This window comes from Kitasatospora sp. NPDC004531 (assembly GCF_053602195.1).
In genome coordinates, this window is sequence record NZ_JBSGDD010000009.1 from 1 (window position 1) to 110106 (window position 110106).

Here is a 110106-nt window from a genome sequence, read left to right on the forward strand (position 1 = left end):
GTGCCGGGCCCCGCGGTCGGCGGGGCCCGGCACGGGGCGGGTCAGCCGGTGATCGGGCGGGTGTCGAGGCGGACGTGGTCGACGGCCCAGTACCAGTTGTTGCCCGCGTCGTACATGCGGAACTTGAGAGTCACCGTCCGCGCGCCGGCGGGGACGGCGAACTGGCGGGTGACGAAGGTGTTCTGGGCGTCCTTGCCGGCGTTGTCGTTGCCGGTGGTGTCGCTGCTGTAGCTGAGCAGGCGGGTCTCGGCGCCGGTGTCGAAGACGGCGGTGACGGACGCCTTCTGGGGGGCCTCCTGGCGGTAGTGGGAGTCGAAGCCGAGGTACAGGGTGGTGGCTCCGGCGGGGACGGCGACGGCGGGGGAGACCAGGGTGGAGTCGAACTTGCCCTTGGCGGCGGGGGATCCGGTGTCGTCCCAGTCGTCAGGGTCGGCGACGGCGAGGATGCCGAGGCCGCGGGTGAAGTTGCCGCGGTCCTGCCCGGCGGGGGTGGACCATTCGCGCTTGGTGTGGAAGGTCCAGCCCTGGAGCCGGGCGGTGCCCTGCGGCATGCCGGGCGCGTTGACCACGGACCAGCCGGCGGGGGCCTTCGCGGTCCAGCCGAGCACGCCCGAGACGGCGGTCAGCTCGGGGGCCAGCGACTCGAAGTCCTCGCCGAGCAGGAAGCCGGCCATCGACGGGGCGGTGCGCGCCGCGACCTCGCCGTCGGCGACGGCGTACCGGTCGCCGGCGGCGGCCCGCGCGGTGACCAGCAGCCGGCTGGTGCCGGTCGCGGCGAGCGTCGCGGGCACCGCGACCTCCCACTCGGCCTCGACGACCGTACCGGCGGCAGCGGTGGAAGCAGGCGCGGTGATCACCTTCGCGGCGGGCCAGCCGGCCGGCAGCACCGGCGCGGCCTCCAGCGCGGTGAGGTCGGCGGTGGCGGTGAACCGGGCCTTGAGCCGGGCGGGCCGGCCGGGCAGCAGCAGCGGTTCGTCGATGGTCGCGGACGCGGAGCCCAGCGTGACGTCGACGGCCAGCGGGTCGGCCAGGCCGATCGCCGGGTCGGTGTACCCGACTGCCTGGTGCGGCAGCCGGCCCGCGCGGCGGAAGCGGTAGCGGGCGTCGTCCCGGGCGGTGACCACCACGTCGTACCAACCCTCCTTGCCCACCGGCAGGTTGACGACCGCGGACTCGCCCGCGCCGAGCCGCACCTCGCGCTGCCCGCCGCCGTAGGCCAGGTCGCCGATGGTCATCACCCGGCTGACGCCGGTGCGGTTGGCGACCTCGACGGCCAACTGCCAGCCGCCCCCGCCGTCCTCGGAGACGGACGCCTCGTAGGAGCCGGCCGCGTCGCCGCGCAGGTGCCACAGCGCGCCGTTCGGGCCGTGCAGGCGCAGGTCGTAGCCGTCCGCGCCGATCTGCCAGCTGTCGGACAGCTTGCCCTTGACGCCCACGGTGTAGTGCCGGGGCGCGGCGCCGGGCTCCGGGTAGGCGGCGATCACGGCGCCCTGCCGGCCGGGATTGGCCAGGTCGAGGGTGAGCTGCCCCTTGCGGACGCGGGCCTTGACCTGCAGGTGGTAGGGGACGGGCCGGGCGGTGCGGGTGCCGCGGGCCTGCTGCGGGAAGTGCTGCGGCTTGGGGACGGTCGGCGCGGGCAGCTTGCCGGTGTCGGTGACCTTCTGCCGGTTGCCGGAGGTGTCCGGCAGCGTCGGCCAGGCCGGGTCCTGCCCGGAGAAGTCGAACAGGTTGGTGAGGTCGCCGGTGACCGCCCGCCGCCACGGCGAGATGTTCGGCTCGGCGACGCCGAAGCGCTTCTCCAGCAGCCGGATCACCGAGGTGTGGTCGTACACCGTCGAGTCGACCACGCCGCCGCGGGTCCACGGCGAGACCACCACCATCGGCACCCGCACGCCCAGGCCCATCGGGAACGGCCCGGCCACCAGGCTCTCCCCGGCGGGCAGCGTCGCCGACCAGCCCAGGCTGCCGTCCGCGTTCCTGACCCGGTAGCGGCCGTCCAGCCCGACCACCCGGTGGTACGTGGAGCCGCCCTTGGCGACCCGGACCACCACCTCGCCGTCCACCGGGACGGTGGAGGCGCCGCACCCGGCGGCCAGCGGCGGCACCGGCGGCAGCAGGTGGTCGAAGAAGCCGCCGTGCTCGTCGTAGTTGAGGATGAACACGGTCTTCGCCCACACCTCCGGGTTGGCGGCCAGCGCCGCCAGCAGCCGGGCCGTCAGGTGCTCACCGTTCGGGGGCGCGTAGTTGGCGTGCTCGGACAGCGCGGCGGGCGCGATCAGCCAGGACACCTGCGGCAGCTTGTCGGCCCGCACGTCGGCGGCGAACGCCTCCACCAGGGCGTCGCCCATCGCGAACGGGTCGTTCTTCTTCGCCGGGTCGCCGACCTGCCGCAGGCCGCGCTCGTACAGCGGCGAACCGGGCTTGGCCTGGATGAAGTTGGTGAACCAGGCCAGCGCGTTGTCGTCGAAGTTGTCCAGCGCCTGGTACGTCTGCCAGCTGACCCCGGCGCGCTCCAGCCGCTCCGCGTAGGTGGTCCACTCGAACCCGGCGGCGGGCTCGGAGTTGTCGGTCATCGGCAGGTCGCGGACGGTGCCGCCGCTGGTGCCCGACATCAGGTGCTCGCGGTTGGTGTTGGTGTTGCACTGCACCGAGGCGTAGTACGCGTCGCAGGTGGTGAACACCGAGGCCAGCGCGTGGTAGAAGGGCATATCGGCGCTCTCGTAGTACCCCTGGCCGAGCCAGCCGGACGAGCGCCGGGTCACCGAGCCGTCCGCCCGGCCGTCGTTCCAGGCGCTCATCGAGTCGCCGTAGCCGAACGAGGGCGCGCCCTGCTGGTAGGCGCTGGTGTGCGCGGCGTTCATCGGGAACGGCAGCAGGTGGCCCTCGGGCCGGGACGGGTCGGGCTGGTGGAAGACCGAGCGGCCGTTGACCCCGCGCACCGCGGCGCGGTCGCCGAAGCCGCGCACTCCGGGCAGGGTGCCGAAGTAGTGGTCGAACGCCCGGTTCTCCTGCATGAAGATCACCACGTGCTGGATGTCCTCCAGCCGGCCCGGGCGGGCGGGGGCGGCCAGCGCCTGACGGACGCTCAGCGGCAGCGCGGACAGCACGGCCGCGGCGGCGGCACCGCCCAGCAGGGTACGGCGCGACAGTTCGGGACTCATCGGGGGCTCCTCGTACACGGTGCCGGGCTTCGCTCACCCGGCCGCGACCATTCCTAGGCCGCCCAGGTGGACTGGACCGGTGCGGCGGATGGCCGACGGATGACGCACACGGCAACCTGTACAGACATCTCGCCCCGGCAGGAGGATGATCGGAAAACCCGTGACGACCCGGGCCGCGCATCGGTAATATCCCTAACCGTCCATCAGTCCTTACCGAACGCGGAGCGCCCCCATGCCCGACGACCCGACCGTCCCCCACCTCGTCCGGTCCTGGCTCAGCGGCTGGACGGCCTCCCGGGGCGCCGCCGACCCCCGGCCCGAACCCTGGGGCTGGACGATCGACGTCGGCCAACCCCGCCACCCCTGGCGGCACGTGCTGCCCGCCCCCACCGAGCCCGACGTCCGCGAACTCACCGCGGGCACCACCGTCCCGTGGACCTGGCTCAAGCTGTTCGACGCGGACGAACGCGCCCTGCCGTGGATCGGGCCCGGCTGGCACGTGGACGTCCCCGGCCACCTGATGAGCTGTCGGCTGCGCCCCGAGACCCCGGCCGCGGTGCCCGGCTACCGGATCACCAGCTGGAGCCGGGGCGGCGTGATCCGCGCGATGGTGCGCACCGCCGACGGCGCGTTCGCCGCCCGGGGACAGATCGGCCTCGGGGCGGGCACGGAACCCGGCGGGCCGCCGCTCGCCGTCGCCGACCAGATCGAGACCGCCCCCGAGCACCGCCGCCGCGGCCTTGGCACCCTGCTGATGCGCACCCTGCAGAGCGAGGCGCACGCGGCCGGCGCCCGCACCGGCCTGCTGGTCGGCACCACCCAGGGGCGCGCCCTCTACACCGCCCTCGGCTGGCAGTGGCACGCCCCGATGCTCAGCCTCTGGTACGACCCGTCCACGCCGGACGACCTCCCCGTCGGGGGCTCCTGACGGTGCGCCGGGAACGCCGACGCCCGCCGGGAGGGCGCACTCCGGGCGGGCGGTGATCGGCGAAAAAGCGGGAGACCGCGTTCAGGCGGCGATCAGCAGGGTGCGGCGCGGGGCGATCACGCTTCCGTCCGGCAGCAGCTCGCCGGTGTCGTCGAACAGCAGCACCCCGTTGCAGAGCAGGCTCCAGCCCTGCTCGGGGTGGCGGGCGACCGCTTCGGCCGCCTCACGGTCCGGCGACTCGGCGGACGGACAGTCGGTTCGGTGCTGGCACATCGTTGTACCTCGCTTCGCTCGGGATTCGCGCCGCCGAACGGTCACCCCCCTGGGCGCCGACCTGCCGGCGGAAACTTTCTCGCCGCAACAGGTGTGAAACGGCGTCAGCCGGGTAGGACGTGTGGTCTTCCTCCCGACCGACAACAAGTGTCCGACTCTCCGGGCGCTCCCGCAGGCATTTGGTGACATGCGCCACAGAAGATCCGGCGAGATCACCCTACCGGGCGGCGGGCGGCGCGTTTCGCGCCCGGACGGGCCATCCCGGAGCGATCCGATCGGATCAGTCCGGGATGGCCCGTCCGGGTGGTGCGGGGGCCCGTCCGGGTGGTGTCAGCCGATCAGCGCGGTCGGCCGGGCCGCCGGGGCGTGCGCCAGCCGGGCCAGCAGCTCCGCCGCGGACAGCACCTGATGGGCCGCCACTCCGACGGGCGCGGGCGCCAGCGGGATCAGCAGGTCCTCGCCGGGCAGCGCGCTGTGCAGCCACAGCACCGACGCGTAGTGCTCCGGCAGCGACAGCAGCCGCGGCTCGTAGCGCGCGGGGGAGGGGTGCACCAGCTGCCAGGCCTGCCGCAGCGCCCGCACCGTGGAGTCCAGGAAGGGCCCGGCGGCCAGGTGCGAGAACACCGGCCCGTCCGCGCCGGCGGCGACCTCGGCGGCGGCCACCACCTGCTCCAGCCCGTCCTCGGAGAACTCGCCGGTGGCCAGCGGCCGCTGCTCCCGGGCCGGGAGCGCCCCGCCCGCGCCGTCGCAGTCGCCGTGCGGGCACCCGGACGGCGCCGCCTGCGCCGGGCAGGCGCGCAGCAGGAACCGCCAACCGACGCACTCCGCCCCGGCCAGTCGGCGCTCGGGCCCGCGCAGGGCGTGCACGGGCAGCGCGAGCAGCGGCTCCGGGCGGCCGGCGCTATGGCGGAGCACGGCCGTCGCCGACGGCGGCAGGGCCGCCCCGGGCGCGAGGGCCGAGCGTACGGCGTCCAGAGCGCCGACCGGGGGCTGGGACAGGTGCAGCGTCATGGTGAGTCGCCTCTCCGTTCGAGATCGGCGTACTGCGGCATACCGGCATGGCGTCGACATTGACGGGGTCTGGCCGTGTCCGGTTGGGCAAGAGCGCCGAAGGGGTGGGCGGGTCGTCGACGAGTCCCTCGACAGTGGGGGTTTCTCGGACGGCCCTGACCTGGCCTGAGCGGCGTGCGAATTCTACTCGAACAAGTGCGCAGGGTGACCTTCATATCACGTTCCGTTGTGCCGCGCAAGCGGGTTTGAACTGACGATGCGTCAGAAACCTTGCGCCGTTCGGCGGTTCGCGTCCGGGGCTAGAAATCTTCGCGCGGGGCATGATGCACAGGCACTGTCGACCGAGGGGAGGGAAGGCACCCGTGGGCGAGAAAGTCGTGGCGACCCGGGCGGAGCTGGCCGACCGGCAGCAGTACCGCCGCAAGCTCCAGTCCTGTCTGGACGTGCTGGGGCGGATGCTCAGCGAGGAACGGTTCGACCGCCCCAAGGCGATGATGGGCCTGGAGATCGAGATCAACCTGGCCGACGAGCAGGGCGGCCCGATGCTCGGCAACGAGCAGGTGCTGGACGCGATCTCTTCTACCGACTTCCAGACCGAGCTCGGCCGCTTCAACATCGAGCTCAACGTCGCCGCCCGCCGCCTGGGCGGGCACGTCTTCGAGGACCTGCGCGAGGAACTCGGCACCGCCCTGCGCTACGCCGACCACCGGGCCGCCCAGGCCGGCGGCCGCCTCGTCATGGTCGGCATCCTGCCGACCCTGGACCTGGCGCACGCCGGGCTGGACGCGATGTCCAGCAACGACCGCTACACCCTGCTCAGCGACCAGATCCTGGCCGCCCGCGGCGAGGACATCGCGCTCGACATCGAGGGCGTCGAGCGGCTGACCATCGACTCGGTGTCGATGGTCGCCGAGGCCGCCGCCACCTCCCTGCAACTGCACCTGCAGGTCACTCCCGCCCGGTTCGCCTCGGTGTGGAACGCCGCCCAGTCGATCTGCGGCGTCCAGCTCGCCCTCGGCGCGAACTCGCCGTTCCTGTTCGGCCGCGAGCTGTGGCGCGAGACCCGACCGGTGCTCTTCCAGCAGGCCTGCGACACCCGGACGGCCGAGCTCAAGGCGCAGGGGGTCCGGCCGATCACCTGGTTCGGGGAGCGCTGGGTCGACTCCGTCTACGACCTGTTCGAGGAGAACCTGCGGTACTTCCCGGCGCTGCTGCCGATCTGCGAGGACGAGGACCCGGTCAAGGTGCTGGCCTCCGGCGGCGCGCCCCGGCTCGGCGAGATGCGCCTGCACAACGGCGTCATCTACCGCTGGAACCGCCCGATCTACGACGTCGCCGACGGCGTCGCGCACCTGCGGGTGGAGAACCGCTGCCTGCCCGCCGGCCCCACCGTCGCCGACATCCTCGCCAACGCCGCCTTCTACTACGGCCTGGTGCGGGTGCTGGCCGAGCAGCCCCGTCCGATCTGGACCAGGCTGCCGTTCGAGAAGGCCGACGAGAACTTCCGCAGCGGCGCCCGCCACGGCATCGACGCCGTCCAGTGGTGGCCCCGCTCCGGGCGCGGCGCCCGCGGCCTGGTCCAACTGCCCGCCACCGACCTGGTGCTGAACGAACTGCTGCCGCTCGCCCACCAGGGCCTGGACCGCTGGGGCATCGCCGCCCGCGACCGCGACCACTACCTCGGCATCATCGAGCAGCGCTGCCTGCGCCGCACCAACGGCGCCGCCTGGCAGGCCGCCGTCGTGCACCGCCTGCGCGAACGCCACGGCCTTGACCCGAACGCCGCGATCGCCGCCATGACCCGCCGCTACATCGAGGGCATGCGCAGCGGCGAGCCCGTGCACACCTGGCCGGTGGACTGACCGCAGGCCCGCCCCCAGGGGTCCAGGAACGTCTCATCGTCCTGTGAAAGGATGATCGGCCCGGAGCCGCCGCAGGAGCTCCGGGCCGCATCCGCCCTCGGGGAGACCAGTGACCACCGCCTCGGCCGAGCCCGCCACCACCCAGACCCCCTCGCGCCGGCTGCTCGCCGTCGAACTGCTCGTCGTCCTCGGGCTCTCGCTCGGCGCGAGCGGCGTCTCCGCGCTGATCAGCTTCATCGGCTCGCTCACCGAACCCGTCGGCCTCGGCCAGCAGGTCGCCACCCTCAACGCCTCCCGCGCCCCCGGCCGGCCCTGGCTCGACCTCGCCTGGCAGCTGTACGCCGTCGCCCGCGGCCTGATGCCGGTCGCCCTGGTCGGCTACCTGCTGGTCCGCGAAGGCGCCTCGCTGCGCACCATCGGCTTCGACCTGCGCCACAAACTCCCCGACCTCGGCCGGGGCGCGCTGCTCGCCGCGGCCATCGGCGGCTCGGGGCTGGCGCTCTACCTCGGCGCGCAGGCCGCCGGCTTCAACCTGACGGTGGCGCCCTCCGGCCTGCCCGAGGTGTGGTGGCGCATCCCCGTGCTGGTCGCCGCCGCCTGGCAGAACGCCATCCTCGAAGAGGTCGTGGTGGTCGGCTACCTGGTGCGCCGGCTGCACCAGATCGGCTGGTCGTGGCCCGCGATCATCACCGCCAGCGCGGTGCTGCGCGGCTCGTACCACCTGTACCAGGGCATCGGCGGGCTGGTCGGCAACATGGTGATGGGCGTGGTGTTCTGCCTGCTGTACCGCCGCTGGCGCCGGGTCGGCCCGCTGGTCGCCGCGCACGCCCTGATCGACACCGTCGCCTTCGTCGGCTACGCGCTGCTGGCCGGGCACGTCGACTGGCTGCCGTCCTGACCGAAACCGCCCGACGGCTGGCCGGTCGGCGATAGGCTGGCGGTCGGCGGTGCGCCGAGGAGTCGGGGGAGCGGGAGCGGCATGGGCGGGGAGCAGGACTGGCACGGCGACCGCGACCGGGAGCGCGTCCGCCGGATCGCGGACGCGCTGCACAAGCTCACCGGGCACCGGCCGACGCAGGACACCCGCAAGGGCGTCACCAAGATCAGCCTTCAGGTGGTCGACCGCCCCGACCGCGCCCAGACCCAGGCGGTGCTGCGGGTGCTGGGGTACGGCGACCGCTTCGGGCACAGCCGCACCGCCCGCTGGGAACGGGTCTGGGTCGAGGTGGGCGAGCCCCGGCCCGCGCGCCCGGAGGCCGAGTCGGCGCCGCTCAGCCCGCCCACCGGTTGAGCCAGTTCTGCGTCGGGGGCCGGCGCAGCAGCCGGTCCACGTGCTCGCGCCGCAGGCCCTGCGCCGGGTCGATCGGCATCAGCAGCCGGTCCGGGCGCAGCAGGCTGCGGCGCACCAGCCGGGACGGGATCAGGTCGTCCACCCAGGCGAACGGGCGGCCCTCGGCGTAGCGCAGCAGCGGCGCCCACTTGAAGGCCGAGAACAGCTCCATCAGCGGCACCCGCGGGTCGCCGGGCTGCGGCACGTAGCCGCTGAACTTCACCACCGGCAGCTCCGGCAGGCCCAGCAGCGGGGCGATGTACCGATTCGCCTCGAACTCCCAGGTGGTCGCCCACACCAGGTCGTAGTGGTCGGCCAGTTCGCGCAGCCACTCGCCGTGGCGCGGGGACAACAGCACCGAATAGCCCAGCAGCGTATGGGAGTCGAAGTCCTCGTCGGGGTGCGGGAACACCGGGTTCAGCACCCCGTCGACGTCAACGTACAGCAGCGGCTTGCCCATGCGGATTCCTCACCGGGTCGTGGCCAGTTGCCCGCACGGACGCATTCCGGGCCCCGCGGGTTGCACCGGGCGCCCGCTGTCACCCGGACGGGGCAGGCTCCGGTTGCGGCCTGTTGCCGCGCGCCTCCGGCACCTTGCGTTCCAACTGCCGCACCTCGGGCACCAGGAGCACCGCCGCGGCCAGGCCCAGGCAGGTCAGCGCGCACGCCCACAGCGCGCCGGAGCGGCCCAGCGCGTTCGCCACCGGCCCGGCCAGCGCGGTGCCCGCGGGCATCAGCGCGAAGGACCCGAAGGCGTCGTACGCGGAGATCCGCGACAGCAGTTCCTCCGGGATCTCCTGGCGGAGCGCCACCAGCCAGCCCACCACGAACACCGTGACGCCGACGCCGGACAGGAACATCGCCACCACGACGGGCGCCAGCGGCAGTTCGAGCGCCAGCGCCAGGGCGGGCAGGCCGAACAGGAACACGCCGCCGTTGCCGACCAGCAGCACCCGGCGCGGCTGCCAGCGCGCCATCAGCACCGCGCTCGCCACCATGCCGACGCTGAGCGCGGCCATCGCGGTGCCCCACGCCCCGGCGCCGCCCATCCGGTCGTCGGCGACCACCGGCCCGTACACCGTCTCCACGGCCAGCACGCAGGCGTTGATCAGCGAGAACTGCACGACGATCGCCCACAGCCAGCGGCGCGAGACGAACTCCCGCCAGCCGACCCGCAGTTCGTGCACCAGGCTGGGGCCGCTCGCGCGCTTCCCGCCGACCTGCTCCAGGCCGGCCCGCATCAGCGCGGCCACCGCGAAGCAGGCCGCGTCCACCGCCAGCACCCAGCCCGGGCCGGACACGGCGGCCAGCAGGCCGCCGAGCGCGGCGCCGGCGATCTGCGCGCCGTTCATGCCCATCTTGAACACCGAGATCGCCTTCGAGGCGTGCTCGGCGGGCACCGCCTGGAGGATCACGCCCTCCGCCGCCGGGGTGTAGAACGCCTGGCCCGCGCCGCCGGCGGCGGCGAGCACCAGCAGCGCCCACAGCGGCGGATGCCCGATCAGCACCAGCGCGGCCAGCGCCGCCTGCGAGACGGCGTTGAACGCGTTGGCGCTCACCATCACCACGTGGCGCGGCCACCGGTCGGCGACCGCGCCGCCGAGCAGCATCAGCACCACCAGCGGCACCGTCCGCGCCGCCGTCACGTAGCCCACCTCGGCGGTGCCCCAGCCCGCCTCCAGCACCGCGAACGCGGTGGCGATCGGCGCGGCGGCGTTGCCCAGCCCGCTCACCACCGTCGCGGCGGTCTGGATCCGATAGTTGCGGCCGGCCCAGGCCGGGTAGCTGATTCGCACCGGCCGACGATCGCCCGTCAACACCCGCCCTGTCCACCGAATTTCAGCGCGTCCATTCCTCGGCGAGCATCCCCAGCACCACCTCGTCGACGAACCGGCCGGTCACCCAGGCCGCACCGCGCATCGTCCCCTCGACGTGGAACCCGGCCCGCTCGGCGGCGCCGATCATCGCGGTGTTGTCCGCGAGCGTGTCCACCTGGAGGCGGTGCAGTCCGCACACCTCGAAGCCGTACCGGCACAGCACCCGCACCACGTCCGTCCCCAGGCCGCGCCAGCGCATCGCGGGCCGCAGCGACAGGCCGAGGTGCGCGGAGCGGTGGTGGGTGTCGACGCCCCACAGCACGGCCGCGCCGGCGAGTTCGCCGCCCGCGCGCTCCACTGCCGAGAACACCGCCGCGTTCTCGGGCCCGGGCCCCTGGAACGGCGAGGCCTCGACGGGCAGCGGCCGCCAGGGCCGCCCGTCGGTCCGGGCGCGGGTGGCGACGTCCTCGTACAACTCCCCGTGCAGCACCGCGACATCGCTCTCCTGCCGGGCCCGCAGCAGGACCTTCTCCCCGATCAGCATCCACCACAGCTACCACCCGGAAGCCGGCCCGGGCCAGTGGTTCGCGCTCAACCCAGGTGCGCCCACAGGAAGGTGAGGGTGCGGCGCCAGGCGATGGCGGCCTGGAGGGGGTCGTAGCTGCTGGGGGTCTTCTCGTCGTTCATGAAGGCGTGGCCGGCCGGGTAGAAGTGGATCTCCGGGCGGCGGTCGGTGGCCTCGCCGATGCGGATGGCGGCCTCGTCGACCACGGCGACGGGCAGCGAGGCGTCCTGCTCGCCGAAGTGGCCCAGGACGTGGGCGGTCAGGCCCCGGTAGTCGTACTCGGGGTCGGCGGGCAGGCCGTAGAACGGGACGACGGCGGCGACCCGGTCGCCCTCGTGGGCGGCGAGCCGCAGGGCGAGGCCGCCGCCCATGCAGAAGCCGACCACGCCGATCGCGTCGCCGACCGAGCCGGGGTGCGCCAGCAGGTAGGACACGGCCGCGGTGAGCTCCTCGGCGACCCGCGCGGCGGGCAGTTCGCGCTTCATCCGGGCCGCCGCCTCCGCGTCGTGGGTGACGGTGCCGCCGTACAGGTCGGGCGCCAGGGCGAGGAAGCCCTCGGCGGCGAGCCGGTCGGTGAGTTCGGCGATGTGCCGGGTCAGCCCCCACCACTCCTGGATCACCAGGACTCCGGGGCCCACCCCGGCGGGCGGCGCCGCCAGGTAGCCGTGCACGGTCCGGCCCAAGTGGCCGGCGAAGCTGACGTTCTGGCGGGCAGCGCCCATGGCCTCTCCGTCGGGGTGGCCGCGCGCGGCGGCGGGCAGGCAGGTTCGACTGGCACTCTAGGCCCGGACCCGCGTCCGCCGCCCGCACGGTGACGGTGTGTCAGTGACTGTTCAGCCCATCTCTTCCAGCGCTTTGCCCTTGGTCTCCGAGATGCAGAAGGCCACGAACGGGATCGACAGCAGCGCGAAGCAGGCGTAGATCACGTACGTCGCGGACAGGTTCCAGTCGGACAGCGTGGGGAAGGAGACGGTGATCGCCCAGTTGGCGATCCACTGCGCGGACGCGGCGACCGACAGGGCGAGCGCCCGGATCGCGTTCGGGAACATCTCGCCGAGCAGCACCCACACCACCACGCCCCAGGAGAACGCGAAGCACAGCACGAAGACGTGCGCGGCGACCAGCGCCACCACCGCGTGGGTGTCGTCGAGGGTGGCGGTGTCGCCGGTGCCGTGCCGGTAGGAGAACGCCCAGGCGGCCAGCGCCAGCGCGACCGCCATGCCGGCGGAGCCCGCCAGGGCCAGCGGCTTGCGGCCGATCCGGTCCACCAGCGCCATCGCGATCACCGTGCCGATGACGTTGATGATCGAGGTGGACAGCGACAGCAGCAGCGAGTCGGACTCCTTGATGCCGACCGACTGCCACAGGAACGACGAGTAGTAGAAGATCACGTTGATGCCGACGAACTGCTGGAACACCGAGGCGCCGATGCCGACCCAGACGATCGGCAGCAGCCCGAACCGGCCGCCGAGCAGGTCCGACAGCCGCGGCTTGCGCCGGGTCTCCAGCACCCGACGGATCTCCGCCACCCGGGCGTCCAGGTCGACGTTCGGGCCCTCGACCTCCACCAGCACCTTGCGGGCCTGCTCCTCGCGCCGGTCCGCGATCAGGTAGCGCGGCGACTCGGGGATGGCCAGCGCCATCAGCCCGTACACCAGGGCGGGCACCGCCTCCACGCCGAGCATCCACTGCCAGGCCTGGACGCCCCCCAGATGGTTGGTGGACTCGCCGCCCGCCGCCTGGTTGAGCGCCCAGTTGGCGAGCTGCGAGACCGTGATGCCGAGCACGATCGCCATCTGCTGGAACGAGGCGAGCCGCCCCCGGTAGGCGGTCGGCGCGACCTCGGCGATGTAGGTCGGGGCGATCACCGAGGCGATGCCGATCGCGATGCCGCCGACCACCCGCCACACCCCCAGCACCTGGATGCTGGGCGGGAACATCGAGCCGACGCCGCTGATCGCGAACAGCGTCGCGGCCATCAGCATGGTCCGCACCCGGCCCAGGTGGTCGGCCAGCCAGCCGGCGACCACCGCGCCGGCCGCCGAGCCGAGCAGCGCGATCGCCACCACGAACGCGGTCTCGCCGTTGCCGACGCCGAAGTGCTTCTGGATGCCGGTGACCGCGCCGTTGATCACCGCGCTGTCGTAGCCGAACAGGAAGCCGCCCATCGCGGCAGCGGCGGAGATGAACACCACATGGCCGAGGTGCTCGTCCCGGACGGCGGAGGAGTGGGTAGCCAGTGCTCTCTCCCTACGTGACGATCCGTCCGGTTACGGGCGGAAATATCCGGAGGTAATTCGACCAGCGGCTACCCCGTGACGCGGCCTCGACACGCCCGGAACCGACGAAGCGTCACGGCCCGGACGCCCGGAACCGGCGAGGCGTCACGGCTCCAGGCGCCTGGCGCGCCGCCGCAGCAGCTGCGCCCGGGCCGCCGCGTCCTGCGGGTTGCCGCCCGCCGCGTGCCGCTCGGCGAGGCGCTCGGCGATGTCCCCCTGCATCTCGACCGGCTTCTTGTCGTCGTACTTGAACTTCGCCCGCACCCGGCGCACCGTCAGCCGCAGTCCGCGCAGGCCGGTCAGCACCCCGCCGTACGGCGCCGCCCCGACCGTCACGCGGTCCTCGGCGTTCTCCGGCTGGAAGTGCGCCAGCTGCCGGTTGAGGATCTCCGCCTTGCCGGCCGGGTCGTCCACCACCTCGGCCGTGCAGGCGAACTGCACCGAGGCGTAGTAGCTGGTCGGCGTGTACGGCGCGCCGCGCCAGCGGCCCGGGGCGAAGGCGTAGTCGTCGGTGACCGCCAGCGTCACGTGCGGATCGGCGCGGACCGCCGCCAGCAGCGGGTTGGGGGCGGCCAGGTGCAGCAGGATCTCGCCGGCCCCGGCGTCCAGCAGGAAGTGCGTGGGCACCAGGACGGGGCCCTCGGGGCCGTTGGCGGCCAGCGTGCCGAAGTCCCGCCCGGCGGCCAGCCACTCGCGCCACTCCTGCTCCGAGCCCCGGTCCCAGCCGCGGATCAGCATGCCGGGCCCGCCAGGTAGCCGGGCAGCTCGGCGGTCGAGTGCGCGGCGGGCTCCGGCGCGCCGTACACCGGGGCGACCGGCACCACGCCCGCCCAGTACGGCAGGCCGAGATCCTCCTCCTCGTCCTCGACGCCGCCGGTGCGGGTCTTCGCCGACACCTGGTCCAGCTCCAGCCGGATCACCGCCGTCGCCGCCAGCTCCCTGGCGTTGCCCGGCCGGCAGTCCGCGGCGCGGCCCGGCACCGCCTGCTCGACGATCGCGTCCAGCGCGACGCGCAGCTCCTCGGGGTCGGTGACCTGGTGCGCGGTGCCGTGCGCCACCACCGAGCGGTAGTTGACGGAGTGGTTGAACGCCGACTTCGCCAGCACCAGGCCGTCCAGGTGCGTCACCGTCACGCACACCGGGAGGCCCTGCTCGGCGCGGGCGTCGCGCAGCGGGCGGCTGCCGGTGGAGCCGTGGATGTACAGCCGGTCGCCGACCCGCGCGTACAGGGTGGGCAGCACCACCGGCGCGCCGTCCCGGACGAAGCCCAGGTGGCACAGGTAGCCGGCGTCGAGGATCGCGTGCACCGCCGCGCGGTCCCAGGAGGCCCGGTGCTTGTCCCTGGTGGGCGTGGTGAGATCGTTCCGGGTGTAGGCGTCCTTCGGCGTGTCCGGCATGACAGCCCCCTATGTACTAGTGCATAATCATGTTTGTGCTAGGAGAATATCGGATCACGGGTCGGCGGGCCAGCGAGATCGCCGCCGACGTCGAACGCGCCGTCGCCGACGGCCGGTTGGCGCCCGGAGCCGCCCTGCCGCCACTGCGCGACCTGGCCGGCGAACTCGGCGTCAACCCCAACACCGTCGCCGCCGCCTACCGCCTGCTGCGCGAACGCGGCGTCATCGAGACCGCCGGGCGCCGCGGCAGCCGCATCCGACCCCGCCCCGCCACCACCCCCCGCGACGAGGCCCGCCTGCCCGTCCCGCCCGGCGCCCGCGACCTGTCCGCCGGCAACCCCGACCCCGCGCTGCTGCCGCCCCTCGGCCCCGCCCTGGCCGCAGCCGCCGCCGGACCTGTCGTCATGTACGGCCACGGCGTCGCCGAACCCGAACTCCTCGACGGCTTCCGCGCCGAATTCCGCGCCGACGGCGCACCCGAGGGCGAACTCGCCGTCTGCTCCGGCGCGTTGGACACCATCGGCCGCGTCCTCGCCGCCACCCTGCGCACCGGCGACACCGTCGCCGTCGAGGACCCGGGCTGGGGCAGCCTGCTCGACCTGGCCCCCGCCCTCGGCCTGCGCACCATCGGCGTCGCCGTCGACGACCAGGGCCCGCTCCCCGACGCCGTCGCCGCCGCCCTCGACGCCGGCGCCCGCGCCCTGGTCGTCACCAGCCGCGCCCAGAACCCCACCGGCGCCGCCCTCACCCCCGCCCGCGCCGCCGCGCTGCGCACCGTCCTCGCCGCCCGGCCCGAGACCGTGCTGATCGAGGACGACCACGGGCACGGCATGGTCGACCAGCCCTTCCAGTCGCTCGCCTCCGACGGGCGCGGCGGCACCACCGTCGGCCGCTGGGCGCTGGTCCGCTCCGCCGCCAAGGCCCTCGGGCCCGACCTGCGGGTCGCCGTGTTCATCGGCGACGCGGACACCGTCGCCCGGGTGCTCGGCCGCCAGCGGCTGGACGTCGGCTGGGTCAGCCACCTGCTGCAGCGCGCCGTCGTCGAGCTGCGCCGCACCGACGCCGCGCCCGCCGCGAGCGTCGCCGCCGCGTACCGCTCGCGGCGCGACGCGCTGCTCAATGCGCTGGCCGCGCACGGCGTCCGGGCCCACGGCGCGAGCGGGGTCAACGTGTGGGTGCCCGTCCCCGACGAGACCGCCGCCGTCGCCGCCCTCCTCCACCACGGCTGGGTGGTCGCCCCCGGCTCCCGCTTCCGCCTCGCCTCCCCGCCCGCCGTCCGGATCTCCATCGCCACCCTCCACCCCACCGACGCCCCGGCCCTCGCCGCCGCCGTCGCCGCCGCCCTGCACAGTCCGGGGCAGGGCTCCCGGGTGACGTGAGAGCCGCCTGCGGCGGGCGGCGGGGCCGGTTGAGGTGGCCGCTCCGTGCGGTCGCGTCGGGCTGTATCCGTACGTGCTGTGACGAAGCCCCCGGCCGGGGTGGGCGGGGGCTTCGTGGGGGCGGCGGGGGTCAGCCCTTGGCGAGGAGGGCCTGGGCGTGTTCGCGGACCTGGTCGCGGGAGAGGTAGGCGTCCGTGTACTCGAAGTCGCGCAGGCGGGCGGGCTGGCGGGCCAGGAAGCCGGTGCGGACGAAGTCGTCCCCGGCGGTGGCGTTCAGCAGCCAGTTCGCGGTGGTGCGGTACTTCGCGGAGTTGGTGCGCATCGCCATGACGTGGTAGCCGCGTGCCACCAACTGGGCGGGCACGCCGTGCAGTTCGACGCCCATCGGCTTGGAGACGGCGTCCTTGCCGCCGAGGTCGACGACCAGGCCGAGGTCCTTGTGGAAGTACGGCTGGAGCGGCTGGTTGCGCAGCGCCGCCACCAGGTTGTCGGCGAGCTGCCGGCCCTGCCGGGCCGAGTGCTGCGCGGTCGGCGGGCACACCGCGCCGTCGCCCTTGGCGAGGTCCGGCACCGCCGCGGCGTCGCCGAGCGCGAACACGCCCTCGTACTGCGGCACTCGCATCTCGGCGGTCACCGCGAGGCGTCCGCGCACCGTCTCCGCGTCCAGCGTGCCGATCAGCGGGGACGCGGCCACGCCGGCCGTCCAGATCAGCGTCCGGCACGGCAGGGTGCGGCCGTCGGTGAACTTCACCGTCTCCGCGCCGACTTCCGCGACGGACACGCCCAGCGACACGTCCACGCCGCGCTTGCGGAGGATCTCCAGCGCGGTCTGGCCGAGCTTGTCGCCCAGTTCCGGCATCAACTTCGGCGCGATGTCGATCAGATGCCACTTGATCAGGTCCGGGTCCAGGCGCGGGTAGCGCTTGAGCGCCGCGGTGGTGAGCCGCTGCAGGCAGGCCGCCGTCTCGGTGCCCGCGTAGCCGCCGCCGACCACCACGAACTGCAGCCGCGAGGCCCGCTCGTTCTCGTCCATGGACGCGGAGGCCAGGTCGAGCTGGGCGATCACGTGGTCGCGGATGTAGGTCGCCTCGGCGAGCGTCTTCATGCCGCGCGCGTAGTCGGGCAGGCCCGGGATGTCGAAGGTCCGGGTGACGCTGCCCGGCGCCAGCACCAGGTGGTCGTACTTCTCCGCGATCACCTCGTCGGTGATCTTGCGGACCACCGCGACCTTGGAGCGCGGGTCGATGCCGATCGCCCCGCCGGGGACTATGTGGGTGCGGCGCAGCGTGCGGCGCAGCGAGATCGCCACCGACTGCGGGGTCAGCACCCCGGCCGCGACGTGCGGCAGCAGCGGCAGGTACAGCTGGTAACTGAACGGCGTGACCAGGGAGATCTCCGCCTCGGAAGGGGCGAGCTTGCGCTCCAGACGGCGCGCGCACTCCAGCCCGGCGAAGCCGCCGCCGACGATCAGGATCCGAGGTCGTTCCATCGTTCATCCCCTACGTGTGCGGGTCCGTGAACTGCGTCCGTGCCGACGTGAGCGAATCAAGGACGACTGCTGGCCACACTCGCACGGCGGCACGGCGGGTGCATCTCCAACGGCCCCCGCCGCCCGCCCGGCCGGTGCCGGGCCGTGGCCGCCCATCAGGGCCGCTAGGCTGTCGGGATGCTCTCCGAGGTGACGGCCGTCCGCTACGCGACGCCGCTGCGCGAAGGCGGTTCGATGCCCGGCCTGATCGAGGCCGACGACCGCCGCCTGTACGTGCTGAAATGGGTCGGCGCGGCCCAGGGCCGCAAGGCGCTGGTCGCCGAGGTGCTGGCCGGTGAACTCGGCCGCCGGCTCGGCCTGCCGGTGCCGGAACTCGTCCTGGTCGATCTCGACCCGGTGCTCGCCCGCAGCGAGCCCGAGGTGCAGATCCAGGACCAGATGCGGGCCAGCGGCGGGGCCAACCTCGGCATGGCGTTCGTCTCCGGGGCACTCAACTTCGACCCGCTCTGCTTCGACGTGGACACCGACACCGCCGCCCGGGTGCTCTGGTTCGACGCCCTGATCGGCAACGTCGACCGGTCCTGGCGCAACCCCAACCTGCTGGTCGCCACCGGCGGCCTGCGGCTGATCGACCACGGTGCCAGCCTGATCTTCCACCACAGCTGGGCGCGCGCCGAGGCCTGGCGCCGCAAGCCCTACGACGCCTCCGACCACGCCCTGCGGCACGCCGTCGGCCACCTGTCGAAGGTGGACGCCGAACTCGCCGCGCTGGCCGGGGCCGCGCTGCCCGCCGCCGTCGCCGCCGTGCCCGACGTGTGGCTCGCCGACGAGCCCGGCTTCGAGAACCCCGACGCCGTCCGCGCCGCCTACACCGAGCAGCTCACCGCCCGCCTCGCCGGGCCCCGCGACTGGCTCCCGGAGGTGGCCGCCTGATGGACCAGGACCCGTACCCCAAGGACTACGAGTACGCGCTGATCCGCGCCGTCCCCCGGGTCGAGCGCGGCGAGTGCGTCAACATCGGCGTGCTGCTGTACTGCCGCGACTCCGGCTACCTCGGCGCCCGCACCCACCTCGACCAGGGCCGACTGCTGGCCCTCGACCCGGTCGCCGACGTGGCCGGCGTGCGGCGAGCGCTGCGCGGCGTCGAGGCGGTCTGCGCGGGCGGCGAGGCCGCCGGGCCGGCCGCCGCGGACAGCCCCGGGCAGCGCTTCCGCTGGCTCACCGCCCCGCGCAGCGCCGTCGTCCAGCCCGGCCCCGTGCACACCGGCCTGACCGCCGACCCGGCCGCGGAACTGCACCACCTGTTCGACCGTCTGGTGCTGTAGGCCGCGCTGTTTCTCCGACCCCCGACATACTTGCCTCGCTCAATACTGGAGGTACTGAAACGATGGGCGTACCCTGACCGCCATGGGCAGCACCACAGGCACCGGCACCGCACCCTCCACCACCGAACTGATGGACCAGGTCGCGGCCGTCGGCACGGCCTACTTCCAGGACTTCGCCGCCGCCGCGGCCCGCCACGGACTCAACTCCTCGCAGGCCAAAGCACTCAAGGGCATCCTCGAACCCGTCCCCATGCGCGCCCTCGCCGGGCGCCTGGGCTGCGACGCCTCCAACGTCACCGGCATCGTCGACCGCCTCGAAGCACTCGGCCTCGCCCGCCGCGAAGCCGCCGCCGCCGACCGCCGCGTCAAGATCGTCACCATCACCGACGACGGCCGCACCGTCCTCGACCGGATCCGCGACGACATGACCCGCGCCCGCCAGGCCTTCGACAGCCTCGACCCCGAGCAACGCGCCGCCCTGTCCCGGCTCTGCCAACAGGTGCTGCCGCTGCTGCGCCCCTGACCGTCGGCCCGGTGCTCTACGCTCGCCGGATGCACCAGGCGAACGGATGGACCTCGACCGGGCTGCGCTGGCTGGACGGCGTACCCCGCCTCACCGCCACCGACGGCACCACCCGCCACGACCGGCCGCTCGGCGACGGACTCCCCGTCGCCTGGCGGATCGCCGGACCCCGCCGCTGCACCGGCGCCACCACCGCCCGCGGCCACCGGCCCTGCCCGCACCGGGCCACCGTCGAACCGGACGGCACCGGCAGCCAGTGCCCGAGCTGCCAGAACGCCGACCGCGGCCTGCAACTCGCCCGCGACCGGATCCTCGACGACGGCCGCAGCTACCGCCTCTACCTCGCCTGGTTCGGCCCCGGCCTGCTCAAGGTCGGCCTCACCGCCGAGGAACGCGGCACCGTCCGCCTGCTCGAACAGGCCGCCCTCACCTGGACGTTCATCGCGCACGGCCCGCTGCCCGCCGTCCGCCGCGCCGAACTCGCCGTCGCCCACGCCCGACTGGCCCGCGAACGCATCCCCGCCGCCGCGAAGTACCCCGCCTGGTGGGCGCTGCCCAGCGCCGCCGACCGGCACGCCGAACTCGCCGCCGGCCGCGCCCGCGCCCTCGCCCTGCTCGCCGACCGCTCGCCCGCGGGCGGGCCGCTGACCCTGCTGCCCGACCACGCCGTCACCGACCAGGTCGCGCTGTACGGCCTCACCGACGGCGCCCCCGACCGGTACCAGCAGGTCAAGGCGGTCAGCGACGGCGCCCGGCTGACCGGCCGACTGCGCCGGCCGATCGGCGGCCACCTCTTCCTCGACCCGCCCGCCGGGCCCCCGCTGCTGCTGGACACCCGCCTGCTCACCGGCTGGACGCTGCACGCCGAGGCCGCCGACAGCTGCGACGGCCTCACCCTGCTGCCCCGGGCCCGCCCCGCCGCCGAGCAGGACACGCTGTTCTGACCGGCGCTCAGCCCTTGCGGCGGGCCTCCTGCTTGCCCCGGGCGCCGACCGCCGCCAACGACATGTCCTGCGCCTGCGACTTGAGGTTCTTGTACCCGTACCCCCGATCCGTCAGCCACAGCTCCGCCGCCGTCTCGGCCCGCACCGACGCCGCCACCACGTCCTCCTCCGCCTCGCCGTGCTCCAGGAAGCGGAAGGTGAAGAACGGGCGCGCCGACAGGTCGTACGTCAGGTGCCCCTCCTCGGTGAACTGCGCCTTCAGCACGTCGTGCTCGGCCGCCTCGGCGGTCAGCTCGGCGTGCTGCTCGGGCGTGAGGGCGTCGAAGGAGCCGCGCACCATGATCCGGAACGTACGAGTCGTCATGGCCGGACCCTAACCCGACCGGCCCGCCCGCTTCACCCCGTTTTCTGCCAGGTCGGTCGACGCGAACGCCGCCCGCAGCGGCTCCGGCAGCGGACCGTGGTGCGCGACCGTCAGCCGGCGGGTCGCCCGGGTCAGCGCCACGTACAGGTCGTGGCCGCCGCGCGGGGACTGCGCCCAGATCGCCGCCGGATCGGCCACCACCACCGCGTCGAACTCGAGTCCCTTGCACTGCACGGCACTCAGCGCCCCCAGGGGCGCCAGCTCGGCCAGCCGGGAGTCCGGCACCACCAGGCCCGTCGTCCCCGGGCCGTCCGACGCCAGCAGGGCCGGCAGCTGCGCCGCGTAGTCAGTGACGGCGACCGCCCGCGGCCGCTCCCCGTCCGCCCGTACCGACTCCGGCGCCCGCGCCGCCGGGTCGACGGCCGCCAGCCACGCCGCCGCCACCGCCATGATCGGCGCCGGGGTGCGGTAGTTGACGGTCAGCCGCTCCTCCCGCCACCGGGTGCCCAGGTAGCGGCCCAGCACGGCCTGCCAGTCGTGCGCGCCCGCCGCCGAGGAGGTCTGCGCCAGGTCGCCCACCACCGTCAGCGAACGGGTCGGGATCCGCCGCATCAGCATCCGCCAGGCCAGCGCCGACAGCTCCTGGGCCTCGTCCACCACCACGTGCCCGAACGTCCACTCCCGGTCCGCCGCCGCGCGTTCGGCGGTCGAGCGGTACGGCCCTTCGCCGGCATGCCGCTCCGCCAGCGCCGCAGCGTCCAACTCGCCCTCCTGGCCGGTCACTTGGAGCACCCCTCGGGCGTACTGCGCGGCCTCGGCGCGCTGCCGGCCCTGCTCGGCGGCGGCCCGGCGCTGCTCGGCGCCGTCGCTGCCGAGCAGTTCGGCGGCCTCGTCCAGCAGCGGCACGTCCTCCACCGTCCACGGCGCGCCCGGCGGGCGGCGCAGGGCGGCGCGCTCGGCGGGGGTCAGCGACGGGGCGAGGCGGTCGGGGTCGGCGAGCAGCGACTCGACCAGCCGCTGCGGGGTCAGCAGCGGCCACAGCGCGTCCAGGGCGGCCCGGACCGCCGGCTCGGCCCACAGTTCGCCCGGCGCGTACCGGGCCTCCTCCTCGTCCCACGGGCGGCCGACCGCGTCCGCGCGGAGCCGGGCCAGGCCGGCCAGCGCGGCGCGCAGGAAGTCGGCGCGGGCCGCGTTGTGCGGCAGCCGCAGGCCCCGGGCGCGCTCCCGGGCGGCGGCCAGCAGGCGGCGGGGGAGCGGCAGGTCGAGATCGGCGAGCAGGCCGTCCCCGGCGGGCAGCCGCTGGTGCAGGCGGACCGCCTCGGCGAGCACCTCCGCCATCTTCGCCGAGCCCTTCAGGAAAGCGGTTTCCGGCCGGTCCGCGTCAACCGCGCGCACCCCCGGGAACAGCTCGCCGACGGTGCGCAGCAGCACCTCGGTCTCGCCGAGCGAGGGCAGCACCTGCTCGATGTAGCGCAGGAACGCCGGGTTCGGGCCGACCACCAGCACCCCGCGCCGCTCCAGCACCTCCCGGTGGGTGTACAGCAGGTACGCGGCCCGGTGCAGCGCCGCCACCGTCTTGCCGGTGCCCGGTCCGCCGTGCACCACCACCGCGCCCTGCAGCCCGGAGCGGATCACCCGGTCCTGCTCGGCCTGGATGGTCGCCACCACCTCGCGCATCCGCCCCGTCCGGGCCCGCCGCAGCTCGGCCAGCAGCGCGGCCTCGCCGACCAGGGTGCGGCGGCCCTCGGCGCCCAGCGCGTCCAGGTCGAACGCCTCGTCGTCCAGGCCCACCACCTGCCGTCCCCGGGTGCGCAGGTGGCGGCGGCGCAGCAGGCCGGCCGGGTCGGCGGCGCTCGCGGTGTAGAACGGACGGGCGGCCGGGGCCCGCCAGTCCAGCAGCAGCGGTTCGAACTCCTCGTCCAGCAGGCCGATCCGGCCGATCCGGTGGACGGCGCCGTCGCGGGCGTCGATCCGGCCGAAGCACAGGCCGCGCTCGACGGCGGTCAGCCGGGCCAGGCGGCGGGTGCGCTCGGCGAGCACCACCTCCCGCTCCAGCCGGGCCTGCCGGGTGCCGCCGGGGCCGGCGTGCTCGGCGTCGGCCTGCTCCAGCGCGCCGCGGGCCTGCTCGCGGGCGGCATCCAGGCACGCGTACAGCTCCGTCAACCGGCGCTGCTCGGTGCGGAGTTCGGCGGCGAGGACGGCGTCGCTTGCCAGATCTTGGGTCAACGTGATATCCTTGCCTTGGGTGAGTTCTTTACTCGCTTGGCTTTCTTCCTCAATCGGCCATGGTACCCGCCCGCCCCCCGTCCCGGAGGGTGGAGGCGCTGCGTTCCCGCCTGACCTCGACTGTTAGGCTTGCGAAGCGTGAGCGCGAAGCCCAAGATCCCCAATGTCCTGGCCTCCCGGTACGCCTCGGCGACCCTGGCCCAGCTGTGGTCCCCCGAGCACAAGGTGGTGCTGGAGCGCCACCTGTGGCTGGCCGTCCTGAAGGCCCAGCAGGACCTCGGCATCGAGGTGCCGCCCACCGCGATCGCCGACTACGAGCGCGTCGTCGACCAGGTCGACCTGGCGTCCATCGCCGCCCGCGAGAAGGTCACCCGGCACGACGTGAAGGCCCGCATCGAGGAGTTCTCCGAGCTCGCCGGGCACGAGCAGATCCACAAGGGCATGACCTCGCGCGACCTCACCGAGAACGTCGAGCAGCTCCAGATCCGCCAGTCGCTGGAGCACGTCCGCGACCGCACGGTGGCCGTCCTGGTCCGCCTCGGCCGCCTCTCCGCCCAGTATGGCGAGCTGGTCATGGCCGGCCGTTCGCACAACGTCGCCGCGCAGGCCACCACCCTCGGCAAGCGCTTCGCGACCGCCGCCGACGAGGTCCTGGTTGCCTTCGCCCGCCTTGAGGACCTGATCGCCCGCTACCCGCTGCGCGGCGTCAAGGGCCCGGTCGGCACCTCGCAGGACATGCTCGACCTGCTGGGCGGCGACGCCGACAAGCTCGCCGAGCTGGAGCGCCGGGTGGCCGGCCACCTCGGCTTCGACAATGTTTTCACCTCGGTCGGCCAGGTCTACCCGCGCTCGCTCGACTACGACGTGGTCTCCACCCTGGTCCAGCTCTCCGCCGGCCCGTCCAGCATCGCCAAGACCATCCGCCTGATGGCCGGCCACGAGCTGGTCACCGAGGGCTTCAAGGCCGGCCAGGTCGGCTCCTCGGCGATGCCGCACAAGATGAACACCCGCTCCTGCGAACGCGTCAACGGCCTCGCCGTCATCCTGCGCGGCTACGCCTCGATGACCGCCGAGCTCGGCGGCGACCAGTGGAACGAGGGCGACGTCTCCTGCTCCGTGGTGCGCCGGGTCGCGCTGCCGGACGCGTTCTTCGCCTTCGACGGCCTGCTGGAGACCTTCCTCACCGTCCTCGACGAGTTCGGCGCCTTCCCCGCCGTCATCGAGGCCGAACTCGACCGCTACCTCCCGTTCCTGGCCACCACCAAGGTCCTGATGGCGGCCGTCCGGGCCGGCGTCGGCCGGGAGACCGCGCACGAGGTCATCAAGGAGCACGCCGTGGCCGCCGCCCTGGCGATGCGCGAGGGCGCCCGCGAGAACACCCTGGTGCCGGCGCTGGCCGCCGACACCCGGATCCCGCTCGACCGCGAGGCCATCGACGCGCTGCTCGCCGACCGCCTCTCCTTCACCGGCGCGGCCGCCGCCCAGGTCGGCGAACTCGTCCGCCGCATCGAGGCCGTGGCCGCCGCGCACCCGGAGGCCGCGAAGTACGCGCCGGGCGACATCCTCTGACCCGTCGCTCCGATCGGTCGCCAACTGCCCGCCCCCGACGCCGAGTCGGGGGCGGGCAGTGTGCTGCCGGAGCCTCTTGGCAATGGTCGCCGGGGGGCCGTAGGGTCAGCACGCGGCCGCGCGGTGCGAGCGATCGGCCAAATTCGGAGCGGGGGACGGCGTGTTCCGGTCCGAATGCGCGACCTGGCCGACAACCGGTCGGGGCGATTGCCCGATCCCCTCACCGGGCAGGTAAGTTGTGCCGTGCACATGCATCTGATGCCTTGTCAGACGAAACGGGGGAATGTCTGGTGGGCCGAAATCGCTTTCCCGCACCGTGCCTTCGCCTCGTAGCACTCGCCCGGACGGGCCGCATCCGATGACCGCCGGGCAGATCCGACGCCGGGGCGGCGGCACGCTGCACGCACTCGGCGCCCGATGGGGGCACACGACCGGAACCGGTGACCGGGCACGGGGCCCGAAGGGTAGACAGAACATGTCCGTCATGACGTCGACAACGCAGGCGCCGGCGGAGGTCTCGCACCCGCGCGGGGAGTCAACGATGCGACCGACCGATCCGACCGAGCCCGGCGGCGGGGCACTCGCCCACGCGGCCGCCGCTGCCGCGCCGCAGGTCCCCGCCGGTGCGGTGGTGGGCTACGTCGGGGCGCTCGGCGTGCTCGACCTGCTGCTGTCGGCGGTGCTCACCAGGGCGCTCACCGGCGCGGCGGCGGGGGCGGCGACGGTGACGGTGTTCCTGGCGTTCTTCGTGCCGCTGGGCGTCGCGGCGGTGCTCAGCGCGGACCGGGTGCTGGTCGCGCGGGCGCGGCGGGGCGGCGCGTAGGAGGCGGCCGCCCGCGTCCTACGGCCGGGTCCTGCCGCGCGTCCCGGCGGCCGTACCCGCCGCCTGGCGGCGTCGGCGGTTGGCCCGGGCATTGCGGGCCACGCCCCAGCCGGCGAACAGCAGGGTTCCGGCCCCGCCGACGGCCGCGAGCGCCGGATTGTGCAGGATGACGCCGACGGCGGCGACCGCGCCGAGGACCGCCGTGAGCAGCGCCAGGACGATCAGCACGAACCGGAAGGTGTCGCCGGTGTCCCGGGCGATGTCCCGCAGCAGCGTGGCGAGGCGGTCGAGGAACGGGTAGAGGCCCTCGCCGAGCTGCTCGGGCGGGGTGGGCGCCAGCGGCTCGGGCTCGCGCCGGGCCGGCTTCGCGGCCTTGGCGCGGCGGGGCGCGGGCGGGTTCCCCGGCGCCGGGTCGGGCTGCGCCGCCGGGTCGGGCTGCGCCGCGTTCCGGCGGGAGCCGGTGCGCTGCTGGCGCGGCAGGCGGGCCGTCGGCGCGTCCGACCGGTCGGCGGCGGACGGGTCCGGAGACGGTGGCTCGGTGGCGCTGGTGGTCACGGGCAGGGGTCTCGCTTCGGGCTATGCGAGCCGACCGGTGGCCGGCTCGGGTCTGGAGCTGAACGACGGGGGCGCCGGGAGGGGTGGTTCGTCCCGGCCGGACCCCGAAGGAGAGCCGCCGGTCGGTGGCGTCCCCCGGGTGGGGAGCGGCACGGCCCACCGGCCGCACCTCTTCCAGCAACGGCCGGGGGCGGTCAACCATCCCGCCGCCGGCCGCATCTCGGTGCCGTCTCACTAGCGCCACTGGGTCGGACCGGCACCTTCCGGCGCCCGCCCGGCCCTTCCGTCCCCGCCTTCGTCGTCGCGCCCGGAGGAGGGCCTCCGGTGTCCAGCCGCATCAGTGCCGCTCGGCGGGCTCGGACCGAGCCGCCGATGTGCGGGTGCCTACCTTACCGTCAACGCATCGCAACTGCGCGTAACCCTTCCGGGCGAGCCGCGCGTGACCGGGAGTCTAGCCCCTGACCCCCGTCCGGGCATCCTCCGACTAGCCGGAAAACTGACGCCGCGTCAAGCACGATCGGGTCAAGATGACCGCCGGGTAAGTGAGTTGGCGCACTCGGTGACCGGCGGACGGTTTTTCCGGGCGGTTCGGACGCGGTCGGTCTCAGGCGGTGCGGCCGGACGTCGCCGGTCCCTCGTCCGGGTGAATCGGGGGCGAGGTGGGGCCGCAGTACCAGTCGCAGCTGGGCTCGGCGACGGGATGCGGCGGAGTGAGGGCGTCGGCCCGGATGGTGGCGAAGGCGAGCAGCGCGCCGGCGACCAGCAGGCCCGCGCAGATCAGCATCGCGGTGCGGAAGGCGCTGTCCACCTCGGCCGGGATCCGGTACGCCTCGCCGCTCAGCCCGGCCAGCGGCGGGATCGCCGCCACCGCGAACAGGCCCGCCGCCCGCGCGGCGGCGTTGTTCACCCCCGACGCGATCCCCGCCCGGCGGACGTCGACCGCGGCCAGGACGGTCGCGGTGAGCGGGGCGACCAGCAGCGTCATCCCCGCGCCCTGCACGGTCACGGCGGGCAGCACGTCCAGCCAGTAGTTCGCGTCCGGGCCGATCCGCAGCATCAGCAGCACCCCCGCCGCGACCAGCAGCGGCCCCACCGTCAACGGCAGCCGGGGCCCGACCGCGCGGCCGAACCGGCCCGCCCGGCCCGACAGCAGCAGCATCAGCACGGTGATCGGGACGAGCGCGACCCCGGACAGCAGCGGCGTGAACCCGGCGACGATCTGCAACTGCACCGTCAGCAGCAGGAACACCCCGCTGAACGCGGCGTACACGCACAGCGTGACCAGGTTGACGGCCGTGAACAGGCGCGAACGGAACAGCGACAGCGGCAGCATCGGGTTCGGCGAGCGGTGCTCGACCAGCACGAACACGGCGGCCAGCGCGAGACCCGCCAGACCCGCCACGAGCGCCCCCGGGGTCAGGCCCGAACCCGCCTCCGTCAACGCGTACGTGACGCCCGCGAGGGCCAGCGCGGCGAGCAGCGCGCCCAGCACGTCGAAGCGGCCCTGCGCGTCCGGGTCACGGCTCTCCGGGATGTGGCGGGCCGTCACCGCCACGACGACCGCCGCCAACGGCAGGTTCAGCAGGAAGATCCACCGCCAGCCCGGACCGTCCACCAGCCAGCCGCCCAGGAACGGGCCGACGGCCGCCGCGACGCCGCCCAGGCCCGACCAGGCGCCCACGGCCGCCGCCCGGTCGTCCTCGTGGAACACCGCCTGCAGCATCGCCAGCGAACCCGGCGTCAGCAGCGCCCCGCCGATGCCCTGGAGCGCCCGGGCGAGGATCAGCACCTCGACGTTCGGCGCCGCCGCGCAGCCCGCCGAGGCCAGCGCGAACCAGCACACCCCGATCAGGAACACCCGGCGGCGGCCGTAGCGGTCGCCGAGCGAACCGCCCAGCAGGATCAGCGCGGCCAGCGTCAGCATGTAGGCGTTGATCGTCCACTGCAGGGAGGCGAGATTCGCCCCCAGGTCCTCGCCGATCCGCGGCAGGGCGACGTTCACCACCGTGCCGTCCAGCATCGCCATTCCGGAGCCCAGCGCGGTCGCCGCGACGACCCACCGTCCCCGCCCCGTCCCCAGCCGGATCCCGCCGGCCACGCCCGTCGCATCGTCGCTCACGCAACGCATCCTCCGTCACCACTCGCGCCGCGACCAGTCCGCTGCGCCCTCCGGGCAGCTGCCGGAACGCCCGCGCGAGCGGCGAAGCCGGGCGGAGGGCCGGGCCGCCCGGTGCAATTGCCGTGCGCCAATGGCCACTTGGGCCCTAGGCTCGTGATCATGACGAACGTGAGCCTGCCCGCGATGCTGACCCGCCGCAGCGACGCCGAGACCTGCGCCGACCCGAGCAGCGTGATCACCCTGCTCGGCGAGTCGGACGCCGCGCCCGGCGGCTTCACCAGCTACCGCTCCCGCTTCGCCGCGGACGCGCCCGGCGCGCCCGCGCACTTCCACACCAGGGCGACGGAGCTGTTCTTCGTGCTCGGCGGCTCGCTGCGGGTGCTGGTGGACGACCGGGTCACGGTGCTGGACGAGGGCGACTTCCTGGCGGTGCCGCCGCACACCCCGCACGCCTTCGCGGCCGCGCCCGGCGCCGAGGCGGACGTCCTGTTCGTCTTCACCCCGGGCCTGGGCCGGTTCGACTACCTGCGCCTGCTCGGCCGGGTGATGCGCGGCGAGGCCGACCCGAAGGAGATCGCCGAGTCCGCGGAGCGCTACGACAACCACTACGTCGACAGCCCCGTCTGGCGCGCCGCGCTGGAGGCCTCCGCCTGAGCCGCGCCCGGCCGCCGGTCAGTCGGCCGCCGGGTGCTCGGCCCGGCGGCCGCGCAGCAGCGCCGTGATGAGCACCAGCAGCGCCAGGCAGATGCCGCCGAGCACCCACAGGACGGTGTGGAAGGCGCCGTCGTAGGCGTGGACCAGCAGGTCGGTGAAGGCGCCGCGCCGGGCCTCGTCGACCTGTCCGGCGGGGCCGGCGATGTTGCCGCTCGCGACCGTCCCGGCGACGGTGGCCGGGTCGTCGGCGCCGGGGTAGCCGGCCAGGTCGTCCCGGGTGCGGCCGCCGATGACGGTCGCCAGCAGCGAGCCGTAGACGGCCACGGCGACGGCCTCGCTGCCCAGGCGCATGGTGTTGAGGAACCCGGCGGCCATGCCGGCCCGCTCGGGGGCGACGAGCGCCAGGGCCTGGCCGTCGACCAGGCCGGCGGCGAGGGCGTAGCCAGTGCCGGTGAGCAGCATCGGCAGGGCGACCAGCGCGAGGTCGACGTCGGGCGTGAAGAGGCCGAGGCCGACGGTGCCGACCGCCAGCAGGACCAGGCTCAGCCGGATGACGCCCAGCGCGGAGACGCCCCGGGCGACCAGCTTGGCGGCCAGCATCGGGAACACCAGCATCGGGACGGTCAGCATCAGCATGATCGCCCCGGCGGCGGCGCTGGAGCGGCCGCCGGCGGCGGTGAGGTAACTGGGCAGGTACGTCAGCATGGTGACGAAGCCGAAGGAGCCGGCCACCGGCACCAGGCACAGCGCCAGGAACCGGCGGTCGGCGACGATGCCCAGGTCGAGCATCGGGTGCTCGGTGCGCTTCTCCACCGCGGCGAAGAGCGCCAGCACGACGACCGTGCCGGCGAACAGGCCGAGCACGCCCGGGCCGGCCCAGCCCCACTGCGAGCCCTGCGCGATGCCCGTGGTGAGCAGCAGCATGGCGAGCACGAACAGCGCCGAGCCGAGGACGTCGACGCGGCCGCCCCGGCCGCGGGTCTCCGGCACGGCGCGGGCCATGGTCGGCACGGCGAGCAGCACCAGCGCCGGCACGATCGCGTGCACCGCGAACACCCAGCGCCAGCTCGCGTGCTCGATCAGCGCGCCGGACAGCGACGGGCCGAAGGAGACGCCGAGGCCGGCGACGGTGCCGAACAGCGCGAAGGCCCGGCCGCGGGCCGGGCCTTCGAAGACGGTCGACAGCAGCGCCGCGCCGCAGGAGAAGACCGCCGCGCCGCCGATGCCGGCCAGGGCGCGGGCCGCGTCCAGCACGATCACGTCGCCGGCGAAGACGGCGGCCAGCGAGGCGACCGCGAAGACCGCGGCGCCCAGCGCGAAGGCACGGACCCGGCCGATGATGTCGGCGACGGACCCCCAGGCGAGCGTGCAGCAGGCGAACGCCACGTTGAAGGCGTTGACCACCCACTGCAGGGGCACCAGCGGGGCGTCCAGGTCGGCCCCGATGTACGGCAGCGCCACGCCGGTGCCGGAGATGGAGGTGGGGACGACGAAGACCGCCAGCAGGACGGCGACCAGGATCAGCGTCTGTCGGCGGCGCCCCGGCGCGCGCAGCGAGGCGTCCTCGCCGGCGAGTGGGGATTCGGTCTGTGCGGCCATGGGGGGAGGCTCCCGCTGCTCAGGTTCGGTTTTTGTCGAACCTGAGACTCGCAGGGCACAGAGGTATCATGCAAGTCGAACCTGGCCGAGGGCCGGGGCCGGCGACCGACGGAGAGGCGGCGAGATGGTCGACGCGGAGGGCCACCCGGAGCGGGACGAGATGCAGCTCGCGGCGATCCTGAACGCCCTGGCGGATCCGCTGCGCTACCGCGTCGTCCAGGAGTTCGCGCAACTGCCGGACGGCACCGAACGGACCTGCCTGTCCTTCGAGCTGGGCGTCTCGAAGTCCACCCTCAGCCACCACTTCCGCGTGCTGCGCGAATCCGGCCTGGTCCAGCAGATCAACCGGGGCAACAGCCGCAAGGCGCACCTGCGCCGGGAGGACCTGGAGGCGCGCTTCCCCGGCCTGCTCGACCTGATCGGCCAAAACCCGCCGCCCGGCGACGGCCGAGAGGCCTGACCTACTCGTACTCGGTGCCGCCCTTGCGCGTCAGGTAGCCGCCGCCGACCGCCTTGGCGATCGCCCGGCCGCCCAGGAGCGGGCTGAACCGCTCGACGGCCGGACGGACCACCACGCCCTCCCGGGTGTGCAGCCGGCGCCCGGAGACGGTCTCGCGCCCCTCGGCGAGCTCCAGCACGCGGTCGGCGTCGAACGGCCCGCGCCACAGCTCGGGCGCCAACGGGAGCTCGCCGGCGAGCAGTCGGGGCGCGTCCAGCCAGTGCACCTGCCCGTCGATCAGCGCCGAGACGTCGAACGCCGCGTACCCCGGCGGCTGTTCGGTGCGGCTGCTCGCGCCGTAGCCGAGGTCCTGCACGCCGTCCCCGAAGACCTCGCCGAAGATCCCGACCCGGCTCGCCCCCAGCCGCTCGGCGAGCCGGGCGGCCAACTCCGGTATGCCGTACGCGCGGACGGCGCGCCAGTAGAGGTTGCGCCCGTCCTCCTTGAGCGCGAGGCCCTGCGCCCCGAGGCCCTTGGAGGAGACCTGGACCGCGCCGGTGTCGGCGTGGAAGGTGAGCAGGCAGCAGCTGCCGTGCAGCTTCTCGGTGACCACCACCGGCTCGCCCGGCTCGAAGGCGCCGGGGAAGCGCTTGAGGTTCTCGATGTCCACCCAGGGCAGCAGATCGGGCGCCGCCTCGACCTCGCCGCTCATCGTGGTCGGCACCGGCGGAACCCACTTGGTGACGCCGAGCAGCTCCGCGAAGTCCGTGCCCTGCTCGGCCGCCCGGGGCAGGTCGACCTCGGCCAGGGCGCGGGGGCGGCAGACGATGCCCTGCGACAGCTCGCCGCGCAGCCGGACGGCCTTGACCCGGTCGGCCCGGCTGCCCGCGAGCCGGCCGGTCAGCCCGAGCTCCTCGATCAACTCGGGCGGCAGGACGGCCTGTTCGGGGATGTAGCAGGCGAAGTCCCCGGTCCGGTACGCCCCCTTGGCCACGACGGCCCGGTAGAGGCCGACCTGCGCCAGCTCCAGGGCGTCGGCGTTCGGATGCTCCAGGACGGTCAGGCGTTCGGCGGTCACCCGCAATGTGGACATGGCGGTTTCGTCCCCCTTTGATCGGAAATGTCCGCGAGCCGGACGAGATCAACTGTGCCGGTCGGAGGCCGCTGCACGCCAAGGGTTTTCGGCACCGCTTCCGCGGCGGCCGGGCACGGTGGCGGAGCGTCGGTTTTCGGACAGTCGGGGCGGGCGCCAAGTCCGCGCGCGCCGGGGGAAGTCCGCCATGTGCGGCCGGATCGAGCCGTTCGCACCATCGGATTTGTCCGATTCGTCGTCAGAATCTCCAGGCCGGAACGCGCCTGACGCGGACATGCCCCTTTGCGTAGCCTTGACCCGGCGGTTCCCTCGACCGCCGTCCCCCACGACTCCTCAGGAGCGCAGATGCGTCCCTCCGTTCGCGTGTCCTCGCGTGCCCTCGGCAGGCTCCTCGGCGCCGCGACGCTGGTCGCCGGCCTCGGCCTCACCCAGTTCGCCGCCCCCTCCACGGCCGCCACCGTGCGGGCCGCGGCCTCCACCGAGTGCGCCGGGGAGGCGGCCCACGACGACGCCGCGGCCCGCAAGCCCGCCGGCAACTCCGTCGGCCGCGACCCCAACGCTGTCACCGACGCGCAGGTCAGGACGATGGAGGCGGACCTCAAGGCCCGCGTCGCCCAACTGGCGGGCTCCGCCCAGGGCGGCGCCCTGCTCGCCCCCGGCACGATCGCGGCCACCACCATCCCGGTGTACGTGCACGTCGTCCACTCCGGGACGACCGGCAAGCTGTCGGCCACCACCATCGCCAAGCAGATCGACGTCCTCAACGCGGCCTACAGCGGCCAGGGCGCGGGCAACACCCCCAGCCAGTTCCAGTTCCAGCTGGTCTCCACCGACTACACCGACAACGCGTCCTGGTACAACGGCATCGCGCCCGGCTCCAGCGCCGAGAGCGCGATGAAGAGCGCGCTGCGCAAGGGCGGCGCGAACGCCCTCAACCTGTATACCGCCAGCCTCGGGCAGTCGCTGCTCGGCTGGGCGACGTTCCCCAGCAGCTACAAGTCCAACCCGACCGACGACGGCGTGGTCATCCTCGACACCTCGTTCCCGGGCGGCTCGGCCACCAACTACAACGAGGGCGACACCGTCACCCACGAGGTCGGCCACTGGCTCGGCCTGTACCACACCTTCCAGGGCGGCTGCGGCGGCCAGGGTGACTACGTCTCCGACACCCCCGCCGAGAAGACCGCCGCCTACCAGTGCCCCGCCGGCCGCGACACCTGCACCGCCACCGGCGTCGACCCGATCCACAACTTCATGGACTACACGTACGACTCCTGCATGACGCAGTTCACCGCGGGCCAGGTCGCCCGGATGGCCACCTCCTGGGCCGCGTACCGGGCCTGAGGCCCGCACCCCGATGGTCGGGCCCTCGCGTCGTAGCGCGCGAGGGCCCGCTCGGCCGTCGGCGGCGGGTCGGGGCGGCGGGCTCGCGCGGCGGGTCAGGGCAGCAGGCTCGCGCGGCGCCAGGCGCGGGCGGTGGCGGGGGTGATGACGCCGAGCTCGGTGAAGAAGTCGACGGCCTTGCGCGACCAGTCGACGCGGGCCTGCCGCCAGTGCGGGTTGGCGTCGGCGGCGCGGCGGGCCTCGGCGGCGTCGAGGCCGGCCAGGGCGTAGACCCGGGGGTGGACGATCTCCTCGACGGACTGCCGGGCGAGCAGGGCGAGGCCGCGGCGGAAGACGGCGCGGCGGGCGGGGTGCATCCGGGCCCAGCGGCGTTCGAGTTCGGGCTTGGCGTAGCCGATGTGCCGGGCCTCCTCGACGACGTGGATCCGGGCGACCGCGCGGGCCAGCGGCTGGAGGCTCTCGTCGCGGATCATCTCGCGCTGCATCGCGTCGGTGAACTCCTCGACGAATATCGCCCCGGCGAAGGTCATCGTGGTGTCGTTGAGCAGGAAGTGCAGCCGCCCGAGGCGGTCCGCGCGCCGGGTGGGGCGGGCCGACGGGTAGCCGGTGGCGGTGATGTAGCGGGCGAACATGGTGGAGTGCCGGCACTCGTCGGCGACCTCGGTGAGCGCGTACTGGGCGTGGCCGGTGGTGAGGTCGTTCTCGTAGACGTGCCGGATCAGGCCCTCCATCAGGACGAGTTCGAACCAGATGCCGGCGGCCGTGGTGGAGGCGAACTGGTGGACGCTCAGCCGGGCGCGCTGCCGGTCGTCGAGGCGCTCCCACAGCGGGGTGCCGTAGAGGGAGACCCGGTGGGCGGGCAGCGCGTAGTGGTCGGGGTCGACGGGGGCGCTCCAGTCGATCTCGGTGAGCGGGTCGTAGGAGTGCTTGGCGGAGGCGCGCAGCAGTCGGGCGGCGTTGAGTTCGCGGTCGGCGTTGCGCTGCTGGGCGATGGTCCCGGCGGGGGCGGCGGTGTCGGGCATGGGCGGGCTCCGGAGGGTCGCGGGGGCAGGGGCTCCAGGAGTGAGTAAACCAATGAGACAGACTGTCAACAAGGGTTCGGCGCAGATCACCGGCCCGACGGCCGTCCGGCGGCAACCCGCGTGCGGCGCGGTGCGGCCCCGCGCAGACTGGCCGCATGGATCCGGTCACCGCCCTGGAACGCATCGCCTTCCTGCTGGAGCGTGAACTCGCCTCCCCCTACCGGGTCAAGGCGTTCCGCACCGCCGCCGAGGCCGCCGCCCAACTGCCCCCGGGGCCGGTCGACGCGGCCGCCGCCGAACGCCTGCCGGGCGTCGGACCCGTCACCGCACGGGTGATCGCGGACGCCACCGCGGGCCGCATGCCGCAGTACCTGGTGGAGACGGAGGCGCGGACCGCCGCCGCCGAACCCGCCCGGTCCACGGCCGCGCTGCAACTGCGCGAGAAGCTCCGGGGCGACTGCCACCTGCACTCGAACTGGTCCGACGGCGGCGCCCCGATCGAGCTGATGGCCCGCACCGCCCGCGACCTCGGCCACCACTGGGCGGTGCTCACCGACCACTCGCCGCGGCTGACCGTCGCCAACGGCCTGAGCGCCGAGCGGCTGCGCGAACAGCTCGACGTGATCGAGGAGTTGAACGGCCGGCTGGCCCCGTTCCGGCTGCTGTCCGGCATCGAGTGCGACATCCTCGACGACGGCTCGCTCGACCAGGACGAGGACCTGCTGGCCCGGCTGGACGTGGTGGTCGCCTCGGTGCACTCCAAGCTGCGGATGGAGCGGGCCGCGATGACCCGCCGGATGCTGGCCGCCGTCCGCAACCCGCTGGTCGACGTGCTCGGCCACTGCACCGGGCGGCGGCTGGGCAAGAAGCCGCGCCCGCAGTCCGAGTTCGACGCGGAGGCCGTCTTCACCGCCTGCCGGGAGCACGACACCGCCGTCGAGATCAACTGCCGCCCGGACCGGCAGGACCCGCCGGACGACCTGCTGGCCCTCGCCGCCGACCTCGGCTGCCTGTTCGCGATCGACACCGACGCGCACGCCCCCGGCCAGCTCGACTGGCAGACCGTCGGCTGCGAACGGGCCGTCGGGCACGGCCTGGACGTCGAACGGATCATCACCGCCTGGTCGGCGGACCACCTGCTGGCCTGGTGCCGAGCCCGGTGATCATGGTGTCGGAGCGCGGCGCTACGCTGCCCCGATGACAGAGCAGCAGCCGCAGGAACAGAGCGACCGCACGATCCGGCCCCTGGCGTTCCACGCCGCGCCCGGCACCGAGGACTGGCGGGTCCTGGGAGAGGGCGCGTGCACCTTCTACCCCACCGGCTCCTTCGCCGACGGCGCCCGGCTGGTGGCCGCGATCGCCGCCGCCGCGGACGGCCTCGGCGCGCCGGACGTGGACCTTCGGCCGGAGGGCGTCACCGTCCGCCTGATCGCGGTCGGCGAGGAGTACTACGGCCTGACCGAGCGCCACATCGAGCTGGCCCGCCGGATCTCCGCCGCCGCCCGCGCACTCGGCGCCACCGCGCAGCCGCACGCCGTGCAGACCGTCCAGGTCACCGTGGACGCCCTGGAGCGGCCCGCCGTGGTCGCCTTCTGGCGGGCGCTGCTCGGCTACCGCGACCGGGCTGGCAGCCCCGAGGACCTGATCGACCCGGCCCGGCGCGGCGCGCCGTTCTACTTCCAGCAGATGGACGAGCCCCGGCCGCAGCGCAACCGGGTGCACGTGGACGTGTGGGTGCCGTACGACCTCGCCGAGCAGCGGGTCGCCGCCGCGCTGGCCGTCGGGGGCCGACTGGTGACGGACGAGCACGCCCCGGTGCTGTGGGTGCTGGCCGACCCGGAGGGCAACGAGGCCTGCGTGGGCGCGGCCGGCGCGCAGGGGTAAGGGAGCGGTCGGGCGGTTGGACTGCCTGATGATCAGATGATCAGGCGGCTGCGGAGGCTGTCCAGCGTCTCGTCCTTGAGGCCGAGCGCGCTGCGGGCGTAGCTCTCCGGGTCGCCCCAGTGGTCGGTGAGGGTGTCCAGGGCGGCGGCCAGGTACTCGGCGTGGACCGAGAGGACCGCGTCGGCGATCTCCGGGTCGCCGCCCCCCGTGAGGAAACGTTCCAGCACCGGCGCGTACCGGGCGTGCACCGCCGGATCGACGGACAGGTACTCGGTGCGCACGGTCTCCTCGTCCGCGCCCAGCAGCAGCAGGATCAGGGTCGCGCCCCAGCCGGTGCGGTCCTTGCCCGCCGTGCAGTGGAACAGCACCGGGCCGCCGCCCTGGTGCGCCAGCGCGGTGAGCAGCTGCTTGTAGGCGTGCCGGGCGGCGGTGGAGGTGACGTACGCGCGGTAGTCCTCGCACCGGGCGAGCGCCGCGCGGCCGCCGCCGAGGGCGCGGTTGGCGGCGGCCGGGTCGGCGAGCGCGGCGGTCAGCTGGGCGGTGACGCCGTGGCCCGCGCGGTCCGCGAGCACGTCGGCGACCAGCAGGTGCGCCCCGCCGGGCACCCGGTCCGGGAAGGCGGCGCGGTCGGGGCCGCTGCGCAGGTCGATCACGGTGCGGACGCCGAGCGCGTCGAACATCGGGTCGCCGGCCGGGTCCAGCCGGTCCAACTGGCCGGAACGCAGCGCCAGTCCGGGCCGCACCCGGGAGCCGCGGGGCAGGTCGATGCCGCCGAGGTCGCGCAGGTTGGCGACGGTGGCGGAGTCAACGATGTGCGAGTGCTGCATGACGACCTCCCTGCCCGCGGACCTTGGCAGCACGCTAGGCGCGCCCCGGGCGGGTCGCCCCCGGAGTACCCCCGGCCGGGCGGCCGCTGCCCCGAGCGGCGGAGCGCACGCCCCGGCCGCGCGCCGTGCTGCGCGCGCCCCATTGCTTGACGGCGTGTCAGCAGGCAGGGTGGCAGCGTCGGCCCCGTCGGGGGGTTGCCAGACACGAACGAGGGACGGGAGCGCCGCATGGCAGCGAAGATCCTGATCATCACCGGGGACGCGGCCGAATCACTGGAGGTGTTCTACCCCTACCAGCGGCTGCTGGAGGAGGGGTACGAGGTGCACATCGCCGCGCCCGCCAAGAAGACGCTGCAGTTCGTGGTGCACGACTTCGTCCCCGGATTCGACACCTACACCGAGAAGGCCGGCTACACCTGGCCCGCCGACCTGGCGTTCGCCGACGTGGACCCGGCGCAGTACGTGGCGCTGGTGCTGCCCGGCGGCCGGGCGCCCGAGTACCTGCGCAACGATCCGGAGGTGCAGCGGATCGTCGCGCACTTCGTCGCCGACGACAAGCCGCTCGCGCAGATCTGCCACGGCCCGCTGATCACCCTGCGGACGGGCGCGATGGCCGGCCGCCGCACCGCCGCGTACCCGGCGCTGGAGCCGGACGTGGCCGCCGGCGGGGCGGCCTTCGTGGACGGGGACGCGGTGGTGGACGGCACGGTGGTCTCGGCCCGCGCCTGGCCCGACCACCCCGGGTGGATGCGGGCGTTCGTGGAGCTGCTGCGGGAGAAGGCGCCCGCCGAGTAGCCGGCCGGGCCGATCGGCGCACGGGGTGTCGGCTTGCCCGGCCGGGGCGGGCGGGCAAGCGTGGGCCCATGGCGACACACCTCGACGACCAAGCCCTGCTGGCGCTGCACGCCTGGGCCCTGGACCACTTCGGCCGGCTGGTCCGCGCCGTGCCCGACGACCGCTGGCAGGCGGCGACGCCGTGCACGGACTGGACGGTTCGGCAACTGGTGCGGCACCTGACGTCCGAACAGCTGTGGGTGCCGGACCTGCTGGCCGGCGCGACCGTCGAGGAGGTCGGCGACCGCTACGACGGGGACGTGCTCGGCGGCGACCCGGCGGCGGCGTGGACGGCCGCCGCCGACGCCGCCCGGGCCGCGTTCGCCGAGCCGGGCGCGCTGCGGCGCACCGTGCACCTGTCCTACGGGCGGCGGCGGGCGTCCGGGTACGCGCGGGAGATGACCGTGGACGCGATCGTGCACGGCTGGGACCTGGCGATCGGGATCGGCGCGGACGCCCGGATGGATCCGGCCGCGGCCGGCTTCGCACTGGACGAACTCGCCCCGCAGGCCGGGGCGTTGGAGGCCTCGGGGCTGTTCGCGGCGCCGGTTCCGGTGCCGGCCGACGCCGACGCGCAGACCCGGCTGCTGGGTCTGGTCGGCCGGGATCCGGCGCATCCGCTCGGCGGCTGAACGGAAGGGAGGAGGGGAGGGGTTCGGCGGTTTCAGGGGCGGGGGCGGATGCCGTCCAGGGCGATGGCGAGGACCCGGGTGCGGTCCTTCTCGTCCTGGAAGGCGACCGAGGCGATGCCGGAGACCATCCGGACCAGGTCGTCCATGGTCATGTCGGTGCGGACGGCGCCGTCCTGCTGGGCGCGCAGCAGCAGCGGGGTGCCGGCCTCGAACAGGGAGCGGCGGCAGGCGAGGAAGACGTCGGACTCCTCGCCCTGGAGGGCCTCGCGGATGGCGCGCTTGGTCATGGCGTAGTCGACGAAGCGGTGCAGCCAGGTGATCAGGGCGTCCCAGGACGGCCGGTCGGCCAGTGCGGTGGCGACCCGGCCGAGGTCCTCGACCTCGTTGGCGTAGACCGCCTCGAAGAGGTGCCGGCGGGTGGGGAAGTTGCGGTAGAGGGTGCCGATGCCGACACCGGCCCGGCGGGCGATGTCCTCCAGGGAGGCTTCGGCGCCGTGTTCGGCGAAGGCCTCGCGGGCGGCGGTGAGCAGCGCGTCGAAGTTGCGCGCGGCGTCGGCGCGGCGCGGGCGACGGGCGGCGAGGAACTCGCCGACGAAGATCGGTTCGGGCACGGGGACCTCGTTTCGACACATCCGGATTGAACCGGAGGCTCACCTCCGTTAATGTGGAGGCATGCCTCGACTTTAACACCGGGGCGCGGGCTTCGGCCTGCCCGGTCGGGGCCTCGTGCTGCCCGCGCCGGCACTGCTTTCGATGATCAGGGCCCGCGGGGCCCGCACTGTCTTCGTCAATTCGCTTCGGCCGCACCGGCGTTGATCGCCCACCGGGCGGCCCCTTCGCACCACCGCCCGTCCGGGCGGCTGCCTGCCAGTTGTGCGCCGCGACGCGCCGTTGTTCCCGTGCGCCGCGACCCGAGTCCCGAGAGGGTTCGATGAAACGCCAGTCCCACCGCCTCACCTTCGGCGTCCTCGCCGCCGGTGCGGGCGTGTTCGCGCTGCTCCAGTCGCTGATCACCCCGGCCCTGCCGATCGTCCAGGAGGCGATGCACACCTCGCAGTCCACCGTCACCTGGGTGATGACCGCCTACCTGCTCTCCGCCTCCGTGTTCACCCCGATCCTCGGCCGGATCGGCGACCTGGTCGGCAAGAAGCGCACCCTGGTCGCCGCGCTGGTGGCGCTGCTCACCGGCTGCCTGGTGGCCGCGCTCGCCCCCAACATCGCCGTGCTGCTGGTCGCCCGGGTGCTGCAGGGCATCGCGGGCGCGCTGTTCCCGCTGTCCTTCGGCATCATCCGCGACGAGTTCCCGCCCGGGCGGGTGGCCGGCGGGATCAGCAACATGTCGGCCGTGATCGCCGTCGGCAGCGGCCTCGGCATGGTGCTGGCCGGGCCGATCGTCGGCGCGCTGGACTACCGCTGGCTGTTCTGGCTGCCCGTGATCGTGGTCGCCGGCACCGTGCTGCTCGCCTGGCGCTTCGTCCCCGAGTCGCCCACCCGCGGCGAGGGCAGCGTGGACTGGCTGTCGTCCGTCCTGCTGTCCGGCTGGCTGGTCGCGCTGCTGCTGCCGGTCAGTCAGGCCGCCCAGTGGGGCTGGGGGTCGGCCCGGGTGCTCGGGCTGCTGGGCGTCGCCGCCGTGCTGTTCGCGCTCTGGGCGCTGAACGAGGCCCGCTCGCGCAACCCGCTGATCGACCTGCGGGTGATGCGGCTGCCCGCCGTGTGGACCACCAACACCGCCGCGCTGCTGTTCGGCGGCGGCATGTACGCGGTGTGGGCGTTCCTGCCCGGCTTCGTCCAGACGCCCGCGAGCGCGGGCTACGGATTCGGGGCCACCGTCACCGGCGCCGGACTGCTGATGCTGCCGATGGTCGGCGCGATGTTCGTCTCCGGCATCCTCGGCGGCCGCCTGGCCGGGCGCTTCCCCGCCAAGGCGCAGCTGGTCACCGGCGCGCTGCTCGGCGCCGTCGCCTGTGCGCTGCTCGCCGCGCGGCACGGCACGCAGGCGGACGTGGCGGTCGCGGCGGGCGTGTTCGGGCTCGGCATCGGGCTGGCGTTCGCCTCGATGAGCAACCTGATCGTGCAGAGCGTCGAGCCCGCCCAGACCGGAGCGGCGACCGGCATGAACGCCAACATCCGCACCATCGGCGGCTCGATGGGCGCCGCGCTGATGACCGGCCTGGTCACCGGCCACCTCCAGCCCTCCGGCCGCCCCCTGGAGTCCGGCTACACCCACGGCTTCGCGCTGCTCGCGGCGTTCTGCCTGGCCGCCGCGCTCGCCGCCCTGCTGGTGCCCTCCCGGCACGCCCGGCCGGTGGCCGCGCCGGCGGAGCCGTCGGCGGCCGAGCGGGACGCCGAAGTCGCCGTCGGGTGAGGCGGGTTGGGGTCTGCCGCCCGCCGCTTCCGGGAGCGGGGCGGGCGGCAGTCGGGCCCGGGTCAGCAGTCCCGCAGCTCCGGGGACTGGTTCAGCAGCTGGGCCCGGGGCGAGGTGAACTTCCGGTAGGTGGCGGTGTGCTGGGCGTTCGGGCGGAAGACCGCCAGGCGGTGGCAGTTCTGGAAGGCGAGCTTCACCGAGAAGTGCCGCTCCAGCGCGCCGCGGATCGAGTCGCTGGCCAGGGCGCGCAGCAGCTGGGCCCGTTCGGCGTCCGTCGGGGCGAGCGTGTTGTCGGCGAACTCGGCGTCGGTGGTGGCGAGTTCGGCCGTCAGGTCGTTGACGAGCCGGTAGGCGTAGGGGAGCGAGGTGCGGACGGTGGCGAGGAAGTCGGCGTCGCTGACCTCGTCGCGTTCGGCGAGCGCGAGCAGGGAGGGGGAGACGTCCAGGGACATGGTGCGGCCTTTCCAGGCAAATGGAAGTGGAAGTCGTTTTCAGTGCGAGATCCTGGCAAGGCCCCTGACGGACTGTCAATCGGGGATCCCCCGTTCGGGGCAACGCGCCGCTGCTGGTGCGGCCCGCGCGCCCGCTTCCTAGAGTCTTCCTGGGGAGGCCCGGACCGACCGCGAGGAGATTCCCGATGGCCGAGCAGAACAAGAGCGGCGGCACCGACCGCCGCATCCTGGAGCGGATCAGCGACATGGTCGACGCGGAACGCAAGCTGCGCGCCGCGCTCGCCGAAGGCCGCATCGACCAGTCCACCGAACAGCGCGAGCTCAAGGACCTGGAGGAGCAGCTCGACCAGTGCTGGGACCTGCTGCGCCAGCGCCGCGCCCGGGTCGACGCCGGCGACGACCCGAACCAGGCCGGCGTGCGCAGCGTCGAGGAGGTCGAGCGGTACGAGTCGTAGCACCGCGACGGGCGGACGCCCTGGTGGCAGGGCGCCCGCGCGTCGTCGTGAGGCCTCTTGTCAGGCCCGTCCCCAGATGTCGGTCGGGCTTCCTAGTCCTTCCCGGCGGAGGCCGGCAGGGCGGACGGGAGGGGGCCGTGGGTGGTGGCGAGGCGGGTGAGGCGGCGGAGGTGGGCGGTGAGGCGGAAGGCGAACTCGGGGTAGTCGCCGGCGGTGCCCCAGAGGACTTCGGCGAGGGCGCACAGGCGGGGGAAGGCCATGTACTCGACGTGGCGGGTGTTCGGCATCAGCTCGGTCCACAGGCAGCCCTGGCCGCCGAGGACGTGGGCGGCGGCGCTCGCGGGGAGTCCGGCGGGGACGGGGCGGTAGGCGTACACGTCGGCGGCGGTGAGCACCTCGGCGACGGCGAGCGGCTGGTCGACGAGCTCGGGGTCGGCCTGGTAGACGGTGAAGTACGTCAGCTGGTGCGGGGTCATCACGACGTCGTGCCCGAGCCGGGCGGCCTCGGCGCCGCCCTCCTCGCCGCGCCAGGACATCAGCGCGGTGCCGGCCGGCAGGCCGTCTTCGAGGAGTTCGTCCCAGCCGATCGGGCGGCGGCCCCGTTCGATCAGGAACTCGGCGAGCTGCCGGGTGAACCAGGCGGCCAGCGCCGACTCGTCGGGCAGGCCGAGCTCGCGCATCCGCCGCTGCACCCGGGGCGACTCGCGCCATTCGCGCTTGGGGACCTCGTCGCCGCCCAGGTGGACGTACGGGCCGGGGAAGACCTCCAGGACCTCGGTGAGGACGTCGCGGCAGAACTGGAGGGTGGACTCCTCGACGTTGAGGATCTGCTCGGTGATGCCCCAGGTGGTGCAGACGGGGCGGGCCGGTTCCAGGTCGTTGCCGAGCTCCGGGTAGGCGGCGATCGCGGCGCGCATGTGCCCGGGCAGGTCGATCTCGGGGACGATCGTGATGCCGCGCTGCTGCGCGTACGCGACCAGGGCGCGCAGTTCGGCCTTGGTGTAGAAGCCGCCGTGCGGCGTCCCGTCGAACACCGCGTCCGGGTCGTCCTGGCGGGTGTAGCGGCCGACCAGGGTCTCGGCGCGCCAGGCGCCGACCTCGGTCAGCCGGGGGTACTTCTCGATCTCGACGCGCCAGCCCTGGTCGTCCGTCAGGTGCAGGTGCAGCACATTGAGGCGGTGCAGGGCCGCCAGGTCGACCAGCTTGTGCAGGAACTCGACCGGGTAGAAGTGCCGGGCGACGTCGATCAGCAGGCCGCGCCAGGCGAACCGGGGCGCGTCGGCGATCCGCACGCACGGCACCGAGACGCCGCCGCGCCCGTCCGGCCGTGCCTCGTCGGCGAGTTGGCGCAGTGTCTGGGCGGCGAGGCGGTGGCCGTCGAGGCCGGCGGCGGTGACGGTGGCGCCGTCGGGCGTCACCTCGATCCGGTACGCCTCGGGGGCGAGCGCCGCCTCGACGCGCAGCGTGAGCGCGCCCGGGGCGGGGTCGGCGGTGAGCGGCAGGGGCTGGTCGAGGACGTCGCGCAGCAGGTCGGCGACGGGCTCCAGGCCCGCGGCGAGGCAGAGCTGGGTGGTCGGGGTGAGGTGCCAGCCGCCCGGGCCGGTCACCGTCATCGACGCGGGGCGGGGGACGAGGTGCGGCACGGGGGCTCCTGGGGAGGTCGGTCGGCCCGGGGGCGGGTGGGTCCGCCCCCGGGCCGAGGGGGTCAGCGGGTGCCGATCTCGTTCACGGCGAAGTTGCCCCACTGGAGGTTCGCCGCGCGGACCACCAGGCGCAGCTGGCTCGTCGTCACCGGGGTCGGCAGGGACACCGAACGGCGTTCCACCGCAGCGGAGTTGGACGACCAGGCGACGGTGGCGTCGGCGAGCGCGGTGACCCAGGCGGTGCCGTTCCAGTACTGGACGTCGAAGCGGGTGATGCCCTGGCCCGCCCCGAAGTGGGTGGCCAGTTCGACCTGGGAGACGGTGCGCGGGCTCTGGTAGGCGAGGGTCAGGTTGCCGCCCATGGCGACGCCGCTGGACGGGGAGGCCCAGCTGGTGGCGTCCGAGCCGTCCGCGACCGCCGCGAGGGCGCCCTGGCCGGTGGTGTAGGAGCTGGTCACCGTCGGGGCGGGCTCGGCGAGGCCGGAGCCGGGGGTGCGCTGGAGCGCGCCGAGGTCGGGCATGCCCTGCGGGAGGAGGGTGCCGACCGCGTCGCGGCCGCCGTCGTTGGCGACCTCCACGCCCTGCTGGAGGACCGGCGAGCCGGCGGTGGGACGGTAGCCGGCCAGGTCGGCGATCGAGGTGGCGGCGCCGGGCGCGGTCAGGCCCGGGTTGCCGGTGAGCGCGGCCCGGTCGGTGGCCGGGACGGGCCCGCCGTCGTACCAGTTGCGGTCGTAGGTGATGGCGCTGCCGGTGTTGTACGGCAGGTTGGCGGCGTTGTGGATGATGTTGTTGGACATCGTGACGCCCGCCGCGTTGTGGTACACGGCCGTCAGCGCGGTCATCGCCGAACTGCTGGGCGACACCCACACGGTGTTGTTGTAGACCTGCACCGAGGTGGTGTTGGTGGAGAAGGTGAAGATCTCGTTGCGGTCGTTCTGGCTGACGTTGTACCGGACCACCGCCGTGGCGGGCGCCGAGTCGCCGGAGACCGAGATGAAGAAGCCGCCGCCGTTGTCGTGCGAGTAGTTGTACTGCACCAGGCTGCCGCGGCTGCTCTCGTCGGCGTCCAGCGCGTCGCCGTCCATCTGCGGGCCGTTGTACTTGGTGCCGGAGATCTCGTTGAACTGCACGGTGGTGTTGTCGGCGTCCGCCCACCAGATCGCCACGTTGCCGTGCGCCTGCGCGGTGTCGGCGACGGTGTTGCGCTCGACCAGGGTGTCGCGCACCACCAGCGGGGCGATGCCGCCCGCCGCGATGCCGTGCACGTAGTTGTTGCGGATCACCGTGCCGGTGCTGGGCGTGAACGCCCGGTACTCGCCGGTCGGCGCGCCCAGGAAGGACCACAGCGAGGTCCAGCCGTCGCGCTGCATCCAGGTCGACCAGCCCGAGATGCCGTACGAGGCGATGTTCGCGACCTCGTTGTCCTGCACCGTCAGGCCGGTGAAGTAGGTGGGCGTGGTCGAGCCGCGCACCGTGTAGATGATGCCGCCGGAGCCCGGGTTGGAGCTGTTCGGCGGCGCGTCGATGTCGTGCACGTAGTTGCCGGTGATCCGCACGTTCGGGACGGCGCCGACGTCCTTCGCGTACACGTTGACGCCGATCCGGTACGGGGTCGAACTCGTGATCGGGCCGGCCGAGTTGGAGATCTCGAAGCCGCTCACGGTGACGTCGTGCTGGTTGGACAGCAGCACCACCGAGTCCACCGCGCCCTGCCCGTCCAGCTTCGGCTTGGCGCCCGTGCCGTACGAGGTGAAGGTGATCGGCGCGCCCGCCGTGCCCGAGCCGTGCGGGGCGAGCTGGCCGGTCCAGGTGTCGCCGGAGCGGAACGCGACGGTGTCGCCGGGCTGGAAGGTCTGCTTGCCGACCTGCGCCAGCGACTTCCACGGCGCGTCGGGGGAGGTGCCGCTGTTGCTGTCGCTGCCCGCCGAGGCGGACACGTAGTAGGTGGTGCCGGCGGCGTGCGCGGCCGGGGCCGCGAGGGTGGTGAGCGCTGCGGCGGCCAGGGTGAGCGCGCCCAGCGCGCTCAGGCTTCTCGTAGATCCGGTGGTCACGTTCTGCCCTCTCCTGAGGTGGGGTGCACAGGGGCCCTGCGAGCAGCCGGGCCGGGGGAGTGGCCCCAACCCGGCTGCGGGGACGGCTACTTGGTCGTGCCGAGCGTCATTCCGTCCATGATCCGCCGGCCGCACCAGAAGAACAGCGCGACCATCGGCGCGACCAGGATGGTGACGCCCGCGAACAGGCCGCCCCAGTCGGAGGTGTACTGCATGGTGCTGCTGAGCTGGTTCAGGGCGGCCGGCAGGGTGAACTTCGCCGGGTCGTGCACCATCACCGACACCAGCAGGAACTCGTTCCACAGGCCGATCGCGTTCAGCACCGTCACGGTCGTCATCCCGGGCCGCGCGACCGGCACCATCACCGTCCAGAAGGTGCGGATCGGACCGGCCCCGTCCAGGGCCGCGGCCTCCTCCAACTCGGCGGGCAGCGAACGGAAGTAGCCGGTCAGCACGAACACCGTGAACGGCAGCGACATCGCCACGTCCACCACCACCAGCGAGATCCGGTCGTCCCACCAGCCGGTCACCCAGTCCACCATGAACTGGCTGACCGAGGACGCCAGCGTCTGGTACGGGATCAGCACCGCCTGCACCGGCAGCGCCAGGCCCGCCGCGAAGTACGTCAGCGTCGGCGCCGCCGAACGGCGCGCGGAACGCGCCAGCATGTATGCCGCCGGGGTCGCCAGCAGCAGGATGCCGATGAGCGAAACACCCACCACCACAACGGTGTTGAGCAGCATCCCGGCGAAGTCCGCGGCGTGCCAGGCCCGGGCGTAGCCGCCCAGGTCCAGCCCGTCCACGCCCAGCGGCGAGGACCACAGGGCGCGCGAGGTGCGCGCCGAGGACAGGAACGTCCACGCCAGCAGCAGCACGTTGAACGCGGCCACCGCCCACAGCAGGACCTTCACGGCGCCGGGCACCGCCAGGTCGCCGAAGAACCTTCTGACGGCGCGGAGTTGTGTCTTGGCGGTCACGAGATCTCCAGTCGGTCGCTGCGGCCCAGCCGCCGCACCAGCACCACCAGCGCGACGGTCAGCACCGTCAGCAGCGTCGCCATCGCCGAGGCGTAGCCCAGCTCGGGCGCCCCGCCGCCGGTGGTGTGGCCGGCCGACAGCCACTGCTGCACGGCGTAGGTACGGGAGTTGACGGACGGCGTGCCCGCCGTGCCGACGAAACCGATCACGATGTCGAAGGTGCGCAGGCTGTTCGCCGTCCACAGCACCGCCGCGATCGCGATCATGTCGCGGGACAGCGGCAGGGTGATCCAGCGGAACTGCTGCATCCGGGTCAGGCCCGTCAACTGGGCTTCCTCGTACAGGTGCTTGGGGATCGCGTCGACCGCCGTCATCAGCAGCACGATGTAGAAGCCCGAGCCCATCCACACCACGCCGACCACGATGCAGCCGAAGATGTGCTGCGGGTCCAGCCAGGTCTGCTGCGCCGACTCCAGGCCGATCATCCCCAGCAGCCGGTTGACCACGCCGTCCGGGTTCAGCAGGAAGCCCAGCGAGGTGCCGACCGCGATCATCGAGATGATCGACGGCAGGTACAGCGCCGCCCGGACGAACGCCCGCCCGCGCATGTCGCGCAGCACCGCCATCGCCAGGAAGGCCAGCGCGAACACCGCCGCGCCGCCCACCAGCACGATCACCGCCGTGTTCCAGAACGCCTGCCGCACCGTCTCGTCGCGGAACACCCGCACGTAGTTGCGCCAGCCCACCCAGGTCAGCGGCGCGCCCGGGCCCGACCACTTGGCGAAGGAGATCACCACGCCGTACATCGACGGGCCGAGGAAGCCGAGCGTGTAGAGCAGCAGGGCCGGCCAGGTGAAGAGCCGGAAGTAGCCCTTCGAGTCGCGCTGCGAGGTCGCCCCCGGGCGGGCCCGGCCCGCGGTGCGGAACGCGGGCCGGGCCGGACGGGCGGCGGGGGAAGTGGCGGTGGACGCGGTGCCGGGTGTCGTGGTGTCAGCCATTGGCCAGCGCATCCGCGGTCTTCTTCTTGCCCTGCGCGACGAAGTCCGCCGGCGACAGGGTGCCCGCCAGCAGCTGGTCGTCCAGCGGCAGGAACACGTTGTTCCACCACTTGTCGTTGGCCGTCGCGCCGTCGTAGGTGGTGTTCGTCTCGGTCGCCTTCAGGATCGACTCCTGCGCCGACTTCAACGCCTCCGGTGCCGCCGCGTCCGCCCGGGACGGGATGTTCATCGCGTCGGTGCCGATCTTCGCGATCACCTGCGAGCGCAGCAGGTAGCTCAGGAACAGCTCCGCCGCCTCCGGGTGCTTCGCCTTCGAGCTCACCGACCAGCCCAGCGAACCGACCTCGACCGTCGAGTGCCCGCCGTCCACCATCGGGAAGGTGAAGCTGCTCGGCTTCGCGTCCGCTGGGGCCTGCGGCTTGGTCTCCGCCGGCAGCCAGGTGCCGTTCAGGTTCATCGCCGCCTTGCCCTGCGCCCAGTCGTTCTGCGCGGCCGGGTACTTGGTGCCCATGTAGCCGTCCTGGAAGTACGGCTTCAGCTCCGCCACGCCCTGCGCCGCCTTCAGCACCTCCGGACGGTCCCACGCCGAGGCGTCGGTGCCGAGCGCCGAGAGCGAACCCGGGCCCGCGTAGCGCATCATCAACTCGTAGAACCAGTAGGCGTTGTAGAAGTTCACCAGGCCGTCCTGGGCGAGCGGCGTGCTGCCCGCCGCCTTCTGCTGCTGGAGCAGCGCCAGGAACTCCGTCCAGGTGGCCGGCTGCTTCGCCGCCAGCGCCGGGGTGCGGGCCGCGTCGTACCAGACCGCGGTGGAGATCAGGGTGTGCGGGACGAACGCCAGCTTGCCGTCCTTGTCGACGGCCGACTTCAGCACGTTCGGCGGCAGCACGTCCGCCACCGACTTGCCGTCCTCGCCCGGCACCGGCAGCTTCAGCACCGCGTCGATCGGCTGCGTCATGTTCTGACCGGCGAACGCCGCGATGTGATCGGTTCCGCTGTCGAACATGTCCGGACCGCTGCCCGAGGCGATCGCCTGCGGCATCGTCGTGGTGCCGGAGCGGCCCAGGTACTTGATGTTCACCTTGATGCCGGTCTGCGCGGTGAAGTCGTCCGCCGCCGCCTTGAAGATCGCGGCCTGCGGCTCCTTCTCGCCCCAGGTCGACCAGTAGTCGACCTGGCCCTGCGCCTTCGCGGCGGACGCCACATCGGCGGCCGAGCCGCCCTGGGCGTGCTGCGCGCCACCGGAGTTCTTGACGCCGCAGGAGGACACCAGCAGCACGGCCGCCAGCGAGGCGGCGAGCGCGGCCGCGGTGGCCGGGGACGGGGTACGGGACATGACGTTTCTCCAACGAGAGGGCGGGGCGGTGGGGGAGGGGGTGGTTCAGTGGGGCAGCAGGGCGTCGTCGTCGCGGTCGGCGAGGGTGACGACGGTGCCGGTGCGGCGGGCCTGTTCGGCGGCCCACACGGCGCGGTGCGCGGCCAGGCTCTCCCGGCCGCCGGAGCGGATCTGCTCGCTCGCGCCGGTGGCGATCGCGTCGACGAACGCCTCGAACAGCCGGTCGTCCGCGCCGCCGTGCCCGGCGGCCGCCGAGGCGTCCGCGCCGGGGACGTCGGTGGCGTCGATGAACTCCCAGGCGGCGGTGGTGAAGTCGTGCACCGACAGCCGCACCCCGTCGCCCTCGACGTAGCCGCGGGTGCCGAAGACCCGGGTCTTGCGGAAGTCCAGCGGGGTGAACGCCGACATGGTGAACGAGGCGGTGCGCCCGTCGCCGAAGTCGAAGTCCACCACCTGGGTGTCCACCACGTCGTTGTCGCAGGCGTAGACGCAACGGCCGTACGGTCCGGTGCGCAGCGCCTGCCGGACGCCGTCCTCGGTGCGGTCGGTGGTGACGGCGCCGAGCGGCCAGTACTCCTTGTCGGGGTCGCCGAGGCAGCCGAGGTACAGCCGGGGCGCCGAGTACGGGCAGCTGGGCTCGACCGGGCAGTCCAGGCAGTTGTCGGTGGCGGCGGCCGGGCGGTTGCGCGCGGTGAAGTGCGTCAGGCCGCCGAACGAGGACACCCGCTCGGGCGGGCGGCCCATCAAGTACAGCAGCCAGTCCACGTCGTGCGAGGACTTGGCCAGCAGCATCGGCGAGGACTCGTCCTCGCGCCGCCAGTTGCCGCGCACGAAGGAGTGCGCCTGGTGCCACCAACCGACCGGCTCCAGGTGCTGGATCGACACCACGTCGCCGAGCCGGCCGGAGTCGATCAGCTCCTTGAGGGTGCGGGTGTAGGTCGTGTAGCGCAGCACGTGGCAGACCGCCAGCAGCACGCCCGCGTCCTCGGCGGCCCGCACGATGCGCAGGCAGTCCTCCTCAGTGGTGGCCATCGGCTTCTCCAGCAGCAGGTGGTAGCCGGCCGCCGCCAGCGCCTCCACCGGCTCGGTGTGCTGGGTGTCCTGGGTGGCCACCACCGCCGCGTCCGCCAGCCGGGGCCGGGCCGCGAGGTCCCGCCAGTCGGCGAACACCGCGTCCTCGGGGACGCCGTACTCGGCGGCGAACGCCGCCCGGCGCTCCGGGTCCGGCTCGGCGACCGCGACGATCCTGGCCCGCCCGCCGCGGTGCGCGCTGCGGGCGTAGACCCCGCCGCGCAGCCCCGCCCCGACGACGGCCAGCGTCACCGGCAGCACCTGCTCTTCCGGCACAACACACCCCGATTTCCCAGCAGTTGGCGAATTCCGGCCGGACGGCACGCGGCGCGTCCGAGCCGTGCGAAGATGACGTTCCGATGACTTTCCAAGGCCACTTATGTAAGTGGCTTGTGGAATCATGGGGACCAGAACCGGCCACCGTCAAGGCTTTGGCGCGGAACGATGTCTGACGGGGCGCAGGTTTCTCGGGCCCCCTCGGGACCGGTCGGACCGGCGACTTACGAAAGGCAGGCGATAGATGTCCGCAGGACGTGCGACGACTTCCGCAAGCGAGGAGGGATCGGCGGCCCCGGCCAGGGTGCCGGTGCTGCCGGCCAGCGCCTCCCAGGTGCTCGCCGCGGTGCGCGCGGCCGCCGCGCCCGCCGTCACGGTCGCCGAGGCCGCCACCGCCACCGGACTGTCCCGCCCCACCGTCGAAGTCGCCCTCGACCGGCTCGCCGCGCACGGCCTGGTCGGCGAACTCGCCCCCGACCCCGGCGAGCGCCGGATGGGTCGGCCCGCCCGCAACTACCGCTTCCGGCCGGGCGCGGGCCACGTCCTCGGCCTCGACATCGGCAAGTACAAGGTCCTCGCCGCGGTCGCCGACCTCGACGGCAACGTGGTCGCCACCCATCGCGTCGAGGTCGACCCGGCGCAGCCGCGCAAGGGCCGACTCGCCGCGGCGCGCGGCGCGGCCCGGACCGCACTGACCGCCGCCGACCTGACCCCCGACGGACTGTGGGCCGTCACCGCCGGCACCACCGGCATCGTCGACCGCGACGGCCGGATCAAGCTCAGCTCCGCGCTCCCCGAATGGACCGGGCTCCACCTCGCCCGCTCACTCGGGCGGACCTTCGCCTGCCCCGTGCTGGTCGAGAACGACTGCCGGCTCGCCGCCGTCGCCGAACGCTGGCTCGGCGTCGCCCAGGACGTGGACGACGTCGTCTACCTGCTGGCCGGCATGCGGATGGGCGTCGGCGTCCTCAACGGCGGCGTGCTGCAACGCGGCCACAACGGCTCGCTCGGCGAGATCGGGGCGCTGCCCGAGATCGGCTGGAACGCCGCCCCCGGACACCTGGTCGACGACCCCGACGCGGAGTCCTCCGAACAGGCCGTCACCGCGCTCATCGCCGCCGCCAGAGCGGGCGACGCGGCGGCCGCGCAGCGGATCCGCCGCTTCCTCGACGCGATCACCCTCGGCGCGGCGACCGTCGCCCTCGCCTTCGACCCCGAACTCGTCGTCGTCGGCGGCGGGTTCTCGCGCGCGGACGACCTGGTCCAGGACCCCGTCCAGCACGCCCTCGACGCGCTCTGCCCGATGCCGCCCCGGGTGGCGTCGTCGGCACTGGGCGAGGAGGCGGTGGCGCTGGGGGCGGTACGGGTCGCGCTCGACCACGTGGAGACGCAACTGGCTTGAGGGGGTGGGGCGTTCGGCCTGACCGGAGGAGGAGTCCGTGAGGTCGGCGGGTTGCGCGCGCGGTGAGCGGAGGCGGGCGTGCGGGCGCGGGCAGGAGCCGAGTTCGGCGCATCGACTCGGCCTGGGCGGCGCTTCTGCGGGCCGTCTCGGTGCGGTGGGCGTCAGAGCGTGGCGAGGCGGGTGAGCGGGCCGGTCGGGTCGGGGAGGCCGCAGGCGGCGCGGACGGCGGCGTCGTGGGCCGCCGCGAGGGCGTCGAGGCGGGCCAGGCGGGTGCGGCCCTGCCGGGAGAGGTGGGCGGTGATCCGGCGCCGGTCCTGGTCGCCCTGCCGGCGGTGGACCAGCCCGGCGTCGGCGAGCGCGTCCACCAGGCGGCTGAGACTGGCCTGCGGAATCAGCAGCGCCTGCGCCAACTCGCCCATCGCCCGCCCCTCGCCGTCCGCCAGCGCCCGCAGCACCCGCCACTGGTCGACCGTGCAGTCCTCCTCGGCGAGCGCCGCCGCCAGACCGGAGGTGAGCCGCCGATGGGCCAGCGCCACGAGCTCCACCAGCAGCGGCGCGTCCGCAGCAGCGGCCTCGTGCGCGGCGACCGCACCCTTCGTGCCCATCCGACCCTCCGTTCCGAGGTCTCCCCGAGCCTCGCGGGCTTTCCCGGGGCCGACATCCCGACCATACTCGCACTGGTGATGCTGGATGCCAGGCTGGTCGACCCGCTCGACGCGCTGCACCTGCCCAGGGACGGCGGCGCGTTCCGGGTGGGCCTCGTCGTGCCGCAGTCCGGACCGCTCGGCCTGACCGGCCCGTCCGCACTCGACGGCGCGCTGCTCGCCGCGCACGAGATCAACGCCCGCGGCGGCATCCACGACCGCCCCCTCGAACTCGTCCTGGTCGACGGCGGCGGCGCACCCCGCCCCGTGGCCGCCGAAGTCGGCCGACTCCTCGACGCCGGCGCCCTGGACGCCCTCGCCGGTTGCCACACCAGCGACGTCCACCGCGCCGTCGAAACCGTCGCCGCCGGCCGCATCGCCTACATCTACACCCCGCCCCACGAAGGCGGCACCCGCCGCCCCGGCGTCCTGTGCACCGGCATCGACCCCTCCCGCCAACTCGCCCACGCCGTCACCGAACTGACGCGACGTCACCAGGTGAGCCGATGGGCGCTGATCGGCAACGACTACATCTGGCCGCGCTCCGTCCACCGCGCCGCCGGCACCCTCGCCGGCCGGGCCGGCGCCCGGATCGTGCTGGAGCGCCGCATCCCCTTCGGTGCCGTCGAGCCGGCCGTCGAACCACTGCTGGACGCACTGCGCGCCACCCGCGCCGACGCCCTGCTGCTCAGCCTGATCGGCCGCGACCTGGTGCACTTCAACCGCGCGCTGCGCCGCAGCGGACTCGACCGCCGACTCGTGCGCCTGTCGGGCGCGTTGGAGGAGAACGGCCTGCTCGCTCTGGGCGGCGACGACACCGGCACGCTGTACGCCGCGATGCCGTCCTTCGAGACGCTCGCCGAGGAGCCGCGCCAACTGCTCGGCGAGCGGCACCGCGCGCTGTGCGGCCCGTGGGCGCCCGTGCTGGACGCGTACGCCGTCGGCCTGTACGAGGGCATGCAGCTGCTCGCGGCGCTCGCCGACCGTCACGCACTGGAGCCGCACGGCCTGACCGCGGCGGCCGCCCGGCTGCTGCGCGGTGCGCCGCGCGCCGTGCACCTGGCCCGGGCCGAGGGGCCGGGCTTCACCGTGCTGACCCCGCGGAACGCCGACTGACCTGCGGTTACCGGCCGGTTCCCGCCGTCTCGGCTGACGGAACGCGCCCCCGAAACCCTTCCATATGGAAATACTTGGCCCTACAGTCTCCCCCACACACCCGCTGGGTCCGTCACGGAGAGAGAGCACCATGGCCGACACACCCGCGCCGCAGAGCATCGAGAGCTATGGCTACCAACAGGAGCTTCGCCGGTCCCTGACCTTCACCGACCTGCTCGTCTACGGGCTGGTGTTCATGGTGCCGATCGCCCCCTTCGGCATCTTCGGCGGCGTCTTCCAGGGCTCCGGCGGCATGGTCGCCCTGGCGTACGTCCTCGGCATGGTGGCGATGATGTTCACCGCCCTGTCGTACGCCCAGATGAGCCGGGCCTTCCCGATGGCGGGCTCCGTGTACACCTACGCCGGACGCGGTATCGGCGCGCCGGTCGGCTTCCTGTCCGGCTGGATGATCCTGCTGGACTACGTGCTGGTGCCCGGCCTGCTCTACCTGATCGCCGGCGTCGCGATGAACTCGCTGGTGCCGTCCGTCCCGGTGTGGCTGTGGCTGGTCGGCTTCGTGCTGCTCAACACCGTCGTCAACTACCTCGGCATCGAGACCACCGCCAAGGTCAACAAGGCCGTGCTGGTCGGCGAACTCGCCGTGCTGGCCGTGTTCCTGGTGGTCGGCGTGGTCGCGCTCGCCAACGGCAAGGGCCGCGGCTTCGACTTCACCCCGCTGTACAACGCGGACACCTTCTCCTGGCCGGTGGCGTTCGGCGCGGTCTCGATCGCGGTGCTCAGCTTCCTCGGCTTCGACGGCATCTCCACCCTCTCGGAGGAGAACCGCGACTCCACCAAGGCCATCGGCCGCTCCATGGTCGCCGCGCTGCTGCTCGCGGGCACCCTGTTCATCGTGCAGACCTGGGTCGCCTCGCTGCTGGTCGCCGACCCCGACGCGCTGATCCGCGACGGCGACCCGAACGGCACCGCGTTCTACGACGCCGCGCGCACCGCCGGCGGCGGCTGGCTGGCCACCGTGACCGCCGCGTCCACCGCCGTCGCCTGGGGCTTCGCCAACTCGCTGGTCGCCCAGGCCGCCACCTCCCGGCTGCTGTTCGCGATGGCCCGCGACCGCCAACTGCCGTCCTTCCTGGCCAAGATCCACCCGAGCCGCCGGGTCCCCGTCAACGCCACCCTGCTGACGGCCGGCGTCTCGCTGGTGCTCGGCCTGTACATGGCCTCGCGCGACGACGGCATCACCCTGCTGAGCACCCTGGTCAACTTCGGCGCGCTGACCACCTTCCTGGTGCTGCACGTCGCCGTGGTCGTCCACTACCTGGTCCGCAACCGCAGCAAGGACTACTGGCGCCACCTGATCGCGCCGGTGCTCGGCTTCGCGATCCTCGGCTACGTGGTCGTCAACGCCGACATAGCGGCCCAACGGCTGGGCTTCGTCTGGCTGTTGATCGGTGCGATCGTGCTGGCGGGCCTGATGCTGACCGGCCGCAAGCCCCGGCTGGCGGTCGCCGAGAACCCCGAGGAGAACCAGAAGTGACCCTGCCCGAGATCGTCCAGCTGACCCCCGCGCCGGAGGACTGGGCCTACACCTTCGGCGGGCGCGCCCCGCTGACCACCGTCCGGCCCGGCAGCATCGTCGAGCTGACCACCGAGGACTGCTTCGGCGGCAAGGTGCGCGGCACCGGCGACCTGCCCAGCCAGGTCTGCGTCTTCCCCTACCTCAACCCCGTCACCGGCCCGATCGCCGTCGCCGGGGCCGAGCCCGGGGACGTCCTCGCCGTGCACTTCGTGGAGATCACCCCCGCCCGCGACCACGGCATCTCCAGCACCTTCCCGCACTTCGGCGCGCTGACCGCCACCCACCAGACCGCGATGCTGCACCTCGCGCTGGAGGAACGCGTCTGGATCTACGACCTGGACGTCGCCGCCGGACTGTGCCACTTCCGGGCCCGCACCGGCGACTTCACCGTCGCCCTGCCGCTCGACCCGATGCACGGCACCGTCGGCGTCGCCCCCGCCGCCGGCGAGGTGCTCGCCTCGATCACGCCCGGCGCGCACGGCGGCAACCTCGACACCCCCGAGATGCGGGCCGGCACCACCGCCTACTTCGGCGTCAACGTCGACGGCGGGCTGCTGGCGATCGGCGACGGCCACGCCCGCCAGGGCGAGGGCGAGGTGTGCGGCACCGCCGTCGAGGCGGCCATGCGCACCACCGTGATCGTCGACCTGGTCAAGGGCGGCGGCCCGGCCTGGCCCCGGCTGGAGAACGACGACTACCTGATCAGCACCGGCTCCGCCCGTCCGCTGGAGGACGCGTTCCGGATCAGCCAGCACGACCTGGTCGGCTGGACCGGCGAACTCCTCGGCCTCGACCAGCTCGACGCGTACCAGCTGGTCAGCCAGGCCGGGCTGGCGCCCGCCGCGAACGTCTGCGACACCAACTACACGATGGTGGCCAAGCTGCCGAAGACCGTCCTCGGGCGGGCGCGCGCGTACGACGGGCTGCACGAGCGGCTGCGGGAGACCGCGGCGGCGTACTTGCGGCACCGGTAGGCCCGGCGGTCGGCCGGTTCGGCGCCCGGGTGCTGGTGGCCCGGGCGCCGATCGCGTTGTTCCGGTGCGCGGCGGGGCCTCAGGCTCCGGCCGCGTCGAGGTTCGCGGTCAGCCGGGTGAGCAGTTCGCGCAGGGTGCGCAGGTCGGAGAGGGGGAGCCCGGCCGCGGCGCCGATGTGGCGGGGGACGGCCCGGGCGGGTTCGCGCAGGTCGCGGCCGGCCGGCGTGAGCGAGACGATCACCGAGCGCTCGTCCTGCGGGCTGCGCTCGCGCGCCACCAGCCCCGTCGCCTCCAGCCGCTTGAGCAGCGGCGACAGCGTGCCGGAGTCCAGGCGCAGGCGTTCGCCGAGCTGCTTGACGGGGAGCTCGCCGTGCTCCCAGAGCACCAGCATCACGAGGTACTGCGGGTACGTCAGGCCGAGGTCCTTGAGCGCCGTCCGGTAGACGCTGCCGAACGCGCGGGACGCGGCGCTGAGCGAGAAGCAGAGCTGCTGGTCGAGCAGGAGCAGGTCGGAGCCCGCGGCCGCCAGGTCGTCCATCGTCGCGTCAACCCCCGCGGGCGCCGCCGGGGTTCGGTTCTGCTCGTGCCTGGTCATGGCTCAAGGGTAGCAAGCGGGAAGGTCGCGGCCGATTCAGTTGTGCGCAATTGAATTGGGTGCTTTACTTCTGGGGCAGGGCAGGCCGGAGACGGCGCCGGCGGACAACACCGCCGGACGCACCGGTCCGCCATCGAAGACTCTGGGACTCAGGGACGACAGGAGAGCTCGACATGGAACCGCTCTACACCGCTGTGGCCACCTCGAACGGCCGCGACGGCCGCTCCGTCAGCTCGGACGGCAAGCTCGACCTCAAGCTGTCGCTGCCGCCGGCGCTGGGCGGCGACGGCGTGGGCACCAACCCCGAGCAGCTGTTCGCGGCCGGCTACTCGGCCTGTTTCTCCGGCGCGCTCGGCCTGGTCGCCCGGCAGGCGAAGATCGACGTCTCGGACGTCTCGGTGACCGCCGAGGTCACCATCGGCAAGGACGAGACCAGCTTCGCCCTCGCGGTCGTCCTGCGGGTGGAACTGCCGGAGGAGCTGTCCGGCGAGACCGGCCGGCGGCTGGTCGAGCAGGCCCACCAGGTCTGCCCGTACTCCAAGGCGATCAGTGGGAACGTTCCGGTGGAGCTGATCGTCGAATAAGCGAGGCAGGGGTCTCACCTGGGGACTGCGGGCCGCATTCGCGTGGGGGCGAAGCGGCCCGCAGTGGTGTCCGCCGGGAAGCGCGGTGGGCGCGGTGGGCGCGGTGGGTGCTGCGGGCGCTGCGGTCGCTGTGATCGCTCCGGGCTCAGAGCGGGAGCAGGTCCGGGCGCTTCGCCTCGATGTGGTCGCCCGAGGACTCGCCGCGCAGGCGGCGGCCCACCCACGGCAGCAGGAAGGTGCGCGCCCATTGCAGGTTCTCCCGGCGCTGCTCGGCCGGGGTGGTGGCCGGCGCCGGCGGCCAGGCGGCGTCCGGGTCGTCGAGCGAGGTCAGACCGAGGGCGCGCGCCGCCAGCAGCGCCACCCGCTGGTGGCCCTCCGGCGACAGGTGCAGCCGGTCCTCCGACCAGGCGCGGCGGTCGTGCACCGCGCGCAGCGACCACAGGTCCGCGACGGCCAGGCCGTTGCGGTCGGCGATCGCCCACAGGTGCGAGTTGTAGGTGGCGACCTTGCCGCGCAGGTGGCGCAGCACCGGCACGTTGCGGGTGTCGAAGCCGGTGCAGATCAGCACCCGTCCGGCGTTCTCCTTCAGCTCCAGGACGGCCGCCTCGAAGTGCTCGGCGATCACGTCCGGGTCGCTGCCCGGGCGCAGGATGTCATTGCCGCCGGCGCACAACGTGACCAGGTCGGGCTGGAGTTCGCGGACCTTCGGGACCTGCTCGGCGACGATCTGGTCCAGCAGGCGGCCGCGGACGGCGAGATTGGCGTACCGGAAGTCGGACTCCGGACGGCGCCCGGCCAGCATCCCGGCCAGCCGGTCGGCCCAGCCCGCGAACTGCCCGTCGGGGCCAGGATCGTTCAGGCCCTCGGTGAAACTGTCACCGAGCGCGGCGTACGAACTGAGGTCGGGGGTCTCCTGGTAGTCGGCCATGGAGGAGATAGTTCACTGTGTGAAGTGACCTACGCCACCGTAGGTGGCCCCAAGTGGCCCGTGATCTCCGCCACGGGGCGGAAAAGGGCTACCCTTCATGGGTTCGGAACCGCAGTTCGCGCGGGCCGCAGGACGACAGGAGAACCGTTGTGACCAGCGACGGGGTGCGCGAGGAGAAGGCGCGTCGCAAGCAGATGATGATCCGCGCGTCGATCTACATCGTGGGCACCCACGTGTTCGCCGGTTTCGTGCTGCTGCTGTTCGCCGTCGGGCACCGCTGACCGCTCCGCCAGCCGCATTCGCCGGGGGGTCGGTCGGTCATCCGGCGGCGTCGGGAGCCGGTGCGGGCAGAGCGCGGGCCGCGACCTTCGCCAGGTGCGCGTCGAACGCGGCCGCCGGGTCCGGGTGCACCCGGCTCAGTGCGACCATCGCGGTGATCATCACGTCGCACAGTTCGCCCGCCACGTCGTCCCAGCTGTGCGAGAAGCCCTTGCGCGGGTTCTGGCCGAGCGCGCCGATCACCGCCTCGGCCACCTCGCCGGCCTCCTCGCTGACCTTCAGGCACTGCAACACCCGCTGCATCTCCGGGGATTGAGTACTGCCCTCGGCCAGCCACGCCGCCAGCCGCCGCACCGTCTCCCACTGCTGCGCGTCCACGTTCCCGCCCTCTCGCCGCGTGCGCTGCTCGCGCCCTCGTCCCACGCAACGACCGTACCCGGCGCGGGTGGTGGCGCGGATACGGTCGGTTGCGGCGCGGTGTCGGCGAGGGGTCAGCGCAGGCGCTGCTGCCAGTCGATCGGGACGCGGCCGGCCGGGCCCGGTGCGGGCTGGGTGACCGGGTGCGCGGTGGGGCCGGCCAGCGGCGGGCCCTCGTAGAACTGTTCGGTCTCGGTGTTCCAGAACCAGTCCTCGCCCGGCTCGAAACTGGTCAGGAACGGGTGGCCGGCCGACCGGGCGTGCGCGCTGGCGTGCTGGGACGGCGAGGAATCGCAGCACCCGATGTGTCCGCACGCCGCGCACCTGCGCAGATGGAACCACCAGCCCTGGCCCTCACCGGCCAGGCACTCCATGCAGCCGTCGCCACTGGGCGGCACCGCCGGGTCGATACCGGGGATCGTCGTGTCTTCACTCATCTCGGGCACCTCCTCGAAAAAGCGTATGCCGGGGACGGCGGCCGACGCCCGTAGGCGGGCCGGGGACGGCGCGGCGCGGGCGGCTCGGTGGTGCGGTGTGGTGCGGCGCGGCCGAGTGCGGTGCGGGCTGGTGCGGCCCGGTGCGGTGCGGTTCGGCCGGGTTCGGGCCGGTGCGGTGCGGTGCCGCTCTCGGGGGTGGGCGGCGCGAGGGTGGATTCCGTCCTGATCTACAGTGCTGTAGATTCAATCCTCGGGGCCTGGGCCCGCGGACGCGCCGGGGGCCGGCCGCCGGGCCGAACTGCCGGGCCCGGTACGGGGATACCACAGGAGGGCAACATGGGAGTCTCGCTCGCCAAGGGCGGAAACGTCTCGCTGACGAAGGAGGCCCCGGGGCTCACCGCCGTCATCATCGGCCTCGGCTGGGACGTCCGGGCCACCACGGGCGCCGACTTCGACCTCGACGCCAGCGCGATGCTGTGCAACGAGGCGGGCCGGGTCCTCAGCGACCAGCACTTCGTCTTCTACAACAACCTTCGCAGCCCCGAGGGTTCGGTCGAGCACAGCGGCGACAACCTGACCGGTGGCGGCGACGGCGACGACGAGCAGATCAAGGTCGACCTGACGGCCGTCCCGCCGCAGGTCGCGAAGATCGCCTTCCCGGTGTCGATCTACGACGCCGAGCAGCGCCGGCAGAGCTTCGGCCAGGTCCGCAACGCCTTCATCCGCGTCGTCAACGAGGCCGACGGCAGCGAGGTCGCGCGCTACGACCTGAGTGAGGACGCGTCGACCGAGACCGCGATGGTCTTCGGCGAGCTCTACCGCTACGGCACCGAGTGGAAGTTCCGCGCCATCGGCCAGGGTTACGCCTCCGGCCTGCGCGGCATCGCGCTGGACTACGGCGTCAACGTCTGACGCTCCGGGCAGGTCACCCGTCCGATCGCAGCGGCCGCTGTGCGCTCGGACGACGAGCGGGGACAGCGGCGACGGCAGCGACAGCAGTGCCGGGGCAGGGTCGGATCCGGGGGGTCCGGCCCTGCCGCCGTTCCCGCTCCGCCCTGTGCCGTCGGGACCGCTCCGGTGCGGCCGCCGGCAACTGCGGAGCGCCGCCCCGGGGTTGCGGGGGCGGGAGTGTCGGGGGTTGGGCGGCAGCGGGCGGTGTGGCAGGCTCGGCGCATGGAACAGCGTGTACTTGGCCGGACCGGGCGTCCGGTGTCGGTGGTGGGTCTCGGGACGTGGCAGCTGGGCGCCGACTGGGGCGTGGTGCTGGAGGACGACGCACTGGCGGTGCTGGACGCCGCCGCCGACGCCGGGGTGACCTTCTTCGACACCGCCGACGTCTACGGGGACGGCCGCAGCGAGCAGTTGATCGGACGTTTCCTGAAGTCCCGGCAGGGCGACGGCCTGACGGTCGCCACCAAGCTCGGACGCCGGCTGCCGCAGCTGCCGGAGAACTACACCCTCGCCAACTTCCGCGAGTGGACCGACCGTTCGCGCCGCAACCTGGGCGTGGAGCGGCTCGACCTGGTGCAGCTGCACTGCCCGCCGACGGCGGTCTACTCCAGTGACGCCGTGTTCGACGCGCTCGACACCCTGGTCGAGGAGGGCCGCACCGCCGCGTACGGCGTCAGCGTGGAGACCTGCGCGGAGGCGCTGACCGCGATCGCCCGGCCCGGCGTCGCCAGCGTGCAGATCATCCTCAACCCGTTCCGGCTGAAGCCGCTGGACGAGGTGCTGCCCGCCGCCGAGAAGGCCGGCGTCGGCATCATCGCCCGCGTGCCGCTGGCGTCCGGCCTGCTGTCCGGGAAGTACACCAAGGAGACCCTGTTCGGCGCGGACGACCACCGCACCTACAACCGGGACGGCTCCGCGTTCGACCAGGGGGAGACCTTCTCCGGCGTCGACTTCGCGACCGGCGTCGAGGCCGCCGACGAGTTCGCCCGCCTCGCCCCGCCCGGCGCCACCTCTGCGCAGACCGCGCTGCGCTGGATCATCCAGCAGCCCGGCGTCACCACCGTCATCCCCGGCGCCCGCAACCCCGCCCAGGCCCGGGCCAACGCCGAGGCGGCCGCGCTGTCGCCGCTGCCGCCGCAGACCCTGGCCGCCGTCCGGGACCTGTACGACCGCCGGCTGCGGGCGCAGGTGCATTCGCGCTGGTGATGCGCGGGCTGCGGGCCGGGTGGGCAGGCGCTTGCCGGCGGGAACGGGTAAGCGCTTTCCCGGTGGAACGGGAAAGCGCTTACCGATTCCGGCGCGTGCTCATCGACGGAACGGGAAAGCGCTTACCGATTGGGTTCGGTAAGCGCTTTCCCGTTGCCGGTCGGGACGTCGCGGTCAGGGCAGCGGCTCGGCGTGCATGGGCGTTCGGGGGGTCTGGTGGCCGCCGCTGGCCATCATCCGGACCTCGCCGGCGTCGCTGATCTCGGCCTGCACGATGCCGGACGCGTCGGCGTACACCGGGTGCCCGCCGGGGCCGCGGGTGCCGGTTGCCTCGACCACCACCACGTCCTGTTCGGCGTGGCCTCCGGTCTCGCCGGGGAAGGTGAGAGCGAATCGTCGGGCCATGGCCGGACCTCCTTCCCGTTGTTCGTTCCATCGTAGGCAGCGCCCGGCTCGACGGTCGCTCCCGGACGGCGGGCGCCGAGCGGGGAGGCGGGGCGCGAGCGGGTGCTGCCCGGGGCCCGGCGGGCGCGGTCAGGCCAGCAGGTGGAGGCGTTGCGCGGCCGGGCCGAGGCGGACGGTCTGGCCCCAGGTGAGGTGCAGCGCGTCCGACTCGATGCCGTCGCCGAAGGCCACCAGCCGCTCGGACTCCACGGTGAGGGTCAGTCGCTGGTCGGCGGTGAGCAGGCCCTCGACCCGGGAGGTGCCGGTGACCGGGGACGGCCAGGCTTCGCGGACGAACCAGGACAGCCGCGGCTCGGTCGGCCCGGGCAGGGCCAGCCGGCTGGAGCGCTCCAGCCACGCCGAACGGCACCACCCCGTCGCGCCGGTGCCGGTGCCGACCAGCACCCCCGAGGAGGCCTGCGACTCCGCGTCGCCACCGGGTGCGGCGAGCCGGTAGCGGGCGGTCTGGTGGCCGGCCTGCCCGAGGTAGATCTCGTTCAGGGCCAGCAGCCGCTGGGTGTCGTCCGCCACTGCCTCCACCATGGTGCGCGCCTCCAGCCGCCCGTCCGCGCCCGGCCCGACGGCCGCCCGCAGCAGCGACCCGGCCCGCCCGGCGCGGTGCCGGACCAGCACGCCGGGGTTGCGGCCCGGCTCCGGGTCGATGCCGATCACCGGCTGCCCCGCCAGGTACTTGGCGGTGTTGGCGACCAGCCCGTCCGGCCCGACCACCACCACCAGGTCCTCGGGGCCGAACAGGAACCGGTCCAGGTCCGCCCGCTCGACCCGGGTCTGCCGCCAGTCCAGCGGCACCGCCGCCGACACCTCGGCCAGCGCACCCCGGGCCAGGTCGTGCCGTCGCTCCGCCTCGTCGAGCGAGCGGCCGCGCCCCGCGAGGAAGAACTCCGCCTGGCCGCGGGTGCCGTGGTGGGCGATCAACTCCTCGAACTCGGTGCGCCGGTGGACCAGCACCACGCGCGGCGCGAGGCTCACCGGCCCGGCCGATCCGTGCGCCCGGCGGTTTTCGTCGCGGGGTGGGCGGCCGGGGCGGCGGCGAGGTCGGCCGCGGGGACGGGGGCGGTGGCGGTGGGCGGGCCGGCCGGGGTGGACAGCCGGGTGAGCAGGCCGGTCAGCACGTCCGGGGTGAGGGTGATGCTGTCGATCCGCGGCAGGTGCTCGGCCAGCCGGATCAGCGCCAGGGCCTGCAGGATCTCCGGTCCGACCTGCTGGTGCGCCGTCAGCCAGGCCGCCTCGGCGGCGGCCTTCGCCTCGCCCAACGACCGTGCGGCCTCGGCCTGTTGAGCCGCCATGGTGCCCGCCGCCTCGGCCTCCGCCACCGCCAGGCGGGTGCGGCGGACGGCCTCGGCGTCGGTGCGCACCGCGTCGGCGGCCGCCTTCTGCTCCGCCTCGCGGCGCGCGTTCGTGCCGTGCTGGGTCACCAACTCCTCTTCGCGGCGGGCCAGTTCGATGCGGCTGGCGAGCTCGTTCTCGGCGATGGCGCGCTCCCGCTCGACCGCGACCGCGCGCCGCTCGTAGGTCGCCCGGTCCGCCTCCTGCTGCACCTGCTCACGGGCCGGGGTGCGCAGCGCCCGCTCCAGCTCGGCCTCCGGGCGGACCGCCGTGACGCGGACCGCGAGCACCGTCAGGCCGATCTCGCCCAGCCGGGGTTCGGCGGCCAGCCCTTCGGCGATCCGTTCGCGGACCGCCGCCACCCCGTCGACCAGCGTGTCGGCCAGCGGAGTTCGGGCGATCAGCTGGAGCGCGTGCTGCTGGGCGGTCTCGGTGAGCAGGGTGGCGAGCTGGGCGAGCGGCTCGGCCCGCCAGGCGCCGGTGTCGGGGTCGATGCCGAAGTCGAGACGCGTGGCGGCGACCGTCGGGTCGCTGATCCGGTAGGTGACGGTGGCCTGCACCGCGAGGTCCTGGAAGTCGGCCGTCCTGGCGTGGAACATCATCGCCAACTCCCGGTCGTCCGCAGGCACTTCGGAGATGGCGGCGGTGAGCGGCCGGAACCAGAAGGCAAGCCCGGTGCCCTCGTGGGCGGGCCGCCCGCCGCGCAGGTGGCGGATGTGGCTGGTGGGCGCCGAGCGCAGGTGGCGGAAGCCGAAGCGGCGGGTGATGTCGGCCATGGGAGTCGCGACCGTCCTCTCTTTTCGTCGCTTCGACGATAAGGCCGCACGGCGCTTGTCGTCAATACGACGAAAAGGGGGGTCGGGGGTGCGCGGCCCGGCGTCCGTTGATTTGAACGCGTTCAGGAGTGCGGTAGCGTACTGATCGTGCGCTGCCGATCGCGGCGTTCATTCCGGTGTGCCCGCAGGTGGGAGCTGCCGCGGGCACAGCACCGACACGAGGGTGGGGCGGAGCCATGTCCGAAAGCGAATTCGTCAACTGGGTCGCGGAGTTCGAGGCGGAGAAGGCCCGACGGGCGCGGACGGCGGACCCCGACTGGAGCCGGGGCGCCGGGCTGGCGGCGGAGGTCGCGCGGAGCCTGCAGAAGTTCCAGGTCGGCGAGAACGGCGACGGGGCGAACCTGCGGGCCAAGGCCGACCGGGCCGGCGACGCCGCGTACTCGGCGGCGGTGCGACTGTTCATCGACGAGGAGCGCAACCACGCGCGCCTGCTGGCCGAGCTGCTCGGCGCCGCCGGCCACCCGCTGCTGAACGGGCACTGGAGCGACCGGATCTTCGTCCGGGTGCGCCGACTGCTGGGCCTGCGCACCGAGTTGATGGTCCTGATGGTCGCCGAACTGGTCGCCGTCGAGTACTACCGCAGCGTGCGCGACGGCCTCGCCGACCCGCTGACCCGCGAGGTCACCGACCGCATCCTGCGCGACGAGCGACGGCACATCCCGTTCCACGTCCTGCGGCTGCGCCACTCCTTCGCCGAACTCCCGGCCGCTGCCCGCCCGTTCATGACCCTGGCCTGGCTGCTCCTGGCCTCTTCCGGCGCCCTGTTCGTCGCCGTCGACCACGGCCCCGCCCTGCACGCCGTCCGCGCCACCCGCACCCGCTTCCTGCTCGCGGTGGCCCGGCACGCCTGGACCGTCGGCGCCCAGCTGTCGACCGCCCCCGAGGGGCGGGCCCCGGCGCCGGATCCGCTCACCGGCCGGGCGAATTGACGCGGAGGCCGGTTCGCGGTGCGGTGAGGTCACGCACCGCCGACCGGGGCCGGGCACACCGCACACGAGTGCACCCGCCGCTACCGCCCGCGGGCGGTCAGGTGGTCGCCGATCGCCAGGAAGGCCTGCACGAGTGGGACCTGACGGACGGCCGGGGAGACGACCTGGGAGGCGTAGTGGACGACCACCAGGTCCAGCGCGGGGCTGATGAAGAGCCGCTGGCCGTGGATGCCGCTGGCCATGAACGAGCCGTACGGGTCGTTGGGGATCCACCACAGGTCGTGGTACGACAGGGTGGCCGGTGCGTCGGCGGGCGCGGCGGGGAAGCGGACGCGGCGGGGGTAGCCGTCGGGGACGCCCGAGACGATGGTCGAGGCGACGGCCTCCGGGATCACCTGCCGGTCGCCGACGGCACCGCCGCAGCGGATCATCTCGCCGAGCCTGGCCACGTCGCGCGCGGTGGCGCTGAACCCGCCGCAGGCGGCCTCGATCCCCTCGGCGTCGACGGTGTAGTAGGCGTCCTCCTGCGCGCCGAGCCGGGACCAGACCGTGTCGGACAGGTGCGCCGAGGTGGTGCTGCCGGTGACGCGGCGCAGGACCTCGGCGAGGGCCTCGACGTTGCCGTTCTCGTAGCGGAACTCCTCGCCGGGCGCGCCCGTGGGCCGGGCCGTCGCGAGGTGCTCGCGGATGCTGCCGGGCCCGCTGTAGCCGAAGGGCCGCAACTGGGGTGCCAGGACGGCGAAGTAGCGCTGGGCCTCCAGTGCCTTGTCGTAGGGGCGGCCGGCGTAGCTCATCCGGGTGCCCATGTGGAGGAGGTGGTCGACGGTGGCCTCGCCGAAGGCGGTGCCGGCGAGTTCGGGGACGTACTTCACCACCTCGGCGTCGCGCTCCAGGCGCCCTTCGTGGACCAGGGTGGCCGCGAGCAGGCCCAGATAGGACTTGGCGGCCGAGGCGTTGAAGTGGGGCACGTGCGGTTCGTAGCCGTGCAGGTACTGCTCGTGGACGAGCACGCCCCGGTGCAGGACCAGCAGGGCGTCGGTCTCGGCCTCCGCGAGCAGTTGCCCGAGGCCGAGCGGGCGGCCGCCGGGGCCGGTGAAGGAGAAGCCGTCGAGGGCCCCGGGCGGTGCGGTGGGCAGCTCCCGCGGGCCGTCGCCGCCCCGCCGGACGGCGCGGCTCGGCAGGGTCTCGCGGCCCGCGGTGGTGTGGCGGCGGACCCAGGCCGGATCCGTGAAGCCGCGGGCCCACGTCAGGTCGGACAGGGGCGGCATGGTGGTCATACGACAACTCCGCTCGGCGCGCTTCCAGAGGCCGTTACCGTACATCGTGTTCGGTAAATCAACCAGAGTCGCGGGGAGCGGACCGGCGCGGACGAGTGCCTACGGCGCCAGGTCCATGGCCCCCGGGGCGTCCGAGGGGGCCAGTCCGGTGGCCCACACCCGGCCGTAGACGGACAGGTCGCGCAGGTGGGCGGTGATCTCGGCGGAGCTGTAGCCGGTGCCGCCCTCCACCCACCAGGACAGCAGGCCGACGAGTTCGCCGGTCCAGGCGCGCGCGACGAGGTCGAGCGGGATCCTCGGCGTCACCCCGAGCTGCGCGGCCCGGTCGCGGAACGCGGCCTCGGCGCGGGCGCGGATGAGCTCGGTGAACTCCCGCAGGGCCCGCCCGTCGCCCTCGCCCCGCAGGATCACCTGGTAGACCGGCCGCTCCTGCTCGGCGTGTTCGAAGATGTACTTCACCGGCAGCCCGGTGAAGCCCTGGGCGTGCGCCGGGCGCACCGCCGGCAGCAGGCGCTCACGGTCTTCGGCGAGGTCGCGCACGATGCCGACGAGCAGGTCCTCCTTGTCGCGGCAGTGTGCGTAGAAGGTGGCGCGGCCGACGTCCGCGCGCTCGGTGATGTCCTCGACCGTGATCGCCTGGAACCCCTTCTCCAGGGTGAGTTCCACCAGGGCCTGGCGCAGCGCGGCGCGCGTGCGGCGGACGCGGCGGTCTCCCGCGGGCTTCGTTTCCACGTTGTCTTCCTTCTGCTCCGGACCGTTGACCTGACCCTAGCGCTGCCCTTAGGTTGCCGGACACCAAGCTACTTTCCGAACTAAGTGTTCGGAATCTTCATGGAGGTGCCCATGAACCTCGGGCGGTACGTGCGTCGGACGGCCGGCCATCACCCGGACGCCGAGGCCCTGGTCTGCGGCCCGGTCCGGCTGACCTACGCGGAACTCGACGACCGGAGCGACCGGCTGGCGACCGCGCTGCGCGGGACGGGGCTGGAGCGGGGCGACCGGGTCGCGACGCTCTCGGCCAACCGCGCCGAACTCGTCGTCACCGAGGTGGCGCTGTACAAGGCGGCGCTGGCCCGCGTCCCCGTCAACGCCCGCCTGGGCGACGCCGAGGTGGCGCACCTGCTGCGCGAGTCCGACGCCCGGGTCCTGCTGACCGACGCCGACCACCTGGAAACGGTCCGCGCGGCGCTCCCCGGGACGAACGTGCAGACGGTCCTGTGCTACGACGGCCCGAGCGAGCTGGGCCCGGGCTACCCGCGGACGCTGGCCGACACCGTCCCCGAGGCGGTCGACGTCGAGTGCGACGAGCGGGACACCGCCGTGCTCCACTTCACCTCCGGATCCACGGGCCGGCTCAAGGCCGCGGTGCAGACCTACGGCAACCGGCTGGCGCTGATGCGCAAGTCGGTGATGAACGCGGACACCCGGGTCGGCCCCGGAGAGGGCCAGATCCTCGCCGGCCCGGTGACCCACGCCTCCGGCATGCCCCTGATGGGAGTCTTCTTCGCCGGCGGCCGCGCCATCGTCCTGCCGCGCTGGGACGCCGAGGAGTTCCTCGCCACCGTCGAGCGGGAGCGCGCCACCCACGCCTTCGTCGTGCCGACCATGCTCAACACGGTGCTCGCGCTCCCCACCGCCCGCGACTACGACCTCTCCAGCCTGCGCCAGCTGATCTACGGCGCCGCACCGATGTCCCCGTCCCGCATCCGCGCCGCCTGGGACCTGTTCGGGCCGGTGCTCTCGCAGGGGTACGGGTGCGGGGAGACGACCTCCGGCGTGCTGTTCCTGTCCACCGAGGACCACCGGCGGGCGATCGAGGGCGAGGACGAGGAACTGCTGCTGTCCTGCGGGCGCCCGCTCGCCGAGGCGGACGTGCGGATCGTCGACGAGAGCGGCGCCGAGGTGCCCGACGGCGAGATCGGCGAGATCGCCGTCCGGGGCCCCGACGTCGTCCCCGGCTACCACAACGAGCCCACGCTGACCGCCGAGTCCTTCCGCGACGGATGGTTCCTCACCGGAGACCTCGCCCGCCGCCGGACGGACGGCTACGTCTTCATCGTCGACCGCCGCAAGGACATGATCATCTCCGGCGGGTTCAACATCTACGCCGTCGAGGTGGAGTCCGTCCTCCACCAGCACCCGGACGTCTACGAGGCCGCCGTCGTCGGCGTCCCCGACGAGCGGTGGGGCGAGGCCGTCAAGGCGGTGGTCGTCCCGCGCGACGGCGCCGCACTCACCGAGGAACAGCTCACCGGGTTCTGCGCCGAGCGCCTCGCCCGCATGAAGAAGCCCCGCTCGGTCGACTTCGTCACCGCACTGCCGCACAACCCCAACGGCAAGATCGACCGCCGGGCGATCCGAGAACCGTACTGGGCGGGCGCCGAGCGCCGCGTCCACTGACCCGCCCGCCGCGACAGCGGCGGCAACCGAGCTACCCGGAACAGGAACCGCCCCATGCCCTACACCCTCACCCCCTCCTACGACGACAACCCCCGCCTCCAGGGCCTGGTCGTGCGGCTGCGCGGCTACCTCGCGGACGAGCTGATCCCCTACGAACGCGAGCACGGCATCACCCCCGAGAGCCGGCTCGACCGCGCCACCCTCGAACACGTCTGGAAGCGCAGCGCCGAACTCGGCTTCTACGGCATCAGCCTGCCGCCGGAACTCGGCGGACAGGGCTTGACCCTCACCGAACTGTGCGCCCTGAAGGAGGAGTTGACCGCCTCCGGGGCCGCCCTGTCGCACTCCGTCCTCGGCGACCTGGGCGGGCCGCTGCGGGTGGGCGCCATCGTCAAGTACGCCACCGAGTACCAGTTGGAGCGCTACCTCCTGCCGGTGGTCCGCGGCGAACGCGCCTGCTGCTTCTCGCTCACCGAGCAGGACGCCGGATCCGACGTCCGGCGCATGAGCACCACCGCCACCCCCGACGGCGACGGCTACCTCCTCAACGGGCACAAGGTCTTCAGCTCCGCCGCGCCCTTCGCCGACTTCGCGATCGTCGTCGCCCGGATGGCCGGCCCGGACGAGGCCTACAGCGCCTTCCTGGTCGACCTCGACACCCCCGGCTGCCGCGTCCTGGACGGCGAAGTCCCCATGTCCGGCCAGCAGATGGAGGGCGACCTGCTCCTGGAGGACTGCCGCGTCCCGGCGGCCAACCTGCTCGGCGGGATCGGCGAGGGCCTGCGCATCGGCATCGGCCGCGTCACCCTCAACCGGCTGCTGCACTGCCCCTCGCTGATCGGCGCGGCCCGGCGCGCCTGGGACCTCTCGGTGGCCCACTCCAAGAACCGGGTCGCGTTCGGCCGGCCGCTGCTCGCCCTCCAGGCCATCCAGCACAAGCTCGCCGAGATGGCCACCGACATCCACGCGGCCCGCTCCATGGTGATGGCCACCGCCGCCCGGGCCGACGGCGGCGCGAACATCTCGGTGGAGGCGAACATGTGCAAGCTGTTCGCCTCCGAGGCGTGCTTCCGGGTGGCGGACCAGGCCGTCCAGATCCACGGCAAGGACGGCCTGACCCGGGGCCACGAGGTCGAACAGATCTTCCGCACCCTGCGGATGTTCCGGATCGTCACCGGCACCACCGAGATCCACAAGAACGCCATCGCCAAGGCACTCGTCTGACCGGCCCCGCCACCCGGCACCCTGCACCGCGCCCGCACCCGTGAGCCGCGGCCGCCGCCCGTGAGCCGGGGCCGCCGCCCGTACGCCCGACGGCCGGCGGCCCCGGCAACGGCCGGACCCGGCACCCGGCGGGTCCACCGACGTCACGACCCCCTGCTCCACCCCCACCCGCAGGAGTCACCCATGGCACCCCGCCCCCTCGCGCCCCCGATCGACCGCACCGGCGCCCCGGCCGCCGACCCCCCGTACGACCGCCGCCGCGCCTGGCTGGTCACCGCCATGATCGTCGCCTTCATGGTCGTCAACTTCGCCGACAAGTCCGTCCTGGGCCTCGCCGCCGTCCCGATCATGGACGAGCTGGACATCGACAACAGCACCTACGGCCTGATCTCCAGCGCCTTCGCCCTGCTCTTCAGCCTCTCCGGCCTCCTGGTGGGCTTCCTCTCCACCCGGATGTCCAGCCGGATGCTCCTGTTCGCCCTGACCCTGCTGTGGGCCGTCGCCCAACTGCCGGTCCTGCTCTCCGCCACGGTGCCCGCGCTGATCGCCGGCCGCGCCCTCCTCGGCGCCGCCGAGGGCCCCGCCGCGTCCATGTCGATGCACGCGCTGTACAAGTGGTTCCCCCCGTCACGCCGAGGCCTGCCCTCGGCCCTGCAGATCGGCGGCGCGGCGCTCGGCACCCTCGTCGCGGCCCCCGTCCTCACCTGGATCATCACCGGACACGGCTGGCGCTCGGCCTTCGCCGCCCTCGCCGTCGTCAGCGCGCTCTGGGGGCTGCTCTGGTGGCGCGTCGGCCACGACGGCCCCTTCGACCACACCCGGGCCGCCCCCGCCGACGGCACCCCGGGCACCGGCCCGCGCCGTCTGCCGTACCGCCGGCTGCTCACCACCGGCACCGTGCTCGGCAGCATCTCCAGCGCCTTCGGCGCCGCCTGGGCGCTCTCCCTCAGCCAGGCCTGGCTCCCCGCCTACCTGCGCACCGAACTCGGCCTGGCCCCGAACGCCGCCGCCACCGCGATCAGCGCCGTCTCCGCCTTCGGTCTCCTGCTGCTGCTGACCGTCTCCCCGCTGATGGACGCCCTCAAGTCCCGCGGGTGGTCGAGCCGTTGGTCGACCGGCGCGACCCAGGGCCTCGCGGTCTGCGCGGCCGGCTGCGCGATGGCGGCCTTCCCCTTCACCGACGCCGCCGTGCCGCGCCTGATCCTGATCGCGTTCGCCTTCGGGGCCGTCGGCGTCGCCATCCCGCTGCACTACATGACCACCGCCGAGGTCGTCCCGACCGCCCAGCGGGGCGCCCTGTTCGGCATCGTCGCCGCCACCGGGACGCTTCCCGGCCTCGCCGCCCCCTTCCTCACCGGCCACCTCCTCGACACCGCCGACGACCCCGGCACGGGCTACCGCACCGCCTTCCTCGTCGCCGCCCTGGTGATGACGGCGGCGGGAGCACTCGCGGTCGTCGCCATCCGTCCCGAACGCGACGCCCGCCGCCTGGGCCTGGAACCACAGCGCCCGGCGGCCCCGAGCACACCCGGACACTGACGGCCGGTTCGCCCCGCCCGGGCCCGTTCGGGCGGTGCCCGGAAGGCCGGCCAGTACTCCAGTGCGACTTCGCGATCATGTCGGTCTCCCGCTCTACTGTGGCTGGCCATGGGTTACGACGTACACATCACGCGGTGGGTGAACTGGTGGGTCGAGGAGGGCCGGGACATCAGCACGGTGGAGTGGGAAGCGGTGGTCGCTGCCGATCCCGGTCTCGCGGCGGTTCCGATGTGGTGGAACGCCGGGCGGATCGTGTCCAAGAACCCGAGCGACGCGGTGATCGCGAAGATGCGCGAGGTTGCGAAGCTCCTGGATGCCAGGGTTCAGGGCGACGACGGTGAGTACTACGACACCTGACGCATACGGCCGCCGCGAGATGACCAAGGGTTGTGTGGACTCTTGAAGATCGCTCGGTGGCCGCGGGCCACAGCGTAGACCCTGCACGATGGCGGGCGTTGTTCGACCAGGCCATGGCGCGGATCGCGGGCCTGTTCGGGCGGGTGGAGCCAAGAGCAACAGCCCGCGTCTGTCTGCTCGGGTTGCTGTCCGGGACCGAGCGCAAGAGCTGCCGGCGGCCGGCCGAGCACGCCGGTCCTGCCCGCCCCGGGCCGATGCAGCGGCTGCTGCGGCCTGCCCGCTGGGATACGGGCGCGGTGCGCGACGAGGTCCCCCGCTACGTCGTGGACCAGCCCGACCTCATCCTCTCCTTCCACGACCTGTGCCTTGCAGAAGCCGGTGACGAGTGGTTCATGGGACAGATCGACACCGATGGGTCTGTGGTCTGCTGGGCTTCCTACGGTCCTGACCTGGCCGAAGCCATCCGTGGACTGTGAGCTGTCAGGCAGCGAGACCGATCACTTTCGCAACAGGCCCTCGCCGGCCCGGGTCCAGCGGTTCGCCGCGCGGTGGTGGGAGGCGGTAGCGTCCGCGGTATGTCCGACGGTCCCGATGCGGCGACGGCTCTGCGCGGCGGGGTGCGTAGCCGCTCCGACGCGTGGGGGTTCGTGCGCTGGTTCGCCGACGCCTGGACGGGCCGTCCGCTGGGCCCGCAGGACGGTTGCACCGCAGCGGAGTTGGCGGCTGCGGAGGCCGATCTGGGATTCGCGCTGCCGGCCGCCCTGCGCGAGGGCTACGCGCTCCTCGGCCGTCGGGACGACCTGACCCGGCAGCAGGACCCGCTGGTCGAGCTGTCCGGCCTCCACGTGGAGGACGCCCTGGGCGGCGTCCTCGTTCACCGGCGCGAGAACCAGGACTGCGCCTCCTGGGGAATCCCGCTGGCCCGGATCGAACAGGACGATCCCCCGGTGGTGGTGGAATCCGACCGGGGGTGGATTCCCTTCCTCGACCGGATGTCCCTGGCCTGGGTGGAGCTGGTGCTGAGCGAGTCGCTCTTCGCGGCGGGCCACCGTTACGACGCCTGCGAGCTGCCCGACGCGCTGCTGCCGGACCTCCACGCCCGCTATGCCCGGGTCGACCTGCCCGACCACCCGATGTGGGCGAGCCGCGACGACTCGCCGATCCGCTGGTACGCGGCCCCCGGCCGGCTGCTTCGCCGGGACGGCCTTGAGGACCGGTCGTGGATCCACGCACGCGGGCGCACGATCTCCGATCTTCGGACCATCCGTGCGGACCTCCCGGGCCCCTGGGTCCGCTGAAGCCGCGCCGCTCAGGTTCCCGCGAGGTCGGCGGGGCCGGACGTCGTGGGGCCCGGGCGCGGGGAGGGGGTGCGCAGGGCGGTGGCGGCGGTTGCGGTGGCGGCGCAGAGGAGGGTGAGCAGCAGGAAGGCGTGGTTGAGGGCGGTGAGGCGGGTGAGCCAGCCGATGACGGCGGGCCCGGCGAGCATGCCGAGGTAGCCGAGTCCGGCGACGCGGGAGACGTTGGCGCCCGCGGCGGCGGGGTCGGCGTGGCCCGCGGCGCTGAAGAGCTGGGGGACGCAGCCGGACAGGCCGAGGCCGAACAGCGCCCAGCCGACGAAGGCGGCCCACACCCACGGGGTCAGGGCGGCGGTCGTGATGCCGATCGCGGCGGTGGCCGCGCCGTGCCGCAGGACGGCCATCGAGCCGTAGCGGCCGGCGAACCGGTCGGCGAGCAGGCGTCCGACGGTCATCGCGGCGGCGTAGGTGCCGTAGGCGAACGCGGCCGTCCCGGCGGGTGCGCCGAGGACGTCCCTGAGGTGCAGGGCGCTCCAGTCGTTGGCGGCGCCCTCGGCGAGCATCACCATCAGCGCGAGGACGGCGAGGACCCGGATCCGGCGGCGGACCCCGGCAGTGTCGGCAGCGGGTGCGGAGGTGCGCGCGTCGGCGACGTCGTCCGGCGTCGCGGTGGCGGGCAGCAGGCTGCGGGCGGCCAGGAGCGCGGTGGCGAGGCCGAGCACGCCGAGGACCGCGAGGGTGACGGCCGGGCCGAGGCCGGCGGCAGCGCCCGCAGCGGCGGCCAGCGCGGCGACCACGCCGCCGACCGAGAACGTGGCGTGGAAGCCGGACATCACCGGCCGCCCGTACGCCCGCTCCACGTGGACGGCATGGGCGTTCATTCCGACGTCCAGGCAGCCGTTGGCGAAGCCGAAGACCAGCAGCGCGGCAGCCAGCGTCCACACGTCCGGCGCCAGGCCGGGCAGCACCAACCAGCGACGCCGCGCACAGCGCGCCGGAGGCGGGGACGACGGTGCGGGCGCCGAGACGGTCGGTGAGCCGCCCCGCCGCGCGCATGCCGCCGAAAGCGCCGAGCCCGAGCAGGACGAGCAGGCCGCCCAGGCCCGCGTGGCTGATCCCGACCCGGCTCTCGACGGCGGGGATGTGCACCACCCAGGCGCCCATGAGGGTGCCGCACAGGACGAAGTAGACGTAGGTCGCCACGCGGGCGGCCCGGAGCGAGCGTTCCATGCGTCCGACCATAACGAACAATTCTGTTGTTCGAAACGCGGGATGCGAACATTGTAGATGTTCGGTTCGGGGTGCGGTTCAATCTCTGTATGAACACCGCGGAGCGCCACGCCCTGATCGCCCAGACCGTCCAGGACGTGGGCAGCGCCACCGTCCTCGAACTCGCCGAACTCACCGGCACCTCCGAGATGACCATCCGGCGCGACCTCGACGCGCTGGCCGCGCACGGCGTCCTGGAACGTTTCCGGGGCGGCGCCCGGACCCTGCTGCTGCGCGGCGAGGAACCGCCCTTCGCCCTGCGCGCCCGCGAGGCGGTCGATGCCAAGCGCCGCATCGCCGCCGGGATCTCCGCGCTCATCGCCGACGGCGAGACGGTGCTCCTCGACAGCGGCACCACCTGCCTGGAGGTCGCCCGCCTGCTGCGCGAACGCCCCGTCACCGTGATGCCGCTCTCGCTGCCCGCCATCCACGTCTTCGGCGACACCCCCGGGCCCGCGGCCCTGCTCGTCCCCGGCGGCCGGCCCCGCGCCACCGAAGGCGCCCTCACCGGCCCCCTCGCCCTCGCGTCGATCTCCGCGCTGCGCTTCGACACCGCCGTCCTCGGCTGCTGCGCCCTCGGCGCCGCCGACGGACTGACCGCCTACGACCTCGACGACGCCGCCATGAAGAAGGCCGCCATGGCCGCCGCCCGCCGCACCCTGGTCGCCGCCGACGGCGGCAAGCTCGGCCGGACCGCCTTCGCCCACGTCGCGCCCGCCGACCGCTTGGACACCCTGGTCACCGACGACGGCGCCCCCGCCGACGAGATCCACGCGCTGCAGGCCGCCGGCACCGTCGTCGTGCGCGTCTGACGTGCCGGGGCTCGGGCGGCCCCGTGCCGACCTGATGGAGCGTCAGAGTGCCGCGCGACTACGGGAAGTGGTGGAGATCGCGGCGAGGTCGCTGTCGCCGTGGCCGTGCGCGATGGCCTGGAGCAGGGAGTCGCGCAACAGGGAGGCGAGGGGGAGCGCGACGTTGGCGGCGGCGGCCGTGTCGAGGGCGAGGTTGACGTCCTTGAGGCCGAGCGCGAGGCGGAACCCGGCGGGGTCGAAGGACTGTTCGGTGATCATCGCGCCGTAGCCGGAGTAAACCGGACCCGGGAAAAGGGAGTTGGTGAGGACATCGAGCAGCGCGGCCGGGGCCAGGCCGTTCGCCTCGGCGAGGACGGCGGCCTCGGAGAACGCCTCGATCGCCGACACCAGAAGGAAGTTGGCGCTCACCTTCGCCACGTTCGCGGCCGCCGGGTCCTCGCCGAGGTGCCAGGTGTGCCGACCCATCGCGTCGAACAGCGGTGCCACCCAGTCGAGTTCGGCCGCCGGCCCGGACGCCAGGATGTTCAGGTTCCCGGCCGCCGCCACGTCCACCCGGCCCAGCACCGGCGCCGCGATGTACCCGAGTCCGTGCTGCGCGTGCAGGTTCGCGGCGCGGCGCGCCAGCCCCGGCGAGACGGTGGCCATGTTGACGTGCACCGCCGCCCGCGCCGACGACAGCAACTCCTCGGTCAGCAACAGGCGTTCGACCACCTGGTCGTCCGCCAGCATGGAGATCGCCACCTCCGCGCCGAACGCCTCCGCCAGCGTTTCGGCCGCCGTCGCGCCGTCCGCGACCAGCTCCGCCACCGGCTCCGGCGACCGGTTCCACACCCGCACCGTGTGCCCCGCGTTCAGCAACTGCCGAGCCATCGCCCGGCCCATCGCGCCCAGACCGACGAAACCGACGTCCATGCTCACTGCCTCCAGCCAAGGGGGTGCGGACGGGGTACTCCGAGGGCGATGCTACGACGGCCGTTCCCGGTTCCGCCGGTGCGGCGCGGCGGCGCCGGGCCCGGGGGCGGCTTCCGGACCGAACAGGAGGCTCAAGTCCCTGTCCGGGAGACGGCCGGGCGGCGATACTGGCCGCATGGGGTTCATCGTCTTCATGACGCTGCCGGGCCTGGTACTGCTGCTCACCGCCCTCGCGGTGGTCGACCAGGTGCTGCTGCGCGCCGGACGCGCCGGCCTGCTGCCCTGGCGTCCCGGCCACCGGCAGGGCCAGATCTCGGCGACCGGCTTCGAGCAACTGCACGCCCAGTTCTCGGCGGGCAAGCAGAACGAGCTCAAGGAACGCCAGTCGGCGCTGATGCTCCGCGACGAGGACGAGGACGGCGCCCCGCCGAACCGCAGCCGGATCGACCTCGCGCGCGGCTCGGCCGTGATCAGGCTGCCAGAATCCTCCTGAACGGCGAGTGATCGTTTCTCCGAACGGGTGGGCAGGGCATGAACTGGTACGGCGTCCGATGCGTGTTCAAGTGGACCGCCACGGAGGGGCCCTCCTACGAGGAGCGCATCACCCTCTGGCGGGCCTCGTCCGCCGAGGACGCGATCGCCCGCGCGGAGGCAGAGGCCGAGACCTACGCGGCCGAGAACAGCGTCGAGTACCTCGGTTTCGCGCAGTCCTACCGCATGGTCGAGGGCGATGGCGCAGCCGACGCGCCGGGCGTGGGCACGGAGGTGTTCTCGCTGCTGCGAGACAGTCCGCTGGAGCCGGACGCGTACCTGGACGCCTACTTCGACAGCGGCACCGAGCGGCAGCAGTAGGGCGGGCGGCGAGGTCGCCGGCTACCGTGCGATGTCCCTGACGAGCAGGGCGAGGCGCTCCCAGTGGATGGCTGCGCGGTCGCTGGTGGAGCCGATGACGGAGATGAGGCGGGCGGCCGGTGGCCGGTCGTGCGGGGCGATGTGGTCGGGGAGCGCGGTCAGGAGTTCGTAGGCGGGGCGGTTGCTGACGGACCGGGCGATGTCGGATGCCGGGATTCGGGCCGCGTTTTCGGCGTCAGCGGGTGGCGAGGCGTCGAGGGCGAGCCGCACCGCGCCCATGCAGATGATCAGTCGTACGTCTTCGGCGGTCGTTTCGGCATCGAGCTGCCAGATCTCGCACCGGCGCATGAACCTGGCGCGGGTGGCCGGGGCTTCCAGTGCGGCCGACACGATGCGGACGGCGGCGCGGCGGCAGGACTGCCAGAGCGGCGTCATCACGCTCTCCTCCCTTTCGACGAAGTATCGGGAGTCGGCCCGCCGACCACAAGAGGCGTTGCAGGGCGGGACTTTGGTGCGGTCGGTGGTGTGCGACGGACGGCCGGTGGAGGGGCGTCGGTGTCCTCGGGGGCGTGGCGGGCGTGGCGGGCGAGGGCGGCGGAGGGTGCGCCGACAGCGGCGGGGCTGGAGGCGGTGCTCGGGTGCCCCGGCGGGTGGTGATCGTCGAGGGGGCGCCCGGCTGGTGGAGCGGGCGGAGTTGGCGCGGGCCACGGTGGTCGGTGACGAAATCGCCGAGTTGGCACGGGCGTTGGCGATCGTGGACGGCGGTGCCGGTGACACCCTGCGGGTGTGTCGGGTGGCCGACGATCCTGGTGTACGACGGTGACGGGGAGCAGACCGCCGGCTGGACGCTGCACCACCGGAGGGGTCTGCGGGCGTTCGGTGACTGCGATGCCGATCTGCGGGACGGCCCGGCCCTCACCGAGTGGCCGGCGGCGCGGGGGTTGACCGGATCCCGGGAGATCCAGCCGGAGTTGGCCCGCGCAGCGGTTGCAGAGTCGCCCGGAGCAGACCGGGAAGTCTGGTCGGACCGCCTTGGCGAGGCCGAGGTCCGGCTTGCCGCAGGTCTCTTGGAGCTGCTGCCCGATGCGACCGAGGGGATTCGCCGAACGGCTGACGTGGGCCGGGGTGGCCGCGCGGGGAGAGTGGTGGGCTGAGGTGGTGCGGCCGCGCGATCCAGGAGTGGCTGCTCGCGGGGAGCCCGGATCTCGTTCTCGTCGAAGCTCCGGCGAATCGGGCTCAACTCGTCGGTGCGGCAGGGTTGTTCGCGTCCTTCGAGTGGGCGGGGGGCGCGGGGAGGGGCTGTCGGGGGCCGGTGGCGGCCGGGCTTGCCGAGCACATTCGGGCCGTTCGGACCGACGCCATGCGGTACCCGGCTCGATCACGGCTACTACGGTGCCGGGTGAGTCGAACTGCCTTGTGCCGCAGTGGAGTTCTTGTCGGCGACGGGCGGGGCCGGTCGTGGGGTGCGGTCGGGGGCGGTGAGGCGGTGGATGATGGCGGCGACGGTCTGTGCCTCGGCCCGGTCGAGGCGGCGGGACGAGCCGCGCAGCAGGTGGCGGGCCTCGATGGCGGCGAGGGCGATCAGGCCCGGGAGCAGGTCGGTGGAGCGGGCCGAGACCCAGCGGGTGCCGCGCGTGGCCATCCACCACAGGTCCGAGCCGGGGCCGGGAGCGGGGGTGGTCAGTTCGGCGGGCGGCGGGCCCACCGGGTGGCCGGCTTCGGCGAGCAGGGTGTGGAAGCCGCGCGCGATCAACTGGTGGCCGGCGGCGCTGGGATGCAGCCGGTCCACGCTCAGAAGGGCGCGCTGCTCGGTCCACGGCAGGTCCACGAGGTGCAGGTGCACCGCGTGATGGTGTTCGGACAGCGCGTGGACCACCGCGTTGACCCCGCGCATCCGGCGCGCCAACGGACGGGCGAGCGGCGCCGGCAGCCGCAGCAGCCGACCGGGGTCGGGCAGGCAGGCCGTCAGCGGGACGGTGCCTGCGGCCGTCAAGGAGCCGAGTACGGCGGCGAATTGGCGGGCCGTCCGGTCGAGGTCGAAGGTTGCGCGCAGGGTGTCGTTGCCGCCTGCCACCACGGCTGCGTACTGCGGGCGCAGCGCGAGGGCGGTGGGCAGCTGGGAGACCAGCAGGTCGCGGCTGAGCGCACCGCTGGTGGCGAGGTTGCGGAAGTCCACGGGGTGCGGGGAGAGGCTGGGCGCGAGCAGCCCGGCCCATCCCCGCCAACCGCCGGGAACGGGGTCGCCGACGCCCTCGGTGAGGGAGTCGCCGAGGGCTGCGAACCGTACCGTCATCACGTCCCTCCGGAGGGGTCGGGTGAGAGTGGATTGCGCGGGGGCGGAGCATGGAGTGCGGCTTGGGGGCGCGGAGTCGAGGCCTGCCAGATGGTGGCGATGGCCGACGTGTGCTGCCGGGGGCGGTGGGTGAGGAGCAGGCGCTTCTGCGCTGCCTCGCGGGGCGGATCACCCTCGCGTTCGCCCTGGCGGGAGGGCGAGGCCGGGAGACCGGGTCGAGTGAACGGGGCTGGGGCGAGCGGGAGTTGAGTGTGTCGGCTGCGCGGGTGTCCGCTCGTTCCGGTCGGGGCGTTCCTGTGTTCGTCGTGGCGGCAGATGGCGGACGGCGGGGTGCCGAGGTGCAGGTCAGGGGCTGGGCACGACGGCGGGTGCGGCGTGTGCGGTGAGGAAGGCGGTGGTGGCCGCGTCCCAGCCGAACTCCTCGGCGCGGGCGCGGGCGGCGGCGCGGCGGTCGGGTTCGGGGCGGGCCAGCAGCTCCGTGATCGCGTCGGCGAATCCGGGGCCGGTGTCGGGGGCGGCGATGCCCGCGTGGCCGACGACCTGGGGGAGTGCGGAGGAGCGGCTGACGGCGACGGGGGTGCCGCAGGCCAGGGTTTCGAGTGCGGCGAGGCCGAAGGTCTCCACCGGGCCGGGTGCGAGGACCGCGTCGGCGGTCGCCAACAGGGCTGCCACCTCGGCGCGTTCGGCGAGGTGGCCGAGGAACCTGACGGGAAGGCGGAGTTCGGCGGCCTGCCGCTCCAGCCGGCGGCGCAGCGGGCCCGTCCCGGCGACGGCCAGTACGGCGGGGACGCGGTGGCGTCGGCGCAGCTCGGCCAGGGCGTGCAGGGCCCGCTCAGGCCGCTTCTCGGCGGACAGCCGCGAGCACATCACCAGCAGGACCTGGTGCGGATCGGCCAGCCGGGCCCGCAACGCCGGGTCGTGGCGGCTGGGGTGCATGGTGTCCAGGTCGACGCCCAGCGGCGCCTGGACGAGGTTGTCGGCGCCGATGCGTGCGAACTCCGCGGCTGCCCAGGCCGTCGTGCACAGCACCGTGTCATAGGCGTGCGCGGTACGGGAGTTGAGACGGTCGGCGAGGCTCCGTGCGGTGCGCGGCGGCAGGCCCCAGGTGCCGAGGACGCCGGTGGCGCTCTCGTGCGAGACCATCATCGACCGCACCCCGTGCGCCCGGGCCCAGGCGCCCGTCCAGCGCAGGGTGGTGCGGTCGGAGACCTCCAGCCGGTCCGGGGCCAACTCCGCCAGGACGGCGGCCAGTCGGCGACGGTCGCGGAGCACCCGGTAACCGCCGCTGCCCGGTACCGGGGGGCCGGGCAGGGTGATCACCCGGCCCTGCTCGGTCCACTCGTCGCGGTGGTCCGGACCGGGGACGATCAGCACCGGCTGGTGCCCGGCGGCCAGGTAGCCCGCGCCGAGGTGGCGCAGCGCGGTGCGCAGGCCGCCGGAGACGGGGGTGACGAAGTTCGCCACCCGGACGATGCGCAGTGCTCTGTTCACGCCGGCTGCTCCTCGACCAGTTCGCCGGCGGGCGTCGCCTCGGCCGGACGGGGAACGGGTATCGGCGCCGGCACGCCCGGCCCCTCGCCGGAGGCGGAGGCGGTGGCGGCGGGGGCAGTGGCGGCAACCGGGGTGGTGGCAGCGAGGGGGGCGGCAACGGGAGCGGAGCGGCGGGCCCGAGCGGAACGGGAAAGCGTTTTCCCGTTGGTTTCCGGAGCCGCCGGCGACCGGTCGCGGTACTCGGCGAGGACGTCCTCGTAGTGCTGGAGGAGCTGGTCGCCGACGGCCTCCCAGGTGCGGTCGGTGACGTCGGCGCGGCCGGCCGCGCCGTAGCGGGCGCGGAGGTCGGGGACGGCGGCGAGGGTGGCCACGGCCCGGGCGACGGCTGCCGCGTCGCGCGGGGCGACCAGCAGCCCGGTGCGGTGGTGGCCGACCAGGTCGAGGGGGCCGCCGACGGCGGGGGCGACCACGGGGACGCCGCTGGCCATCGCCTCCTGGATGGTCTGGCAGAAGGTCTCCAGCGGGCCGGTGTGCACGAACACGTCCAAGGAGGCGAAGCAGCGGGCGAGTTCGGCTCCGGTGCGGCGGCCGAGGAACACCGCGCCGGGCATCGCGGCCTTCAGCGCGGGCCCGCTCGGCCCGTCGCCGATCACCACCACGCGCACGCCGGGCAGCCGGGAGGTCTCGGCGAGCAGGTCGACCCGCTTCTCCGGGGCGAGCCGGCCGACGTAGCCGACCAGCACCTCGCCGCCGGGGGCGAGGGAGCGGCGCAGCGCCTCGTCCCGGTGGTCGGGGTGGAAGCGCGCGGAGTCGACGCCGCGCGCCCAGATCCGGACGTTGCGCACGCCGTGCGCGGTCAGGTCCTGGGCGGCGGGGGTGGACGGGGCGAGGTTGCGCGCGGCGGCGCGGTGCACGGCGCGGATCCGCGCCCAGGCGAGCGCGGAGCCGACTCCGCGGCCCATCCGGTAGGCCTGCGCGTACCCGGCCAGGTCGGTCTGGTAGACGGCGACCGTCGGCAGGTCGAGGCGCTCGGTGATCCGGGCCGCGCGCGCACCGAGGACGAACGGGCTGGCGAGGTGCACCACGTCCGGACGGTGGGCGGTCAGCGCGGCGGCGAGCCGGCGGCTGGGCAGGGCGATGCGCACCTGCGGGTAGCGGGGGAGCGGGACGGAGGGAATGCGCACCACCGGCAGCGGTTCGTGGTCCGGGCCGAAGGACTGCGGCGGGCAGTGCGCGCCCCGGGCCGGTGCGGGCGTGATCACCAGTGGCTGGTGACCGCGCCGGACGAGGTGCTCGGCGGCCCGCAGCACGCTGTGGGCCACGCCGTTGACCTCGGGCGGGAAGGACTCGGTGACGATGGCGACTCGCATGCCAACGTTGTGGCCAAGCCGGGCGTGCGCCCGGACAAAGGGATCTTTCGCGCAGGCGAACGTCTGCCGCCATTTCCGCACGCGAGGGTGGCGTACTCGGTCGAGGTCGGAGCGACTCGCGCACACGGCCGGAGCGGTTCGCGCAAACGGTCGGCGCGATGTGCGCAAAGCTGCGCGGAATGCGGCTTGAACGAAAGCTTGACGGCATGTCGGGTTGCTGCTGCGATGTGTACAGGTCAACTCGCCGGATCGGCCCCCACCCCTCAAGCGCACGGCCCCGCAAGCGACTTGACGCACCTCGGCCACCCCCGTCCGGCCCGGCGAGGCACCAGCCACCGTCCGTCCCGCCCGCACAGGAGGAATCCCGATGCGCCCCGCACCACGGACCCCGCTGCCCGGACCCCGAGACGCCCGCCGACGCTCCACCGCGACCACGCTGGTCCTGATGCTGCTGGCGACCCTGTTCGCCGTGGCCGGCCCCGCGACCGCCGCCCGCGCCGGCACCGCCGGCAACGCCACCGCCATCACCCGCACGGGCGACGTCTTCACCGTCGCCACCTCCGGCGGGGCCGCCGCCCGGATCCAGTGGGCCCGCGCCGACATCTTCCGGATCTGGCTCTCGCCCAACGGCGCGTTCACCAACGACCCGGCCGGCAGCGACCTCGCCGTCACCACCGCTTTCGGCAACGTCGGCGCCACCCTCGTCGACGCCGGAAGCCACTGGCGCATCGACACCGGCACCGTCGCCCTGCGGATCAACAAGACCCCGCTCACCTTCGCGCTCTACCGCGCCGACAATGCCACCCTGCTCTGGGCCGAGTCCCAGCCCACCAGTTGGACCAACAGCCAGACCACCCAGTACCTGACCCGGGGCCAGGACGAGCAGTTCTACGGCACCGGCCTGCACCTCGGCGAATGGGCGCTGCGCGACAAGACCGTCCCGATCGCCGTCTCCAACCAGTGGACCGAGAACAGCAACGCCAGCCCCGCCCCGTTCTACATGTCCACCAACGGCTACGGCGTCATGCGCAACACCTGGGCCCCCGGCAGCTACAACTTCGGCGCACCCACCCAACTCACCCACAGCGAAAGCCGGTTCGACGCCTGGTACTTCGCCGGCAACTCGCCCAAGGACGTCCTGAACGCCTACACCGACGTCACCGGCAAACCCTTCCTCGCCCCGATCTGGGGACTCGAACTCGGCAACGCCGACTGCTTCAACGCCTCCAACCCCGCCTACACCGGCGACCACAACCGGCCGCGCCACCAGACCACCCCCGACGTGGTCGGCTACGCCGCCGACGCCCGCGCCGCCGACATGCCCTCCGGCTGGTTCCTGCCCAACGACGGCTACGGCTGCGCCTACACCGACCTGCCCGCCACGGTCGCCGGCCTGAACGACCGCGGCTTCCACACCGGACTGTGGACCTCCACCGGCCTGAGCAGCATCAACTGGGAAGTGGGAACGGCCGGTTCGCGCGCCGTCAAGACCGACGTGGCCTGGATCGGCGGCGGCTACAAGAGCGCGTTCACCGGCGTCGATCAGGCCGTGGCCGGCATCGAGGGCAACTCCGACGGCCGGCGCTTCGTGTGGACGGTGGACGGCTGGGCCGGCACCCAGCGCAACGCCGTCGTGTGGACCGGCGACACCCACGGCAACTGGGACGCCATGCGCTGGCACGTCCCGTCCATCGCCGGCGCGGGCCTGTCCGGCCTCAACTACGCCTCCGGGGACGTCGACGGCATCTACGACGGCAGCCCGCAGACCTACGTCCGCGACCTCCAGTGGAAGGCCTTCACCCCGGCCTTCATGACGATGTCCGGCTGGGGCGCCACCAACCCGGCCACCGGCTACCACGACAAGCAGCCCTGGCGGTTCGCCGACCCCTACCTGTCGATCAACCGCACGTACCTCCAGCTGAAGATGCGGCTGATGCCGTACATGTACACCATGAGCCGGGTCGCCACCGACACCGGCGTCCCCGCCACCCGCGCCATGGTGCTCGAATACCCCCAGGACCCGGTCGCACGAGGCAATCTGACGAGTGGTCAGTTCATGGCCGGCGACTCCTTCCTGGTCGCCCCCGTGGTCAGCGACACCACCGTGCGCGACGGCATCTACCTGCCGGCGGGCGACTGGACGGACTACTGGACCGGAAGGACGTACACCGGACCGGGCTGGCTGAACGGCTACAGCGCGCCGCTCGACACCCTGCCGCTGTTCGTCAAGTCCGGTGCCGTCGTGCCGATGTGGCCGCAGATGAACCACAGCGGCGAGAAGCCCGTCTCCACCCTCACCTGGGACGTCTACCCGCGCGGCAACTCCTCCTTCACCCTCTACGAGGACGACGGCACCACCCGCGCCTACCAGGGCGGCGCCTACTCCCGCCAGCGGGTCGACGTCACCGCGCCCAGCAGCGGCTCGGGCGACGTCACGCTCGCCGTGGCCGCCGCGAACGGCAGCTACAGCGGACAACTCGCCGCCCGCGACCACGAGTTCACCGTGCACGCCGCCGCCGCGCCGAGCAGCGTCACGGTCGGGACGTCCACCCTCACGAAGCTGACCGGCAAGGCCGCGTACGACGCCGCGAGCACCGGCTGGTACTTCGACCCCGCCGACCGCTCCGGCACCCTCTGGATCAAGGCCGGCAACCACCCCGTCACCAGCGCCTTCACCGTCACCGCGACCGGCCTCACGCTGCCCGCCGGAACCCCCGTCAGCGCCAGCGGCCCCATCCCGCAGGCGAGTTGGAAGGTCGTCTCCGCCGACAGCCAGGAGACCTCCGCCGAGAACGGCGCCGCGGCCAACGCCATCGACGGCAACGCGGGCACCATCTGGCACACCCAGTGGTCCGGCACCGCCGCCCCGCTGCCGCACGAGATCCGAATCGACCTCGGCGCCCGCTACAGCGTCGACGGCCTCGGCTACCTGCCCCGCCAGGACGGCGGCGTCAACGGCCGGATCGGCGCCTACGAGGTCTACGTCTCCGACAGCACCACGACCTGGGGCGCCCCCGTCGCCACCGGGACGTTCGCCGACACCGCCACCGCCAAAACCGTCGACTTCCCTGCGAAGAACGGCCGCTACCTGCGCCTGAGGGCCCTCGGCGAAGCCGGGAACCGAGGACCGTGGACCAGCGCCGCGGAACTCACCGCCACCGGAACACCCCTGCCGTAGCCGGGAGTTCGACGCATCGTGCCCGCCGCGCCCCCTACTGTGGGGGCGCGGCGGGCACGAGTCGGTCGAACCGCCGGGAGCGCGGTCAGGGCACCGGGTGCGGCAGCGGACGCGCCAACTGCCGCACCTCCTCCAGCCGCGCCGGATCGGGCTGCTGCCGGGTGAACAGGTCGTGCCCGACGACCGTCGACTCCCACTCGTCCGGGGCCTCCGCCGACCGCGTCAACAGCCACGCGGCCGAGATCCACTCCGCGCCGTTCCGCTGGTACTGGCCGCTCCACGACGTCACCGAACCCGCGTCACCGAGCTCGTTGTGCCACGCCACCGTCCAGCCCACCGCCGTCCCGTGCCCGGCCTGCGCCGGCGCCACCAGCCGTCCCACCAACGGATACGCGCCGCTCGCCCGACCCGTCGCCGAGACGTACGTCCCGGTCAGCGACCCGTCCGGACCCGCCACCAACCGCATGTGCGAACCCAGTTCGCTGTACCAGTCGCCGGTGATGCCCACGCTGCTCCTCCCACCGCCCTGACCGCCGCCACCGCGCCCGGCCCGGGCGCGCCAGCCCCCACTGTGCCGCCCCCGACCGCCCGGGCGGCGGCGACGCGCGGACGGCCGGCGGCGGATGACCCGAGCTGCGGACGCGCGGAGGGACCGCGACGGACGGGCCGGGGCGGGCGGCGCGGGACGGACCTCCCCGGGCGGGCATGCGGTGTTGCGGCACCCGGGGCCCCCGCGGCGGGCCCGTCCCCGCGACCGGGGAGAATGGCGTCCGAGCGGAACCACCCGAGACCGCCGCCCCGCCCCGCAGGAGACCTCGCACCGTGACCGACCAGCAGCCCCCCGCCCCGACCGGCCGTCGACTCGACCTGCTCGCCGACTGCTCCTCCTGCTTCGGGCTGTGCTGCGTCGCCCTGCCCTTCGCCAAGTCCGCCGACTTCGCGGCCAACAAGAACGCCGGCACCCCCTGCCGCAACCTCGCAGCCGACTACCGCTGCGGCATCCACACCAAGCTGCGCGGCAGCGGCTACCAGGGCTGCACCGTCTTCGACTGCTTCGGCGCCGGCCAGAAGATCTCCCAGCACACCTTCGACGGCCGCAGCTGGCGCGAGGACCAGGACACCGCCCGACAGATGTTCGAGGCCTTCCCGGTGATGCGCCAACTCCACGAACTGCTCTGGTACTTGACCGAGGCGATGGAACTCCCGCAGGCCCGACCGATGCACGCCGAGCTGCGCCGCGCCGCCGACGCCATCGACGAGCTGACCCGCCGGGACGCCGCCGCACTGATCGCCGCCGACGTCCACACCATCCGCGCCGAGACCAGCGAACTGCTGCTGCGCGCCAGCGAGTCGACCCGCAACGCGCTGCCCGGCAAGAAGCGCAACCACCGCGGCGCGGACCTGATCGGGGCCCGACTGAAGGGCGCCGACCTGCGCGGCGCGAACCTGCGCGGCGCCTACCTGATCGCCGCCGACCTGTCCGGTGCGGACCTGCGCAGCGCCGACCTGATCGGCGCGGACCTGCGGGACGCCGACCTGCGCGGCGCGGACCTGACCGGCGCGCTGTTCCTGACGCAGGCCCAACTCAACGCCGCCAGGGGCGACTCCACCACCCGCATCGGCTCCGGACTGGCCCGGCCCGCGCACTGGTGAGGGGACGGTCCGGACCGGCTTGCGGCAGCGGGAGGGGGCGCGAGGGGCGCACGGGGAGCCCGGCAACGGGATTAATCACCTGCGGTCGGTGTGGCCCGCGCGTATGGTCGTGAACTCCCCGACGCGAGAGGAGGATCATCCGCGATGGGACTGTTCAAGGACACACCGCCCCGCGAGCACCCCGAGTTCACCCAGCTACGGTTCATGGCCGCCGGTACACCCTCGTGGTGGAAGCGCAACCGCCACAAGGTGGTCGGCACCGCCGGCCTGTTGGTCGGGTTCTGGTTGGCCGGACACCACGACACCCCGGCGCCCGCCGCGCCCGCCGCACCGGCTGGGCCTGCCGCACCGGCGTCGTCCGCCGCACCGGACGGCTCCGCAGGCTCCACCGGTCTGTGCAGTGCGACCGCCCACTGACCACCGATCGCCGACGAGCGCGGCGACACGCGTAGGCCCCCGGTGCCACTGCCCGTGAACGTCACGGGCGGCGGCACCGGGGGCCGAGTTCACTCACCGTTCGGCGCCCCGGCGTCCTGGCCGGACCTCAGGCACCGCGCCGGCTCGCGGTCGCGCGGGTCAGTTGCCGCCGCGCAGGGCGCCGAGCGTCGCCTCGAACGCGGCACCGTTGTCACGGGCACGGTTATAGGGCAGCTTGCCCAGCATGGCGCCCATCGCGCAGGTGTTGGTGACCGCCGAGAACAGCAGGCCGGCGCCCACCGCGGCGGAGACCCAGCGCACGCCGGGGACCGCGAGGTCCACGACCACGCCGGCCAGCACCAGCGAGCCGGCCACCATCCGGACCTGGCGGTCCATGGCCCAGCGGACCTTCTCGCCGGCCACCCGGTCCACCCGGTGGCCGCCGGCCGTCCAGGCGGCGGTGCCGCCGCTGATCAGCAGCGCCGAGATGCCGGCGGCGGACAACTGCTCGCACGCGTTGCCGGCCCGGGCGCCCGAGGCGCAGGTGATCGCCAGCTCGCCGCGGGCGGCGGCGATCCGCAGCGCGGGCAGCGCCTGCGAAAGCTTGTCCAGCGGCACGTTGAGCGCGCCGGGGATGTGGCCGCCGGCGAACTCGCCGGGCGACCGCACGTCGATGACGGTCAGCTGCTGAAGCCGGGGCTGGAGCTCGTCGACAGTCAGGGGCGTGGTCATAGGTGGTGGGGCCTTTCGAGCAGGAGTGACCGGCGGACGGTCGCCGCCGGTTGACGCGGTGGTGCAGGTACGCAGGTGGGGCTGCGCGAGGTGGACGATGCGCGTGGCCCGCCGCGCTGTGGGGGCACGGCGGTCAGAGTACGGCGTCCACCAGCATCAGGGTGGCCACTGCGAGCAGTGCCACAGCGAAGATCCGCTGCAGGGCGCGACCGGACAGCTTCGACGCCAGCCGCTTGCCGTCCCACGCGCCGAGGATCGCGGCGGCCGCGAACGGGCCGACCACCGACCACGGGATGTCGGCGGCGCCGCCGAGCCGGGGCAGCAGCGCGGACAGCGAGTTGAGCGTGATCACCAGCAGGCTGGTGCCGATCGCCTCGGCCATCGGGAACGCCAGGAACGACACCAGCGCGGGCACGGCGAGGAACCCGCCGCCGACGCCCAGCACACCGGTCGCCGCACCCAGCCCCGCACCCGCCAGCGCCGAGCGCCGGGCGGACGCGGGTACGGCGGCGCCGTCCTCGGGCTGCTCGGCGCTCTCGCCGCCGACCTGACCGGTTCGATCAGCGCCGTCGGAGGGCAACGGGAAAGCGTTTTCCGTTTCCGTTCCGCGACCGTGCGCCGCACCCGCCGACGCGCCACCGGCACTCGCCCCGGCCGGGACGGGAACCGGGGCCGACGCCCGGGCGGGCACCGCCCCGGCGCGAGCGCGCGGGGTGCGCGCGGCGGCCAGCATCCGCCACGCGGCGAGGCCCGCGAGCAGGGCGAACGCACCGGTCAGCGCCGATCCGGGCAGGTGCTTGGACAGCGCGCCGCCGAGTGCCGCGAACGGCAGTCCGGCGGCGGCGAACAGCAGACCGCTGCGCCAGCGGACGCGACCGGCCCGGGCGTGCGCGACCAGCGCGGTGACGGAGGTCACGGCGACGATCAGCAGGCTGGCGGTGGTCGCGGTGCCGGGCGTCAGCCCGAGCAGGTAGATCAGCGCGGGGACGGCCAGCATGCTGCCGCCGCCGCCCAGCCCGCCGAGCGCCAGCCCGACCACCGCACCGGCGATCAGCGCGAGGACGACGGCGGTCATATCGCGGTGCCGCAGGAACACGCGCCCTGGTGCGAGGGCAGCCCCGCCTCCAGCCAGGCGCGCATCCCGCCGACCACGTTCACCGTTCGCACGCCGCGCCCGTTCAGCAGGTCGGTGGCCACCTTCGACCGGTTGCCGGAGCGGCACAGCGCCAGCACCAGCGGGCCTTCGTCGCCGGGCTCGCGGGGGCCGTCGAAGCCGTCGTAGGTGCCCAGGCGGCTGAGCGGGACGAGCACCGCGTCGGGGGCGTGCACCTCGACGTACTCCGCGGGTTCGCGGACGTCCAGCAGCACCGCCTGGCGGGCGGAGGCCAGGCGGTACGCCTCGGCGGGGTCGATCTGCGCGGGAGCGGGCGGCTGGTGGGACAGGGCCACGGGGTCCTCCTGGGCGGTGATGAGGGTGGTGCGTGCGGGCTGCACGCGCGGGGTCCGGCGGCGTTCCGGCGGCGGTCGGCCGCCGGGGGAAGATACCGGAGGGGGTATATCGTTGGGGTCGAGCATATACCCCCACCGGTATCGGCCGGAATCCGCTACAGTCGGAAACTGCCTGCAATAATACCCGTGGGGGTATCGGCGGGCTCAGTCGTGGGGCGGCCGCATGGCCAACTGCACCCGCACGCGGGTCCACAGCCCGCGCCCACACCTCCCACCCTCCAGCCGTGAACGGCCGACGCAGAGATGAGGACATCCGTGTTCTTCGCCCAGTACTACCTCGACTGCCTCTCCCAGGCCTCGTACCTGATCGCGGACGAGACCACCGGCCGTGCTGTCGTGGTCGACCCGCGCCGCGACGTGGACGAGTACCTGGCCGAGGCCGAAGCGCGCGGCTTCACGGTCGAGGGCGTCATCAACACCCACTTCCACGCCGACTTCCTCTCCGGCCACCTCGAACTCGCCGACCGCACCGGCGCCTGGATCGGCTACGGCCGCCGCGCCGAGACCGAGTACGCGATCCGCAAGCTCGCCGACGGCGAGCGGATCAGCCTCGGCGCCGTCGAGCTGGAGATCATCGAGACGCCCGGCCACACCCCCGAGTCGATCAGCGTCCTGGTCCGCGAGAACGCCGAGGACGCCGTCCCCTACGGCGTGCTCACCGGCGACGCCCTGTTCATCGGCGACGTCGGCCGCCCCGACCTGCTGGCCTCCGCCGGCGTCACCGCCGACGAGCTCGGACGGATGCTCTACGACAGCGTCCAGCGCAAGCTGATGTCGCTGCCCGACGAGGTCCGGGTCTACCCCGCGCACGGCGCCGGCTCCGCCTGCGGCAAGAACCTCTCCACCGAGCTCCAGTCCACCATCGGCCAGCAGCGCCTCACCAACTACGCCTGCCAGCCGATGACCGAGGACGAGTTCGTGGCCATCGTCACCGCCGGGCAGCCCGCCGCCCCCGGCTACTTCGGCTACGACGCCGACCTCAACCGCCGCGAGCGCGAACTGTTCGACGCCACCGCGCTCGACAACCCGCTGGACGCCGAGACCTTCCTGGCCCGCCGCGCCGAGGGCGCCGTCGTGGTCGACGCCCGCGACCCGCTCGACTTCGCCGCCGGACACCTGGAGGGCGCCATCAACGTCCCCGCCGACGGCCGCTTCGCCGAACAGTCCGGCACCGTCCTCGACCCGGCGTGGCAGCTGCTGGTCGTCGCCCCCGAGGGCCGCGAGCAGGAGACCGTCACGCGCCTCGCCCGGATCGGCTTCGACCGGGTCGCCGGCCACCTCGCCGACCCCGAGGCGACGTTCCGCTCGGTGCCCGAGCAGATGCGCCAGGCCGCCCGCCGCACCGTCGCCGACCTGCGCACCGAACTCGCCGGCGGCGAGCCGCCGCTGGTCGTCGACGTGCGCGGCGGCGGGGAGCGCGAGGGCGGGCTGATCCCCGGCTCGGTGCACGTCCCGCTGGCCGAGCTCCCGCAGCGCCTCGCCGAGATCCCCCAGGACCGCGAGGTCGTCGTCCACTGCGCCGGCGGCCACCGCTCGTCCATCGCGGCGAGCCTGCTGCGCCACCACGGCCACCAGCAGGTCTCCGACCTGCTCGGCGGCTACGGCGCGTGGGAAGCCGCCGCCTGACCGCACCCCATTCGCACCACCCCGACCGGTGGGCGGGAATTCCCCGCCCACCGACCCGGTTGATACCGGCGGGGGTATGACCGGCCCTGCCCCGGCGCACGTCGGCGAAGGCCCAGCACAAGGAGGAGACCCGATGCAGGTGGACGAGACCGCCGTCGGCGCCGTACTGAACCGACTGCGCCGCGCCCAGGGCCAACTGGCCGGCGTCATCGCCATGATCGAAGCCGGCCGCGACTGCAAGGACGTCGTCACCCAGCTCGCCGCCGTCTCGCGGGCGCTGGACCGGGCCGGCTTCAAGATCGTCGCCAGCGGCATGCGCCAGTGCATGTCCGAGGCGGAGGAGGGCGGCGCGCCCATGAGCGAGGCGGAGCTGGAGAAGCTGTTCCTCACCCTCGCCTGAGCGACGTCGTCACCGGGTGGGCGACGTCCGCACCGGGTGGGCGACCTCGTCAACGGGCCGCGTCCGGGTCATCCTCGGGCGCGGCCTTCGCGCTGCCACCACAGCCGCCACCACTCCAGGCGGTCCGCCGACTCCTGCGGGAAGACCAGGTGGAGGGCGGCCACCAGGAGCGCCACGCCCTGGCAGCCGAGGATCGCCCACCAGGGCGCGCCGGCCACCACCCCCAGCCCGGTCGAGCCGCCGACCACCCCGATCCCGGTGGCGGTGCGGACGAGTGACGGCTGGGACGACGGACGTCGCGGCATAGAATTTCCCCTCCAGGGCCAGTCGGCGATCTGCCGTCTGGATCATTTCGGGCGGCAGGGCGTTGCCGCACGCGCACACCGTTGCCACTTTTCCGCAACGGTTCGCGCGCCGGGCCGGTGGGGGAGCGCACGGTGGAGCAGGACGGCCGAACCGAGATCGTGGTGGGCGAGTTGATGCCGCTGCCGCCACTGCTGCCGCTGCACAGCGGGCCGCGCGCGATGGTCTTCCAGAAGGACCTCGACCGCGCGGAGGTCGGCGAGGAGCGGTACCAACTCGCCGTCGCCCTGCGCGACTTGGCCCAGCGCCTCGGGATCTCGCTGACCCGCTACGCGGCCAGGGTGAACCGGGACCGCTCGTCGCTGTCACGGTTCTTCAGTGGGCACCTCGTCCCGCCCGCCGAGTTCGTCGAACAGCTGATCGCGGACGGCGACCGTGCTGCTGGAGCCGAACTGCCCACGGGCGTACGCGAATTGGTTCGCGGGCTGCACCGCAGGGCGCTGTTGGCGGCCAACCCGAAGGGCGCCCGGCTCCAGAGCCTGCGCGACGAACTCGCCGACGCGGAACGGCAGGCCGGGCTGCTCCAGCAGGAGACCCGCCTCCTGCGCGACATGGTCATCACGGCCAAGCAGCAGATCGACGACCGCGACGCCAGGATCCGCGCCGTCGAGGCCTCCGCCGCCGCCGACCGCCTCATCCACCGCGCCGAGCTCGCCCAGCGCTCGGAGAGTTTCGAGAACCTGCGGGAGGAGCGCGACCGGCTCCGCGCGATGCTGGAGAAGCTGAAGCGCGAACTGGTGGACAGCGAGTCGCGGGCGGCGGAGGCCGAGCGGCGCTGCGTCGAGCTGGAGAACCAGCTGGAGTCGGCCGAGGCGGCGGCGGAGGTCCCGGCCGAGGAAGCGGACGAAGGGCTGCTGCTCACGGACCCCGTGGCGACCGGCGGCGCGCCCGTCCCGTACGGGGGGAGCGACGAGGGTCTGCGCGAGGTCGTCGACGCGCTGACGGCGCACCCCCGTCGGGGCGAGCGCATCGTGAGCGCCGTCATGGACGCCATGGACCAGGTGGTCAACGCGGCGATGACGGGCCGGGTACGACTCGGCGAGCTGTCCACCATCGAACGGGCCTCGCTCGCCGTGATCGTGGAGAACCACCTCCAGCACGCGCTGAACCTCCCGGACGTTTCGCCCCCCGGGCTGGTCGTGGCAGGGCACCAGGTGCACCTCCGCGTGGCGACGCGTCCGCTCTGGATCGTCTCGCCCGGCGAGTGGAACGACGTCTTTCTGCTGGTCGAGGTCAATGAAGCGGAGGGGTGGTGGCGGATCGGCCTGGTACGCGCGATCCGCGAGAATCTGGTGGGGAGGGGCAGCCGGGACGGGAAGCTGCCCCTCGGCCCGGTCGGCCGGTCGGCCATTCACTGGCTGCACCCTCGGGTGGCGCTGCCCGTGGACGTGCTGGGCGCCCTGGCGACGGACGAGCGACAGGCGATCACTTCCGCCGGGTCGCGTCAGCACCAGTTGGACCAGCTGTTCCGAACGGTCCAACGTCGGCCGATCGACCGGAGGACAGTGGCGGCGGTCGCCCGGGCAACCGAATTCGCGCGCCGGGCGCGGGAATCGGCCCTCCGACTCGAGTCCGAAGGGATCATCGTGCTGGACAGCTACCGTGCCCGCTTCGGTGGGACGCTGGCCGCGCTCGGCCTGCCGCTGCCGTCGCGTCGTGAGTACCTCGCCGCCCGTCTGGTGCGTCGCCGCCCCGACCACGGCCCGGTGCCTTCGGTGGAACTGGCAGGCGAACAGTGGTGCCTCGCCCGGCCGGAGGATCCGGTGGAGTCGCTTCCGCCGGGCTACCAGTTCCGGTGACTACGCCAGGGTCAGGAACAGCTTCTCGAGTTCGGCCTCGGTCATCGGCGGGGTGTTCTCGTCGGCGGTCGCCAGGCACTGCCGCATGCCGCTCGCCAGGATCTTGAAGCCGGCCCGGTCCAGGGCCCGGGAGACTGCGGCGAGTTGGGTGACCACGTCCTTGCAGTCGCGGCCGGCCTCGATCATCGCGATCACGCCGGTCAGTTGGCCCTGGGCTCGGCGCAGTCGGTTCAGCACCGCGCCGACGGCATCCTCGTCCACCTGCATGGAGCACTCCTCGCCTTCTCTGAACTCGCCCGATCATACGGGAGCCGTACGGTCGTACCTGCCGCGCCGGTTCCGGTCAGTGCGCGGCCTCCGCGCGGGCGCGCGGCTGGGGGACGCGGGTGGGCTCCTCGCGCGGGTGGGCGGAAGCGTCCTGGTAGCGGCACTGGTCGATGACGCGTTGGGCGGCGGCGGCCAGCTGCCGGCGCCCCGGGAAGAGCGCGGGCGGCAGTTGGGGCAGGAACTCGACCTCGGCGACCAGTCGGCGCGCCGACACCACCCGCCACAGCGACGGCAGCAGCCCGTCCTCGCCGACGAACGCGGGCGCGGTGGTCGGGACGCCGCCCGCCCGGTAGCGCAGCGCGAGCGGCTGGACGGGGACGTCGGCGCGCACCGCCGCCTCGAACAGGGCGGGGCGGAAACGTCCACCGCCGCGGCCGCACCAGGTGGAGCCCTCCGGGAAGACGGCCACCCGCTCGCCCCGGCGCAGCGCCACCGCGATCCGGTCGACGGTCTCCGGCAGGGCGCGCAGGCGGTCGCGGTCGATGAAGATCGTGCCGCCCCAGGAGGTCAGCGGGCCGAGCAGCGGCCAGCGGCCGACCTCCGTCTTGGCGAGCATCCGGCCGGGGCGGACGGCGGCGACCAGCAGGATGTCCAGCCACGAGATGTGGTTGGCGACCACCAGCGAACCGCCAACCTGCCTGCCGGGTACGGCGATCGGAACGAGGCGCACTCCGAGCGCGGCCAGCAGCAGCCGCGCCCAGCAGCGCACCAGGCGCTCGGCGGGCAGCCAGGACAGGGCCCGCACCACAGGGGCGGCCGCGACTCCGGCGAGCAGCACGGCCAGGCACCCGGCCACCCGCAGCGCCCGGCGCAGCACGCCCACCCGGGGCCCGGCGACCGTCACGCAGTCACCGGGCGTGCACGGTGCGGTCGGCAGCCAGGCGTTCATGCCGCCGTCGCCTCGCCGACCGAAGCGGGCGCGCCGTCGAGGGAGTTGATCGCTGAGATCGGCAGGTCGGCCGCCGCGGCCAGGAAGTGCCGCAGGTAGCGCGGGTCGGTGCGCTCCAGCGACAGCAGTACGTACAGGTCCGCCACGTTGAAGTCCGGGTCGTACGCGGGCTCGCCGCACACCCACGCGCCGAGGCGCAGGTAGCCGCGCAGCAGCGCCGGGATCGGCGTCCGCCCCTGCCGGGCCACGCCGTCCGCCGACCACGGGCGCAGCGGGGCGACCCGATACTCCTGCGGCGCAAGGTACTTGGCCGACACGGCGTCCCACACGCCGGCCGCGGTCGCGCCGCCGTCGGACAGCGGGATCGAGCAGCAGCCGGCCAGCCAGGCGTTGCCGGTGGCCGTCATGTAGCGGGCGATGCCGCCCCACATCAGGTTGATGACCGCGCCGTTGCCCCGGTGGGCCTCGGCGATGCAGGACCGGCCGACCTCGACCAGGCCGTCGCGCAGCCCGCCGAGCCGCGCCAGGTCGAACTCGGTGTCCGAGTACAACCGGCCAGCCCGGCGCGCCTGTTCGGGGCGCAGCAGCCGGTAGGTGCCGACCACCTCGCCGCTCGGCAGCTCGCGCACCAGCAGGTGGTCGCAGAACTCGTCGAACGGGTCCGCGTCCAGGCCCGGCAGCGGCGAGTCGAGAACCGCGCCCATCTCCTGCGCGAACACCTGGTGGCGCAGCCGCTGCGCGGCCCGCACGTCCTCCGCGGAGCGGGCGAACGACAGGGCGTACGAAGGAAGTTGATCGGATCCGCCGAGGGCGACGGCAGCCGAGGAGGACGGGACGGGGCGGGCGGGAGCGGTGGTCATGGCGGACTCTCCGGGGTCTCGGGGCGCGATACGGTGGCGACGGAACAGCACGGGACGACACGCGACGACACGGCGCCCGCAGCCGGTCCGCCGGTCGGGCGGCGCCGGTCACGAGCGGCATGGGTATGTCTCCCCGACCCGCCTGGCCCTCAGGTGGACGCCCGACGGAGAACAGATGTGCACATGCTGAATGGCCGGTTCGGCCACCGGAGTTGAGAAGTCCGAGGCCCGAACGCGGCCCGCCCCGAGCCGGACGCCCGCCGGTCATCCGCCGGACGCGGCCCCGTCGCCCGGCCGCCACCACGCTCTGCCAGCGTTCCCGACATGCCGAACACGGGCGCGAACGCCTACCCGGGCCGGTACCGGTGGCTCGGGCTCCTCGGATCGCTCGCCCTCGCCGCCGGCGCCCTCACCGCAGGCGCTCTGCCCGCCGCCGACACCGGCCCCACCCTGCGCGCCGCCGGCGGCTACGGCACCGTCCTGGTCTTCGCCGGCCTCGCCGTCCTCACCGCCGCCTGGCTGCTGCTCGGCCGCCCCGACGAAGGCCAACCACCGCCCGGCACCCGCTGGTTGACCACCACCCTGGCCTGGTGGGCCGCGCCGCTGCTGCTCGTACCGCCGCTGTTCAGCCGTGACGTCTACAGCTACCTCGCCCAAGGCGCCATGCTCGCCCACGGAATGGACGTCCACACGGACGGCCCCGCCGCGCTCGGCGGACCGACCGCCGCGCAGATCCCGCAGGTCTGGCAGCACACCCCCGCCCCCTACGGCCCCGCGTTCCTGCTGCTCGCCCGCGCGGCCGCCCCGATCGCCGAACACCCCTGGGCCGCAACGCTGTTGCTGCGCCTGGCCGCCGTCCTCGCCGTCGCCGCGCTCGCCGCCCTGCTGCCCGCCCTCGCCCGCACCCTCGGCGCCGACCCCGCCACCGCGCTGCGCCTCGGCGCGCTCAACCCGCTGGTACTGCTCCACCTGATCGCCGGTGCGCACAACGACGCCCTGGCGCTCGCCCTGCTGCTCGGCGGCCTGCTCACGGCCGTGCGGGGACGCGTACTGGTCGCCGCCGCGCTGGTCACGCTGGCCGCGCTGGTGAAGGCCCCGGCGGCGCTCGCGCTGCCCGTGGTCTGCCTGCTGGCCGGCGACCGCCGCCGGAGGCCGCAACTACGGCGCGCCTTCACGGTGTTGGCGGTCTGCGCCGTCACGGTGCTCGCCGTCACGGCCGCCGCGGGCACCGGCTACGGGTGGACCACCGCGCTCACCACCTCGGCCACCAGCACCAGTTGGTCGCTCACCAGCAGCCTCGGCCGACTGGCCGCAGACCTCACCGGCACCCCGGCGGACAGCACGGTAGCCGTCGCCCGGGCACTCGGACTGGCACTCGCTGCCCTCGCAATCACCCTACTGGCCGGACGAGTTGTCCGCCGCGACAGCGAGCCGGTGGCCGCCCTGGCACTCGCCTTCGCCGTCCTGGTCGCGCTCGGACCGGCCTTCCGCCCCTGGTACGCACTGTGGGCGGTGCTCCCCGCCGCGCTCGCCGCCCGCTCGCCGGCCGCCCGCCGGGTCGTCGAACTCGGCTGCGCGGTCCTGGCGTTCACCGTGATGCCGGACGGATTCGGCCCGGACGGGGCGGAACTGGTGCTGGCCGTCGGCGGGTTCACGATCGGGGCCGCCGCCGTGCTGGCGGCCGAGCGCGGCATGCCGTTGCGCGAAAGGCAGTTGGCGTGCTGAGGCGGGGAACGACCGTCGGCCGGGCCACGACCCTGGCCGTCGCGGTGACGGTCACCGCTTTGGTGCTGGCGGTCATCCCCGGCCATCGCGGATGGTTCGACATCGGCGTGTACTACGGCACCGTGCGGCACTGGTTCGACACCGGGCAGCTGTACGACTACGTCCGGCCCGGCACCGTGTACGGGTTCACCTACCCGCCGTTCGCCGCGCTCTGCATGCTGCCGATGCGCCTGCTCGGCTGGCACCCCGCGATCGCCGTCGGCGTCGCGCTGTCCGCCGTCGCCACCGCGCTGCTGCTGTACTGGCTGATCGACCCGATCGCCCGCCGATGCGGCTGGTGCCGGTGGTACGCGTTCGGACTGGCGGCCTGCCTGTGCGCCCTCACCAACCCCGTGCGCGACACCTTCAGCTTCGGCCAGGTCAACCTGCTGCTGGTCGCCCTGGTGCTCGCCGACCGCCAACTGGCGGGCAGCCGCTGGACGTTCCTCACCGGCGTCGGGACCGGACTGGCCGCCGCGATCAAACTCACCCCCGCCCTGTTCATCGTCCACCTGCTGATCACCCGGCAGTGGCGCGCCGCCGCGACCGCCGCCGCCACCGCGCTGGCGGCCACCGCGGCCGGGTTCCTGATCGGCCCCGACGTCTCCCGCCGGTTCTGGACCGTCACCCTCTGGGACACCGACCGGGTCGGCGGATTCGGCAACATGTCCAACCAGTCCCTGCAGGGGCTCATCGCCCGTCTCGGACCCCAACTCCCCGGCCGCGCACTGTGGGTGGCCGCCTCGCTCGCCGTCCTCGCCGTCTGGGCCCACCGGCTGCGCCGCGCCGCCCGCGCCCGCGACACCCTCGCCGCCTACAGCCTCACCGGCCTCGCCTGCTGCCTGGTCAGCCCGATCACCTGGGTGCACCACCTGGTGTGGGCGCTGCCCGCCCTGGTCGTCCTCGCCGAGACCGCGCTGCGCGACGGCCGCCGCGGCCTGCTCGCCGTCAGCTGGCTGCTCCAACTGGTCATCTCCAGTGGCATGGTGTGGCTCTGGCACCCCGACGGCCGCGGCCCCGGCACGCTGTTCGGCGGCAGCGCGTACGTCCTGCTGACCCTCGCCCTGCTGGTCGCCATGCCGATCCGGCACCGCCCCGACGACGACCGGACCGCCGCCGAGCCCCCACCACCCCGCGCCCGCACGGCCACCGTCGGCGCTCCTCCCGGCCGCCCCCGCAGACGCCCGGCCGCCGTCGGCTGAACGGGGACCGGGCGGCTGCGGGGCCGGTGAAAGGCGGTGGACCCGGCGGGCCTGCGATGCCACAGTGGGCGGCGTGATCACGCCGGAGCCGCCGCCCTTCGTCCCGGGACTGGAACTTGCCGCAACGCTGTACCGGGACGGTGTCCGACCCCAACTGGAAAACGCTTTCCCGCAGCTGCGGTACGCCGCCGCGCGGATCGGTCCCGGCTCGGAGGTGCTCGGCTTCGACACGGCCCGGTCCGCCGACCACGACTGGGGCCCGCAACTCCAGCTGTTCCTCACCCGCGAGGACGCCGAGCGGCACGGCCCGGCCATCACCGCGCTGCTCGCCGACCGCCTGCCCCGGGAGATCCGCGGCTGGTCCACCCACTACCGCGCCACCGGCGACCCGCACGACCCCGTCAGCCACCTTGAGCCCGCCACCGGTAACACCGTGGACCACCGCGTCACCGTCCACCACCTGCCCGACTGGCTCGCCGACCGGCTCGGCCCCCGCGCCGCCGCCTGGGCCGACACCGACCCCGCCGCCACCGACTGGCTCGCCCTGCCGCAACAACGCCTCGCCGAACTCACCGGAGGCGCCGTCCTGCGCGACGACATCGGCACCCTCACCGCCGTCCGCCGACGCTTCCAGTGGTACCCCGAGCAGGTCTGGCGGTACGTGATGGCCTGCCAGTGGCAGCGCATCGCGCAGGAGGAAGCGTTCGTGGGCCGCTGCGCCGAGACCGGTGACGAGCTCGGCGCCGCCGTCGTCACCGCCCGGCTGGCCCGCGACCTGATGCGACTCACCCTGCTCCAGCACCGCGTCCACGCCCCGTACAGCAAGTGGCTGGGCCGGGCCTTCGCCCGACTGCCCGCCGACCCCGCCCTCGGCACCGCGCTGCGCGCCGCGCTCGCCGCCACCGACCCCGAGACCCGCGAGCGCCACCTGTGCGCCGCCTACGAGTCCGCCGCCCGCACCCACAACACGCTGGCCCTCACCGCCCCGCTCGACCCGACCTGCCGCCCGTACCACAGCCGCCCCTACCGCGTCCTGCACGCCGACCGCTTCGCCCACGCCCTCCGACACACCGTCACCGACCCCGCCCTGCGCAACCTCCCCCCGACCGGCGCGGTCGACCAATGGGCCGACAGCACCGACCTGCTCGACCAACCGACGGCGATCCACGCCGCCGTCGCCGCCCTCGCCGGGGGAGGGGAGCGGCACGACGGTCGGGGCAGCCGAGATCAGTGAGACCGGGGATCGTCGAGACGCCGCGCGGGCGAAACACGTGTCGTCCGGAGGGCTGGGCCCTGTGGAACACCTGGGACGACCGGGGGTGTTCCAGAACTGGTCACGCGGAAGGGCCCTCGACCCGGTGACTTTGCTGCCGTCCCAGGTCGGCCTCGTCCGCCGAGGCTGGATCGGCCCGATGACCTTTTCGCCACGCGGCGTCAGCCGGATCGGTCAGGTGCGTGGTGCGGGCCAGCGTTGGGCGAGGGTTGTGCCGGCTCGGTGGAGCCAGTGGGCCGGGTCGGTGCGGGCGGCGGTGGGGGAGCCGGCCAGGGTGGTGAGGGTGAGGACTTCGGGGGCGGTCGAGTCGCCTGCCACCACGTGTGCGGGGACGCCCGCGGCCTCGGCGAGGCGGACCACCTCGCCGACGGCCTTGCCCTGGAGGCTGGTCTCGTCGTACCGGCCCTCGCCGGTGATCAGCAGGTCCGCCGACTCCAACAGGGCGGGCAGGCCCAGGAGTCGGGCCACCGCCGGGGCGCCCGGGTCGACCGTCGCGCCCCAGCCGGCCAGCAGACCGTAGCCCGTGCCGCCCGCTGCGCCCGCGCCAGGGTGGGACGGGTCGCCGCCCATCAGCTCCGCGAGGCGCGTCAACCGGTGTTCCAGCAGCGGGAGTTCACGTTCGCCCCCGCCCTTCTGCGGCCCGTACACCGCCGCCGCCCCGCGCTCGCCGAGCAGCGGATTGGTCACGTCGGTGAGCAGCACCACCCCGCCGGGCGGCGCGAAGCGCATCAGTGACCGGTCGAAGGAGGCCGCAACTTCGAGCGTGGCATCAAGATCTGACGCAGCGTCAGGAAGAGGGCGGCCTGAGGCGTCCAGCAGACGGGCCCCGAGCGCCGACAGCAGGCCGAAGCCGCCGTCGGTGGACGCCGAGCCGCCGAGCCCGATCAGCAGACGGGTCGCGCCGGCGTCCAGTGCGGCGGCGACGGTCTCGCCGGTGCCCCGGGTGGTGGCCGTCATCGGACGCAACTCGCCGCCCAGCAACGGGAGTCCACTGGCCACGGCCAGCTCGACCACCGCCGTGCCGTCCGGCAGCAGCGCGAACCGCCCGCACACCGGCCGACCGTCCGGCCCCGTCACGTCCGGGACGTCGACCAGCCGCGCGCCGGGGACGGCCGAGACGACCGCCGCGAGCGTCCCCTCGCCGCCGTCCGCCATCGGCACGCACCGCACCTCGTCCGCCGGCCGCACCGACCGCCAGCCCGAGGCCAGCGCCTCGGCGGCGTCCGCCGCGTCGATCGTCCCCTTGAACGAGTCCGGCGCCACAACGATCCGCATCCGCACACCTCCGCCTCTCTCGATCAGACACCGGCCTGAAGAAACCCGCCGGCGACCCCGGCCCCACCATTCAAGTGCAGCGCGAGCCGCACGCCACGACACGACGGGCCGGCCGACGAGCGGCCGACCCGCCGGGTCGGGGTGTCAGCCGCGCACCAGGTGCGCGCGGTGGCGCTCCTTGACGGTGGCGAGGGTCTGCTCGCCCGGGGTGTTCCACACCTGCTCGTTGAACAGCTCGACCTCGATCCAGCCGTCGTAGCCGGCCGCGGCCACCCGGTCGGTCAGCCAACCGAAGTCGATGTGCCCGTCGCCGACATGGCCCCGGCCCAGCAGCGCGTCCGCCGGCAGCGGCAGCGTCCAGTCGCACACCTGGTAGGAGGCGATCCGGCGACCCGCACCCGCGCGGGCGATCTGCCGCTCCAACTCCGGGTCCCACCACACGTGGTAGCTGTCCACCACGACACCGACCTGCTCGGCCGGGTGGGCCTCCGCCAGATCCAGCGCCTGGCCCAGCGTGGAGACCACCGCCCGGTCCGCGCAGAACATCGGGTGCAGCGGCTCGATCGCCAACCGCACCCCGAAGTCACCGGCGTGCGGCGCGAGTTCACCGATCATGTCGGCGACCTGGCGGCGCGCCCCCACCAGGTCACGGCTGCCCGCCGGCAGGCCGCCGACCACCAACACCAAGGTGTCGGTGCCGAGTTCGGCCGCCTCCTCGATCGCCGCCAGGTTGTCCGCGAACGCCGCCCGCCGCGCCGACTCGTCCCCGGCCGTCAGGAACCCGCCCCGGCACAGGCTGCTCACCGCGAGACCCGCGTCCCGGCACAGCCGCGCCGCCCGGGCCAGACCCGCCTCGGCGACCTTGTCCCGCCACAGGCCGATCGCCGGAATCCCGGCGTCCACGCAGCCGCGCACCGCCTCCTCCAGGCTCCAGCCCTTGGTGGTGATCTGGTTCAGCGACAGCCGCTCGCACCCCTCGGCCGGCTTCAGCTCCGCCGCGCTCACGCCCGCACCCCCGCCAGCGCCAGGAACTCCCGCATCCGGCCCGCGGCCAGCTCCGGATCGGCCAACACCCCAGCCTCGTCCGCCAGTCGGAACAGCTCCACCAGGTGGCTCACCGAACGGCCGCTCTGCGCACCCGCCACCATGGTGAAGTGGTCCTGGTGCCCGCACAGCCACGCCAGGAACACGATGCCGGTCTTGTAGTGGAACGTCGGCGCCGCGAACAGGTGCCGGGCCAGCGGCACCGTCGGCGCGAACAGCTCGTCGTAGCGCGCCGGTTCACCCTCGTCCAGGGCCCGCAGCGCCGCCGCCGCGACCTCCGCGATCGGGTCGAACACGCCCAGCAGCGCGTCACTGTGACCGACCTCGTCACCCCGCACCAGCTCCGGGTAGTTGAAGTCGTCACCCGTGTACATCCGCACCCCGGACGGCAGTTCACGCCGCAGCGCGATCTCCCGGCCCGCGTCCAGCAGCGACACCTTGATGCCGTCGATCCGCCCCGGGTGGCTGCGGATCAGCTCCAGCACCGTCTGCGCGGCCTCGTCCAGATCCGCCGAACCCCAGTAGCCGGCCAGCGCCGGATCGAACATCTCGCCCAACCAGTGCAGAATCACCGGCCGTTCGGCCTGCTCGACCAGCTTCCCGTACACCGACAGGTAGTCCTCCGGACCGCGCGCCGACGCCGCCAGCGCCCGGCTCGCCATCAGGATCGGCTGCGCACCCGCCGCCTCGACCACCGCGAGCTGCTCCTCGTACGCCGCCGAGACCTCGGCCAACGAGACGTTCACGGAAGCCAGTTGGTCGGTGCCCACGCCGCACGCCAGCCGGCCGCCGACCGACTTCGCCGCCGCGCCCGAGCGGGCGATCAGCTCCTGGGTCGCGGCCCAGTCCAGGCCCATCCCGCGCTGGGCGGTGTCCATCGCGTCGGCCACGCCGAGGCCCAACTCCCAGAGCCGGTGCCGGAACTTGAGCGTCCCCTCCCAGTCCACGGCGGCCGGCGCACCGGGGGCGTTCCCGCCCAGCGGGTCGGCCACCACGTGGGCGGCCGCGAACGCCACCCGGGACGAGGCCGGCCCCGACGGGGCGGCGAGCGCCACGGGCTCGCGCAACTGGTACCGGCCGATGCCGGGCAGATCGAGATGAGTCATGGTGTCAGGCCTTGGGATCGGTGATCACGCGGATCGGGAGGGGGAGGGAGGAGAGGGGGAGGGGAGACGGGGCCGGGTGGAGCGGACGGCCCGGCCTCGGCGGGTCAGAGGCTGAGCTCCGGCACGTCCAGGCGGCGGCCCTCGCGGGCGGAGCGCAGGCCGAGCTCGGCCAGCTGGACGCCCTTCGCGCCCTCCAGCAGGTCCCACTGGTACGGGGCGCCGGTCACCACGTGCTTGAGGAACAGCTCCCACTGCACCTTGAAGCCGTTGTCGAACTCGGCGTTGTCCGGCACCTGCTGCCACTGGTCACGGAACCGCTCGGTGGCCGGGAGGTCCGGGTTCCACACCGGCTTCGGGGTCGAACCGCGGTGCTGGATGCGGCAGTTGCGCAGGCCGGCGACGGCGCTGCCCTCGGTGCCGTCGACCTGGAACTCCACCAGCTCGTCACGGTCCACCCGGACCGCCCAGGAGGAGTTGACCTGGGCGACGATGCCACCCTCCAGCTCGAACACGCCGTACGCGGCGTCGTCCGCCGTCGCCGGGTACGGACGGCCCTGCTCGTCCACGCGCTGCGGAATGTGGGTGGCGGTGTGCGCGTACACCGAGCGGACCGGGGCGATGATGCCGTCCAGCACGTAGCGCCAGTGCGGGAACATGTCCAGGATCATGCCGCCGCCGTCCTCGGCGCGGTAGTTCCAGGACGGGCGCTGCGCGTCCTGCCAGTCGCCCTCGAACACCCAGTAGCCGAACTCGCCGCGCACCGACAGGATCCGGCCGAAGAAGCCGCCGTCCACCAGACGCTTCAGCTTCAGCAGGCCCGGCAGGAACAGCTTGTCCTGCACCGCGCCGTTGCAGACCCCGGCGGCCCGGGCCAGGCGCGCCAGCTCCAGCGCCGCGTCCAGCGACTCGGCGGTCGGCTTCTCGGTGTAGATGTGCTTCCCGGCCGCGATCGCCGCCTTGATCGCGGACTCGCGGGCCTGGGTGACCTGGGCGTCGAAGTAGATCTCCGCCAGCGGGTGCGCCAGCGCCTCGTCCAGCGAGGTGGTCCAGTGCGACAGGCCGTGCCGCTTCGCCAGCTCCTCCAGCTTGGCGGCGCTGCGCCCGACCAGGATCGGCTCCGGCCACAGCACCTGGCCGTCGCCCAGCGGGAGGCCGCCCTGTTCGCGGATGGCCAGGATCGAGCGCACCAGGTGCTGGCGGTAACCCATCCGGCCGGTGACGCCGTTCATGACGATGCCGATGACCCTGCGGGACATGGGGGGTCCTTTCCGTGGCGGAGGTGACGACGCTCGGGACGGTGGGTGGCGGGCGGGGTTGGAAAGCGCTTTCCGCATGCGCCTGCGGATGCCCCGGAGGGGTGCGGGAAAGCGCTTTCCAACTCGGCCTGCCGACCGCCCCGACCGTGCGGTTCGGGGACTGTTCGGGGAAGCGGATCAGGTACTGCGAAGCTCGGTGCGAGCTACTGGAAAGCGCTTTCCAGTCCGGCCGCGCAAGACCCTTGGAAAGCGCTTTCCATGTGCCGAGGCTAAGCGGCCCGCCCGCCCCGGTCAAGGCACCGCGATCGCCTCGGTCAACCGGAGGGGGCCGAGCGGTAACCTGTCCCTCGATCATCGGCGAGCAGGGCGAGTGGAACGGGGAGCAATCGGGTGGCTGTCACTCTCGGGGATGTGGCGCGGCACGCTGGTGTCTCGCTGGCCACCGCCTCCCGGGCCCTGAACGGCTCGGCGCGGTCGGTGACGGAGCAGCTCTCGGCGAAGGTCCGGGCGAGCGCCGACGCGCTCGGCTACCTGCCCAACGCGCCCGCCCAGGCGCTGGCCCGGTCCTCCGGCGCGACCATCGGGGTGCTGCTGCACGACGTCGCCGACCCGTACTTCGGCGGCATCGCCCGGGCCGTCGGCGACGCGGCCGCCCGGGCGGGCCTGCTGTCGCTGGTGACCAGCACGGACGGCGATCCCCGGCGGGAGCTGGAGGCGATCCGGATGCTGCACGCGCACCGGGTCCGGGCGATCATCCTGGCCGGCTCCGCGTACAACGACGTCTCGGTGATCCAGCAGCTCGACGAGGTGCTGGCGGCCTATCAGGAGCAGGGCGGCCGAGTCGCCGCCATCACCGACCACGGCCCGCTGTACGACACCGTCGAGGTGGCCAACCGGGAGGGCGCGGCGCTGCTCACCGGCGAGCTGGCCCGGCTCGGCCACCGCCACTTCGCGGTGATCACCGGCCCGGAGCGGATGCGGGTCGCCGAGGACCGCCTCGACGGCGTCCTGGACGCGCTGGCCGAGCGCGGCCTGGCACCGGCCGAAGGGATGCTCCAGCGTACGGAGTTCACCCGTGAGGGCGGCCGCGCCGCGATGGCCCGCATCCTGGACGTCGCCCGGGAGGGTGGAACCCCGCCGCCCACCGCCGTCCTCGCCCTCTCCGACATCTGCGCCGCCGGCGTCCTCGCCGAACTGCGCGACCGGGGCATCTCCGTCCCCGGCGAGATCTCGGTGGCCGGCTTCGACGACATCCCGCTGGCGACCGACCTGGCCCCGGCCCTGAGCACCGTGCGCCTGCCGCTCGCCAAGATGGGCGAGTCCGCCGTCCGGATGGCCCTCCGCGAGGGCGGCAGCGGGGGCAGGGCCGACACGGCGCACGCCTACGCCGAGGTGGTGCTGCGCGACAGCACGGCCGCGCCGCGCACCGACTGACCGCACGGCGGCGGCGCCCGGGTGCTACGTCTCCGGCAGGCGGTGTTCCACCGCCAACGTGCTTGCCCGCTTGGGGTGTTGTGTGCGCGTCTTGAGGCGGGGGAGTGCGAGCTGCACTGATCTCGGTGCCGGGCACGTCGGCCGTCAACGCTTGTGCCCAGCAGGGGCGTTGACGCGCGAAGGTCGATTGCGCGGGCCTCGTGGCGTCCGGGGGTGACGCACACCTACCCTCCGCTGGACGTCCAGGTCCGGATGCCGCGCCTGACGATGGCCGGGCGTCGGACGAGTTGCTGTTGCGGCTGGTTCCGGTGGTGCGGGCGGGAGTTGCCGATGCGCCGCCGTGGCCGTTCGACGATCCGATGTCGCTGTACGCGGGCAGTTCGGAACGCGAGTGGCGGTGGCTGCGGGGGATCGCGGGAGGCCGGGAGCGATGCTTTCGCCGCGGGGAGGTCGCGCCGATCCGGCGGTGGCGGTTGACGCGGGAGGTCTGGGAGCGGCACCGCCGCGAGGACATCGAGCTGGTCGGCGTTCAGGAGTGCCTGCCGGCGCTGGGCCTGGCCTGGGCCGCGGTCAGGAGTCGGCGGGGGCGGCGGCCAACAGGTCGGCCGCCGAACGGTGGATCTTGGCGAGGGCGCTGAGCAGGTACCGGCGCTCGGTGGGGGTGAGGTCGGCCGTCAACTGCTGCTCCATGGCGAGGCGTTCGGCCTCGACGGGCTCCCGCAGGGCGCGCCCGGCGTCGGTGAGCCAGAGCCGGACCAGGCGGTTGTCCCGGTCGTCGGGGCGGCGGGTGAGGAGCCCGGCGGTGGCCATCCGGGTGGCCATCTTGACCACGGTGGGCGTGGTGACGTTCACGGCGGCGGCGATCTCGCCGGGGGTGCGGCCGTCGCGTTCCCACAGCGCGGCGAGCAGGTGGTTCTGGCCGAGGTGGAGGCCGTGCCGGCGCATCGCCCCGTCGGCGAGGGCCCGCACGGCCTTCGAGGTCTTGCCGTGCAGGTCGAGGAACTCGGGCATCGGGTGGTCCTCCCATGGTGAACAGGCTGATGTCCAAAGGTAATTGACGATCAATCAGTTCCTGGCTAACGTTCTCGCCGAATCGATAGACGGCTAACGTCTCCAGGGGGACTGATGATACTGATCACCGGCGCGACCGGAAACATCGGAACGGAACTCGTCCGCGCACTCGACGCCGCCGGCGCCGAACTGCGCCTGCTGGTCCGCGACCCGGCCCGCGCGGCCGAACTGCCCGCGCGGGCCGAACGCGTGGTCGGTGACCTCGACCAACCCGGCACGCTGGCGCGCGCGTTGGACGGCGTCGACCGGCTGTTCCTGCTCACCCCGGGGATCGGCACCGCGCACACCGAGCACGCCGTCGCCGCCGCCCGGGCCGCCGGAGTGCGGCGCGTGGTGCACCTGTCCTCGGCGAACGTCCTCGGCGACCCGATGCCCGCGATGGGGCGCTGGCACCACGCGCGCGAGGAGATCGTGCGCGGCAGCGGCATCCCGGCGACGATCCTGCGGCCCGGCGGGTTCATGACCAACGCCCTGGAGTGGACGGGGACGATCCGCGCCGAGGGCTACGTCCTGGACCCGGTCGGCCCGGGCCGGTTCGCGCCGATCGACCCCGCCGACATCGCCGCCGTCGCCGCCGAGGTCCTCACCGAGGACGGCCACCTGGGCCGGGAGTACGTGCTGACCGGCGACGAGTGCCTGACGGTCGCCGAGCAGGTGGCGATCCTCGCCGAGGCGACCGGCCGCGCCATCGAGGTCCGCGCCGCGCAGACGCCCGCCGAGGCCGTCCGCGCCCGCTTCCCCGGCGGCGTGCCGCAGGCGCTGGCCGACGCCATCGTCGAAGGGTTCACGCTGATGCGCGCCGACACCGTCGGGCTGCGCACGGACACCGTGGAGCGCCTGCTCGGACGGCGCCCGGGAAGCTTCGCGGACTGGTGCGCGCGCAATGCCGACTCCTTCCGATAGCCGAACCCGGCCACCGAACCCGGCCCCCGGCCACCGAACCCGGCCCCCGGCCACCGAACCCGGCCCCCGGCCACCGAACCTGGCACCCGGAACCCGACCGCCGGTCAGGACCGCCCCGCGCCGCCGCCCAGGTACTGCTCCAACTGCTGCTGGTTGGCGACCAGCCGCAGGCACAGGTGCCGGAACTGCGCGAGCTCCTCGGGCGTGAAGCCCCGGAAGATCGCGGACATGGCGCGCTGCGTGGGCAGCCGGAACGCGTCGAGCCACTCGCGGCCGGCGGGGGTGATGGTGACGCGGACCGAGCGCCGGTCCTCGGGGTGCTGGGTGCGGCGGGCCAGCGATTCGCGTTCCAGGGTGTCGACCAGCCCGGTGACGTTGCGGGAGCTGACCCCGGCCGCGCGGGCCAGTTCGCCGATGGTCAGCCCCTGCTCGTCGGCGCCGGCGAGCCGGGTGAGCAGGTCGAGCGCCCCCGAACTCAGGCCCCGCCCGCCCGCGCCGTGGGCGCGCAGGCGGTCGACGGACTGGGAGGCGGAGCGGACGGCGGCGGCGGCCTCCAGGGCGAGGGTGTCGTCGCCGAGCGCGAACGCGCTCATCGAGCTGCGCACGCCGGGGTCGTAGAGGTGGCCGTCGTGGTCCTGGAGCAGGGCGGGATCGGGGGCGGGAGAGTTATGTACGTTCTTCAACATGAAGCAGTACCGTAACTACTCGGGGGGTGCCGGTCAAGACTCGAAGAGGGCCTGAGTTCCGATCAACCACCGTGTGCGAAGGCCCTCTTGATGACGCTCGGTGGTGTTCGGCCGTTCGGCGCAGTGACGTGCCACCGGTGGTGCGGTGGGCGGGAGTGCTGGCTAGCGTCCGGAGTCGGGAGGGTGCCAGGGGCCGGTCCTCGGGCGTCCGACCGACCACCGGACCGAGTCGAGCGCTGGGAGCGTGCGCGTGGCCGCGACACCATCACCCCCCGGGGGAAGCACGGCCGACCGGCCGCCGCCGTACGGCAGGGGAGCGGTGCGGGCGGACCCGCCGCCGGGCCCGTCGCTGGCGGCCGCCGGCCGGGCCTCGATGGTGGCCGGGGCGGCGAGCGTGGCGCTGATCGCGGCGATCCTGCTCGGCAGCCGGGAGTTGCGGGACTTCGACTCCGCCCTGGTGCCGTACGCCGTGGCGTCGGTGTTCCTGACCTTCGGCGTGGTGTACCGGTACATGATGTGGGTCTCCGCCCCGGCCGCCCGGCGGCTGTTCCGCGAGGGCTGGCGCGCGGCGCTGTCCTGGGAGAACCTGAAGCGCTCGCCGACCGCGCTGCCGAAGATGATCGCCACCTACCTGGGCTTCCAGAAGTTCCTCGGCGCCCGCTCGCACGCCCGCTGGGCGGCACACCAACTCATCTTCTGGGGCTGCCTGTTGGCGGCGGCCATCACCTTCCCGCTGACCTGGGGCTGGTTCACCTTCACCTCCTCCGGCGCGGCCGGGCCCGGCTACGAGATGCGGCTGTGGGGGCTGAAACTGTTCGGCTTCGACTCCGGCAGCTTCCTCGGCTGGGCGCTCTACCACGGCCTCGACCTGGCCGCCGTGATGGTGATCGGCGGCACCGGCTACTTCCTCTGGCGGCGGGTGCGGGACCGGGCGGCGACCACCGGACAGCGCTTCGGCTACGACTTCGTGCCGCTGCTGGCGCTGCTCACCATCTCGGTGACCGGCCTGCTGCTGACCTTCTCCGAGATGTTCCTGCACGGCGGCGGCTACGAGTTCCTGGCGATCCTGCACATGGCCTCGGTGGTGCTCACCCTGGTCTACCTGCCGTTCGGGAAGTTCTTCCACATCGTGCAGCGCCCGGCGGCGGTCGGCATGCAGCTGTTCAAGTACGCGGCGCGGCGCAGCGGTTCGGACGCCGAGGAGCTGCGGGCCTGCCGCCGCTGCGGGCAGCCGATCGACACCGCCGCCGCCGTCGACAACCTCCGCGCCACCATGCGCGACCTGCGGCTCGACTTCGACCAGTGGGTCGAGTACTGCCCGCGCTGCAAGCGGGTGCTGCGCGGCGGCGCGTACCTGTCTAGCGTCAAGCGGGGCTTCAAGTGAGCACCGGCACCCAGTACGACCCCGGGCGGCACCCAGGGCGGCGCCCCGAGCGCGTCCCCGAGCGGGGCCCCAAGTGACCGCCGAACACGTCCCGCTGGACCCGAGCGTCGCCCCGCTCGGGACGCGCGACTTCCGCGACGCCGGCGGCCTGCCCGCTGCCGCCTGGCGGGCCGACCAGCGGGAGCAGACCCTCGTCCCCACGCACTGCTGCTTCTGCGGCGTCCAGTGCGGCATGTACCTGCGGGTGGACGGCGGCGGCCGGGTGTTCGGCGTCGAGCCGCGCAACCACGACATCAACCGAATGCGCCTGT

107 protein-coding genes and 2 pseudogenes (1 of these 109 only partly in view) are annotated in these 110106 nt (G+C 73.8%); 52 read left to right on the forward strand and 57 right to left on the reverse strand.

Annotated elements, in window-relative coordinates; genetic code table 11:
• Positions 1-41: 41 nt before the first annotated feature.
• Positions 42-3161 (reverse strand): phosphocholine-specific phospholipase C, encoded by a 3120-nt coding sequence (locus ACWEMJ_RS06470; RefSeq protein ID WP_452135832.1) that lies wholly within the window; start codon positions 3159-3161, stop codon positions 42-44.
• Positions 3162-3393: 232 nt separating this feature from the next.
• On the opposite strand from ACWEMJ_RS06470, the gene ACWEMJ_RS06475 reads away from it, so the two are divergent.
• Positions 3394-4089, forward strand: coding sequence for a GNAT family N-acetyltransferase (locus ACWEMJ_RS06475; protein ID WP_452135833.1), 696 nt, complete (start codon positions 3394-3396; stop codon positions 4087-4089).
• Between the two features lie 81 nt (positions 4090-4170).
• Here ACWEMJ_RS06475 and ACWEMJ_RS06480 read toward each other — a convergent pair whose 3' ends face one another.
• The gene (locus ACWEMJ_RS06480) at positions 4171-4362 is read right to left on the reverse strand and encodes a DUF5999 family protein (protein WP_452135834.1); all 192 of its coding nucleotides are present in this window, start codon (positions 4360-4362) and stop codon (positions 4171-4173) included.
• 330 nt (positions 4363-4692) lie between these two features.
• Positions 4693-5373, reverse strand: a complete 681-nt coding sequence (locus ACWEMJ_RS06485; RefSeq protein WP_452135835.1) for a hypothetical protein — start codon at positions 5371-5373, stop codon at positions 4693-4695.
• 362 nt (positions 5374-5735) lie between these two features.
• On the opposite strand from ACWEMJ_RS06485, the gene ACWEMJ_RS06490 reads away from it, so the two are divergent.
• The 3 genes from ACWEMJ_RS06490 to ACWEMJ_RS06500 all read left to right on the forward strand — a co-directional run bounded on the left by ACWEMJ_RS06490 (position 5736) and on the right by ACWEMJ_RS06500 (position 8526).
• Complete coding sequence (locus ACWEMJ_RS06490; RefSeq protein ID WP_452135836.1) at positions 5736-7235, forward strand: glutamate--cysteine ligase; 1500 nt, start codon at positions 5736-5738, stop codon at positions 7233-7235.
• 109 nt (positions 7236-7344) lie between these two features.
• The gene (locus tag ACWEMJ_RS06495) at positions 7345-8133 is read left to right on the forward strand and encodes a CPBP family intramembrane glutamic endopeptidase (protein WP_452135837.1); all 789 of its coding nucleotides are present in this window, start codon (positions 7345-7347) and stop codon (positions 8131-8133) included.
• Between the two features lie 81 nt (positions 8134-8214).
• Complete coding sequence (locus ACWEMJ_RS06500; RefSeq protein WP_452135838.1) at positions 8215-8526, forward strand: hypothetical protein; 312 nt, start codon at positions 8215-8217, stop codon at positions 8524-8526.
• Here ACWEMJ_RS06500 and ACWEMJ_RS06505 read toward each other — a convergent pair.
• From ACWEMJ_RS06505 to ACWEMJ_RS06535, 7 genes are all read right to left on the reverse strand, one after another.
• Positions 8507-9025: an HAD domain-containing protein gene (locus ACWEMJ_RS06505; RefSeq protein ID WP_452135839.1), complete on the reverse strand. Its 519-nt coding sequence runs from the start codon at positions 9023-9025 to the stop codon at positions 8507-8509. The genes ACWEMJ_RS06500 and ACWEMJ_RS06505 overlap by 20 nt on opposite strands.
• Before the next feature lie 79 nt (positions 9026-9104).
• A complete protein-coding gene (locus tag ACWEMJ_RS06510; RefSeq protein ID WP_452135840.1) occupies positions 9105-10361 on the reverse strand; it encodes an MFS transporter in 1257 nt (418 codons plus the stop codon).
• Between the two features lie 43 nt (positions 10362-10404).
• A complete protein-coding gene (locus ACWEMJ_RS06515; protein ID WP_452135841.1) occupies positions 10405-10926 on the reverse strand; it encodes a GNAT family N-acetyltransferase in 522 nt (173 codons plus the stop codon).
• 47 nt (positions 10927-10973) lie between these two features.
• Positions 10974-11669: a dienelactone hydrolase family protein gene (locus tag ACWEMJ_RS06520; protein ID WP_452135842.1), complete on the reverse strand. Its 696-nt coding sequence runs from the start codon at positions 11667-11669 to the stop codon at positions 10974-10976.
• Positions 11670-11780: 111 nt separating this feature from the next.
• Entirely contained in the window at positions 11781-13142 is a 1362-nt protein-coding gene (locus ACWEMJ_RS06525) for a sugar porter family MFS transporter (RefSeq protein WP_452135843.1), read from the reverse strand.
• Between the two features lie 189 nt (positions 13143-13331).
• Entirely contained in the window at positions 13332-13964 is a 633-nt protein-coding gene (locus ACWEMJ_RS06530) for an FMN-binding negative transcriptional regulator (RefSeq protein ID WP_452135844.1), read from the reverse strand.
• Positions 13958-14623, reverse strand: coding sequence for a pyridoxamine 5'-phosphate oxidase family protein (locus ACWEMJ_RS06535; protein WP_452135845.1), 666 nt, complete (start codon positions 14621-14623; stop codon positions 13958-13960). Before ACWEMJ_RS06535 ends, ACWEMJ_RS06530 begins: the two co-directional genes overlap by 7 nt.
• A gap of 35 nt (positions 14624-14658) precedes the next feature.
• On the opposite strand from ACWEMJ_RS06535, the gene ACWEMJ_RS06540 reads away from it, so the two are divergent.
• The gene (locus tag ACWEMJ_RS06540; protein ID WP_452135846.1) at positions 14659-16002 is read left to right on the forward strand and encodes an aminotransferase class I/II-fold pyridoxal phosphate-dependent enzyme; all 1344 of its coding nucleotides are present in this window, start codon (positions 14659-14661) and stop codon (positions 16000-16002) included.
• A 130-nt stretch (positions 16003-16132) separates the two neighbouring features.
• Here the strand turns inward: ACWEMJ_RS06540 and ACWEMJ_RS06545 are convergent, their stop codons facing one another.
• Positions 16133-17491 (reverse strand): NAD(P)/FAD-dependent oxidoreductase, encoded by a 1359-nt coding sequence (locus ACWEMJ_RS06545; protein WP_452135847.1) that lies wholly within the window; start codon positions 17489-17491, stop codon positions 16133-16135.
• 177 nt (positions 17492-17668) lie between these two features.
• Here ACWEMJ_RS06545 and ACWEMJ_RS06550 point away from each other — a divergent pair, with 177 nt between their 5' ends.
• The 4 genes from ACWEMJ_RS06550 to ACWEMJ_RS06565 all read left to right on the forward strand — a co-directional run bounded on the left by ACWEMJ_RS06550 (position 17669) and on the right by ACWEMJ_RS06565 (position 20283).
• A complete protein-coding gene (locus ACWEMJ_RS06550) occupies positions 17669-18424 on the forward strand; it encodes a HipA family kinase (protein ID WP_452135848.1) in 756 nt (251 codons plus the stop codon).
• Positions 18424-18816: a DUF3037 domain-containing protein gene (locus tag ACWEMJ_RS06555; RefSeq protein WP_452135849.1), complete on the forward strand. Its 393-nt coding sequence runs from the start codon at positions 18424-18426 to the stop codon at positions 18814-18816. Before ACWEMJ_RS06550 ends, ACWEMJ_RS06555 begins: the two co-directional genes overlap by 1 nt.
• A gap of 82 nt (positions 18817-18898) precedes the next feature.
• A complete protein-coding gene (locus ACWEMJ_RS06560; RefSeq protein ID WP_452135850.1) occupies positions 18899-19339 on the forward strand; it encodes a MarR family winged helix-turn-helix transcriptional regulator in 441 nt (146 codons plus the stop codon).
• Between the two features lie 29 nt (positions 19340-19368).
• The gene (locus ACWEMJ_RS06565; protein WP_452135851.1) at positions 19369-20283 is read left to right on the forward strand and encodes a DUF2797 domain-containing protein; all 915 of its coding nucleotides are present in this window, start codon (positions 19369-19371) and stop codon (positions 20281-20283) included.
• A 7-nt stretch (positions 20284-20290) separates the two neighbouring features.
• On the opposite strand, the gene ACWEMJ_RS06570 is transcribed toward ACWEMJ_RS06565, so the two are convergent.
• Positions 20291-20647 (reverse strand): DUF6204 family protein, encoded by a 357-nt coding sequence (locus tag ACWEMJ_RS06570; RefSeq protein ID WP_452135852.1) that lies wholly within the window; start codon positions 20645-20647, stop codon positions 20291-20293.
• Between the two features lie 9 nt (positions 20648-20656).
• Positions 20657-22873 (reverse strand): HelD family protein, encoded by a 2217-nt coding sequence (locus tag ACWEMJ_RS06575; RefSeq protein WP_452135853.1) that lies wholly within the window; start codon positions 22871-22873, stop codon positions 20657-20659.
• Between the two features lie 129 nt (positions 22874-23002).
• Between ACWEMJ_RS06575 and purB the strand changes: the two genes are divergently transcribed.
• Positions 23003-24442, forward strand: a complete 1440-nt coding sequence (purB, locus tag ACWEMJ_RS06580) for an adenylosuccinate lyase (protein ID WP_452135854.1) — start codon at positions 23003-23005, stop codon at positions 24440-24442.
• 541 nt (positions 24443-24983) lie between these two features.
• Positions 24984-25265, forward strand: coding sequence for a hypothetical protein (locus ACWEMJ_RS06585; RefSeq protein ID WP_452135855.1), 282 nt, complete (start codon positions 24984-24986; stop codon positions 25263-25265).
• Positions 25266-25283: 18 nt separating this feature from the next.
• Here ACWEMJ_RS06585 and ACWEMJ_RS06590 read toward each other — a convergent pair whose 3' ends face one another.
• Both ACWEMJ_RS06590 and ACWEMJ_RS06595 read right to left on the reverse strand, forming a co-directional pair.
• Entirely contained in the window at positions 25284-25820 is a 537-nt protein-coding gene (locus tag ACWEMJ_RS06590; protein ID WP_452135856.1) for a hypothetical protein, read from the reverse strand.
• A gap of 604 nt (positions 25821-26424) precedes the next feature.
• Positions 26425-27939, reverse strand: a complete 1515-nt coding sequence (locus ACWEMJ_RS06595; protein WP_452135857.1) for an MFS transporter — start codon at positions 27937-27939, stop codon at positions 26425-26427.
• Between the two features lie 159 nt (positions 27940-28098).
• On the opposite strand from ACWEMJ_RS06595, the gene ACWEMJ_RS06600 reads away from it, so the two are divergent.
• The gene (locus tag ACWEMJ_RS06600) at positions 28099-28593 is read left to right on the forward strand and encodes a cupin domain-containing protein (protein WP_452135858.1); all 495 of its coding nucleotides are present in this window, start codon (positions 28099-28101) and stop codon (positions 28591-28593) included.
• An 18-nt stretch (positions 28594-28611) separates the two neighbouring features.
• On the opposite strand, the gene ACWEMJ_RS06605 is transcribed toward ACWEMJ_RS06600, so the two are convergent.
• Positions 28612-30192 (reverse strand): MFS transporter, encoded by a 1581-nt coding sequence (locus tag ACWEMJ_RS06605; protein ID WP_452135859.1) that lies wholly within the window; start codon positions 30190-30192, stop codon positions 28612-28614.
• A gap of 124 nt (positions 30193-30316) precedes the next feature.
• On the opposite strand from ACWEMJ_RS06605, the gene ACWEMJ_RS06610 reads away from it, so the two are divergent.
• Positions 30317-30652, forward strand: a complete 336-nt coding sequence (locus tag ACWEMJ_RS06610) for an ArsR/SmtB family transcription factor (RefSeq protein WP_452135860.1) — start codon at positions 30317-30319, stop codon at positions 30650-30652.
• Between the two features lies 1 nt (position 30653).
• Here ACWEMJ_RS06610 and ACWEMJ_RS06615 read toward each other — a convergent pair whose 3' ends face one another.
• Entirely contained in the window at positions 30654-31724 is a 1071-nt protein-coding gene (locus tag ACWEMJ_RS06615) for an RNA ligase (ATP) (RefSeq protein WP_452135861.1), read from the reverse strand.
• A gap of 345 nt (positions 31725-32069) precedes the next feature.
• Between ACWEMJ_RS06615 and ACWEMJ_RS06620 the strand changes: the two genes are divergently transcribed.
• Complete coding sequence (locus ACWEMJ_RS06620) at positions 32070-33068, forward strand: zinc metalloprotease (protein WP_452135862.1); 999 nt, start codon at positions 32070-32072, stop codon at positions 33066-33068.
• 95 nt (positions 33069-33163) lie between these two features.
• On the opposite strand, the gene ACWEMJ_RS06625 is transcribed toward ACWEMJ_RS06620, so the two are convergent.
• Positions 33164-34090 carry an AurF N-oxygenase family protein gene (locus tag ACWEMJ_RS06625; protein ID WP_452135863.1) on the reverse strand — a complete coding sequence of 309 codons (927 nt, stop codon included), beginning with the start codon at positions 34088-34090 and terminating at the stop codon, positions 33164-33166.
• Between the two features lie 155 nt (positions 34091-34245).
• Between ACWEMJ_RS06625 and ACWEMJ_RS06630 the strand changes: the two genes are divergently transcribed.
• On the forward strand, positions 34246-35253 hold the full coding sequence (locus tag ACWEMJ_RS06630; RefSeq protein WP_452135864.1) for a PHP domain-containing protein: 1008 nt from the start codon (positions 34246-34248) through the stop codon (positions 35251-35253).
• A 34-nt stretch (positions 35254-35287) separates the two neighbouring features.
• Positions 35288-35974 (forward strand): VOC family protein, encoded by a 687-nt coding sequence (locus ACWEMJ_RS06635; RefSeq protein ID WP_452135865.1) that lies wholly within the window; start codon positions 35288-35290, stop codon positions 35972-35974.
• A 32-nt stretch (positions 35975-36006) separates the two neighbouring features.
• Here the strand turns inward: ACWEMJ_RS06635 and ACWEMJ_RS06640 are convergent, their stop codons facing one another.
• Entirely contained in the window at positions 36007-36801 is a 795-nt protein-coding gene (locus tag ACWEMJ_RS06640) for a tyrosine-protein phosphatase (RefSeq protein WP_452135866.1), read from the reverse strand.
• Between the two features lie 228 nt (positions 36802-37029).
• Here ACWEMJ_RS06640 and ACWEMJ_RS06645 point away from each other — a divergent pair, with 228 nt between their 5' ends.
• Together ACWEMJ_RS06645 and ACWEMJ_RS06650 are read left to right on the forward strand one after the other, a co-directional pair.
• The gene (locus tag ACWEMJ_RS06645) at positions 37030-37596 is read left to right on the forward strand and encodes a DJ-1/PfpI family protein (RefSeq protein ID WP_452135867.1); all 567 of its coding nucleotides are present in this window, start codon (positions 37030-37032) and stop codon (positions 37594-37596) included.
• 68 nt (positions 37597-37664) lie between these two features.
• Positions 37665-38267, forward strand: coding sequence for a TIGR03086 family metal-binding protein (locus tag ACWEMJ_RS06650; RefSeq protein ID WP_452135868.1), 603 nt, complete (start codon positions 37665-37667; stop codon positions 38265-38267).
• Positions 38268-38299: 32 nt separating this feature from the next.
• Here the strand turns inward: ACWEMJ_RS06650 and ACWEMJ_RS06655 are convergent, their stop codons facing one another.
• Positions 38300-38878, reverse strand: coding sequence for a TetR/AcrR family transcriptional regulator (locus tag ACWEMJ_RS06655; protein WP_452135869.1), 579 nt, complete (start codon positions 38876-38878; stop codon positions 38300-38302).
• Between the two features lie 320 nt (positions 38879-39198).
• Between ACWEMJ_RS06655 and ACWEMJ_RS06660 the strand changes: the two genes are divergently transcribed.
• Positions 39199-40632 (forward strand): MFS transporter, encoded by a 1434-nt coding sequence (locus ACWEMJ_RS06660; RefSeq protein WP_452135870.1) that lies wholly within the window; start codon positions 39199-39201, stop codon positions 40630-40632.
• A gap of 62 nt (positions 40633-40694) precedes the next feature.
• Here the strand turns inward: ACWEMJ_RS06660 and ACWEMJ_RS06665 are convergent, their stop codons facing one another.
• Positions 40695-41084: an SCO5389 family protein gene (locus ACWEMJ_RS06665; RefSeq protein ID WP_452135871.1), complete on the reverse strand. Its 390-nt coding sequence runs from the start codon at positions 41082-41084 to the stop codon at positions 40695-40697.
• A 185-nt stretch (positions 41085-41269) separates the two neighbouring features.
• Here ACWEMJ_RS06665 and ACWEMJ_RS06670 point away from each other — a divergent pair, with 185 nt between their 5' ends.
• Positions 41270-41539, forward strand: a complete 270-nt coding sequence (locus tag ACWEMJ_RS06670) for a DUF2630 family protein (protein ID WP_452135872.1) — start codon at positions 41270-41272, stop codon at positions 41537-41539.
• 92 nt (positions 41540-41631) lie between these two features.
• Here ACWEMJ_RS06670 and ACWEMJ_RS06675 read toward each other — a convergent pair whose 3' ends face one another.
• The 6 genes from ACWEMJ_RS06675 to ACWEMJ_RS06700 form a co-directional block, all read right to left on the reverse strand.
• Positions 41632-43182, reverse strand: a complete 1551-nt coding sequence (locus tag ACWEMJ_RS06675) for a beta-N-acetylhexosaminidase (RefSeq protein ID WP_452135873.1) — start codon at positions 43180-43182, stop codon at positions 41632-41634.
• Positions 43183-43244: 62 nt separating this feature from the next.
• Positions 43245-45233 carry a right-handed parallel beta-helix repeat-containing protein gene (locus tag ACWEMJ_RS06680; protein ID WP_452135874.1) on the reverse strand — a complete coding sequence of 663 codons (1989 nt, stop codon included), beginning with the start codon at positions 45231-45233 and terminating at the stop codon, positions 43245-43247.
• 86 nt (positions 45234-45319) lie between these two features.
• Positions 45320-46210, reverse strand: coding sequence for a carbohydrate ABC transporter permease (locus ACWEMJ_RS06685; RefSeq protein ID WP_452135875.1), 891 nt, complete (start codon positions 46208-46210; stop codon positions 45320-45322).
• The gene (locus ACWEMJ_RS06690) at positions 46207-47208 is read right to left on the reverse strand and encodes a carbohydrate ABC transporter permease (protein ID WP_452135876.1); all 1002 of its coding nucleotides are present in this window, start codon (positions 47206-47208) and stop codon (positions 46207-46209) included. Before ACWEMJ_RS06690 ends, ACWEMJ_RS06685 begins: the two co-directional genes overlap by 4 nt.
• Entirely contained in the window at positions 47201-48541 is a 1341-nt protein-coding gene (locus ACWEMJ_RS06695; RefSeq protein WP_452135877.1) for an ABC transporter substrate-binding protein, read from the reverse strand. The genes ACWEMJ_RS06690 and ACWEMJ_RS06695 overlap by 8 nt, the downstream gene beginning before the upstream one ends.
• Before the next feature lie 45 nt (positions 48542-48586).
• The gene (locus tag ACWEMJ_RS06700) at positions 48587-49888 is read right to left on the reverse strand and encodes a Gfo/Idh/MocA family protein (RefSeq protein WP_452135878.1); all 1302 of its coding nucleotides are present in this window, start codon (positions 49886-49888) and stop codon (positions 48587-48589) included.
• Positions 49889-50132: 244 nt separating this feature from the next.
• On the opposite strand from ACWEMJ_RS06700, the gene ACWEMJ_RS06705 reads away from it, so the two are divergent.
• Entirely contained in the window at positions 50133-51290 is a 1158-nt protein-coding gene (locus tag ACWEMJ_RS06705) for an ROK family protein (protein WP_452135879.1), read from the forward strand.
• Between the two features lie 161 nt (positions 51291-51451).
• Here ACWEMJ_RS06705 and ACWEMJ_RS06710 read toward each other — a convergent pair whose 3' ends face one another.
• The gene (locus ACWEMJ_RS06710; RefSeq protein ID WP_452135880.1) at positions 51452-51895 is read right to left on the reverse strand and encodes a MarR family winged helix-turn-helix transcriptional regulator; all 444 of its coding nucleotides are present in this window, start codon (positions 51893-51895) and stop codon (positions 51452-51454) included.
• A 78-nt stretch (positions 51896-51973) separates the two neighbouring features.
• On the opposite strand from ACWEMJ_RS06710, the gene ACWEMJ_RS06715 reads away from it, so the two are divergent.
• The 3 genes from ACWEMJ_RS06715 to ACWEMJ_RS06725 all read left to right on the forward strand — a co-directional run bounded on the left by ACWEMJ_RS06715 (position 51974) and on the right by ACWEMJ_RS06725 (position 55600).
• A complete protein-coding gene (locus ACWEMJ_RS06715) occupies positions 51974-53050 on the forward strand; it encodes a substrate-binding domain-containing protein (protein WP_452135946.1) in 1077 nt (358 codons plus the stop codon).
• Positions 53051-53180: 130 nt separating this feature from the next.
• Positions 53181-54584, forward strand: a complete 1404-nt coding sequence (locus ACWEMJ_RS06720; protein ID WP_452135881.1) for an APC family permease — start codon at positions 53181-53183, stop codon at positions 54582-54584.
• Positions 54581-55600 carry an acetamidase/formamidase family protein gene (locus ACWEMJ_RS06725; RefSeq protein WP_452135882.1) on the forward strand — a complete coding sequence of 340 codons (1020 nt, stop codon included), beginning with the start codon at positions 54581-54583 and terminating at the stop codon, positions 55598-55600. Before ACWEMJ_RS06720 ends, ACWEMJ_RS06725 begins: the two co-directional genes overlap by 4 nt.
• A 79-nt stretch (positions 55601-55679) precedes the next feature.
• Here ACWEMJ_RS06725 and ACWEMJ_RS06730 read toward each other — a convergent pair whose 3' ends face one another.
• Positions 55680-56138, reverse strand: a complete 459-nt coding sequence (locus tag ACWEMJ_RS06730; RefSeq protein WP_452135947.1) for a MarR family winged helix-turn-helix transcriptional regulator — start codon at positions 56136-56138, stop codon at positions 55680-55682.
• Between the two features lie 230 nt (positions 56139-56368).
• Here ACWEMJ_RS06730 and ACWEMJ_RS06735 point away from each other — a divergent pair, with 230 nt between their 5' ends.
• Positions 56369-56779 carry an organic hydroperoxide resistance protein gene (locus tag ACWEMJ_RS06735; protein ID WP_452135883.1) on the forward strand — a complete coding sequence of 137 codons (411 nt, stop codon included), beginning with the start codon at positions 56369-56371 and terminating at the stop codon, positions 56777-56779.
• A 145-nt stretch (positions 56780-56924) separates the two neighbouring features.
• On the opposite strand, the gene ACWEMJ_RS06740 is transcribed toward ACWEMJ_RS06735, so the two are convergent.
• Positions 56925-57707, reverse strand: coding sequence for an SGNH/GDSL hydrolase family protein (locus tag ACWEMJ_RS06740; RefSeq protein ID WP_452135884.1), 783 nt, complete (start codon positions 57705-57707; stop codon positions 56925-56927).
• Between the two features lie 149 nt (positions 57708-57856).
• Here ACWEMJ_RS06740 and ACWEMJ_RS06745 point away from each other — a divergent pair, with 149 nt between their 5' ends.
• On the forward strand, positions 57857-57988 hold the full coding sequence (locus ACWEMJ_RS06745; RefSeq protein ID WP_452135885.1) for a DUF6126 family protein: 132 nt from the start codon (positions 57857-57859) through the stop codon (positions 57986-57988).
• A 37-nt stretch (positions 57989-58025) separates the two neighbouring features.
• Here the strand turns inward: ACWEMJ_RS06745 and ACWEMJ_RS06750 are convergent, their stop codons facing one another.
• Both ACWEMJ_RS06750 and ACWEMJ_RS06755 read right to left on the reverse strand, forming a co-directional pair.
• The gene (locus ACWEMJ_RS06750; protein ID WP_452135886.1) at positions 58026-58364 is read right to left on the reverse strand and encodes a MazG-like family protein; all 339 of its coding nucleotides are present in this window, start codon (positions 58362-58364) and stop codon (positions 58026-58028) included.
• Positions 58365-58477: 113 nt separating this feature from the next.
• Positions 58478-58840: a UBP-type zinc finger domain-containing protein gene (locus ACWEMJ_RS06755; RefSeq protein ID WP_452135887.1), complete on the reverse strand. Its 363-nt coding sequence runs from the start codon at positions 58838-58840 to the stop codon at positions 58478-58480.
• Between the two features lie 336 nt (positions 58841-59176).
• Here ACWEMJ_RS06755 and ACWEMJ_RS06760 point away from each other — a divergent pair, with 336 nt between their 5' ends.
• On the forward strand, positions 59177-59752 hold the full coding sequence (locus ACWEMJ_RS06760) for a TerD family protein (protein ID WP_452135888.1): 576 nt from the start codon (positions 59177-59179) through the stop codon (positions 59750-59752).
• 261 nt (positions 59753-60013) lie between these two features.
• Positions 60014-60997 (forward strand): aldo/keto reductase, encoded by a 984-nt coding sequence (locus ACWEMJ_RS06765; protein ID WP_452135889.1) that lies wholly within the window; start codon positions 60014-60016, stop codon positions 60995-60997.
• Between the two features lie 174 nt (positions 60998-61171).
• Here ACWEMJ_RS06765 and ACWEMJ_RS06770 read toward each other — a convergent pair whose 3' ends face one another.
• The 3 genes from ACWEMJ_RS06770 to ACWEMJ_RS06780 all read right to left on the reverse strand — a co-directional run bounded on the left by ACWEMJ_RS06770 (position 61172) and on the right by ACWEMJ_RS06780 (position 63564).
• Positions 61172-61402: a DUF6296 family protein gene (locus ACWEMJ_RS06770; protein ID WP_452135890.1), complete on the reverse strand. Its 231-nt coding sequence runs from the start codon at positions 61400-61402 to the stop codon at positions 61172-61174.
• 129 nt (positions 61403-61531) lie between these two features.
• Positions 61532-62431, reverse strand: coding sequence for a hypothetical protein (locus ACWEMJ_RS06775; RefSeq protein ID WP_452135891.1), 900 nt, complete (start codon positions 62429-62431; stop codon positions 61532-61534).
• Positions 62428-63564: an SPFH domain-containing protein gene (locus ACWEMJ_RS06780; RefSeq protein WP_452135892.1), complete on the reverse strand. Its 1137-nt coding sequence runs from the start codon at positions 63562-63564 to the stop codon at positions 62428-62430. Before ACWEMJ_RS06780 ends, ACWEMJ_RS06775 begins: the two co-directional genes overlap by 4 nt.
• 236 nt (positions 63565-63800) lie before the next feature.
• Between ACWEMJ_RS06780 and ACWEMJ_RS06785 the strand changes: the two genes are divergently transcribed.
• On the forward strand, positions 63801-64553 hold the full coding sequence (locus ACWEMJ_RS06785; protein ID WP_452135893.1) for a ferritin-like domain-containing protein: 753 nt from the start codon (positions 63801-63803) through the stop codon (positions 64551-64553).
• An 80-nt stretch (positions 64554-64633) separates the two neighbouring features.
• On the opposite strand, the gene ACWEMJ_RS06790 is transcribed toward ACWEMJ_RS06785, so the two are convergent.
• Together ACWEMJ_RS06790 and ACWEMJ_RS06795 are read right to left on the reverse strand one after the other, a co-directional pair.
• Entirely contained in the window at positions 64634-65830 is a 1197-nt protein-coding gene (locus tag ACWEMJ_RS06790; RefSeq protein WP_452135894.1) for a serine hydrolase domain-containing protein, read from the reverse strand.
• 99 nt (positions 65831-65929) lie between these two features.
• Positions 65930-66562: a TetR/AcrR family transcriptional regulator gene (locus ACWEMJ_RS06795; RefSeq protein ID WP_452135895.1), complete on the reverse strand. Its 633-nt coding sequence runs from the start codon at positions 66560-66562 to the stop codon at positions 65930-65932.
• A 111-nt stretch (positions 66563-66673) separates the two neighbouring features.
• Between ACWEMJ_RS06795 and ACWEMJ_RS06800 the strand changes: the two genes are divergently transcribed.
• The 6 genes and pseudogenes from ACWEMJ_RS06800 (at position 66674) to ACWEMJ_RS06825 (ending at position 72648) form a co-directional block, all read left to right on the forward strand.
• On the forward strand, positions 66674-68230 hold the full coding sequence (locus ACWEMJ_RS06800) for an acyl-CoA synthetase (RefSeq protein WP_452135896.1): 1557 nt from the start codon (positions 66674-66676) through the stop codon (positions 68228-68230).
• A 54-nt stretch (positions 68231-68284) separates the two neighbouring features.
• A complete protein-coding gene (locus tag ACWEMJ_RS06805) occupies positions 68285-69454 on the forward strand; it encodes an acyl-CoA dehydrogenase family protein (protein WP_452135897.1) in 1170 nt (389 codons plus the stop codon).
• 183 nt (positions 69455-69637) lie between these two features.
• Entirely contained in the window at positions 69638-70993 is a 1356-nt protein-coding gene (locus ACWEMJ_RS06810) for an MFS transporter (protein ID WP_452135898.1), read from the forward strand.
• Positions 70994-71101: 108 nt separating this feature from the next.
• Positions 71102-71350: a hypothetical protein gene (locus tag ACWEMJ_RS06815; protein ID WP_452135899.1), complete on the forward strand. Its 249-nt coding sequence runs from the start codon at positions 71102-71104 to the stop codon at positions 71348-71350.
• Positions 71351-71463: 113 nt separating this feature from the next.
• A pseudogene (locus ACWEMJ_RS06820) lies at positions 71464-71679 on the forward strand (IS701 family transposase); the annotation flags it as partial.
• Positions 71680-71925: 246 nt separating this feature from the next.
• A complete protein-coding gene (locus tag ACWEMJ_RS06825) occupies positions 71926-72648 on the forward strand; it encodes an SMI1/KNR4 family protein (RefSeq protein ID WP_452135900.1) in 723 nt (240 codons plus the stop codon).
• Positions 72649-72659: 11 nt separating this feature from the next.
• On the opposite strand, the pseudogene ACWEMJ_RS06830 reads toward ACWEMJ_RS06825, so the two are convergent.
• Positions 72660-73875 (reverse strand): annotated as a pseudogene (locus ACWEMJ_RS06830) (MFS transporter).
• Between the two features lie 89 nt (positions 73876-73964).
• On the opposite strand from ACWEMJ_RS06830, the gene ACWEMJ_RS06835 reads away from it, so the two are divergent.
• Complete coding sequence (locus tag ACWEMJ_RS06835) at positions 73965-74726, forward strand: DeoR/GlpR family DNA-binding transcription regulator (RefSeq protein WP_452135901.1); 762 nt, start codon at positions 73965-73967, stop codon at positions 74724-74726.
• A 42-nt stretch (positions 74727-74768) separates the two neighbouring features.
• Here ACWEMJ_RS06835 and ACWEMJ_RS06840 read toward each other — a convergent pair whose 3' ends face one another.
• Positions 74769-75644 carry an NAD(P)-dependent oxidoreductase gene (locus tag ACWEMJ_RS06840; protein WP_452135902.1) on the reverse strand — a complete coding sequence of 292 codons (876 nt, stop codon included), beginning with the start codon at positions 75642-75644 and terminating at the stop codon, positions 74769-74771.
• Positions 75645-75813: 169 nt separating this feature from the next.
• On the opposite strand from ACWEMJ_RS06840, the gene ACWEMJ_RS06845 reads away from it, so the two are divergent.
• Both ACWEMJ_RS06845 and ACWEMJ_RS06850 read left to right on the forward strand, forming a co-directional pair.
• The gene (locus tag ACWEMJ_RS06845; RefSeq protein ID WP_452135903.1) at positions 75814-76131 is read left to right on the forward strand and encodes a DUF6191 domain-containing protein; all 318 of its coding nucleotides are present in this window, start codon (positions 75814-75816) and stop codon (positions 76129-76131) included.
• Positions 76132-76169: 38 nt separating this feature from the next.
• Positions 76170-76490 (forward strand): hypothetical protein, encoded by a 321-nt coding sequence (locus ACWEMJ_RS06850; protein WP_452135904.1) that lies wholly within the window; start codon positions 76170-76172, stop codon positions 76488-76490.
• 21 nt (positions 76491-76511) lie between these two features.
• Here ACWEMJ_RS06850 and ACWEMJ_RS06855 read toward each other — a convergent pair whose 3' ends face one another.
• Positions 76512-76925, reverse strand: a complete 414-nt coding sequence (locus ACWEMJ_RS06855) for a hypothetical protein (RefSeq protein WP_452135905.1) — start codon at positions 76923-76925, stop codon at positions 76512-76514.
• A 374-nt stretch (positions 76926-77299) separates the two neighbouring features.
• Between ACWEMJ_RS06855 and ACWEMJ_RS06860 the strand changes: the two genes are divergently transcribed.
• On the forward strand, positions 77300-77644 hold the full coding sequence (locus ACWEMJ_RS06860; protein WP_452135906.1) for a hypothetical protein: 345 nt from the start codon (positions 77300-77302) through the stop codon (positions 77642-77644).
• A gap of 233 nt (positions 77645-77877) precedes the next feature.
• On the opposite strand, the gene ACWEMJ_RS06865 is transcribed toward ACWEMJ_RS06860, so the two are convergent.
• The 3 genes from ACWEMJ_RS06865 to ACWEMJ_RS06875 all read right to left on the reverse strand — a co-directional run bounded on the left by ACWEMJ_RS06865 (position 77878) and on the right by ACWEMJ_RS06875 (position 81644).
• The gene (locus tag ACWEMJ_RS06865; protein WP_452135907.1) at positions 77878-78783 is read right to left on the reverse strand and encodes an SGNH/GDSL hydrolase family protein; all 906 of its coding nucleotides are present in this window, start codon (positions 78781-78783) and stop codon (positions 77878-77880) included.
• A gap of 345 nt (positions 78784-79128) precedes the next feature.
• Positions 79129-80274: a glycosyltransferase gene (locus tag ACWEMJ_RS06870; protein WP_452135908.1), complete on the reverse strand. Its 1146-nt coding sequence runs from the start codon at positions 80272-80274 to the stop codon at positions 79129-79131.
• Positions 80271-81644 (reverse strand): glycosyltransferase family 4 protein, encoded by a 1374-nt coding sequence (locus ACWEMJ_RS06875; protein ID WP_452135909.1) that lies wholly within the window; start codon positions 81642-81644, stop codon positions 80271-80273. The genes ACWEMJ_RS06870 and ACWEMJ_RS06875 overlap by 4 nt, the downstream gene beginning before the upstream one ends.
• A 445-nt stretch (positions 81645-82089) precedes the next feature.
• On the opposite strand from ACWEMJ_RS06875, the gene ACWEMJ_RS06880 reads away from it, so the two are divergent.
• Entirely contained in the window at positions 82090-84822 is a 2733-nt protein-coding gene (locus tag ACWEMJ_RS06880) for a TIM-barrel domain-containing protein (RefSeq protein ID WP_452135910.1), read from the forward strand.
• Between the two features lie 85 nt (positions 84823-84907).
• Here ACWEMJ_RS06880 and ACWEMJ_RS06885 read toward each other — a convergent pair whose 3' ends face one another.
• Positions 84908-85330, reverse strand: a complete 423-nt coding sequence (locus ACWEMJ_RS06885) for an avidin/streptavidin family protein (RefSeq protein ID WP_452135911.1) — start codon at positions 85328-85330, stop codon at positions 84908-84910.
• Positions 85331-85644: 314 nt separating this feature from the next.
• Between ACWEMJ_RS06885 and ACWEMJ_RS06890 the strand changes: the two genes are divergently transcribed.
• Together ACWEMJ_RS06890 and ACWEMJ_RS06895 are read left to right on the forward strand one after the other, a co-directional pair.
• Positions 85645-86475 (forward strand): pentapeptide repeat-containing protein, encoded by an 831-nt coding sequence (locus tag ACWEMJ_RS06890; protein WP_452135912.1) that lies wholly within the window; start codon positions 85645-85647, stop codon positions 86473-86475.
• Positions 86476-86619: 144 nt separating this feature from the next.
• Entirely contained in the window at positions 86620-86892 is a 273-nt protein-coding gene (locus tag ACWEMJ_RS06895; protein ID WP_452135913.1) for a hypothetical protein, read from the forward strand.
• 159 nt (positions 86893-87051) lie between these two features.
• On the opposite strand, the gene ACWEMJ_RS06900 is transcribed toward ACWEMJ_RS06895, so the two are convergent.
• The 3 genes from ACWEMJ_RS06900 to ACWEMJ_RS06910 all read right to left on the reverse strand — a co-directional run bounded on the left by ACWEMJ_RS06900 (position 87052) and on the right by ACWEMJ_RS06910 (position 89118).
• On the reverse strand, positions 87052-87624 hold the full coding sequence (locus ACWEMJ_RS06900; RefSeq protein WP_452135914.1) for a rhodanese-like domain-containing protein: 573 nt from the start codon (positions 87622-87624) through the stop codon (positions 87052-87054).
• A 133-nt stretch (positions 87625-87757) separates the two neighbouring features.
• Positions 87758-88699 (reverse strand): sulfite exporter TauE/SafE family protein, encoded by a 942-nt coding sequence (locus ACWEMJ_RS06905; protein WP_452135915.1) that lies wholly within the window; start codon positions 88697-88699, stop codon positions 87758-87760.
• Positions 88696-89118: a rhodanese-like domain-containing protein gene (locus tag ACWEMJ_RS06910; RefSeq protein ID WP_452135916.1), complete on the reverse strand. Its 423-nt coding sequence runs from the start codon at positions 89116-89118 to the stop codon at positions 88696-88698. The genes ACWEMJ_RS06905 and ACWEMJ_RS06910 overlap by 4 nt, the downstream gene beginning before the upstream one ends.
• Positions 89119-89388: 270 nt before the next feature.
• On the opposite strand from ACWEMJ_RS06910, the gene ACWEMJ_RS06915 reads away from it, so the two are divergent.
• A complete protein-coding gene (locus ACWEMJ_RS06915; protein WP_452135917.1) occupies positions 89389-90759 on the forward strand; it encodes an MBL fold metallo-hydrolase in 1371 nt (456 codons plus the stop codon).
• A 133-nt stretch (positions 90760-90892) separates the two neighbouring features.
• Positions 90893-91159, forward strand: a complete 267-nt coding sequence (locus tag ACWEMJ_RS06920; RefSeq protein WP_452135918.1) for a metal-sensitive transcriptional regulator — start codon at positions 90893-90895, stop codon at positions 91157-91159.
• Positions 91160-91227: 68 nt separating this feature from the next.
• Here ACWEMJ_RS06920 and ACWEMJ_RS06925 read toward each other — a convergent pair whose 3' ends face one another.
• Entirely contained in the window at positions 91228-91464 is a 237-nt protein-coding gene (locus tag ACWEMJ_RS06925; RefSeq protein WP_452135919.1) for a hypothetical protein, read from the reverse strand.
• Between the two features lie 132 nt (positions 91465-91596).
• Here ACWEMJ_RS06925 and ACWEMJ_RS06930 point away from each other — a divergent pair, with 132 nt between their 5' ends.
• Positions 91597-93321: a NaeI family type II restriction endonuclease gene (locus tag ACWEMJ_RS06930; RefSeq protein ID WP_452135920.1), complete on the forward strand. Its 1725-nt coding sequence runs from the start codon at positions 91597-91599 to the stop codon at positions 93319-93321.
• Here the strand turns inward: ACWEMJ_RS06930 and ACWEMJ_RS06935 are convergent, their stop codons facing one another.
• The 3 genes from ACWEMJ_RS06935 to ACWEMJ_RS06945 form a co-directional block, all read right to left on the reverse strand.
• Positions 93322-93588: a metal-sensitive transcriptional regulator gene (locus tag ACWEMJ_RS06935; RefSeq protein WP_452135921.1), complete on the reverse strand. Its 267-nt coding sequence runs from the start codon at positions 93586-93588 to the stop codon at positions 93322-93324.
• A 76-nt stretch (positions 93589-93664) separates the two neighbouring features.
• A complete protein-coding gene (locus tag ACWEMJ_RS06940) occupies positions 93665-94537 on the reverse strand; it encodes a lysophospholipid acyltransferase family protein (protein ID WP_452135922.1) in 873 nt (290 codons plus the stop codon).
• On the reverse strand, positions 94534-95397 hold the full coding sequence (locus tag ACWEMJ_RS06945) for a GNAT family N-acetyltransferase (RefSeq protein WP_452135923.1): 864 nt from the start codon (positions 95395-95397) through the stop codon (positions 94534-94536). The genes ACWEMJ_RS06940 and ACWEMJ_RS06945 overlap by 4 nt, the downstream gene beginning before the upstream one ends.
• Before the next feature lie 324 nt (positions 95398-95721).
• On the opposite strand from ACWEMJ_RS06945, the gene mptB reads away from it, so the two are divergent.
• From mptB to ACWEMJ_RS06960, 3 genes are all read left to right on the forward strand, one after another.
• On the forward strand, positions 95722-97122 hold the full coding sequence (gene mptB, locus ACWEMJ_RS06950) for a polyprenol phosphomannose-dependent alpha 1,6 mannosyltransferase MptB (RefSeq protein WP_452135924.1): 1401 nt from the start codon (positions 95722-95724) through the stop codon (positions 97120-97122).
• On the forward strand, positions 97116-98363 hold the full coding sequence (locus tag ACWEMJ_RS06955) for a glycosyltransferase 87 family protein (protein WP_452135925.1): 1248 nt from the start codon (positions 97116-97118) through the stop codon (positions 98361-98363). Before mptB ends, ACWEMJ_RS06955 begins: the two co-directional genes overlap by 7 nt.
• A 76-nt stretch (positions 98364-98439) precedes the next feature.
• Positions 98440-99597, forward strand: a complete 1158-nt coding sequence (locus tag ACWEMJ_RS06960; RefSeq protein WP_452135948.1) for a DUF4037 domain-containing protein — start codon at positions 98440-98442, stop codon at positions 99595-99597.
• 213 nt (positions 99598-99810) lie between these two features.
• Here ACWEMJ_RS06960 and ACWEMJ_RS06965 read toward each other — a convergent pair whose 3' ends face one another.
• The 4 genes from ACWEMJ_RS06965 to ACWEMJ_RS06980 form a co-directional block, all read right to left on the reverse strand.
• Positions 99811-100911, reverse strand: a complete 1101-nt coding sequence (locus ACWEMJ_RS06965; RefSeq protein WP_452135926.1) for a glycerate kinase — start codon at positions 100909-100911, stop codon at positions 99811-99813.
• A gap of 144 nt (positions 100912-101055) precedes the next feature.
• Positions 101056-101916 (reverse strand): sugar phosphate isomerase/epimerase family protein, encoded by an 861-nt coding sequence (locus tag ACWEMJ_RS06970; RefSeq protein WP_452135927.1) that lies wholly within the window; start codon positions 101914-101916, stop codon positions 101056-101058.
• Positions 101913-103061 carry a dihydrodipicolinate synthase family protein gene (locus ACWEMJ_RS06975; RefSeq protein WP_452135928.1) on the reverse strand — a complete coding sequence of 383 codons (1149 nt, stop codon included), beginning with the start codon at positions 103059-103061 and terminating at the stop codon, positions 101913-101915. Before ACWEMJ_RS06975 ends, ACWEMJ_RS06970 begins: the two co-directional genes overlap by 4 nt.
• 104 nt (positions 103062-103165) lie before the next feature.
• Positions 103166-104317, reverse strand: coding sequence for a Gfo/Idh/MocA family protein (locus ACWEMJ_RS06980; RefSeq protein ID WP_452135929.1), 1152 nt, complete (start codon positions 104315-104317; stop codon positions 103166-103168).
• A gap of 411 nt (positions 104318-104728) precedes the next feature.
• Between ACWEMJ_RS06980 and ACWEMJ_RS06985 the strand changes: the two genes are divergently transcribed.
• Positions 104729-105751, forward strand: a complete 1023-nt coding sequence (locus ACWEMJ_RS06985; RefSeq protein ID WP_452135930.1) for a LacI family DNA-binding transcriptional regulator — start codon at positions 104729-104731, stop codon at positions 105749-105751.
• A 570-nt stretch (positions 105752-106321) separates the two neighbouring features.
• Here the strand turns inward: ACWEMJ_RS06985 and ACWEMJ_RS06990 are convergent.
• Positions 106322-106762 (reverse strand): MarR family winged helix-turn-helix transcriptional regulator, encoded by a 441-nt coding sequence (locus ACWEMJ_RS06990; protein ID WP_452135931.1) that lies wholly within the window; start codon positions 106760-106762, stop codon positions 106322-106324.
• 114 nt (positions 106763-106876) lie between these two features.
• Here ACWEMJ_RS06990 and ACWEMJ_RS06995 point away from each other — a divergent pair, with 114 nt between their 5' ends.
• Positions 106877-107725 carry an NAD(P)H-binding protein gene (locus tag ACWEMJ_RS06995; protein WP_452135932.1) on the forward strand — a complete coding sequence of 283 codons (849 nt, stop codon included), beginning with the start codon at positions 106877-106879 and terminating at the stop codon, positions 107723-107725.
• Positions 107726-107829: 104 nt separating this feature from the next.
• Here the strand turns inward: ACWEMJ_RS06995 and ACWEMJ_RS07000 are convergent, their stop codons facing one another.
• On the reverse strand, positions 107830-108411 hold the full coding sequence (locus tag ACWEMJ_RS07000) for a MarR family winged helix-turn-helix transcriptional regulator (protein ID WP_452135933.1): 582 nt from the start codon (positions 108409-108411) through the stop codon (positions 107830-107832).
• Between the two features lie 373 nt (positions 108412-108784).
• Between ACWEMJ_RS07000 and ACWEMJ_RS07005 the strand changes: the two genes are divergently transcribed.
• Both ACWEMJ_RS07005 and ACWEMJ_RS07010 read left to right on the forward strand, forming a co-directional pair.
• Positions 108785-109795, forward strand: coding sequence for an MFS transporter (locus ACWEMJ_RS07005; RefSeq protein ID WP_452135949.1), 1011 nt, complete (start codon positions 108785-108787; stop codon positions 109793-109795).
• 73 nt (positions 109796-109868) lie between these two features.
• Positions 109869-110106: the beginning of a molybdopterin oxidoreductase family protein gene (locus ACWEMJ_RS07010; RefSeq protein ID WP_452135934.1), read on the forward strand. The gene runs 2063 nt beyond the window's last position; only the first 238 of its 2301 coding nucleotides appear in the window; its start codon is at positions 109869-109871; its stop codon lies off the right edge, out of view.

Excerpts from the sequence above, each read along its gene's own strand:
- ACWEMJ_RS06470 (WP_452135832.1), bottom strand. The coding sequence starts at position 3,161 with ATGAGTCCCGAACTGTCGCGCCGTACCCTGCTGGGCGGTGCCGCCGCC.
- ACWEMJ_RS06475 (WP_452135833.1), top strand. The coding sequence starts at position 3,394 with ATGCCCGACGACCCGACCGTCCCCCACCTCGTCCGGTCCTGGCTCAGC.
- ACWEMJ_RS06480 (WP_452135834.1), bottom strand. The coding sequence starts at position 4,362 with ATGTGCCAGCACCGAACCGACTGTCCGTCCGCCGAGTCGCCGGACCGT.
- ACWEMJ_RS06485 (WP_452135835.1), bottom strand. The coding sequence starts at position 5,373 with ATGACGCTGCACCTGTCCCAGCCCCCGGTCGGCGCTCTGGACGCCGTA.
- ACWEMJ_RS06500 (WP_452135838.1), top strand. The coding sequence starts at position 8,215 with ATGGGCGGGGAGCAGGACTGGCACGGCGACCGCGACCGGGAGCGCGTC.
- ACWEMJ_RS06505 (WP_452135839.1), bottom strand. The coding sequence starts at position 9,025 with ATGGGCAAGCCGCTGCTGTACGTTGACGTCGACGGGGTGCTGAACCCG.
- ACWEMJ_RS06515 (WP_452135841.1), bottom strand. The coding sequence starts at position 10,926 with ATGCTGATCGGGGAGAAGGTCCTGCTGCGGGCCCGGCAGGAGAGCGAT.
- ACWEMJ_RS06520 (WP_452135842.1), bottom strand. The coding sequence starts at position 11,669 with ATGGGCGCTGCCCGCCAGAACGTCAGCTTCGCCGGCCACTTGGGCCGG.
- ACWEMJ_RS06530 (WP_452135844.1), bottom strand. The coding sequence starts at position 13,964 with ATGCTGATCCGCGGCTGGGACCGGGGCTCGGAGCAGGAGTGGCGCGAG.
- ACWEMJ_RS06535 (WP_452135845.1), bottom strand. The coding sequence starts at position 14,623 with ATGCCGGACACGCCGAAGGACGCCTACACCCGGAACGATCTCACCACG.
- ACWEMJ_RS06545 (WP_452135847.1), bottom strand. The coding sequence starts at position 17,491 with ATGGAACGACCTCGGATCCTGATCGTCGGCGGCGGCTTCGCCGGGCTG.
- ACWEMJ_RS06550 (WP_452135848.1), top strand. The coding sequence starts at position 17,669 with ATGCTCTCCGAGGTGACGGCCGTCCGCTACGCGACGCCGCTGCGCGAA.
- ACWEMJ_RS06555 (WP_452135849.1), top strand. The coding sequence starts at position 18,424 with ATGGACCAGGACCCGTACCCCAAGGACTACGAGTACGCGCTGATCCGC.
- ACWEMJ_RS06560 (WP_452135850.1), top strand. The coding sequence starts at position 18,899 with ATGGGCAGCACCACAGGCACCGGCACCGCACCCTCCACCACCGAACTG.
- ACWEMJ_RS06565 (WP_452135851.1), top strand. The coding sequence starts at position 19,369 with ATGCACCAGGCGAACGGATGGACCTCGACCGGGCTGCGCTGGCTGGAC.
- ACWEMJ_RS06570 (WP_452135852.1), bottom strand. The coding sequence starts at position 20,647 with ATGACGACTCGTACGTTCCGGATCATGGTGCGCGGCTCCTTCGACGCC.
- ACWEMJ_RS06585 (WP_452135855.1), top strand. The coding sequence starts at position 24,984 with ATGCGACCGACCGATCCGACCGAGCCCGGCGGCGGGGCACTCGCCCAC.
- ACWEMJ_RS06600 (WP_452135858.1), top strand. The coding sequence starts at position 28,099 with ATGACGAACGTGAGCCTGCCCGCGATGCTGACCCGCCGCAGCGACGCC.
- ACWEMJ_RS06605 (WP_452135859.1), bottom strand. The coding sequence starts at position 30,192 with ATGGCCGCACAGACCGAATCCCCACTCGCCGGCGAGGACGCCTCGCTG.
- ACWEMJ_RS06610 (WP_452135860.1), top strand. The coding sequence starts at position 30,317 with ATGGTCGACGCGGAGGGCCACCCGGAGCGGGACGAGATGCAGCTCGCG.
- ACWEMJ_RS06615 (WP_452135861.1), bottom strand. The coding sequence starts at position 31,724 with ATGTCCACATTGCGGGTGACCGCCGAACGCCTGACCGTCCTGGAGCAT.
- ACWEMJ_RS06620 (WP_452135862.1), top strand. The coding sequence starts at position 32,070 with ATGCGTCCCTCCGTTCGCGTGTCCTCGCGTGCCCTCGGCAGGCTCCTC.
- ACWEMJ_RS06625 (WP_452135863.1), bottom strand. The coding sequence starts at position 34,090 with ATGCCCGACACCGCCGCCCCCGCCGGGACCATCGCCCAGCAGCGCAAC.
- ACWEMJ_RS06630 (WP_452135864.1), top strand. The coding sequence starts at position 34,246 with ATGGATCCGGTCACCGCCCTGGAACGCATCGCCTTCCTGCTGGAGCGT.
- ACWEMJ_RS06635 (WP_452135865.1), top strand. The coding sequence starts at position 35,288 with ATGACAGAGCAGCAGCCGCAGGAACAGAGCGACCGCACGATCCGGCCC.
- ACWEMJ_RS06640 (WP_452135866.1), bottom strand. The coding sequence starts at position 36,801 with ATGCAGCACTCGCACATCGTTGACTCCGCCACCGTCGCCAACCTGCGC.
- ACWEMJ_RS06645 (WP_452135867.1), top strand. The coding sequence starts at position 37,030 with ATGGCAGCGAAGATCCTGATCATCACCGGGGACGCGGCCGAATCACTG.
- ACWEMJ_RS06650 (WP_452135868.1), top strand. The coding sequence starts at position 37,665 with ATGGCGACACACCTCGACGACCAAGCCCTGCTGGCGCTGCACGCCTGG.
- ACWEMJ_RS06660 (WP_452135870.1), top strand. The coding sequence starts at position 39,199 with ATGAAACGCCAGTCCCACCGCCTCACCTTCGGCGTCCTCGCCGCCGGT.
- ACWEMJ_RS06665 (WP_452135871.1), bottom strand. The coding sequence starts at position 41,084 with ATGTCCCTGGACGTCTCCCCCTCCCTGCTCGCGCTCGCCGAACGCGAC.
- ACWEMJ_RS06670 (WP_452135872.1), top strand. The coding sequence starts at position 41,270 with ATGGCCGAGCAGAACAAGAGCGGCGGCACCGACCGCCGCATCCTGGAG.
- ACWEMJ_RS06690 (WP_452135876.1), bottom strand. The coding sequence starts at position 47,208 with ATGGCTGACACCACGACACCCGGCACCGCGTCCACCGCCACTTCCCCC.
- ACWEMJ_RS06695 (WP_452135877.1), bottom strand. The coding sequence starts at position 48,541 with ATGTCCCGTACCCCGTCCCCGGCCACCGCGGCCGCGCTCGCCGCCTCG.
- ACWEMJ_RS06705 (WP_452135879.1), top strand. The coding sequence starts at position 50,133 with ATGTCCGCAGGACGTGCGACGACTTCCGCAAGCGAGGAGGGATCGGCG.
- ACWEMJ_RS06710 (WP_452135880.1), bottom strand. The coding sequence starts at position 51,895 with ATGGGCACGAAGGGTGCGGTCGCCGCGCACGAGGCCGCTGCTGCGGAC.
- ACWEMJ_RS06715 (WP_452135946.1), top strand. The coding sequence starts at position 51,974 with ATGCTGGATGCCAGGCTGGTCGACCCGCTCGACGCGCTGCACCTGCCC.
- ACWEMJ_RS06720 (WP_452135881.1), top strand. The coding sequence starts at position 53,181 with ATGGCCGACACACCCGCGCCGCAGAGCATCGAGAGCTATGGCTACCAA.
- ACWEMJ_RS06730 (WP_452135947.1), bottom strand. The coding sequence starts at position 56,138 with ATGGACGACCTGGCGGCCGCGGGCTCCGACCTGCTCCTGCTCGACCAG.
- ACWEMJ_RS06735 (WP_452135883.1), top strand. The coding sequence starts at position 56,369 with ATGGAACCGCTCTACACCGCTGTGGCCACCTCGAACGGCCGCGACGGC.
- ACWEMJ_RS06740 (WP_452135884.1), bottom strand. The coding sequence starts at position 57,707 with ATGGCCGACTACCAGGAGACCCCCGACCTCAGTTCGTACGCCGCGCTC.
- ACWEMJ_RS06755 (WP_452135887.1), bottom strand. The coding sequence starts at position 58,840 with ATGAGTGAAGACACGACGATCCCCGGTATCGACCCGGCGGTGCCGCCC.
- ACWEMJ_RS06760 (WP_452135888.1), top strand. The coding sequence starts at position 59,177 with ATGGGAGTCTCGCTCGCCAAGGGCGGAAACGTCTCGCTGACGAAGGAG.
- ACWEMJ_RS06765 (WP_452135889.1), top strand. The coding sequence starts at position 60,014 with ATGGAACAGCGTGTACTTGGCCGGACCGGGCGTCCGGTGTCGGTGGTG.
- ACWEMJ_RS06770 (WP_452135890.1), bottom strand. The coding sequence starts at position 61,402 with ATGGCCCGACGATTCGCTCTCACCTTCCCCGGCGAGACCGGAGGCCAC.
- ACWEMJ_RS06780 (WP_452135892.1), bottom strand. The coding sequence starts at position 63,564 with ATGGCCGACATCACCCGCCGCTTCGGCTTCCGCCACCTGCGCTCGGCG.
- ACWEMJ_RS06785 (WP_452135893.1), top strand. The coding sequence starts at position 63,801 with ATGTCCGAAAGCGAATTCGTCAACTGGGTCGCGGAGTTCGAGGCGGAG.
- ACWEMJ_RS06790 (WP_452135894.1), bottom strand. The coding sequence starts at position 65,830 with ATGACCACCATGCCGCCCCTGTCCGACCTGACGTGGGCCCGCGGCTTC.
- ACWEMJ_RS06800 (WP_452135896.1), top strand. The coding sequence starts at position 66,674 with ATGAACCTCGGGCGGTACGTGCGTCGGACGGCCGGCCATCACCCGGAC.
- ACWEMJ_RS06805 (WP_452135897.1), top strand. The coding sequence starts at position 68,285 with ATGCCCTACACCCTCACCCCCTCCTACGACGACAACCCCCGCCTCCAG.
- ACWEMJ_RS06810 (WP_452135898.1), top strand. The coding sequence starts at position 69,638 with ATGGCACCCCGCCCCCTCGCGCCCCCGATCGACCGCACCGGCGCCCCG.
- ACWEMJ_RS06815 (WP_452135899.1), top strand. The coding sequence starts at position 71,102 with ATGGGTTACGACGTACACATCACGCGGTGGGTGAACTGGTGGGTCGAG.
- ACWEMJ_RS06825 (WP_452135900.1), top strand. The coding sequence starts at position 71,926 with ATGTCCGACGGTCCCGATGCGGCGACGGCTCTGCGCGGCGGGGTGCGT.
- ACWEMJ_RS06835 (WP_452135901.1), top strand. The coding sequence starts at position 73,965 with ATGAACACCGCGGAGCGCCACGCCCTGATCGCCCAGACCGTCCAGGAC.
- ACWEMJ_RS06845 (WP_452135903.1), top strand. The coding sequence starts at position 75,814 with ATGGGGTTCATCGTCTTCATGACGCTGCCGGGCCTGGTACTGCTGCTC.
- ACWEMJ_RS06850 (WP_452135904.1), top strand. The coding sequence starts at position 76,170 with ATGAACTGGTACGGCGTCCGATGCGTGTTCAAGTGGACCGCCACGGAG.
- ACWEMJ_RS06855 (WP_452135905.1), bottom strand. The coding sequence starts at position 76,925 with ATGACGCCGCTCTGGCAGTCCTGCCGCCGCGCCGCCGTCCGCATCGTG.
- ACWEMJ_RS06865 (WP_452135907.1), bottom strand. The coding sequence starts at position 78,783 with ATGACGGTACGGTTCGCAGCCCTCGGCGACTCCCTCACCGAGGGCGTC.
- ACWEMJ_RS06875 (WP_452135909.1), bottom strand. The coding sequence starts at position 81,644 with ATGCGAGTCGCCATCGTCACCGAGTCCTTCCCGCCCGAGGTCAACGGC.
- ACWEMJ_RS06880 (WP_452135910.1), top strand. The coding sequence starts at position 82,090 with ATGCTGCTGGCGACCCTGTTCGCCGTGGCCGGCCCCGCGACCGCCGCC.
- ACWEMJ_RS06895 (WP_452135913.1), top strand. The coding sequence starts at position 86,620 with ATGGGACTGTTCAAGGACACACCGCCCCGCGAGCACCCCGAGTTCACC.
- ACWEMJ_RS06900 (WP_452135914.1), bottom strand. The coding sequence starts at position 87,624 with ATGACCACGCCCCTGACTGTCGACGAGCTCCAGCCCCGGCTTCAGCAG.
- ACWEMJ_RS06905 (WP_452135915.1), bottom strand. The coding sequence starts at position 88,699 with ATGACCGCCGTCGTCCTCGCGCTGATCGCCGGTGCGGTGGTCGGGCTG.
- ACWEMJ_RS06920 (WP_452135918.1), top strand. The coding sequence starts at position 90,893 with ATGCAGGTGGACGAGACCGCCGTCGGCGCCGTACTGAACCGACTGCGC.
- ACWEMJ_RS06925 (WP_452135919.1), bottom strand. The coding sequence starts at position 91,464 with ATGCCGCGACGTCCGTCGTCCCAGCCGTCACTCGTCCGCACCGCCACC.
- ACWEMJ_RS06935 (WP_452135921.1), bottom strand. The coding sequence starts at position 93,588 with ATGCAGGTGGACGAGGATGCCGTCGGCGCGGTGCTGAACCGACTGCGC.
- ACWEMJ_RS06940 (WP_452135922.1), bottom strand. The coding sequence starts at position 94,537 with ATGAACGCCTGGCTGCCGACCGCACCGTGCACGCCCGGTGACTGCGTG.
- ACWEMJ_RS06945 (WP_452135923.1), bottom strand. The coding sequence starts at position 95,397 with ATGACCACCGCTCCCGCCCGCCCCGTCCCGTCCTCCTCGGCTGCCGTC.
- mptB (WP_452135924.1), top strand. The coding sequence starts at position 95,722 with ATGCCGAACACGGGCGCGAACGCCTACCCGGGCCGGTACCGGTGGCTC.
- ACWEMJ_RS06965 (WP_452135926.1), bottom strand. The coding sequence starts at position 100,911 with ATGCGGATCGTTGTGGCGCCGGACTCGTTCAAGGGGACGATCGACGCG.
- ACWEMJ_RS06975 (WP_452135928.1), bottom strand. The coding sequence starts at position 103,061 with ATGACTCATCTCGATCTGCCCGGCATCGGCCGGTACCAGTTGCGCGAG.
- ACWEMJ_RS06980 (WP_452135929.1), bottom strand. The coding sequence starts at position 104,317 with ATGTCCCGCAGGGTCATCGGCATCGTCATGAACGGCGTCACCGGCCGG.
- ACWEMJ_RS06990 (WP_452135931.1), bottom strand. The coding sequence starts at position 106,762 with ATGCCCGAGTTCCTCGACCTGCACGGCAAGACCTCGAAGGCCGTGCGG.
- ACWEMJ_RS06995 (WP_452135932.1), top strand. The coding sequence starts at position 106,877 with ATGATACTGATCACCGGCGCGACCGGAAACATCGGAACGGAACTCGTC.
- ACWEMJ_RS07000 (WP_452135933.1), bottom strand. The coding sequence starts at position 108,411 with ATGTTGAAGAACGTACATAACTCTCCCGCCCCCGATCCCGCCCTGCTC.
- ACWEMJ_RS07005 (WP_452135949.1), top strand. The coding sequence starts at position 108,785 with ATGGTGGCCGGGGCGGCGAGCGTGGCGCTGATCGCGGCGATCCTGCTC.